Genomic DNA, 115,343 nt, shown 5'->3' with positions numbered 1-115,343 from the left:
ACAGTAAATACGAGTGGAGGGTCAACTGTTACTTACAAACCAAAAACGATTGAAGATACAATATCAAATGGTGGTTTAGTATTTGAAGAAAATAATAATTTAACAATTTCTAATAGTATGCTTGAAGTAGAATAAAGATCACGGAGCATGAAGAGGTTATTTAGAATCCGACATTCTGACTTTTATACAATAGAATACTAAGCTTGTCTTCTTAGTAATGACATTATTTTTACAACTATATAGTTAGCTTTAGAGAAGCTTATAATGCTGTCTATGACGATTGTTGGATGGGGTTCCTATTGCGTGTGAGAAAGTAATAGAAAAGGGTTATTTAGAATGTCTGGAATGAATTCAGATTTTCTAAATAACCCTTATTTTAATATTGGTTAAAAACTTGGTGAGAATAAAAAAGAGGGTGCTATTTGAATTTAAAATGCAACCTTTCAATTGAACCTGAAATTAATAGTCTTTTCTATCTAGGGTGGTTGATTCAATCTGTATGCATCGAAAGTTTTATGGAGATATATGCCCTTGTTTTGTAGTCCATAAAACACATTAACAACATTTCAATGGTAAATACAATTTCATACTTACAAAAGATAAGTTCACTAAATTTTAACTGTTTTTAGGACGAAAGACTCATTTTTAAATATAGTTTGTATTGTATTGTAAAAATATGAATAAAAAGTAATTGTTTTATATGAGTAAATAGACATTCTTTTTCTTACTATATTTGTAAAGGTGATGAGGCTATGAAATTATATTTGAAGTTAGGCGCAATGGTAGCTGTTCTAATCATCTTATTAACAGTCTGGGTACCTAATATGATCGTAGATAGTGCACTGGCTAAAGGTGTTGAATCTACAATCGGAGGAATATCGGTTAAGGATTTAGAGGGTGATGGTATTGAATATGCTTTACAAGAGGCTATTAATATTTGGCGAGACGCTCCTGTTAGCGTAGAAGGAGCCAATATTACGATTTCACTGGATCCAAAATTATTTGTATTTGATGTAGAGAGTTCTATAGCTGAATATCATAGTTTAACAGACAAGTCTTGGCTTGCTTTCTGGAAGCAAGAACAAGCGATACATATACCCTTACATGTGGAAGTAGATGATCAAGTGAAGAAGCAGCTTGAGTCTATTGGTGTATGGGAGGTTGAAAAAACTTTAAATACGATTATCACCGAAGCTTCCAATTTAAAAACTCACGAAGTCGCTGCAACAGTTGCAGATACTAATTTAATAGAATCGGACCGTTTAGCTCTATCAATTGAGGAAATCCCTACAAATGCAATGGGTGTTGAAAAATTAGCGAATACAGTAAATGATTCTATTGTTTTACCGAATGAGCCGTTTTCTTTTTTAACAATGATAGAAGAAAAATATGAAGAATCAGATAGTGAAGCGATTAATTTCGTCGCCTCTATGCTTTATCATGTTGCTCTTCAAACCGAATATGAGATTTCAGAGAGACATTCCCAAGGAGAGAAGCCAAATTATTTACAACAAGGTCTGGATGCGAAAGTAAACCAAGCGTTAGATAAAGATTTGCAATTTATAAACCGGTCGGATCAACCGAATAAATTAAAACTGACAGTAGAAGGTGATTCTTTAAAAGTGGAATTATTAGCTCAAAAGAAAGAAAAAGAAATCACTGTTCGAGTTAGTAAAGATAAGATCATACAACCACGGGTCATTATTCGCTATTCTAAAGACTTACCAGTAGGCAGCGAAGAGGTTATTCAAAAAGGTCAAGAAGGGGTACGGGTCGAAGTTTATCGTTCGATTTTAGAAAATGGTAACTCCACGGAGGAACTAGTCAGCCGTGACTATTATCCACCCGTTAATAAAATCATTGTGAAATCTTCAAGACAGCCTGTTGTTCCAGAAAACGGTAGTGGAACGGATAAGGTAAATTCTAATGATCCAGACTTACAAATGGATTTAGATGGAGATGGATTACCGGATACACAATATGAAAATAAAAAATCCGACAATAGTGCTACAAAAACGAATAAAGATACATCTGCAAATACGAACACCTCAAAAGACCCGAATGACCCTGAAATTGTATACGGTTATTACGATAAAGGTGGGAATTTTATACAAACAAGCCCGTAAAGAGAGGAGCAAACGCAAATGGTCGTAAAAACTGGACGAAAGCGCTTAGGTGATTTACTTGTCGAATCTGGTGTTATTACAAATGTGCAATTAGAATTTGCTCTTACAAATAAAACAAAAGAAGAGAAATTGGGAGATTTTCTTATAAAAGAAAATATTCTAACCGAGCAACAGTTAATCGAAGTACTAGAGTTTCAGCTAGGAATCCCACACATTCATTTGAATCAATATTCTATCAGCCCGGATTTACTTCAGCTTGTTCCGGCTGAACTCGCTAAACGAACAAATATTATTCCAATCCGTCGTGAAAAAAATAAACTGTTTATCGCGATGGCTGACCCGATGGATTATTTTGCAATTGAAGAAGTACGTATGGCGACGGGCTGCCAAATCGAAACGAGTATTGCGGCTAAGGATGATTTATATCGTACGCTAACGAAATACTATGATTTGCAAGAATCTATGGAAGCTGCATTGCTCGATATAGGTGCAACAGTTGCTGAAACACAAGAGGAAATTGAACGAGAGGATTCTCCAATTGTTCGCCTAGTTAATCAGATCATTGCTAATGGAGTTGCCCAACGTGCGAGCGATATCCACTTTGACCCGCAAGAGACGGAGTTAAGGGTTCGTTATCGAGTGGATGGCGTTTTGAGAACAGAGCGTTCGTTACCGAAACATATGCAAAATATAGTATTAGCCCGTATTAAAATTATGGGGAATTTAAATATTACGGAAAATCGAATTCCTCAAGATGGACGCATTAAAACGAATGTTAATTTCAGACCAGTAGATATTCGACTTTCCACACTTCCAACTGTTTATGGAGAAAAAGTTGTAATGCGTATTTTAGACTTAAGTAGTGTTGCCAATTCTATTGACAAGCTTGGTTTTACAGAGCAAAACGAGGCCCTTTTCCGAAACATGATTGCCAATCCGAATGGGATTCTGCTCATTACCGGCCCTACAGGATCAGGGAAATCATCAACATTATATGCTGCCTTAACTAACTTGAATGAAGAGGGTGTCAACATTATTACAGTTGAGGATCCGGTTGAATATCAGCTTGATGGGATAAACCAAATTCAAGTGAAGGAAGAAGTAGGCTTAACTTTTGCAACTGGATTACGCTCAATTTTGCGTCAAGACCCAGATATTGTAATGATAGGTGAAGTTAGGGATTTTGAAACGGCGCAAATAGCAGTACGTGCCTCGTTAACAGGGCATTTAGTTTTAAGTACTTTACATACAAATAGTGCAGTCGAGTCGATTTCTCGACTTCAGGATATGGGGGTAGAGCCATTTTTATTATCCTCCTCACTAGTAGGAATTATGGCACAGCGCTTAGTACGAAGAATTTGTCGAGATTGTGGAGAAGACTATACTTTTACTAATCATGAATTGGAAATAATGCATAAGAACGGTATTGAAGGAGTTACACATGGTAGAAGAGGAAGAGGCTGTCCTTCGTGTAATCAAACAGGGTATCGCGGACGGATGGCTATTCATGAAATTTTACCAATCGATCGCAATATTAAAGAAATGATTTTAAGTCGAAGTAGCGATAGTGCGATCCGTGATTATATGAAACAAGAAGGCTATTACACATTACTAGTAGATGGGTTGTTAAAAGTAGTAGAAGGACAAACAACCACTTCAGAAGTATTGCGTGTAGCAAATGCAGATTAGGATGTGAATCGTTCATGACAACATGTAGAAATATCGATGAGCTATTAACACGCGCATTTGAAGAAAAAGCGTCTGACCTTCATTTAACAAAGGGGATCCCACCCATCTATCGTATCCATGGACAACTAGAACATTATGGGAGTGAACTCCTAACTTCTGAAGAATTACAGACAATGGTGACAACTATTTTACCTGAGCATAAATTGCAAGAGTTTCATGATAAAGGGGAAACCGATTTTAACTATTCATTGCAAGGGAAATGTCGTTTTCGTGTAAATGCCTATCATCAACGCAATGAAGTGACAATCGCTGCCCGTTTGATTGAAGCAAAAATTCCTTCTATTGAATCGTTAAATATGCCACAGATACTCTATCAATTAGCAGAAAAGCCACAGGGTCTTATTTTAGTAACAGGTCCAACAGGTTCTGGTAAATCTACAACACTCGCTGCAATGATTGATCATCTTAATGAAACAACATCAAAGCATATTATCACGCTTGAGGACCCGATTGAATATTTACATACACATAAAAAATCCGTTATCAATCAACGTGAAGTAGGGGTGGATACTCAGAGCTTTGCCAATGGTTTGCGTGCTGCTCTTCGTCAAGACCCCGACATTATTTTAGTAGGCGAGATGCGTGACTACGAAACAATTTCAACAGCCATTACAGCGGCAGAAACGGGCCATTTAGTGATGGCGACATTACATACAAGTAGTGCTCCGACTACGATTGATCGTATTATTGATGTTTTTCCACCACATCAGCAGGGTCAAATTCGTGTGCAACTAGCCAATGTTTTAGTGGGCATTATTTCACAGCGTTTATTTGTACGTAAAGATGCCACGGGGCGAATTGCTGCAACTGAAATATTAGTACAAGCACCATCTATTTCAAATTTAATTCGAAATGAAAAAGTTCACCAAATTCCTACTGTTATGCAGACGAATAAAGCGTTAGGTATGCATACTTTGGAATCTTCGATGCAGCAGCTAATCGCCATGGGGAGAATTTCATTGGAAGACGCAAGGCCATATATGAATGCGGGGGATTATAATTGACCGTTTTTCGATATAGTGGACGCACAAAAACTGGTGCACACAAAAAAGGAATCATCGATGCGACTAACAAAAAGGTAGCACTTGAAAAATTACGAGCACAAGGCATTAATGCCCGTGAGCTGGAAGAGTCTAAAAGCATTTTACACAAAGACTTAAACATTGGCGGTAAAGTAAAGCACCAGGATTTCGTTATTTACTGTCGCCAATACGCAACACTAATCCGTGCTGGCGTTTCAATTGTAGAGGCAACACATATTTTAAGTTCGCAAACCAAAAGTAAAGCATTGAAAAGAGCTTTACAACAAGTGGAAGAAGATATACGAGGGGGTACAGCATTTTCAGATGCAGCCGCCAAGCATCCTAAGGTTTTTCCAGTAATGTTTATTAATATGATGCGCTCAGGTGAGGCAACGGGGAATATCGATGAGACGTTAGAGCGTTTAGCAGGGACACTTGAAAAGCAATTCAAAATTAAGAAGAAAGTACAATCAGCATTAACATATCCAGCTATTTTATCTGTGCTAACAATCGCGGTAGGTATGTTTTTAATGATCGTTATCGTTCCGACGTTTATGGCTACTTTTGAAGAAATGGACATAGAAATGCCAATATTAACGGTTGTTGTTGTCAGTATTTCAGATTGGTTAATAGCATACTGGTATGTTGCAATTGGGATTCTCATATTGTCGATTCTTCTATTTCGATTTTTCTATAAAAATAATAAGCAATTTCATTACAATGTGAACTATGCATTATTAAGATTGCCTGTATTTGGTATTTTAATGCAAAAAAATGTAATCGCTCGTATGACCAGAACCTTAGCATCCCTCTTCAGTAGTTCAGTGCCCATTCTACATGCACTAACTATTGTCGAAAAAGTAGTAGGGAATCCAGTTGTAGGAAAAGTTGTACTGGAGGCAAGAGATAACCTAGAAAAAGGCGGGACATTATCTGAGCCACTAGAAAAAAGTTGGCTATTCCCTCCTTTAGTAACCCAAATGACTTCTATCGGAGAGAAAACAGGTTCGCTTGATTATATGCTCGAAAAAATTGCAGATTTCTACGAGGAAGAAGTAGATCGCTCCGTTGATACATTAAAATCGCTCATAGAACCATTGATGATACTCGTTTTAGCAGCGGTTGTAGGAGTGATTGTCGCAGCAATTTTCTTACCAATGTTCGCATTATACGAAAATATGTAAGCGTTCTAACTATAAAGGGGGTGGTATAGAAAAGACGGTAGTAGTTGTTGTTGAAGTAGGTGTACATATTTTCGGACTAATTATAACAATTATAAGGAGGAACACCGATGTTCAAAAAAATCATGAACAAAAAACTATTAAAAAATCAAAAAGGGTTAACGCTAATCGAGCTATTAGCGGTAATCGTAATTCTTGCTATTATTGCGGTGATAGCAATTCCTGCGATTGGGAATATTATTAGTAATTCTAAAGATAAAGCGATTCTTTCAGATGCTGCTGGTGTCCTGGCGGGTGCAAAAATTGCTATTGTTGATGGAGCTTGTGGTGAACCAAATAGTGCAGGTACTATTACCTGTGACGCAAAAGTACTTGCAGACGTTTTTGAGGGTGATTTAGATACTAATGATAAAGTGGAAAAAACAGGGAAAAAATATACTATAACTTATAGTAAATTAGCAAATATTAAAAATGAAGATAAATTTACTATCAGTGGTCTTTATACAGCTAAAGATAAAGAAATAACTGAAAAAGCTTTAAATAAAGTTATGAATAAGTAATGATCTTTCAAAGAACATCCAATTCGCAAATTGGATGTTCAAATGAAAGATTAATATATTTGATTTTTGTTATAAAAATCAAAAAGGAGGCATCTTTTCACATGTTTATAAAAAAGAAAAAATCGCATGTGTCGATTGAGATAAAGGATTATATATTACGTGCGATTGTAGCAAAAGGTGCTGATCCGTCGCAATGGAAGGGCTATGAAATGCCATTAGCACAGGGAATGGTTGAGGGTTCTGTTATTCATGATGAAATGGAATTGTTTGATGTCATGAAAAATGATGTGGCAAAATGGGCAGGCAAAAAGCAAAATGCGCGTATTTTTGTACCGGATACTTCCGTTTTGTTAAAGAGCTTTGAGCATCCTGATGATATAGAGTGGCATGAATTAAAAGGGTATGTGGAGATGGAGCTTGGTCAATCTATTCATCTTCCATTCCAAGATCCACTTATTGATGTGTATGATCCAAAACCTAGTGATGGGCAGGCGATGCTATTTGCAGCACCTTCAGAAGAAGTGACGAAAATGATTGGACTTTTACTCGATGCTTCATTAGAACCTCAAGTAGCAGATATTCGTGCATTGTGTAATATTCGTCTGTTAGAGTATTTGCAATTAATAAAAGATAATCGAACTTATTTAATAGCGGATTGGTCCATCAATGAATTGTCGATAAGTATTTTTTCGTTTGGTCAATTGGAATTTTTACGGTACCAATCATTTGATACAGATTTATCGGAGTGGAAGTTTGAAGAAAAAGAGGAGTTTAGTTTTTCTTATCGTTTAGATGCCGAAGACGATTATCGTATCATTCTTACCGATCAAATGCTTGAAATCGATCGTATCATGAATTTTTTTAAGTTTTCCTTACATAAGGGTGAGAAAAGTGTCGATGAGATTATCATTTTAGGAGATAATCCACTACTTCCTACCATTGAAGAGTTTTTAGAAAATAATTTTATGACACCGATTATTATGTTAAATGATTCAGTCATTCAAAAATCATTTCCTCAATTTTCAGAGAAATTCGCAAGTTTAATTGGACTTGCGTTAAAGGAGGTTAACTGATGGTACCAGAAATAAACCTCTTACCGGATTTAGAAAAAAAGCATTCAACACCTACTTTAATCTATGTAGTATTTATAATTCTTATTGGTATGATAGTAGGATATATGATTTTCTTGTTTTTCCAAGCAAAAAGTGATCTTACAAAATTAAGTGCGCAGGAAGTGGAGCTTTCATCCCAACACGAACAACTTCAAACGGAGTTAGATGTAAAGCGAAATGTGAACGAAGGCTCATTGGAACAATCTGTACAATTTGTGGAAAAAGTCTCGTATCCAGTGACGCCCTTAATGGATGAAACCCAAGTATTGTTACCAGAGCAAACGTATTTAAGGGATTATGTATTTGGTGAAAAAAATGTTGAGGTTACGGCTGATTTTGAAACAATGTCAGCCATATCATCTTATTTAGAAAAGCTAACAGCAAGCCGTTATTTCAATGATATTCAGGTTGATACTATTTCTAATTTTGATTTTGATGTATCTATAGGAAATCAAGAGGAAGAAAATACTAAGAACAAGTTTAAGGAAGTGCCACGTTATTCGGTAACGATTACATTAGGAATTGATTTTAAATTTCTCGCTGGAGGTAGAGAATCATGACTAATAGTAAAAATTCAACGATTCTTATCTTAACAGCTTTCATTGCAGCCATTTTATTTGCGCTATATTACTATTTAGTAACACCTAAGTTAGAAGAAGTAGATGCGAAGGAAAGTTCAATTAGCTCCCTTCAACAAGAAATGTCTACTATTCAGAAGCAGATTGCTTTAATTGAAGAGAATGGCAAATCAGCTAGTGCAAGTAATTTAACATTACATAAAAAAGTACCTCAAACTCGAGCTATTGATGAAGTAATTCGAAATATTGAAGAGATTGAAGCGGTGACGGGGACACGGGTAGAAGCTATGGATTTTAATAATTATGATTCACTCGTAATGGATTCTACTATGACAGATCCCAATTTGACAAATTCTGAGGAACTGGCTGATACAGAGCAATCTGCAACTGAAGCGGATGAACAAGCTACTGCTAAGAATGATGAATCACCTGAAGCGAAAGATAAAATACCATCGGCTACTTTCAATAAAGATTCCTTACCAAAGGAATTAAAATTAGTAACATTTAATATTGATGTTGTTGCACTGGATAATAATGCGATGGTTGAGTTTATAAAAGAGATTGAAAAAATTGATCGTGTGATGAAAATTGATGCTATCGATTTCACATTGACTGGTGAAGAAGAGAAATTCCAGGAGGACGCCGATCCAACCTTAAAATCTACCATACAAGTAACGACGTTCTATTATGAAGGACAACAATAGATTGATTGGCGCGCATACTTCCAATGTATGGGCGTCTATTAGTATAGGAGGAAATAAAAATGGAGATTGCTTATACAATTACAGTTTTCATATTTGGGCTCGTTTTAGGCTCATTTTTTAATGTAGTTGGTTTACGTGTGCCTCTGAAGGAGTCCATTGTGCGTCCACCCTCGCATTGCACTTCTTGTAAGAGACAGTTGACGGCATTTGATTTGGTACCTGTTTTGTCCTATGTATTTCTTGGGAGAAAATGCCGAAGCTGTGGGCAAAAAATTTCTTGGCTTTATCCATTGATGGAACTTATAACAGGCATGTTATTTACATTTGCTTATTGGAAATTAGGCTTTAGTGCAGAATTTTTTGTAGCGCTATTATTTATTTCATTATTAGTCATTATTGTCGTGTCGGATTTTGCTTATATGCTTATACCCGATAAAGTGCTATTATTCTTTTTACCATTGCTAGTTTTGGGACGCGTCATATCTCCTTTGTCTCCGTGGTGGGACAGTATAGTTGGTGCTTTGGTAGGTTTTGGCATATTATATTGTATAGCTGTCCTATCAAGAGGTGGAATGGGTGGTGGCGATATTAAATTATTCTTTTTACTTGGTCTTGTACTCGGGACAATACATGCACTTCTAACGCTATTTTTAGCTGCTGTCATTGGCATGATTGTTGGAATAGTAATGTTAAAAGTACGCGGACAGGGAAGAAAAACGCCTATACCATTCGGACCTTCTATTGCTTTAGCTGCTCTTATTATCTATTTCTATGGGGATGCGTTGATGAATTGGTATCTTGGATTTTGGTAATTAATCAGTGGGGGAGTCCTTCGATGATTAATAGTCTTCAAGCTTTTATAGGTAGTTAATGCTAGATAAAGATCATGGAGGGGATAAGATGAAACCAATTATCGGAATAACAGCCTTTGCGGAGGATGATTTGTCCTCAAGATTAAATGCTGCTTATAGCAAAAGTATAATTGAAGCTGGGGGTGTACCTCTTATAATTCCGATTGGAGTTGAAGAGGATGTAGCACAAATTTTATCGTTGACGGACGGATTATTACTATCGGGCGGACATGATGTACATCCATTTCTTTTTGGTGCAGAACCTACACCAAAGTTAGGGAAGATTCATCCGGAAAGGGATTCAGTAGAACTTTCATTGATTGAAGCGGCCTCTATTCGGAAAATGCCGATTTTCGGGATTTGTCGAGGGATTCAAATGCTGAATGTTGCATTTGGAGGCACACTCTATCAGGACATTGATAGTGAATATCATAGTAAAAAATTAATAAAGCATACGCAACAAGCGGCACGGGGCGTTGCTACACATCATGTTCATCTAACACCGGATACATTATTAACAACAATTATCGAGGAAGAAAAAATAGCGGTAAATTCATTTCATCATCAGGCAATAAACGCAGCAGCAGAAAAATTGAAAGTGGCAGCTAAATCAAGTGATGGTATCGTTGAAGCCGTAGTACACGAAGATTTACCATTTTGTCTAGCAGTACAATGGCATCCTGAAGAGCTAGCCATTGTAGGAGATGAAGCATCAAAAAAATTATTCTCTGCATTTGTAAAGGCGAGTTTGAAATTCAAGGTAGAGGCATAAAACTTTATAAGCATTACGGAATAGAATTTTGTATCAATGGCAAGATAACCTTGGTGATAAACATGAAAAAATAGATGTATGCCATAAAAGCGGCTCATCGGACGCCCCTAGGAAGCTCTGCGCGAAAGCGAAGCGTCAGCGGCAAATGTTTTCTGTAGCGAAAGCAAAGCGGCAGCAACAAATGTTTTCTGTAGCGAAAGCAAAGCGGCAGCAACAAATGTTTTAACTGTGCGAAAGCGAAGCGGCAGCAACAAATGTTTTAACTGTGCGAAAGCGAAGCGGCAGCAACAAAGCACCCGGCCGGAACGAAAATCACCCCCACGTTATGGGGATGAGCTTTTTTAAATTAACTAAAGACATTGCTAGAGGGAAGAATCCATTATACAGTGGGTTCTTTTTTAGTGTATAAAAAGGCACTCAAAAAATAAGAAAAAAGAGGTATATGCCCATTTGCGAACATAAAATCCTCTTTTTATACGTTGCTATTGAGATACTTTTAATGAACACGGCGATAAAGACCTACAACATGGCCCAAAATAGAAACTTGGTCTACGATAATTGGCTCCATTGTTGCGTTTTCAGGCTGTAAACGGAAATGACTTTTTTCCTTAAAGAAACGCTTTACTGTTGCTTCATTCTCTTCAGTCATTGCTACTACAATATCACCATTATCAGCTGTAGATTTTTGTTTAACAATAACTAAATCTCCGTCTAAAATGCCAGCTTCAATCATTGATTCACCCATAATTTCTAGCATAAATAACTGATCTTCACTTGTACCATAAATATCCGGTAGTGGGAAATATTCATCGATATTTTCAACAGCAGTTATCGGAGAACCTGCAGTAACTTTCCCAACAAGTGGGACATGTATAACATGTTGCTTTTGAATAGAATCCTCTGGCTCTAGAATTTCAATGGCACGTGGTTTAGTTGGGTCGCGTCGGATTAAGCCTTTTTGCTCCAAACGAGCTAAATGTCCATGAACTGTAGAGCTTGAAGCAAGTCCAACTGCTTCACCAATCTCACGTACAGATGGTGGATACCCCTTTGTGCGTACCTCTTCTTTAATGAAATCTAATATGGCCTCTTGTCTTTTCGAAACTTTTTTCATGATTGCTCACCTCTTTTTTCTAGTCATTCTACTTATTAGTAGTATAGCAGAATGCGAACACTTAAGCAAACATAGGTTCGAAAAGTGTTTGACAAAAACGTTTGTTCGCATTATTATAAGAACATATATTCCGAACGAACATTCTTGAAAAGGGGTTATTCACATGAACTGGTTAAAAAAAAATCCACATATTACAACTTTATTAGGAGCTTGTCTACTATTTACAGCATATCTTTTTATAACAGATCCAGGGGATGTCACATACGCAGAAATTGAAGTCGAACATGGTGATAGTTTATGGTCGTTAGCCGAACAATACCGTGGTAAAATGAAATCGGATGAATGGATTAAGCTTGTTAAGGCCGAAAATGAATTATCGAACGTACGAATTATTGCAGGTAATTCTCTAGTGATTCCAGTAGTGGGTGACGACCAACCCAATTCTATAAATTCAATTGAAATTGCGAGAAATGTAAAATGATAACAAAACAACAATCGGCTGTTGTCTATTGCCGTGTGAGTACAGAAAAAGAGACACAAAGCTCCTCATTAGAGCGACAGGAGGAGGAGTTAGTACGCTATGCTAAAGAACAGGGCTACGAAGTGAAACTTGTTTTTAAGGATAAGCATAGCGGTTATGATGTGGAACGAGAAGGATTACTAGAAATGCTCGATTTCATAAAAGAAAAAGAAGTAACAGCATTATTTGTGCAGGATGAAACACGTTTAGGACGTGGAAATGCTCGAATGGCCGTTTTGCATTTATTGCAGAAAACTGAAACTAATGTTTTCTCTATGCGAGACGCGGGACCTGTACAATTAAATGAAATGGATACGATGCTCCTAGAAATTTTAGCAATTGTAGAGGAGTACCAGCGTAGAATCCACAATGCTAAAATACGTCGTGGCATGCGTCGGGCAGTTGAAAATGGCTACCGCCCTGAAAATAATTTATCTAACCGAGGAAACCCAAACGGCCAGGAACGTAAAGATGTCCCTATAGAAGAGATCGTTAAACTCCGCAATCGAGGCTTCACATTTGAGGAAATAGCTATGACTCTTAGGGGGCTAGGCTTTGACGTAAGCAAAGCCACTGTCCATAGGAGATATCGGGAACATTTAGAGGGAAACGAAATAAAGTAACGTTTTAATCAGTGGGAGTTTTCCTACTGATTTTTTTCTTTTTAAAGGCTTTATATGAAGGTGAAGGAACGAGTAGTGACGGATAGAACAGTGAAAATGGTGGATAGAATCGGCAAAGTGACGGATAGAACAGTGAAAAACGTGGATAGAAACGCCAAAGTGGTGGATAGATTGGACATTTTGGAAATAAAATAAGAGAAGTAGCCATTTCTACCTCTCTTGCTCAATATTCTCTATAATGTTTGAAAAGCAACTTGCCATCTTTTACTGTAGTAATCTTTCATATCAATTAGAGCTATTTCGTTATTCTCGGTACCAATTTTCATCAAAAGAGAGATGTAGGGCTTTACCCACAGTAATACCAAATTGTATAAAACCTCTACCTCTTGCAGTTATGATGTTTCCATCTTGGACAACTAGGTCTTCAGAGAAATGATTAAGATCGAAGAAGTCTAATTTTCTTATAACTTCTAGCGGCAATCCAACAGTATACTTTCTGTTTTTTAATACTCCGGCTTTCGCTAAAAGAGATGGAGAACTAGAGATACTTGCAATTGTTGCTCCTTTGGCATTCGCATTACCAATAAAATCAATTAATTCTTGCTCATTTATTAGGGAAGCTATATCCATACATCCAGGTAGCAACAAGCTATCAATTTCGTCAAGATTAACTTCACTTATTTGTGTATCGGCTATACAAGATAACCCAGATTCCCCTTTGATTTTTTCAGTGTTTAACCCAACAGTAACAATGGGTTTATCTCCTTGCATTAATATAGATAATGCTACACTCAATTCATATTCACTAAATTGGGGATACAATAATATAGCGGTCTTTTTCATATAGTTCTCCCATCTATTTTAAAACGAAGATTTAGAACTCGACTTATCAGAATAACGAAAATATCTTATACCCATTCCTCATCTAAGACAGCATAGTAGTATTCATCCGATACGAAAAATATATACATTTCTTAAAAAATGTAGCCATCTCTACTGTGACACAACTTATATCTTCCGACTTTCGTATGTGTGTCTTCCTTATTCTCCGAGTCTGATTTCGCAAAAAGCTACTGCCATTTAGTATGACTCTCCAAAGGCTTAAATTCCGCAGTATCGTTGCGTACACATCTAAGGCTTAGCTTCAGTTAAATTCCTTAGATCGAGTAATTTGCTAAGGTAATGCTTGCGTTCAAATCTCTATCCAACTTTAATCCGCAAGAGCAGATAAATAATCTGTCTTTCAATCTCAAATCGATTTTGATTTGTCCACAACTAGAACAAGTTTTGAATGATGGATACCACCTGTCAGCTTCAACAAATTCAATTCCGTATTTTTGACATTTGTATTGAATTTGCCGTTTGAATTCATATAGCTTTTGCCCAGCTACCGCCTTCGCCAGATGTTTATTTCTCATCAACCCTTTTACATGTAAATGCTCCATTACAATACGAGATGGCTTGGTTTTCACAATCTCATTAGAACACTTATGTAAATGATTTGTTCGGATATCGTTAAGTCGCATATATAAATTACGGATTGCAGTGTTTTGTTTTTGAATATTTTTCATATTCTTTAAAGGTATTTTATAGGTTGGCTTTCGGTTTTTAGTATACTCTTTCGTGTTGGCCTCAAGCTTCCGAGCTAGTTGTCGTTGTTCTCGTTTCAACTTTCGCTCTAATCGTTTGACTTCTTTGGTTTTGTTGATGTTCTTTTTGAACTCACCATCAGAACAAACTGCCAATTTTTCAATACCTACATCAATTCCTAAACTTTCGCCTTTCAAATCATATGGTTCAAATTCTTGCTCATATCCGATTTAAGAACCAATTTCGTCCGTCAAATGAAATGCGTGGATTTGAATATTTATGACCTTTTTTAAGCCTAGGAAGCGCATTGCAAGTTTTCACATTGCCAATCTTTTCACCTCTAAAACCTTCATTTGTTCGTTTTAAACTTTCGTAATTTACATAAAAACTAACTTTACTTCTTCGTCTGCTTTTGAACCTTGGCTTTTCAGTCAAGCCTTCGAACCAACGCTTTCTAGCGATGTCAGCATCTTTCACCGCTTGTTTCATCACATTGCTCCCGACTTCCTTAAGCCATTTATGCGTTGTTGGTTTCAGTTCGTTATTGATTTTTTTACGAACTTCGCCCTCTTTGACTGTACGCTTCTCGTCATTATAAATACGTTCACTTTCAGCCAAGAAATAATTATAAGCCCATCTCGCAGTCCCCGCAGACTTCCAAAACAAAACCTCTTGTTCTTTAGTTGGCTTTAGTCTTATCTTTGTCGCCATTATCATTGTTTTTCACCTTGACTTGATGTACTGACTCGACAATAGCCAATGACCAACTTTTGTTTAGCAAATTTCCCAATGGACATTAATTCCATGCGTACCACCTCTCTTTCACTAGGATAAAATCTATTACCCTATTTAGAGAGGTTGTTAACATTTTTATAGTTGTATATATTTTTCTTGTTCACACGAAGGCGCAACCCTTCATGCAGTCTTTCTCTCACGAGTAGACCTCTTATGCTTTCACATAAGCGCAGACTATATCTTCATCTTATCCTCTGATAAGAGCCACATTTTTCTTCCGCCATTCGCTTGCGGTTTTACTCTCCCTCAAGGAGATAGTCGTTGAACGTCTTCCTTGTCTCATGAGAGATTTAGGAGTTTCGCTGCTAAACATCCATTGCCAAAGCACTTAGCGCCACCGTTTTCCGTTGTCACGATGATCCTTTACGGACACTGAGTGATTTTTTTCAGCTTATGCCATCCTTGTTGTTTTTTCTGCTTTCGCACCGTTACGTCTGCCGTTTCCAGCTCCACTTTGGTCACAAGGCTTTAGGAGTTAAAAGCAATTAACGTGGAGTTCGCACCAATCGCTTGATACGAAGGGTATTCTGTTATAAATCTATGTTTCTATACAGATTTGTATAGTTTTATTTAAATTCGTCGTAACAGTTTAGTTACCCACCACTCATCTTTATTTGGAATACATTTTTTAAAATAACCCTCGCGTCTCATGCCGATTTTCTCCATCACTTTATAGGATGGGATATTTTCCGGCTGGCAAGTTGCAATAATTCTATGCAGTTTCATTTCTTTAAATCCATAGTCCAGTACAGCTTTTGCTGCTTCTGAGGCGTATCCATTGTTGTAATAGCTCGGATTCAATACCCAGCCAATTTCGTACGTATGATCACCAAAGTATTGATGGAAAACAATATGGCCAATAACAAAATTTTCACTTAGTAAAATAATAGGGAAGTGTTTTGCTTTTTCACCGCTATTTTCTGAAACAAACTTTTTTGCTTGCTCCTCATTAAAAACGCCCTCTGGAATATACTTCATCACAGTTGGATTTGAAGTATATTCATAGACAGCTTGCCAATCTTGAACTTCGAATTCTCTTATTAATAGTCTGTTCGTTTTGATAAACATTTCATTTTCCCCCTTGTATGAAATTTCACATTAGTTTCTTCTCTTAATAAAAAATTATAGGATATTATTTTTATTTATTAGCTCATCAATCTTTTTATTCATTTTTTTCACTTCAGATTGGTTATATAAATAAAATAACAGCCAAATAAGAGTAAAGAGCAAAACACTAATAAATAGCATTAACAAAGTTATTGCTAGAGATGATGTTGGAAGCCAACTTAAAGATAGCGCAACAACAATAAAAGTACCTATAGAAATTGCAAAATGGATAGCTGTTTGTAGTAAAAACGTTAAACGTTCTACTTGGTAAATATCGGATGGTAATACACAAGCTAGTCCCACAATAATTGAACCTAGAGCCTGATATATAAAATCAGCCGTAATAGCTTCCAAAAAAATATCTCCAAAAATCCAAGAACCAAAAAGATTAATCAAAACAAAAACTGTACACCCCATACTTACACCAAACGCTACATTTTTTAAAAAATGCATATATCTTAAACCCCCAAACGCTTTTTAAATTGCTTTCGATAATTACGAGAAATAATTTCTTTGATTCCTAGAACTAGCTCAATTTCCATTGTTCCATTAAATGAAGCTTCGATATTTTTAACTTTTGCTAGATTAATAATTGCAGATTTAGAAATCCGAATAAAATTATTCCCTAATTGTCTCTCTAATTCATATAAAGGTTTATTTAAAATGAGACGATTATCAGCTTCATCATATAAAGCTAATTCTCTTCCTTCCGTTCGAATAACAATTATTGAATTTGGATCAATGATATATGTTTTATTATTTGCTATCCCTGTTAAAATTTGTTCCTCTTGCTCTTGTTGCAATAAAGAAATAGCAGCTTGTATCGTAGGCGTAAGTTTTGCTGTACAAATTGTTACATGCGGCTCTTCATACTCGGAATCTATTTTTACCTCTATTTTCAGCTTGATCACCTCTTGAAAAAAATTATAGCATATCCATCATTTAGGGGAATGCAGGTCATGCTTTGAAAAAAGGCATCTTAGACAATCATAACAACATGTTACTCCGAACGTATTGTTGGCAAATATTTCGTTCGTTATATTGAGTTCAGATAAGATGTACATTAACGAAATAGAGGTCTAAACAAAATTAGAACATGAATTTTTCGAAGAAATGAGTATTCGGCTAGTTCATGATTAGGAGGCTAGGGCTATTATGAATGAATTGACTACTTCAAGTGAAAGAAATAAAACTAGTTGGATCTTAGTAAGTATTTCAACGATGCTTACAACTAGTATCATTTTTTGGTATTTTAATAATCCAGAAGGTTTTACAGAAAATAGAATCGGCTTTAGGGCAGAAGTATTTTCAAATGTTTTTATTTGGGTTTTTTCGCTTTTTATCATATCAGGATACATTGCTTATACAATTGTTGCATTACCTTTCGTAAAAGCACATTTATTTACAATTTCTTGGCTTAAAGTAATTGGAATATGGGCTGCAATTGTAACAGGGATAGTAGAAGAAGTTGTTTTTAGACATGTACTTATGGAATACTTATTAACTATTGGATTTTCAGACGTGACACAAATACTAATTTCAGGGATACTCTTTGGTATTGCTCACGGTGTGTGGCTACTTTTGAAAATGGATTGGAAGTTTGCATTACCTGCTATTATAAGTACCACAATATTAGGAAGTCTTCTCGCAACGCTTTATATTGTAGCTTCACGAAGTACCTTTGCACCAATCGTAGCTCATATTTTAATTAATATGTTTATTGAACCATGGCTAATGTTATCTGCAGTTTCTGGAAAATGGGATGATAACGAAAAAAGAACAAATTGATTATGTATATATGTAAAAATTAATTTTAATGAATGTGTAGAAATGTCAAATGACAGCGTGTCTGGCTATCGCCGCTTGCATATGCATGCCGAAATACCTGTATTGTAGTTTTAGATATACGAGTACTTTTCAAAGTCTTAAGAAATACGCTCTTACTTCACATTCTTGCTTTTTGCGAGAAGCTATTGATATCATAAGCTTCAGACATTTTACTACCGATTTTACCTGGAAAATATAATTACAATAAGTAAGGGAGAAGTATGTACACAATCAGCAGATTTTCACAGCTTTGCAAAATGAGTGCTCGCATGTTACGACATTACGATAAGGAAGAACTTTTGAAACCAGTACTTGTAGATACAACAAACGGTTACAGATATTATGACCAGAGTCAATTAGACACGGCATTACGAATCAAGAAACTAAAAGAATTTAGATTTTCTCTAACCGAAATTAGAACGATCCTCCAATCATCAGACAGTACAATATTTATCGGCATGATACAAACTAAAATAGGTGAAATATCAAACGAAATGAGTCGAAATAGACAGATTATTACGGAGATGCAAGGGTTGATTGAAAAGAAAGTGGACTTATTACATGGAGTAAAAAGATCATATGATATATCGCTTGGAATAAGAAACGAAATCAGTGTCGTAAGTCAAAGATTACAGATTAATATTGATGACATGGACAGGTATATTGATTCCCTTTACGATAACGCGAAAGAAAGAAATATTCAGTTACTCGGTGTACCCTCAACCATTTTTTTTGATGAACAGTTTACCCCTGAACAATGTGATATTGAACTAATGATACCAATCGTTCATAGAAATGACGAAGAAATATCAATGTCAAGTGAATGGCAAATAAAAAAACTTCCCCAAAATATTGTTGCTACTACTTTGCATTTCGGAAGTTATGACTATATCGGATACGCACACATGGCACTTGAAGAGTGGGCAGAAAGCAACGGCTACAGCATGGATGGTCCACCATATGAAACCTACTTAAAAGGTTCAGAATGTGACTGTCTTGAAGAGGAGTATGTGACGCAAATCTGCTTTCCCGTCTTCAAAAAGCAAATGCAATAATTGCTTGACTTTCACACTATGTCAAACCTTATTCTACTTCCAAGAGGAAACTATAAAAACTTAAGGAGATCTTGGTTATGAAAAAATTTATTGTATTTTGCACAGGGGCTGTATTAACGGCTGGGTTCATTATGGGAGGGTGTAATCCGAGTAAAGTAGAGGGAAGCGAATACGTGAAAAAACAATACGTAGGTAAGTATACAATGCCAGATGAAAGCAGCGAACATGAAGGTACGTGGATACAATGGCCACATTCCTTTACATATGGTAAAGGCTATGTAGAAAAGATTGAACCAATTTGGATTGAGATGACGGCTGCCCTTAGCGAAGGAGAAAATGTCCATATTATCGCTTATGATGAATATGAAAAGAATTATATTTATGACCTTCTGTATGATGAGGGTCTAAATATGGACAAAATCGATTTTTATATTGTTCCTACTGACGATGTATGGGCAAGAGATACAGCACCAATTTTTGTATACGATAAAGATAACAATATGAAACTCATGGATTGGGGGTTTAATGGATGGGGTAAGAAAACACCATATAAAAAAGATGCTTTAATACCTAGTGTTCTTAGTAAGGAGTTAGGTATAGAACGAATAAATCTAAACAGGGTGGTACTCGAAGGAGGAGCATTTGAACTGGATGGTAATGGTACTTTTTTATCAACACGTAGTGCTGTTATAAATAAAAATCGAAACCCTAAACTATCAGAATCAGAAATTGAGGAGCATGTGAGAGAAAATCTTGGCGCTACTAACTTTATTTGGTTAGATGGTGTACCAAATCTAGATATTACAGATTTTCATATTGATGGTTTTGCGAAATTCCATGATAAATCTACAATCATTACAATGAAAAAAGATGATTTAGAAGAATGGGGTCTCTCCAATAAGGATATTAAAACATTAATGCGTGCAAAGAATTCTTCCGATAAGCCATATCAGTATGTGTATTTACCAATCAGTAAAAATAATGTAGTTTTAGATAACGGAAAGAATTTGAAGTATAAAGGGTCATACGTAAATTATTATATTGGGAATACAGTTGTGTTAGTTCCGAATTATAATGACCCTAATGACAAAATAGCAAACGATATAATCCAAAAACTATACCCTGATCGTAAAGTAATCGGTATTGATGTAAGGGAGCTTTATAAAGATGGTGGTATGATTCATTGCGTTACACAACAACAACCAGTCAATTTAAAGTGAAAGAGTTTATACACCTAATCTCAACAAAATTGAAATCAATGCTTACCATTATTTAGCGAACTGGATATTGATATGCTCCCTATTAGGTAGACAGATAAAAAATATAAATCTGTTATCTAAGGGGAGTATTTTTTTATGGTCCGAAGTAAGCATCTGAGTTGAAATTAATGATTCTAAAACATGGGTATTTTTCTATCCGTGATATGTAAAAAATATAAAATATCAACAACAAATTTATAAAGTTGCCGAGATCGTCTTTAAATGGAAGGAAAAAAATCGAAGAAGTACCTGAAAGACTACAGTTAAAGCTTATCTATAGAAAAATATTCTTTACAAGAGTGTGTTCAAAACTACTCCATTTCTGATATACGTGTTTTACGAAAATGAATTCATAAGTATTCTAGTCATAGTGAATTAAAAGAATTAGGTAAAGGAATGAAAAAGCTATGACTAAAGGGAGAAAAATAACCATTGATAAACGTATTCAAATAGTAGAATGTTTAAAGCACCCAGAAAATTATCAGTTAACAGTGCAAACTTAGATTGCACCACTTTAAAGAATAAAGTGATACTTGAAAGGTTGGTATTACTGCATTTTCAGGGAATACATGCTATACTTTGCATACCATATTCATTAAGATATGTATTGAAAGGTGTGTAATTATGTTATCAAAAGAAAAAATTAACCGAATCAATGAACTTTCTGCTAAGTCTAAAAATGGTACATTAACAGAGGCAGAAGCTAAAGAACGAACAGCGCTTCGTAAGGAATACCTAGATACATTTAGAGCAACGATGCGTGATACAATTGAAAACGTAAAAGTGGTAGATGCTGAAGGAAATGATGTAACACCAGAAAAAGTTAAACAAGCGAAAAAAAATAAATTTCTAAATTAATGTGTCACATTTAAATCAATTACGCCTCGGCGTAATTGCGTCTGGATTTTGAAATGTGCTTAGGCCTGCACGATCCAGGTCAGTTAGCCGTTTTCGCAGGACGCGAAGGTTTTAGGCTAACAACCTTATATTAATTCCTTTCAAAATCCGGACATCCGCCGGAGGCATTATCTTTATTCAGTTAGTCCTATACGGTTTCGCTGCTGTGAAAATATTAAATTTAAAATAAATATTTCTACTGAATAAAGATAAAGTATGTAATAAAACATAAATAGTATAACAAAAATATTGTTTTCTGAAGCAATGTTGACTAAACTGTATAAGAACAATATATAGGACGAGAAAGGATGTCACAAAATAATGACTCAACATGCGGATCAACTAGCGATTAATGCTATCCGAACTTTGTCAATCGATGCAATTGAAAAAGCAAACTCAGGTCACCCAGGTTTACCGATGGGGGCAGCGCCAATGGCTTATACGCTTTGGACAAAACAACTTCGCCATAATCCGGCTAATCCAAAATGGTATAACCGCGATCGTTTTGTACTTTCTGCAGGTCATGGCTCTATGCTTCTATACAGCCTACTTCACCTTGGGGGCTACGGTTTACCAATGGAAGAAATTCAAAACTTCCGTCAATGGGATTCATTAACTCCAGGACATCCTGAATATGGTCATACTGTAGGGGTAGAGGCAACAACAGGTCCTCTAGGTCAAGGTATTGCTATGACAGTTGGTATGGCAATGGCTGAGCGCCATTTAGCAGCTACTTACAATAAACCTGGACATGACATCGTTGATCACTATACATTTGCACTTTGTGGCGATGGCGATTTAATGGAAGGTGTAGCAGCTGAAGCTATCTCTTTAGCAGGTCACTTAAAACTTGAAAAGTTAATCGTTTTATACGATTCAAACGATATTTCTTTAGATGGTGATTTAGAAAAATCATTCTCGGAAAATGTTCAAAAGCGTTTTGAGTCTTATGGCTGGAACTATTTAAAAGTTGCTGATGGTACAGATGTTGAAGCAATTAACGCAGCTATCGAAGAAGCTAAAAAATCAACTGGCAAGCCAACACTTATCGAAGTGAAAACTGTTATCGGTTTTGGTTCACCAAACAAATCAGGTAAAGCTGCTTCTCACGGTGCACCACTTGGTCAAGATGAGGTCGTTTTAACAAAAGCTACTTATGAATGGGCGCACGAGCCATTCCAAATTCCTGCTGAAGCCTATGATACATTTGCAGCAGCTACTGAAGTTCAAGGAGCACAACCTGAAGAAGCTTGGAATGCTAAGTTTGAAGCATATAAGCAAGAGTTCCCAGAATTAGCGACGCAATTTGAAAACGCAATGAATGGTCAATTACCGGAAGATTTCGCTTCAGAATTACCAGTTTATGAAGCAGGTAAATCAGTAGCAACTCGTTCTTCTTCTGGAGATGCAATCAATGCAATTGCGAAGAAAACACCATCATTCTTCGGTGGTTCAGCTGACCTTGCTGGGTCAAACAAAACTACGATGAAAGACGCTGGAGATTTCTCTGCAGATGATTATGCTGGCCGTAATATTTGGTTCGGTGTACGTGAATTTGCAATGGGTGCTGCTATGAACGGTATGGCACTTCACGGTGGTCTAAACGTATTCGGTGGTACTTTCTTCGTATTCTCTGATTATGTTCGTCCAGCTGTACGTCTTTCTGCATTAATGGGGCTTCCTGTTACTTATGTATTTACACATGACTCAATTGCTGTAGGGGAAGATGGTCCAACACACGAACCAATCGAACACCTTGCATCTTTACGTGCAATGCCTAATTTATCTGTTGTTCGTCCAGCTGATGCAAATGAATCAGCAGTTGCATGGGAGCTAGCAGTAGCATCTGAAAAAACACCAACTGTTTTAGTATTATCTCGTCAAAACTTACCTGTTCTTGACGCATCTATTGATACAGTGCGTGAAGGTGTTACAAAAGGTGCTTATACAGTATCTCCTGCTACAAAAGAAGTGGCAGATGCCATTTTAATTGCAACAGGCTCTGAGGTTTCACTTGCAGTTGAAGCACAAAAAGCACTAAAAGCTGAAGGCATGGATGTGGCAGTTGTTTCAATGCCATCTATGGATCGCTTCGAAAAACAAGACGCAGCTTATAAAGAATCTGTTCTTCCAAAAGCTGTAACAAAACGTTTAGCAATCGAAATGGGCGCATCATTCGGCTGGCATAAATACACTGGGTTTGAAGGGGACGTTCTTGCAATTGACAAGTTTGGCGCTTCTGCACCAGGTGAATTAGTAATGGAAAAATACGGATTCACAGTAGAAAATGTTGTAGCGAAGGTTAAAGCTCTATAATTTATTAAATACCGCAATACTCAGTAAGGGTTAAATCTCCACTGAGTGTTGCGGTATTTTTTTGCGTTAAAAGGATTCCAATTAAGAGACATAAACTTTTATAGTATTATTTTCCATTTAATATACAATGATAGTATGAGTTTTAGAATATTTTAGTGGTGTTCGCAAAAGGGGTGTTTTTAAATGAAGCTACAAAATATAGTTACACAAGTAAAGGGAACTTTTTCTGAATTAGATTGTACAGGTGGCGGAGTCATTATTTATAAACAGGGTCAAACTGTACTAGAAGAATATTTTGGTGTACAAGGGCGACAAAAAGACGCGATGAGGGTAGGTCCACATACTCTTTTTCATCTTGCTTCAGTTCGCAAAACTTATGTAGGATTTGCTGTAGCATATGCGATTTATCATAACTATATTGCCTCAATAGATGATAAATTAAGTGATTATTTAAAAGATGAAAAAGTCTTTGCAGATGTGTCGATTAGACACCTTCTAACACATACTCACGGTTTGCGTCTACAAAATGAAAAAGTAATGAAAGAATTTAAAGCAGGATATAACTGGGCATATCGAGATATCAATGTAGAATTACTTGCCAAAGTTATTTTTAAGGTCACTGGAAAAACTATTGCAGAAATTGTAAATGAGCAAATATTTCAGACATTGTCTTTTACTGAGACAAATTGGTTTAGTGAAAAATGGGAACAACATGTAGAAGTAATACATAATGATAGTCCGTTTTGGTATAAAAGCGATGTATGTGATGGCAGCAAAATGAATATGTATAGCTCTTTAAGAGAGCTGGCTAAGTGGGGACAAGTGCTTCTTGATAAAGGGAGAATGAATGGGAAACAAATGATACCTGAAGAAATCATACAGCTAATGACGACAATTCAATCTCCTAATTCTAAACCAAAGAATCTACCAACTAATGGTTTTTTCTGGTTTGTTCAGCCTCAACAAAGAGCGGGGAATACAGAGTTAAGCCCAGTATTGCCACAAGGAAGCTTTCAACTACTTGGTTACACAAGTGTTGCTATATTGGTAATTCCAAATAAAAATATTGCGGCAGTTCGTGGATTTAATAGCTTTGGTTCACCTAAAGGTTTTGATTACATCAAGGATATTCATGATTTTGGTTCAACAGTGTATCAATCAATTCTATAAAAATAAAAGGAGAGTTAGGTATGAAAAAGTATAGCATTGTTTTATTTGATTTAGACGGCACACTATCTGATCCTAAAGTAGGGATAACGAAATCTGTCCAATACGCTTTACAAAAAATTGGTATAGTTGAAGAAAACTTAAATAAACTTGAAACGTTTATTGGGCCGCCTTTACAAGTATCATTTCGAGAAATATATGGATTGGATGATGTTCAAATTCAGCAAGCGATTGCCTATTACCGTGAACGATTTATCCAAATCGGCATGTATGAGAATAAATTGTATCAAAATATATCCTCATTATTAGAATATTTTCGGAAAGAGGGATATCAGTTAGCGATCGCTACATCTAAGCCAACCGTATTTGCAGAAAAAATTTTACAATATTTCAATCTAGAAGATTTTTTTGACCTTGTCGCAGGTAGTAATTTAGATGGTACACGCTCAGCTAAAGGAGAAGTTATCGCATACGTACGCGAACATTTTGGTGAAGTCAATATCGATCAATTTATTATGATTGGAGATCGTAAATACGATATTGTAGGGGCACGTGAAAATCAAATGGATTCGATTGGCGTTACTTATGGCTATGGCTCACTTGACGAATTATCGGATGTACAAGCAACATACATAGTTAACAGTGTAAACGAGCTTCAAGAAATTTTTAATAGATTAGGGTAAAAAATACGAAACTGCATTGGTAGAAATGCAGTTTCATATTTTTTGGAAAATCTCACTTCGCTAGCCCATTTTGAAAAGCATAGACTACCGCTTGGGTGCGATCTTGAACATCCAGCTTCGCTAAAATATTGCTAACATGTGTTTTCACAGTCTTTAAGGCAATGTATAGGTCATCGGCAATTTCCTGATTTGCTTTGCCTTTAGCCATAAGCAATAATACTTCCATTTCACGATCGGTAAGTTGCTCATACAGTGGGGTACTAGAGCCATGGCGCATGCGATGCATCATTTTTGATGTTACTTCTGGCTCTAATACGGTCTCGCCGCCTATTGTTTTACGGATGGCATCAGCGATTTGCTTCGCATTTGACGTTTTTAAAATATAGCTAACTGCACCAGCCTCTAATGCAGGATAGACTTTGTCATCATCTAAAAAACTTGTCACCATCATAATTTTTGCTTCTGGCCATGCTGCTAAAATTTCAGCTGTCGCCTCCGCTCCTGTCATGACGGGCATCACATTGTCCATTAAAATAATATCTGGACGCAAGGCGAGAGCGCGTTCCACTGCCTCTTTGCCATTTTCAGCTTCACCTACAACGGTGATATCTGGTTGTGCTGACAAATAGGCAGATACACCGATACGCACCATCTCATGGTCATCCACTATTAACACTTGAATCATTCACTTCAACCTCCTTTTGTAAAGGGATTTTCACCTCTACAATTGTACCTTCCCCAGGCACTGAAACAATTTTGTACATACAGCCTATCTCTACCGCACGTTCAGCAATGTTTTGTAGACCATAAGAAGTAGATTTATCGGCTTCGACATCAAAGCCGAGGCCATTGTCCTGAATACGTAAAATGGCTAAATCGTCGCGGGCAACGAGCAATAACTCAACTTCGCTCGCTTTGGCATGACGTAGCGTATTCGATAATGCTTCCTGTGCAATACGGAATAAATGATCCTCTTCCGCTTTGGATAATGACATTTCTTCAAGCTCATATTCGATATGAAAGAATACTTTTTGCTGCAGCTCAATAATAAGTTCCTCGAGACCTTGTGCAAGTGTTTTATTATGCAGAGCTACTGGACGTAAGTGTAATAATAATGCACGCATTTCAAGCTGTGCCTGTTGTACGATTTTTTCGACCTGCTTTACGCTTGTAGCATTTTCATCGGTTTCGGTTAAGGCGGAAAGTAACATCGAAGCTGCAAATAATTGCTGTGATACTGAATCATGGAGCTCGCGAGCAAGACGTTGACGTTCAGCAATAATACGTTCTTGAATAATTTTATCATTAGCTTCTGCACGCTCATTCGATAAGCGTTGTAAGCTTTTTCGTTGCGTATCAATTAATTCACTTGTTTGAACTAAAGCTTTCTTCAAGGGTTTTGGTAAAGGTTGCTTTTTAGGTAAGACAAAATCCGGTTCAACTAACTGTTTCACGATACGGGTTGCCTGAGCCTCTCTAGCACGAGCAGTCATACTAATCCAGCTTGCAATCATTAAACTAAGCGCAAAAAGAATAACGACAATAAAACCACCGAGTGGAATATTATAATAATTCTGTTGCCATAAGGGCTCCCATGTCTTCTCGTTTGGCTCGCCCCAAACAACGACAAGGAGGCCGAATGCAGCACTCATCAATATAAAAAGTAGGGTAAATATTCTTGAGATAAAGGCAATCATTTGCGTAGCACCTCCAAGTCCCCAAGCCATGTTGCAACATGTACAACAAGGGTACGCTTTGCATCCTCAGGGTTTCCATCTGAGAAACTTACACTTTCATTGAGTATACGTTGTGGACCAACATGTCGGCACTTTAATTCACCAAACAATGTTGTATAGTGTAAGCGGAATGGAATTTCATATGGGATATAAATTTGTACCTTACCAATCCCTTGTCGAATCGTAATAATACTTGTGCCGGTAGGTAAAATTGTTTGTGTTGTATCAATCGTAATGTCGCCTGCAAGTCGTTGTATTTGGACATCTTGCCATTTATAAGCTTCTACTGGTGCCGGTAATGTACCGAATAATTCACTTTTTGTAGCGGGAAGCTTTTCGAAAAGCTCCGCACCAACAACTTTGGCCATGTTTTCTCTTTGCAAGTATTGATAGAGCATATATAAAAGAATAATGACGATAAATAAGCGTAAACTCCACATCGTAAAGAGTGCAATCGAAATAAAGAAAATTCCCGTCCATTTAAAGAAACGATTTTTTTTCGAGAAACTTAAATATAGAAGTCCTACTCCAATCAATAGACAAAAGGCGCCACCGTTATTAAAAATTGTGAGCTCGACAAAAACGAGTAAAAAGAAGCATAGTACCCAAAAAGTGAGCTTATTAGTTGTGAAATTTTGCAAGAGGGTCACCCTTCTTTCTACTAAGAGTATAAGAGAGGGAATGGGTCCCTCTATTTCAAAACGTGAAAGAATGCGCCTCTAAATACGGCGCATTTCTTTTTATTATAACATGTTATTTATTTTCAATTAGCAGTGGTGCGTTATCTTCTGCGACATTTTTTTCAAGCTGTGCAAGACGAGTTTCGAAAGATGTTACTTCATGATCTTTGTCGATTCGGTAAGCAAGCTTATCGATATATGATTCTAAATCTTCAAAATTGGTTTTATTGTTTTTAGCAATCATCCCGTCCATTTGATGGTGAGCGCGTGTGACATTTTCTTTGCCCATAAGCTGCAATTGACGTACTTTCATATCTTTAATTTTGTGTTTCATCGTTTCAAATTTGCGTTCAAGTTCGAAGTATTCACGTGTGCTTGCTTCAATACTAGTTTGTAATATATTGTTACGTGCTGTGTAAGCAGCTACTTCATCAGTAGCAAAATCGATTAAATCTTGCTCACCGCTAGTAGTCGCTAATTTAAGTTGAGCTTCACGTTTAGCTAGTAAATCTGCATTTTGCTTAAATTCCTGCTCTAGTTTTTCCTTTAATTGACCTTGACGTTCTAATAATTTTCCAGTTTGCTCTGTTTGTTTTTCAGCTTCGCGAATGTATTGGTTTAACATCGCAATTGGATTTTTTTGTTCTTTCTTATCAAATAAATGATGCAAGTCTGCCTCTATTGTATATTTAAAACGTTGAAATAAGTTCATGTTAATTCGCTCCTTTTATTTTGTTAAGTTAGACCATTCTTTTTCAAAGTTAGTAAACGGATCTTCTTCTTTAGCTTCAATTGTTGGGATTTTTACATCTTCGTTGTTCCATTTTTTATAGATAACGTAGATGACAGCGATTGCTGCTAAACCAATCATTGCTGGGATATTAGATATTGCTGATAGAACACCTATCAGACCTACTGTAACCCATAAGATTTTGCCGAATGACGATTTACTCGCAGTGTAGAAGTGCATACCGAGTGCTACAAATAATCCTGAAAATAGTAGCCCTGCAAGCGGTCCAGTTAAAGCGAGTGCAACACATCCTGCGATAAAGCCTCCTATTAGTAGAAAAAATTTTCTCATATGTTCTAGCTCCTTTCGTTGATACCTTTATATTACCTATTAGCGCGCTTTGCTAAAACGGACTGGAAATTGATTTTACTCTAGGTCTTGAGGCTGAGAGTATTCTAAGTACTATAAAAAAAACGGAAATGCAATTAGCCATAATGTAATTAATAGAACTGAAAGTAGAAAGTTTTCGACAAAAATAGAAGATGAATGCCTCCTTCTTTTGACAAATTAAAGAGTTTGGATGAGCTATACTTATGAAAAAGAAATGAGCGAAGGAGGATTTCTAGTGAGAACCTATTCCATATATAAAATAAAAGAAGAGCATTTAACGTTTATTTTCGGCAGAGAGCGTAAGTTGTTAGAAATGATGCAAGGCTGTGAAGACGCTAACGAGAAATCCTTAAAAGAACTCGCATATATATGTGAAACCGTTCGCTTCGATGAGATAGCTACGATGCTAGAGGCGCAACTAGATTCCAAGTATGCACATTTAGAGAGAGCTCGTAATGCATTATTTTTAGAACATCCTATAAAAGGAAAAATGGCTATTTATTTAGTGGAACGCAAAATTTGTGTCTATTGTGAGGGTTCACGGATGCTTGATTTGGATCTATTCCAAATGCTTGCAAAGATGAGCGAACGCTTTATTGCATTTAATAAACAAGATAATGAGTGTGGGTGGCTAAAGCCAATGAAGTATACAATGCATTAGGAAAATTCACTACAATATATAGTAACACGCTAATATTTGGTGTATAATGGAGCGTGGAGAGTTTTTTTCTCGGTATATATTGTAGTGGAGGAGGTTGGTTGTATGCCTACATGGGGCTGGATTATTATTGTAATTATCGCATTAGCAGCGGGCGCAGCACTTGGGTTCTTTTTAGCTCGTCAAGCTATGATGAAATATTTAAAAGAAAACCCACCGATTAACGAGCAAATGATTCGTATGATGATGGCGCAGATGGGTCGTACGCCGTCTGAAAAGCAAGTACGCCAAATGATGTCACAAATGAATAAATTCCAAAAATAATTGGAATTTTTAAAAAGCAACTAGTCCAAGCCTGGGCCAGTTGCTTTTTTAAGTTTTTTCAGTGGTATCTACCACAAGTCGAATATTCGAATTAAATCGATTTTTACGAATAATATAAATAATTTATAAAAAGCATATAATTCTATCGGAAAACTCGTTATAATGGAAATATTCTATTTAAAGGAGTTGTGTGCATTGCAGAAAGAAAAAACAAATGTTGAAAGCTTTGATTTAGACCATACGAAAGTAAAAGCGCCATATGTACGTTTAGCAGGTGTTAAATCAGGAAAAAATGGCGATGAAGTGTACAAATATGATATTCGTTTTAAACAGCCTAATAAAGAGCATATGCAAATGCCTGCATTACATTCCTTAGAGCATTTATCGGCAGACATTATCCGCAATTACTCTGATCATATTGTTGATTTCAGTCCAATGGGATGCCAAACGGGCTTTTATGTATCACTAATCAATCACAATGATTACGAAGACTTATTGAATATTTTAGAAAAAACATTTACAGATGTAACAAAAGCCACTGCAGTTCCAGCGTGCAATGAAGTGCAATGCGGCTGGGCAGCTAGCCATAGTCTAGAGGGTGCACAAGCGTTAGCTAAAGAATTTTTAGCAAAACGCGATGAATGGCATATCGTTTTTGCAGAATAAAAAAATTAAAAAACCTTGCGTGAAATGAATGCACTGCACCCTAATTGTTAGACCATTTAACAATTGGAGGTGTAGTGCATTATTGCATGGTTTTTCATGATGTCTGTGAGAATCGTGCCGCTTTGCTTTCACACAGATACAGTATTGATGTTTCGTACTACCGCTATAAATTAAAGAGACATGCTATGTGAATTGGTTGATTGGAGCGCAGCAAAGCGGCTCATCGGACGCCCCCAGGAAGCTCTGTCTGCGCGAAAGCGAAGCGGCAGCAACAAATGTTTTATCTGTGCGAAAGCGTAGCGACAGCAACAAATGTTTTAACTGTGCGAAAGCGTAGCGACAGCAACAACAAATGTTTTCTGTAGCGAAAGCAAAGCGGCAGCAACAAATGTTTTAACTGTGCGAAAGCGAAGCGGCAGCAACAAATGTTTTAACTGTGCGAAAGCGAAGCGGCAGCAACAAAGCGCCCAGTCGGAACGGAAATCAACCCTACTTTTTGCAGAAGAACTATACTTTAAAATGAAACCTATTGACACAACTAAAAATGAAATGGAATGACATTGGACGAAGAAGAATCACGATTAATTTTTTGGTAGATGAAGTTTTCTAAAAAATCATGGATTAAATCCTCATATTCAGCCATATTTTCATTAAAGGATTGAGCATGAGCACCATGATCAAACAGCTGTAGCTTCTTAGGTCCAGTTTTTTTATTGTATAAATCCAGTGACATGGAAGCTGGAATAAATGTGTCAGGAATACTGTGGATAAAGAGTACTGGCTTTTTAATATTTGTCACAGCCTCAGAAGGTGTCACGCTTTTAAAGGAATAACCATCTCGCAAGCGGACGAAGAAATCCGCAAAACGAATAGGAATAATCGAACCGTATTTAAATTCTGTTTTCGCAATTTGTTTTAGCAGCATTGAAAAATCAGAGAACGCACAATCAGAAATATAGAAATCCGCACCGTCCTCTACAGTTCCTGCATATAAGAGCATAGTTGCGGCACCCATCGATTCACCATGAATACCAAGAATAGCATCTTCCCCAATCATTGCCTGGACCGTTTTGACAACTGCGTCAAGGTCATTTTTTTCATAATAGCCGTAGCTAGTCGTTTTCCCACCTGTTTCCCCATGCCTACGATGGTCAAAAATAACGGAATTGTATCCAAGCCGTTCAAAAAGTCGAGCGTACTTGACAGAGTTAATTTTATTTTCCGTTACACCATGGCAAATAATGATGGTATTGTTTGTTTCCAAAGGCTGAAACATAATACCGCGAATCGTATAGCCATTTGGAGAGTCAATATTTAATTCACATTTTAAATTTTTATTGTACCAAGCTTCGTCAAAACGTTTTGCAGTCGTTTCACGTTCACGAACAAATTCAGGATCCTTTTGCTTAATGAACATTAATTTATTGGAGAGCGCGAAGCCAAACAGACCTGTTGCTGCTGCGGCAAGCGTCGTCGTTATACCTGAAAATAAAAGCATTTTCTTTTTCATTATTAACACCTCCACGTCCTGTTTCTTTTGTTGTCTAGGCATACAAACGACATCTTTCGTATGCATGCACATTGTTTAATTGTAATGTTCCCAACTGAGATTGTTTAAAACACGTCAACATTTTACAATATCTTTGGCAAAACTGCGATTATTTCTATTATCGAAAATCGTCAAAATATTTGTTAAAATAGATATATCTGCTAGTAGCATATGCATGCAGTGTTCATTTTTGAACGGGGAAAAGGGGAGAATGTTTATGACAAATGAGGTAGTAATAGTAAGTGCAGTACGTACAGCTATCGGTTCATTCCAAGGAACATTAAAGGACATACCAGCGACAAAATTAGGGAGCATAGTGATTAAAGAAGCATTAGCACGTGCTGGTGTAGCGGGTGAACAAGTTGACGAGGTCATTATGGGGAATGTCTTATCAGCTGGACTTGGACAAAATCCAGCTCGTCAAGCAGCAATTGCAGCAGGTTTACCACATGAAGTATCAGCATTAACAATTAATAAAGTATGTGGCTCAGGACTAAAAGCTGTTCACTTAGCGACGCAAGCCATTTTAGCAGGGGATGCGGATATTGTCGTTGCAGGTGGCTTTGAAAATATGAGCCAAGCACCGTTTATATTAAAAAATGCACGAGAAGGCTTCCGCATGGGGGATCAAAAAGTAGTAGATACGATGATTCATGACGGTTTATGGTGTGCCTTTAATGACTATCATATGGGCGTTACAGCTGAAAATTTATGTGATGTCTATGAGATTTCTCGTGAGGAACAAGACGCCTTTGCAGCACGTTCACAACAGCGTGCAGAAGCGGCAATTACAGCAGGAAAGTTTAACGATGAAATCATAGCGGTTGAAATTCCTCAGCGCAAGGGAGATCCTATTGTTTTTGATAAGGATGAATTCCCGCGTCAAGGCGTTACAGCTGAGTCTCTATCTAAACTACGTCCTGCCTTTAAAAAGGATGGTTCTGTGACAGCTGCAAATGCATCGGGCATTAACGATGGCGCAGCGGCAGTCGTTGTCATGTCGAAAGAAAAAGCTGAAGCGCTAGGCATTCGACCAATGGCACTAATTACAGCAAATGCAAGCGCAGGTGTTGACCCAGCCATTATGGGAACAGGCCCAGTAACGGCAGTAAAGAAAGCATTAGCAAAGGCTGATGTAACATTAGATACTATAGATTTAATTGAAGCGAATGAAGCTTTTGCATCTCAATCGATTGCTGTAGATCGCGAATTAGGCTTTAATCATGATAAACTAAATGTGAACGGGGGAGCAATTGCCCTTGGTCATCCAATTGGTGCAAGTGGAGCACGTATTTTAGTAACGCTGTTACATGAGATGGAAAAGCGTGATGCAAAAACAGGTCTCGCAACACTATGTATCGGTGGTGGGCAAGGTGTGGCAACAATTGTCAAGCGCCCTTGAAGTGAATAAGAAGGTGAAATGCAATGGGAAAAAAACGAAAACAACAGCAACGTGTAGATAGTAGCATAACGGCTAGTCTACCAAAGCAGGAGGCAATGACATTAGCCGATCAGCTAGGCGGTGATGTGCTAGCCAAATTAAAAGTTGCAAAGCAAGATTTAACAGTGAAAGAACAAGCCGCTGAAGAAGAGCGTCAAGCAAAGCTAGCCTTTGAGCGCAAGCAACGCGAAAAAAACAAATCGTTTGAAGAACTACTGAACGAATACGGCGATAAAGGCTCGAAATTCTAAAGAGAAACAGTGAATCCAAATGCATGCGGATTCACTGTTTTTATGTTTTATCGGATTTTAATCAGATAAATACTATAGTATTAAAAAATTGCCTTTCTAATAGTTCTGTATTAATAACAGATTGAATCATTGCGTTTAAATAAATTTCTTTATCCATATTTGTAAAGTTCCAATTAACAACTTTAGAAAGTGCATATGCTTGTATAAAAATACGAATAGTTCGCCCGTTTCCCTCTCGAAAAGGGTGTAACATATTCAATTCGGATTTGTAAAATGCCAATCTTTTCGCAGCTTGATTAAGTGTAATCCATGCAGGTTCATTATTTAATTGATAAAACAATTCGCTGGCATAGGAATTAATAAATTGAAATTAACAAAACCTAGTAGAGCCTTTCATTAATTGAACATCTCTAAAATGTCCAGCGAACGGATAAATATCTTGAAATAAATGAGCATGCAAATCTTTGAAGTCTTGAAGGTGGAACGACTTGATATTATAAGTTCCTTGCTCAAGTTGTGTGGCTCTTAGTGAAAAAAACAAATGCTTCTGCTAATTCAAGACGTTTGTAATCGGTAATGTCTAGAAGATTTATTTTTAAAAGAAAGTCATCATTAAGTTTTTTATTGTACTTTTCCATTATTTAGTACTTCCTTACTAATGGTTGGTGAAATTTGTATACCAGAATTAACGATCTCAAGTACTTTTTTTTGAAGCGTTGGAGTTAGTGATAAATTTTCGAATTGTAAATTTTTAAGTACACGATTAAATTCAGGAGAGTTTAATTGGATTTGTTTCATCTAAATTGCTCCCTTCTCTTACTTCTTATTATATGCTGTTGTGACAACGTCGACAATCAAATCACTCTTTCGTAAAGTTTCTTTCAAGACAATGTGGAGTTCAATTGAGTACTTGCATGCGGACTCACTGTTATTATGTTTTATCGGAACAATTTTATGTTTTATCGGAAAGATTCTAAGATTTATCGGAATCATTTATGTTTTTATCGGAATAATTATCTTCCTTGCTCAATTTTATAAATAAATTATTAATACTCTATTATTGATTTATTGATAAAATTAGAAATAATCACCAAAGGTTGAAATCAACCCTACTCTATGGTGATTAGATCAAAATTTATTAAAAAAATAAAAAACGGGAGACGCTGCCCATACATATATCTCTTAATAGTTTTAGATAAATCTAAGATAGGAGAGAAAAAATGATTGAAATAAGCACGAACAGATTAAGACTAATCCCATTAAACGCAAAGTGTTTAGAATTACTAATTAATGAAGAAAAGACATTGGAAATAGAATTATCAGTGAGTAGTAATGAAGTTTTTCTTGATGAAGAACTAAGGCAAGCTTTGATGTTTAGACTATCAAAAGTATTAGAAGATCAAGAAAATTATATTTGGTACACGAATTGGGTAATCGTATCGAAAGAAAAAAACTGTATCGTTGGTGGCATTATGTTAAAAGGTCTACCGAATGAGCAAGGTGAAGTCGTAATCGGATATTATACATTTCCACAGTATCAGGGAAAGGGATACATGACGGAAACTGTTAGGCTGATGAAAGATTGGTTACTTAGTCAATCTAATGTTAAGTATGTGATTGCTGACACTGATAAAAATAATATTGCCTCCCATAGAGTATTACAAAAAGCAGGTGCAACGTTATATTCAGAATCTGAAGAATTATATTTCTGGAAATTCGTATAACAATACTAAAAGACAAAGGGTGCTTTTAACGCGCCCTTTGTCTTTTAAAAATCTTCCTCACCAGCACTACAATCCCAACAAATACAATTGCTCCAGCGGTATCCAAAATAACATCCTGTCCGCTCATCGTGCGTCCGGGAGTGAAGCTTTGACGTAGCTCATCAAGAATTGCAATAATAGCTGTCCCGGCAATAGCGACTCCTGCGGCGAACCGACGTTTTCCCCATGCAAAGTAAATGCCAAGTGCGATGCAGCCGAATCCAGCAAAATGCGTGAATTTCCGAATTAAAAATTCTACAAACTTAAAGTAACCACGCTCTTCAACGGAAACAACTGTATCCCAATATGGAATTTTTAAAACAGATAATTGCTTTTCAAACGGCTTATTTACTAATATCTGCTCCAACTCAGGAATAATAGACTGTTGCTCATAGGTCATACTGGAGGAAATCGCAAGTACTACTAAAAATACGATTAAGATAAGCCATTTTTTCATCGGTGATCCATATATTGTTCGGCTTTCGTTAGCTCTTTGATAGCTTTAAAATCTATTATCGAATCAATTTTTTCATAGGCAACTAGTGTTTGCGCCAGCTGTTCTTGTGAGCTTGCACCGATTACTGTTGAGGCGATAGTAGATTCCTTTAGATTAAAGGCGATTGCTAGTGCATGTAAATCGTCATAATGTGAAGCTAAACCTGTTAATGTTGCTGTTAATTCGTCCGCTGTGTAAGTGTTAAAGCCATTGACACGCTGTAAACGTTCTTTCCAACTATTCGTTAGTAAACCCTTTGCAACAGTCCCACGCGTTACAACGGAAGCCCCTTCATTTGCGATAAAGTCGAGCCATTCCTCTGGACGACGATCTAAAGCACTATATTGCATCATGACACTTTTTGCAGAGCTTGCTGGTAAAAAACGCTTTAGTACATTTGGGCGAATAGAGGAAATACCATATTCTCGAATTAATCCATCCTTTTTCAAATTTTCAAAAGTGTCGATAATTCCATCCCAATCGTCCTCTATTGTACCGCCGTGTAATTGGTAAACATCAATATAATCAGTACCTAGACGTTTTAAGCTAGCATGTAAAGCCTCCTTTATATAAGACGGAGATGCATCCCAATGCCAACCTTCTACACCTTCTGTCCATCGATTACCCACTTTCGACGCGACTATAACATCTTGACGGCGCTTTCCTAAAATAGCGCCGATCATTTCTTCATTTGCCCCAAAATCATATAAATCGGCTGTATCGATGTAATTAATGCCTGCATCTAATGCCATATCGACGATTTTAGAAGCCTTTATCTTATCTGTCGAAAGAGACATGCCCCCTAAACTAATCTCTGAAATAAACAAGTCACTTGAGCCAAGCTGTCTTTTTTTCATACCAATGCCCTCCTTCGATTTCTCTACTTGTAATGGTACAATGAACATATCTGAAGAACAAGCGAGGTTATAGTCAATGAAAAAGTTTGAAGAAAAAACGACAAAGACTACACCCATTTATGACGGGAAAATTGTGAAACTACAAGTTGACGATGTCACTTTACCGAATGGTAATGTTGCAAAAAGAGAAATTATAAAGCATCCTGGTGCAGTGGCAGTTATTGCTATTACCGATGAAGGAAAGTTAGTATTAGTGGAGCAATATCGCAAAGCTTTAGAACGTTCAATTGTTGAAATTCCAGCTGGTAAGCTTGAACCTGGTGAGGAGCCGATTGTGACGGCGCGACGTGAACTGGAGGAAGAAACAGGTTACGGTGCACAAAGCTTAACGTATTTACAAGCGTTTGCAACATCCCCGGGCTTCGCAGATGAGATCATCCATCTATTTGTAGCAAAAGATTTATACAAAATTGAAAACAAAGCAGATCTAGATGAGGATGAATTTGTCGAATTAGTAGAAGTTTCGTTGGAAGAGGCGGGGCAAATGGTTGCAGATGAGCGTATATACGACGCTAAAACAGCGTTTGCAGTACTTTGGCTTGCAGCACAATAAGAAAATAATCTTTTGCATAATAGAAGCGGACGAGCATAAGCTGTACAAACCTTGATAGAAAAGGAGCATGTTTATGTCTCGTACGGTGTCTATATTTTATCACGCATCTATTATTGCGGTGAGTTTCGTTTGTGGCGTAATCTTATTTCATATTATTGGTGGGCCGAATGCGGAGCCTTTTATTTCATTTATAGAGCCTCGTTTAATAAATGGGGACAGGCATTCTCTATTTCGTTTAGTGTTACCTGTTGCTGTTTCAATCGCTCTTATACTATTGCTTGCAACACATAGTCTCCTGAAGGTTTTAGTACGTGTTACAGTGGCGATACGTGCAACCTTTTTTGGCTTTAGCTCGGTTTTTTTATTACAAAAACTTGAAGCTTTCTGGGTTTATACGATTTGGTGGTTTCCATTTCAGCTCATCTATTGTATATTGTTGCTAGTCCTATGTAATTTACTTGTACCAGCTTGGTCAAAAAGAAAAATCGGAAAAATGATACATGGTCGGACAATTTTGTTGAATTTTTTCGCATTTTTCATCATAATAGTGGCTGAGTTTATTGTTATTTCTTATGTAATTAAATAATAGATACAATTCACGGGAATTTATCTTCTTTCAGCGGGTGTCCTAAAACCTGCTAGAGGAACTCAGTCTAAGAACGCCACGACCTGTGGCGACGGCTGAGTGACCAACATCACGTTGGCCCAAAGCCTCCGGACGCAATTATGCCGAGGCATAATTGCTCGTCAGGTAAAAACATACAAAAGCAAATTCGAAATCTACTCACTACCTTGTAATAGGATTTATTACTTTGGTATAATGAGAAGAGTTTAGGGGGGCGTCACATGGAGAGCCGAATAGATCGTATAAAAAAACAGTTGCATAGTGCTAGTTATAAGCTGACGCCGCAGCGAGAAGCAACAGTTGCTGTACTGCTTGAGCACGAGGAAGACCACCTAAGTGCAGAAGATGTTTACCTTTTAGTAAAAGAAAAAGCACCAGAAATTGGTCTAGCGACTGTCTATAGAACGTTAGAATTACTAACTGAGCTCAAAATTGTCGACAAAATCAACTTTGGCGATGGCGTTTCGCGCTATGATTTACGCCAAGAGGGAGCTGCGCATTTCCACCATCATCTTGTTTGTATCGAATGTGGTGCGGTTGATGAAATTCAGGAAGATTTACTTGAAGACGTGGAAGCCGTTGTTGAAAGACGTTGGAATTTTATTATAAAGGACCACCGATTAACTTTCCACGGCATTTGCTGGCGCTGTCATGATAAAAACGACGAAGTATCAGAAGAAAAGTAAAAAAGACGTCCCAAAAAGTTTTATGACTTTTTGGGACGTTTTTTTAATCTGAAATTTTAGTTTTAATAACTTTTGAACGGTCTTGGATGTCTGTAATCAGTAATCTATTATTTGATAGTTTCATTGTGTAACGTTTTTCGCGCTGGTATGACCAAGTACCATCTTCTGTTAGGTAAAAATCAAAAATTTCCGTCGAATCAAGAATGATTGTTGATGGATCCGTAGCATATACCTTGTCAATCATATTAGACTTGAAATCATAGGAATAGTAATCAAAAGTGATATGATCCGTTACGAATTTACTGTAATCTCTTCGTATTTGTGTACCCTCTAAAAAATAATCCTGAACATAACTAAAATCAGCATTATCTAAAGCGTACTTGTAGTTATTACGAAAATCATAGAAGAGGGAGCGAGCCACGTCTTCATATTCAGAAAGGAAAGTTTGCAATGCTTGTTGGTTTGCTTTTTTTTCGGCTTCAGCTCTTTGTTTAGTCTGTATAGAGCCAAATTGAAGATGATGTTGCGGATTATTTAATGTTATTATTTCGGATTTCTCTTCTTGACCATCTTGACCTTTTTTAACAGCATGTACTTTAACAGAATCATCTAGTTTTGCAGTGAAAAGCTTAACATCTTGTGCTTTTTTTCCCGTACTTTTTCCGTTGATAAATACAATTGCATCTTCAATATCAGATGTAAGATGTACCTGATAATCTGCAAGATCTATTGAAAGCATTTTTTTGTTCTCTTCATTATTAGAAATTATTAGCTGATCTTTAATTTCATTTTGAAAATATTCATCTTTTAACGCTAAACTATAATTGTAAATTCCAGGGGCGAACTTACCGACTTTTTCTGTTTCATCAGATAAATCAGTAGAAACCAATTCTCCTAATTTAAATTTTGTGTCAAGTTTAACAGGACTAATAGTATGTACACTTAATTCAATTGGTTGAATATCAAATGTATATTTTTTGTAGAATATTAAGAAATTGTTTTCTTTTATCGTAATTAGTTTCGAATCATCCTTATTTGTTACAGGTTCGGTATAACCTTTTTCCATATATTCATTCAAATTTTCCTCTAACACAGGATTAATATTTTTTGTCCAATTTTGATCCTTCATATAATTATAAAATGCTTTATTATCAATGATTGTATCTTCAGGAAATCGGAATGATTGGGCGAATTTTTCATAATTTTCATCAGAAAAATAATTGTTCAGATCAGCTAGCTGTTTTTTAGGGTCTATCTGGCTTTTAATAATAAAATGCCCACCGATTAGCAATGCTAGTATAGCAAAAATACTACTAATGATAACCTTTTTTGTTGTGCTCATAGGTTCTTTTTTGTGGGATGTTTCTGAGAAATAGGTTTGTTGTTTTGGGACGTTTGCTATAATTTCTGATTCCTCAGAACGAGTAGGTGGGAGTTTAGTACCACATTCTAAACAAAATTTCTCGTTCGATATTACTTGTTTTCCACAACTCTGACATTCGCGCATTATAAAACTCCTTTTTTGTAAATATAATATAAATATACCATGTAAAATGGAAGAATAAAGAATAACTTATTGAAAAAATAATAAAAAATGGATACTATTAGGGATGGTAACAACAGAAATAGTGAAGGAAGTGTATATATGATTGATATGAAAGATATAAGTACAATGGAGTTAAAGGATTTAAAAAATGGCTTAAAATTGGCGAAAGATAAGCGAATGGAACTGATTGTTAAATTAGGAGAATTGGTTCATTTACAATTATTAAATCAAGAACTCAATCATGATGAATTGTCAGAGATTTCTTTAGGAATTGCGTCGCAGGATCGCTTAATCTACCGATATGGTAAGCAGATAGCAAATATAAACGCGGCATCACAACAATGTTCAAAATGCATGCAACAACTTGGCGGGAATGCAAAATTCTGCGGGAATTGTGGTACATTGAATCCTACTTATATTGATCCAAATACTGTGTATAAATCATGCCAAAGCTGTTCTGAAGAAATACATGAATCCGCTTTATTTTGTCCATGCTGTGGTATGAAACAGGGGGCACTATAATGACTTGTAGGCATTGTCACGAGCAACATCCTAATTATTTTACATATTGCCCTAAGACAAATGGAGTTATTGAGAAAGAGCCATTTAAACATACATATGCAACGAATGATTTTTGCTTATCTTGTGGCACAAAAAACGAAGAATCAGGCTCGTTTTGTAGTCAATGTGGTGAGATAACTATTAAAAGAGTTGAGCAAAAAACGACATTCAATAAAGTAATAAGCGAAACGTTAAAAAATGTGAATGTACCAAACATGGGGAATATAAAAGGTCAAGAATTAAAGAATGCTTCAAAGGAAAAAGTGAATTTCTTTAAAAATAACCCATTATTTTTTGTTCCTATTGTTGTGTCCATTTTGTTAATATTTATGTTTACATTCATTGCAAAAAATAGCTTGCTAGATGTAGTAACGGCTGATTTAGATCATGAAGAATCAGCGATCGTTAAAGCAATTATGAGTGACCCTTCAGAGTTAGAGGATAATATATATAAAGAGTTTGGTGTCAGACTAAATATACCTAAAATACTTTCACTTCCAAGCTTAGTGACAGTAGTTCATAATGTTAAAGCAGAATGGAATGTTGTTTTAGACGCAGGTTTTACTAATAATTCTTTGCATATATCTATGGACAATGTGTTATTTGGGCTAATGTTCATTCCTTTCATTGCTTTAGTAATAGGTGGTGTAATTTACGGTATTCTTGCACGGAAAAATAATTGGCCTTTGTATCAAGGGATTCTTTATTCAACAATTGTCTATGTTATTGTGATGTTAGTTATTTCTTTCATATCAAAGTTCAGTACAAAGCTTGGTCAAGTAGAAACTAAAGGGCTATTTATGATTGACGCGTCAATGAATTATTCTGTTTTGGATATGATTCTCTCGGCGACTATTTTATCAATTGTAATATTTGGGTTTGCAGCAATTTTAACTTACTTTAATAAATCTATTATTGAAAAATTAAGCTATCAAGTAAAATATGTGCAGTATGCTATGTTTTCGGTAGCCATTACATTAATTGGGTTGCTTATTAATTTCTCGAACATTTATTTTAGTTTGGATAAAAATGTTTTAGAATCAGAAACTGTTTCAATTTTTAGCAGTATTTATATGGGGACTTGGAATTGGATATGTACGTTCTTTTCAAAGCTTCACATGAATGCATCACTAGATGGTTTTTCAGAGAACATCACTTACAGCCTTTTTGATAATGAAAAATCTGAAGTATATCAGTCTTATTTATATAATAGTTTATTTGAAGGGGAAAAATATTCGTTATTGCCATCATTTATTTTAGTACTAATCACGATCGTATTGATAAGTGCAGCTGGCTATATATTATATATTGTCCATCGTATGAATTGGAAAGAATGTTTGATTTTTGCAGGTTTGTTTACAGCGTTACAGTTAATGATTATTTATTTTGTGAATATCCAGCTCGATTTTACAGCTTCCGATGGTTACATCCAGTTTTCATTTTCATTTGATATCATTTTGACAGCTTTACTTGTTTTGATCGTCTCTTCTGCAAGTTTTGCCGCAGGTGGTTATTTGCGACAGTATCAATTAAAAAAATAAATGAACTACCTCTCTTACACGATGCGTGAAGGGAGGTTTTTTTTGTGGAGCAAGCATTTGGTTTATTGAACATGTTAATATGGAAGATAGTAGAATGTTAAGGGGGCGCTATGATGAATGAATTTCAATATGCAATAGAGGATTATATCCATTTTATCCAAGTAGAGCGACAATTATCTGATAATACATTAGCATCCTATCGCCGAGACTTAGAAAATTACGTGAATTTTTTGCGGGAAACGGAAGGGATGTCTGACTTTCGTAAAGTGGAAAGGACGACCATTTTGCGTCATTTAGAGCAGTTGCGAATGCAAGGAAAGACAAGTCGTACTGTTGCCCGCCATATCTCCTCCATTCGTAGTTTTCACCAATTTTTACTTCGAGAAAAGCGAGCTGAAACAGATCCGACAGTTCATTTAGAAATGCCAATCATTGAGCAAAAGCTACCAAATGTCCTCTCAATTGAAGAAATTGAAGCTATATTAGCGTCACCAAATCGAAGCAAACCACAGGGCATTCGGGATGTGGCAATGCTAGAACTATTATATGGGTCAGGGATGCGCATTAGTGAACTAATTGCATTGGATTTAACTGATATTCACCTAACGATGGGCTTTGTGCGTGTTTTTGGTAAGGGAGGCAAGGAGCGAATCATTCCCCTTGGAAAAAGCGCGCTTTCTGCATTAAGTACTTATTTAGATGGCGCACGGAGTCAATTACAAGGAAAGTACCCAAAAACGGATGCTTTTTTTATTAATCAAAGAGGAAAACGTTTAACAAGGCAAGGTTGTTGGAAATTAATGAAGGAGCATGCTTTAAAAGCAGGCATCCAACATGAACTAACACCACATACATTACGCCATTCTTTCGCAACGCATTTAGTGGAGAACGGTGCGGATTTACGTGCAGTACAGGAGATGCTTGGGCATGCGGATATTTCCACAACGCAAATTTATACACATATTAGTAAATCCCGACTATCAGAGGTTTATAAGCAATTTCATCCACGTGCTTAAAATTAGTAGGAGGTCTGACCTTTATTTTTCGAGCTTTTTTGGTAAAATAGAGACATGAGAGTAGGAGGCAAAATTATGAATAAACCATTTAAGAAAATCCATGTAGTTGTATTGGACTCAGTTGGGATTGGTGAAGCTCCAGACGCAGCGAATTTTGGAGATGTAGGTTCACATACTCTTGGACATATCGCTGAAAAAATGAATGGGCTTACAATGCCACATATGGAGTCTTTCGGCTTAGCGAATATTGAACCATTACAAGGTATACAAGCTACTGACAAACCAAAAGCGTTCTACGGAAAAATGCAAGAAGCATCTGTTGGTAAAGATACGATGACAGGGCACTGGGAAATCATGGGGTTAAATATCGATAAACCGTTTAAGGTATATCCGGAAGGGTTCCCAGCTGAGCTTATTGCAGAGCTTGAAAAACGTACAGGCCGCAAAGTTCTTTGCAATCAACCTGCAAGCGGAACACAAGTAATCGAGGACTTTGGCAAGGAACATATGGAGACAGGAGCGATTATTGTCTATACATCTGCTGACCCTGTTTTGCAAATTGCTGCACATGAGGAAATTATTCCATTAGAGGAATTATATAAAATTTGTGAAATTGCTCGTGAGCTAACATTACAACCAGAATATTTAGTTGGTCGTGTAATTGCTCGTCCATTTATCGGTACACCTGGAAACTTCGCGCGTACTTCTAATCGTCATGACTATGCGTTAAAACCATTTGGTCGTACAACGATGAATGTCTTACAGGATGCAGGTTTAGACGTTATCGCAATTGGGAAAATTTCTGATATTTTCAACGGTGAAGGCGTTACTGATGCAGTACGTACGAAAAATAATACAGATGGTATGGATAAATTTGCAGAGGTAGTACGTCGTGATTTCCATGGTATAAGCTTCTTGAACTTAGTAGACTTTGATGCGAATTTTGGGCATCGTCGTGACCCTATAGGCTATGGTAACGCATTACAAGAATTTGATGCACGTTTACCAGAGATTACTGAGGTAATGACAGAAGATGATCTACTAATCATTACAGCGGACCACGGAAATGACCCAACATTCCCAGGGACAGACCATACACGTGAATATGTACCGTTAATTGTTTATTCACCACGCTTTAATGGTGGTAGTGAGCTAGCACTTCGTGAAACTTTTGCAGATATCGCAGCGACAGTTGCAGAAAACTTCAAAGTAGAAGCACCAAAGTTTGGTAAAAGCTTCTTAAATGATCTGAAGTAAGGGGGATTATAGATATGAATATGGCACAGCTGTTTGAAAAGAAAAAGCAAGGCAAAGAGCTATCACAGGCTGAAATACAGTATTTTGTAGAGGGTTACACTACTGGTGCAATTCCTGATTATCAAGCAAGTTCCCTACTAATGGCAATCCGTTTATTGGGCATGACATATGATGAAACATTTTATTTAACAAAAGCAATGATAGAATCTGGAGATGTTATTGATTTATCATCTATTGAAGGTTTTAAAATTGATAAGCATTCAACTGGCGGTGTAGGCGATAAAGTTACACTAATTGTCACTCCGATCATTGCTGCACTAGATATACCTGTGGCAAAATTCAGTGGTAAGGGTCTAGGCATTACAGGTGGGACAATCGATAAATTAGAATCGATTCGTGGCTTTAAAACAGAGCTTTCATCACAAGAATTTATCGATAATGTCAATCAACATAAAATTGCAGTTGCTGGTCAAACAGGCAACCTTGTACCAGCTGACAAAAAATTGTATGCGTTGCGAGATGTGACAGGTACTGTCGATTCAACTCCACTTATTGCCGCGTCTATCATGAGTAAGAAAATAGCAAGTGGTGCAGACGGCATTGTACTAGATGTTAAATGTGGCTCAGGTGCATTTATGAAAACAGAAGAAGAAGCACAAGTTTTAGCTGATACGATGACTGCAATCGGTGAAAAGCTAGGACGTAAAGTAGTCGCGCATATTAGTGATATGGATAATCCACTAGGTAAAATGATTGGCAATAAGCTTGAAGTAGTAGAAGCAGTTGCTTTATTAAATAGACGTATGGACGAAACGCACGAAGACTTGCTAGAAGAATGTATTATTATCTCTTCGCTGATGTACCAAGTTGCAGCTGGAGTGAATGAGGCCGAAGCAACAGCGGCTGTTAAACGCGTATTAGAAGATGGTTCAGCCGCTGCAAAATTCGAGGAATTTATCGTAGCACAGGGCGGCGATTTAGCAGATATCCTACAAAAAGACACAGCAAATAAAGTAGCTGTTAACGCATCTGCTGAAGGTACTGTAGGGACGATTAACGCACTATTAATCGGAGAAGCTAGCGTTGGTCTTGGTGCAGGCCGATTAACGAAGGAATCAGAGCTTGATTATGATGCCGGTATTCAATTGGTTGCCAAAAAAGGTGACAACGTTCGTACTGGCGAAACGATTGCTTATTTATATTCAAATGGTCAAATTGATGAGGAAACAATCGAAAAAGTACAGAAAGCTTATACAATTGCATAAATAAATATGAAAGCGAGAATTCTCTTTAATAAAAGGGGATTCTCGCTTTTTTGTTCTGAAAAGCGAAGGGTGGAGCGGTGGAACCTAGAGTTAGAGCGGCGGGAAGAAGGGCTGAAGCGACGGAAAGAAGAGTCCAGGCGACGGAAAGAAAAGCTGAAGCGACGGAAAGTAGGGCCGAAACGAAGGAAAGAAGTCAGAACGATGGAAAGAAGAGTCCAAGCGACGGAAGAAAAGCCAAAATCGTGGATAGAACCGCCAAAGTCGTGGATAGAATGGTCAAAGTCGTGGATAGAACCGCCAAAGTCGTGGATAGAACCGCCAAAGTCGTGGATAGAACCACCAAAGCCACCGAAGAACCGCCCAACCCTCTTCGACAGACAGACCCGTTACCCGGCTCCGACACCCCCGCCCGCCCCGGCGGCCACCCCCCGCTCCGAAGGCCAAAACCGGTCACCACGCTTCGACATACAAAACCGCTCCCCTGCCCCTCCCTGACAACCACTACCACCAAATTTCTACTCACGCCTCTCACCTCTAACATAATAATAATTCTTGTGAAAAGTGTCAGCTATGTTTAAAAAATGTTGATTTATCCCATACTGCAAATAACCTAAAAAGCTATAAGTATGTCGATTTGCCACTATTTCGGAAGACTTTGCACTAGTTCTGTCAGCCGCAAGGAATCACCACATTGAATGTGGAATTGCACGAGGAGGAGGCGATGTTCATGCATTTTCAGTTAGAAATGGTAACAAGAGAGACAGTGGTTATACGTTTATTTGGGGAGCTCGATCATCATGCAGTAGAGCAAATTCGAGCTAAAATTTCTACAGCAATTTTTCAAGGTACTGTAACGACTATTATTTGGAATCTAGAGGGGCTTTCTTTTATGGATAGTTCAGGTGTAGGTTTAGTGCTTGGTCGGATGCGTGAGTTAGAGGCAGTCGCTGGGCGGACGATATTATTGAATCCATCGCCGACAATGCGAAAAGTATTTCAATTTTCAGGTTTAGGGCCGTGGATGATGGAAGCAACAGAAGAAGAAGCGATTGATCGAGTTAGGGGGATTGTAAATGGATAACGAAATGACATTAACTTTTTTAGCAATTAGTGAAAATGAAGCCTTGGCGCGTGTAGCTGTGACCGGCTTTATCGCACAATTAGATCCAACTATTGATGAGCTATCCGAATTTAAAACGGTTGTTTCAGAGGCCGTTTCTAATGCCATTATTCACGGTTATGAAGAGGATGGTAAGGGTGTTGTTACAGTTCATGCAAAGCGTGAGGATGAAATTGTAACGGTGTCTGTTATGGATAAAGGGTTAGGTATAGAGGATGTAAGTCGGGCAATGGAGCCGTTGTTTACGACGAAAAGTGAGATGGAACGTTCGGGTATGGGCTTTACTATTATGGATAGTTTTTCAGATCAGTTGACAGTCATGTCCAAGTGGCAAGAAGGTACAACTGTCACATTTACGAAAAAATTTTACTCGGTTCGCACACCGGTAATGTGAGGCTGCGATTGTGAAGCCGCTAGAACAGTCGTCCGATAAGCTATTGTCACAGGGAGAAATGCGAGATTTAATTGCGCGTGCACAACAGGGCGATCATGAGGCTCGTAAACGAATGATTGAAGGGAATACGAGGCTTGTGTGGTCTATTGTCCAACGCTTTACAAGCAGGGGCGTGGAGCTCGAGGATTTGTTTCAAATTGGCTGCATCGGGCTTATGAAGTCTGTGGATAAATTTGATCTAACGTATGATGTTAAATTTTCGACATATGCTGTACCAATGATCATCGGAGAAATTCAGCGCTTTCTAAGGGATGATGGAATGGTGAAGGTTAGCCGTTCTATTCGTGAGCTTAATTTTAAAATTCGTCATGCAACTGATGAATTCATTAAAAATAATGAGCATCCACCAACCATTCATGAATTAGCGCAAGTTCTTGGTGTTACAACTGAGGAAATTGTAACAGCTTCAGATGCATTGAGAGATCCAGCTTCCTTGCATGAACAATTGTATGAGAGTGAAGGGGATTCTATTACATTAATGGATCAGATGAAGGACGAAAAATCTGAGCAGCCATTTGACTATATTCCACTAAAAGAGGTGCTCACAAGGCTTGAGCCTAGAGAGCAATCCATTATTTATTTACGATATTTCTCAGATTGTACCCAAACTGAAATTGCCAACAGGCTAGGCATATCACAAGTTCAGGTATCACGATTAGAGAAAAAAATTCTTGCCCAATTGAAAACTTGGATGGCCACAAGTGCCACAGTTGAAGAGGAAGAAGTAAAAAAAGACATTTAAGAAAATGGTGACAGCATGACAGATAAAGATAAACTATTTAACAGCTTAGAAGAAGCCGAAGATTTTCTTAAAGAACAGTTTGGAGACGGCGAATCATTTGACATTAGCATAAAGCATCTGTTTGTCAAAGATTTGCCGGTTCTTTGCGCATATGTAACCGGACTTGTGGATGGAGTTGTGTTAACGCAATTACTCACTAATATGTTGCCTGATGAGGACGTTGATATTGAGGATGAAAAGGAGTATTTTGAAGCCTATTTCAATTACCAAGGTCGTTCAGAGGAAACAAAGCGTGAAGCCATTTTATTAGCGATATTAAGTGGGCAAGTAGTCTTTATAACTAAAAGTGGTTACGGTTTTGTTGCAGAGATACGAAGTTATCCAGGACGTTCCCCAGAGGAGCCTGACAATGAAAAGGTAATTCGAGGATCTAGGGACGGTTTTGTTGAAGGTATTTCTCAAAATACTGCTTTGATTCGTCGACGAATTCGCAATAGTAATTTACGTTTCGAGCTACATAAAATATCCGAAATTGGTCAAACCGATGTCGCTCTAGCGTTTATAAAAGGTATTGCGAATGATGAAACGCTCGATAAATTGCGACGGCGCATTGCACAAATTCATCATGATGGTTTGACTATGACTGATAAATCATTAGAAGAATGGCTGTTTAAACAGAAGTTCCATCCAGTTCCTTTTGTACGTTATACGGAACGACCAGATATTACCGCAGCACATTTACTTGAAGGCCATATAGCCATTATTGTCGATACGTCTCCTTCTGTCATTCTTGTACCTGCAACTGCTTTTCATTTGTTGCAGCATGCTGAGGAGTATAGACAAGCGCCAACAGTCGGAACCTTTGTCCGTTTTATGCGCTATTTCGGAGCGATTATGGGTTTATTATTATTGCCATTATGGTATTTATGTGCAACGCACGGGGTATTTTTACCAGATGGGCTATCCTTTTTAGGTGCTAAGGAAAAATCACATATCCCACTTTTGCTACAAGTACTTATTGGTGATATTGGGATAGAGTTTTTGAGGATGGCCGCCATTCATACCCCATCACCATTATCCACTGCGATGGGGTTGGTTGCAGGTGTAATTATTGGTCAAATCGCTATTGATGTTGGGGTATTTACGCCAGAGGTAGTGTTATATACAGCCGTTTCAGCTATTCTGACATTTATTATTCCATCTTATGAGCTGGGTATTTCCATTAAACTCTTTAGACTAGTGCTGTTAATAATGACTGGAATTTGGGGAGTTAATGGGTTATTTATCGGGATCTTCATAATATTTACGTATTTATGTTCATTACGTCCGATGCAAGCGCCATATTTATGGCCACTTATTCCGTTCTTCCCAAATGCGATGCTTCGCGTACTTGTTCGTTTCCCGATGACAGCTGATGCATTGAGGCCATATGTTGTCGACTCCCAACAGCGAAAAAGATCATAGAAGCCGTTGCACTCGTTTTTTTCATGTGATAAAGTTCACATATAGTATTTTGTGATTTTTGCGAAAATTGTCTTCATTCATCAAAAGCTTCACCACGTGCTAAAACATATGTGGCAACTTGTTGAATGAAGCAATATCCCTCTAAATAAGGATTGTAGGCTAAATTGCCCGAAATCTTTCTAAAATGAGGTGCAATGTATCACATGATGGAACGATGTGAAAAGGGAGAGATGCACATGCATTTATATGGAACACAAGCGATTTCTGAAGATGGTCATTTAACGATTGGACAGGTAGATACATTAGAGCTTGCAAAAGAGTATGGTACACCTTTATTTGTGTATGATACAGCACTTATTCGTAAGCGTGCGCGCGGCTTTATAGATACGTTTAAAAAACTAGGTGTAAAAGCAGAAGTAGCTTATGCTTCAAAAGCATTCGCATGTGTAGCTGTGTACCAATTAGCGGCAGAAGAAAATTTATCTTTAGATGTTGTCTCTGGTGGAGAATTATTTACAGCTTTAAAAGCTGGATTCCCTCCGGAGCGCATTCATTTCCACGGTAATAATAAAAGCATTGCTGAACTAGAATTAGCATTTGACTCAAAAATTGGTTGTATTGTCGTGGATAACTTCTATGAAATTCAACTTTTACAAGCAATCTCAGAGCGCCGTCAGCAAAAAATGCGTATTTTACTACGTGTCACACCAGGTGTGGAGGCACATACACATGATTTCATTACGACAGGTCAAGCGGATTCAAAATTTGGCTTCGACTTAAATAATGGTCAAGCAGATGAAGCTTTCCAACAAACTTTTAAACATGAATATCTAGAGCTTCTAGGATTACACTGCCATATTGGCTCTCAAATTTTTGACACAGCGGGCTTTGGCTTAGCAGGAGAAAAACTAATTGATAAAATTTCGGATTGGAACAAGTCTCACGATTTTACGTGTACTGTGTTAAACTTAGGTGGGGGCTTCGGAATTCGTTATACTGAGGAAGATGCACCGCTTGAGCCACAAGTATATGTAGAGGATATGATTACAGTTGTAAAGACTAAAGCTACTGTACTTGGTCTAACGATGCCTGAAATTTGGATTGAACCAGGGCGATCACTTGTAGGGGATGCAGGAACATCTCTTTATACAATTGGTTCACAAAAAACAGTACCTAATGTTCGTAAATATATTGCTGTCGATGGTGGTATGAGTGATAATATCCGTCCGGCTTTATATGATGCGAAGTACGAAGCGATCATTGCGAGTAAAGCAGATGAATCGAAAAGCGAAACATATACAGTGGCTGGTAAACTTTGTGAATCAGGTGATAAATTAATTATTGATGCTAAGCTTCAAGAAGCTGCTTCTGGTGATGTGCTAGCAATCTTCTGTACTGGTGCGTATGGATATTCTATGGCGAGTAACTACAATCGTGTGCCACGACCAGCAGTTGTATTTGTAGAAGATGGCAAACATCAATTAGCAATTCGACGCGAAAGTTATGAAGATATTGTACAGAACGATCTCCCGCTAACGTTAAAAAAGGGTGAGTAAATATGAGAAAAAACAAATGGGTATTACTAGCGTCCATTTCAACTTTTATTTTGTTGTGGGGCGTTGTCTATTGGGTATTGGCGTCTAAAGGTATTCTCGGACCTGGTTCGTAAGACAGAAATGGACTTGCGGTAAAAGTACAAATCGTGTAGGATAGTCAAAGATTATGTACAGCTAGAAAATGAGGGAATAGACAAATATGTTAATTCGATATAAGAAAGCTTTCGAGAAAATAGCAATGGGGCTACTCTCGTTTATGCCTAACGAAAAAGACATAAAAAAGCTCAAAGAGACAATCCACTCCTATGAAAATGATAATAATTGGGTTTTATATTTATGGAAAAAGAACGATGAGTATGTTGGTATTGTTGGACTTGTAACAAATAGTGATAATATAGCTACGATTCAACATGTTTCCGTTGTCCCTTCATATAGAGGTGAAGGTGTTGCGAAGGAAATGCTACAGGAAGTGGCAGAACTTGGTCACTATGAAAGTGTGCTTGCAACGGAGGAAACACGTAATATTGTTCACAAATGTATAAATTGTATCGATGGAGAAGCAGACGATCATTGACGTCTGCTTTTTCTTTGTTTGCTTTCTTGACGCTCTGCAAGAATATGTGAGCGATCTCGAAGCATATGTTTATGAAGAAGATAGTTAGAGCTAGTTGATGGTAAAAGCTTCATGCGAGCAAATACTAATTCCTCCAATGTAGGTGAAAGAGGAAGCTGAAATGCTTGAAAGGACTTGCCCTTCTGGGTAGCAGAAAGTGCATCTGCTAGTTGAGTTAGTAGTATTTCGTAGTCGATTTCATCAAAAAATAAATGTCCCTTATTATATTGGAAATTTTTGAGCGATTTTTCTAATATTCGCGCAGCGCCAATATAATTGTTACGTCGCCAATGATATAAACCGGTTGCAAGCTGTACGTATCCAACGAGTGGATGCTTTTTATCACCTGGAGCAATATCTTTCCAGTATTCCTCAAGGACTTCATGGCATTCAAAAAAATCGTGATTACCATTGAAAAAAGAACAGTAGTCGATAAATAAAGTATGGTGCTGTGGATGCATTTTAGACTCCTTTCTACTATACTAAAAGAACATATAATCTCAGGGTGGTAAAACAATGTCTTATGAAGTGAAATTAGAAGCCTTTTCAGGGCCTCTTGATTTATTATTACATTTAATTAACAGATTGGAAATTGATATTTATGATATTCCAATGGCTGAAATTACTCAACAATATATCGACCATATACATGCTATGCAAGTACTGGAGTTAAATGAGGCTAGTGAATATTTAGTGATGGCAGCAACATTATTGGCTATTAAAAGTCGTATGCTTTTGCCAATCCATGAAGGTGAGCTTGACGAAGCTGAATTAGAAGTTGACGGTCCAGACCCTCGTGAAGAACTGGTGCTACGTTTAATAGAGTATAAGAAATATAAAGAAGCAGCAAGTAGCCTGCAAGAGCTTGAAACAGATCGGGCACAGGTGTTTACACGGCCACCAGCAGATTTATCTGGATTAGCCTCAGATGAGCAAATGGCGTTATTTGATTTAAACGTCAACATCTATGACATGCTTGGAGCCTTTCAAAAACTAATGCGTCGAAAAAAATTAAAAAAACCACTAAAGACAACTGTAGCAAGACAGGAACGCTCTGTGAAAGATCAAATGCGTTCGGTTGTCGATTCATTACGATTTACAGGTGGACGTGCATCATTTTTTGAGCTATTTCCCTATGAAGATAAGCCAACGCTTATTCTGACGTTTTTATCTATTCTTGAATTGATGAAACGTCAGGTAGTCATCGTAGAGCAAGATGGTAACTTTGAAGAATTAACAGTTACATTACAGAAGGAGGAATGGGATGATGACGAAAACAAAGATGCTACAGAGTAAAATAGAATCCTTATTATTTGTTGTTGGTGACGATGGCTTAACCATTAAACAATTATCACAACTTTTAGTAGAACCGGAAGAGTTAGTCGTAGAGACAATGGAGGCATTGAAAACGGCATATGAAGACGATGGATCTAGAGGTATAACGGTAAAAGAAATAGCTAGCGTTTATCAGCTTATCACAAAACCTGAACTAGCAGATACGATACAAAGATTAGTAGAAAATCCAACTGCTCAATCATTATCTCAAGCTTCACTTGAAGTATTGGCGATCGTGGCATACAAACAGCCAATTACACGCGTAACAATTGAAGATTTGCGTGGTGTGAAATGTGAAAGACCAATACAGACTCTCGCTTCTAGGGGGTTAATTAAGGAAGTGGGTCGCTCAGAAGGGACAGGACGTGCAATCTTATATGGTACAACGAAAGAATTCTTAAACTACTTTGGTTTAAATAGTATAGAAGAAATGCCGTCTTTACCTGAAGATGAGCTAGTTGAAGCAGAGCAAGAAACAGATTTATTTATGACTAAATTCCAAGAAACATTTAGCGGCGTAAAGTAAATCAGTTCGGAATGAGTTAAAGGTATAAAGCTTAGCTTAAAACATAAATATAATCTATATTTTCCTATTACTTTTAATAAGGAGTGGCTCGTTGCATCGGTTAGTACGTTTAATATTGTTCATGATAGTCGTGGTAATGTTAATGCTTCCACAAACCAGTTTGGCTCGAGGTGGTAGCGGATATGCTGTCTTAGATGGTGATACGGGACGTGTTTTATATGGATCTAATAGTGATGCCCGGTTACCCATTGCAAGCTTAACAAAAATGTGGACAGCACTCGTTGTTATTGAAAATAGCAATCTTCAAGATGAAGTGGTTATTTCACCAAAGGCTGCAACGTCTGAGGGCTCGTCTATTTACTTGCAGGCAGGGGAAAAAGTAACGGTAGAAACACTGTTATATGGTTTGATGCTACGATCAGGAAATGACGCTGCAACAGCTTTAGCAGAGCATGTTGGAGGATCGGTAGAAGGGTTTGTAAAGTTAATGAATGAACGGGCTGTTGTTGCGGGTCTCGCAAATACAGTATTTATGAACCCGTCTGGCTTGCATCATGATGAGCATTTATCGTCAGCGAGGGATACTGCTGAAATGTTGAGAATAGCTCTTCAAAATAAAACTTTCAAGAAGATTGCCTCCACAGTGCTATATCGTGCCAATACGGAAAACGGGATGTTATGGGAAAATAAGCACCGTTTAATACGAGAAGGGTCTGGGGTTGCTATCGAAATAGACGATGAGACACAACCTGTCAGTGCCTTAAAAACAGCAAAAGGTTCAGCATTTGCCGGGAAAACAGGCTTTACAAAGGTAGCTGGGCGGACACTTGCAACCGCCTTCCAAAAGGATGGGCAAACGTGTATTGTTGTCACATTGAATGAATCCGATGATTGGAATCTGCATCGGAGTTTTGCCAACAAGGTTTGGGGAGATTACAGCCTTGAAACGGTAGTGAAAAAAGGTAAATATAAAGTTAATAAAAACCTATCTATTCGCTTAGAGCAACCGATTCGTTTGCAATTAAATAAAGAAGAAAAAGAAAGTGTAAGGCAAGTATTACATGTTTCTAGAAAACGTATGGAAGGTGTACTATCCATCTTTATCGGTGAAGAGCGTATTTATGCAGTGCCAGTAAAAGTTGAATCAGCGGATCGTTAAAAGCGATACGCTGATTTTTTTTATGAGATAACATTTGTGTGTCAATGCCAGTACCCTCCGTTATATTACGGTAGAGTTTGAAATAATTTTGATTTATTTAACAAATGAGAAATAATAAGGTAAAATAAAACCCGAGTGGTTTTGATTTAAAATTCCGAATTTTTAAATACTATTGAAGGTGGAGAAGTATTTATGACTACTAAATCAAACAGTAGACAGTATCAAATAGGGGTCATAATAATTTTATTCTTGTCAAGCTTTATCGCTTCTGTTATTTTCTTATATCCTGTTCAAGAATTGCTCTTTCGACCTAAGGAATCCTATTTTTTCGATCTTTTTTTTACAGCCTATATTATATTGATGGTAGTTATGATCATGTTAGCGGTCACGTTATTAGTCAATTTTTTAGTGAACCCTAAAACAAAAAAAGGAAGATTATTCAACGTGGACTCGTGGGAACATCGTTTATAATCGCTGGCGCGTTAATATTTTTATGTATGAAAAACTATCAATACATTGATACAAAAGGACTTCATATGAATCATTTTTTTAGTTTGCAAGAAGATTATATAAGCTGGGAAGATATAGTGAAGGTTGAACAGACTATTGTAGAAAAGAATGGTGTGAGTGTTCCGGAAAAACTGATTTTCACATTGCAAGATGGTTCAACAATTGAATTATCTTTATCAGGAAAGCTATCAAGCGCGAAGCAATTTATTAATAAAGAATTAAGTCCTACGGGCTTAGAATCGAAAATAAATATAGTGAACCCTAGAAATTATGAAAAGCTGCCCAAATTGGGTAGCTTTTATGTTTTATAAAGATTTCAAAGCCGATAGCAAATTTAAATGGGAAGGGTTGGTTAAAATTAGAATACGCCAAAAGTTAGGGATGACAGTTCTGTGATTTATGGACATTTTTCATTCTGCAGAATACTCCCACCTTTGAACGTGGTTCTCTTTCAATGGGGTCCTGACACTTATAGAAATAAGGGAACTCAGTGTTAGAACGCCACGTCCTGTGGCATTACTAAAATGACTGACACCGTGTTGCTCCGTCAAGCAGTCCTGGGGACAATTCGAATCCGATCACATCCAGGAAAGCACCCGGTCGGTACAAAAATCAACCCACGCTATACTGAGGATCCTTAAAATTTAAGTGCAAATTATCCAGAAACTAGTTGATGAAAATTATTTCAAATAATCTAATTACTTTCGCATAATTAGTTTTTCTTTAATAATGCATAAAAGTATGACATAATTTTCACAGATTAGCGGGAAAAATAACCTTATTCAAATTATACGAATGAGGTTTATATTTTGGTGTCTAAAACCAAGGTGAATGAAAATTAGAGGTGAAAGAATGGAAAGATTACAGAAGGTTATTGCGTATGCTGGTGTGGCGTCTAGACGTAAGGCAGAACAATTAATTGTAGAAGGTAAAGTAAAAGTGAACGGAGTCGTAGTGCGTGAGTTAGGTACAAAGGTGTCAAACTCAGATACGATAGAAGTAGAAGGCGTGAAGCTTGAGAAAGAGGATAAGGTTTATTACTTGTTATATAAACCACGTGGAACGATATCAGCTGTAACAGACGACAAAGGACGCAAAACTGTCACAGATTTGTTTAAGCATATCCCACAACGAATTTTCCCAGTTGGTCGTCTCGATTATGATACATCTGGCCTGTTGTTATTAACAAATGATGGTGAATTTTCTTATATGCTGACACATCCAAAGTTTAAAATTGACAAAACATATATTGCTCGTGTTAAAGGTGTTCCGACGATTGAGGGCTTAAAAAAGCTTCAACGTGGAATTAAGCTAGAAGATGGTAAAACAGCTCCAGCAAAAGTGAGTATGACTTCATTTGATGAAACAGCAGGTAAGGCAATTTGTGAAATTACTATTCACGAAGGACGAAATCGTCAAGTGCGTCGCATGTTTGAGGCAATAGGTACACCTGTTGTTAAACTTAAACGTGAACGCTTTGCCTTTTTAGATTTATTCGGACTAGCTCCAGGAGAATATCGTGAATTAACAAAGCATGAAGTGAAGCAATTACGAGTGCTAGCAGAGACAGGACAAATCGGATAATTAGCATTTTCTAAGAGAAAGTGAAATACTTCTATGTGTAATAGTAATGTTTTCACTTTCTTATTAGTGAAATCGTTCATAAATCATTCATAATTATTAGCTAAGCGTTTGTGTTTCCTTTTGCTATAATAGGTGAGAATAGTACACCTAATTTAGTTTTTATCCTGATGAAATCGGTTCCACAAATTATCAGGTGGTGTATGACGCACAAGTGAATGACAAATATAAAAATTGACAAACATAATAAATGGTATAAATTAGACGTTAAAAACTATACATATGAATGTTTGTAGGAAAAGCTTTGCGTCAATAGGGATTATTCTAAGCCGAAATTGATAGGGGGTTTATTAACTTGGAGAAAAAGAAAAAACGTCTCGTCATTCGTACCATTATTTTGGCAGTCTTAGTGTTAGCGATTGGTTATACGGTATACGGTACAGCGACAAAAGATAAAGTAGAGTTATTAGCAGTAGGCTCTAAAGCACCAGACTTCACGTTAGTAGATTTAAACGGTGAGAAACATAAACTGTCTGATTATAAGGGGCAGGGCGTATTTTTGAACTTCTGGGGAACATGGTGTAAGCCTTGTGAAAAGGAAATGCCTGCAATGGATCGTCAGTATAAAGCTTTTAAAGATCAGGGTGTACAAACTTTAGCGGTCAATATTGCCCAAACAGATTTTGAAGTTCAGAATTTTGTCGATAGATATGAGTTAACGTTCCCGGTAGTTATCGACAAAACGAAAAGCGTTATGACTGCCTACAATGTAGGTAATTTACCTGCAACTCTCCTTATTGATCCAGATGGTAAAGTAGCCAAAATCGTTACTGGTGAAATGACGGAGGCAAAAATTGCTTCGTACATGGAATTAGTGAAGCCAAAATAAGGAGTAATGACTATGGAAAACATCATTTGTGCTTGTGGTCATAGTAACCCATATGGCACGAAGCTTTGTGAGAAATGTGGTCGTCCTTTAACTGAGGAAGGTAAACAGACAAAAGTTGTTGATATGCGTTACGATGGAACGGCAATTCGTTCAAAAACGTATAATACAACATTTGTTGATAAAATTTGGAATTTCTTCTCGAGTGTAAAAGTGGGGATCGCCCTCATTATTATAACGTTGGTCGCAGCGTCAATCGGAACAATTCTACCGCAAGCGATATATGTTAATGCCCCGGAGCCTAGCAAAGCAGAGTATTATGAAAAAGTGTACGGTGTATTAGGCAAACTCTATAATAATTTAGGACTTTCTCATTTATACAACACTTGGTGGTTCCAAATTTTAGTAGGTATGCTTGCGATATCGATTATTGTTGCGAGTTTAGACCGAGGGTTACCTTTGCATAAGTCTTTAAAAAATCAACGCGTTAAACGTCATGAAAGTTTCATGAAACGCCAACGGATCATTGCGGAAGGACAAGTGCCAAACGCTGATGAAACGCTTGATAAAGTTGAGCAAAAAATGTCCGAATTAAAATATCGTGTTCGTCGTGATGGAAGTGCACTGCTAGCAGAGCGCGGCCGCTTCGCTCGATATGGCCCATACATAAATCATGTCGGTCTCATTATTTTTTTAACAGGTGTTATGTTGCGCTTAGTACCTGGTTTTTATGTGGATGAGACGATTTGGATCCGTGAAGGTGAAACACGAGCTATACCAGGTATGGATGGGTATTTTATTAAAAATAATAAATTTATTTTGGAAACCCATGGCGAAAAGCAACAGGGCGGGGAAGCGAGCCAAGGTGTAAATGTTATGGCGAAGAACTATCAAACGGATATAACATTATACAAACAACCTGAGGGAGCTCTTCCAGGAGATTCAGACAATCTTGAAAAATTGAGAGATTACTCAATTCGTGTTAATCACCCGTTAAAAGAAAACGGTTTTGCGTTGTATCAAATGAATTATCGTCTTAATGAATTGAGACAGATGAATTTTAATTTAGTGAATAAAGCTTCTGAAGAATCACAAGGTCAAATTGAAATTGATTTAACAAATCCTAAAAAAGAATATGATTTAGGAAATGGTTCCTCAGTACAAATTCTTGTTTATACGCCAGATTTTGATGGTTTTGAAAATGGAGAGCCACAGACAAAAACATCAATACCAAATAATCCGGCATTTTTATTTAGAATGACAACACCAGAAACACCAAAAGGTGAAGTAAGCTTTGTAGAAATCAGAAAGCCACCACTTGAACCACTTGGTGAAAACAAATATAGAATGAAATTCGCAGGAGCAGAGATGCGTAATTCATCAAACTTTACAATTCGTAAAGATAGTACGATACCAATTTTATTTGTTGGTGGTGTTATTTTCATGATTGGTGTAGTAATTGGCTCCTATTGGAATCATCGACGTTTATGGTTACAGGTGGATCCGGATGGTCGAGTGTTGATGGCTGCTCATGTGAATAAAAATATGTTTAGTATGAAAAAGGATTTAGATACAGTCACTACGTTTGCTGGTCTACCAACATATAAAGATCAGTTGGATAAGCCTGAAGATGACAACAAATCCGCAAAGCCAGGCACTAAAGAAAAGGAAGGTGACAACACCTTATGAGTTTGATTGACATAAGTGGAAACCTATTATTTGTAGCATTCATAGCCTACCTAGTTGCAACTTTATTGTTTGGTGGTTCGATAAAGCAATCGAATGCAACGGGGAAAAATACCGATAAATGGGGCAAGGTGGCAATTGTTGTAACAATTATTGGTTTACTTTCGCAGCTTGGTTATTTTATTACTCGTTGGGTTTATTCAGGACATGCACCTGTCAGTAATATGTTTGAATTTACGACTGCGTTTGGAATGTTCATTGTTGGGGCATTCGTATTGATTTATTTTATTTATCGAGTGACAGCCCTAGGATTAGTAGCATTGCCTGTGGCGTTATTAATAATTGCCTATGCGTCGATGTTCCCGAGTGAAGTTAGTCCTTTAGTACCGTCATTACAAAGTTACTGGTTAACAATTCATGTTATTACAGCTGCTTTAGGTCAATCAATTTTAGCGATTAGTGCGGTAGCAGGACTAATTTATTTATTAAAAGTAGTTGATTTAAAGAAGCCTTCTAAACAACGTTTCTGGTTAGAAGCGGTAATGTTCTTCCTTGTGGTAGTCGTTGGTTTCGTAGTTGCTACATCAGTTTTTAATATGATGGATTACGATTCAACATATTCTTATTTAGATAAAGAAGGAAATGAACGTCAAATTGACTACAACATGCCGCCACTATTTGGTATGAATGAATATAAGGCAGTGGAAGAACATGGCATGTCTCCGTTAGTAGAAATGCCTGCGCTCATTAATGCGAAGAAATTAACTACAGTTGTTTGGTCATTATTGGTAGGGTCTATTTTATACTTATTAATTCGATTAATTGCAAGACGTCGAATTAGTGCGATTTTCCAACCTTTTGTCAAACGAGTAAATATACAATTAGTTGATGAAATTGGTTATCGTTCAGTTATAATTGGCTTCCCAGTATTTACGTTAGGAGCTCTAATCTTTGCAATGATTTGGGCACAACTTGCGTGGAGTCGTTTCTGGGGATGGGATCCGAAGGAAGTGTGGGCACTTATTACATGGTTATTCTATGCAGCATTCCTACACTTACGTTTATCAAAGGGCTGGGAAGGTGAAAAATCTGCATGGTTAGCATTAATTGGTTTTGGAATAATCTTATTTAACTTAATTGCTGTTAACTTGATTCTTGCAGGTTTACACTCATACGCTTCAGCTTAAATTGATTAACTTGAGCAAATAAATTTTTAACGTCGCTAGTATTAGAAAGAAGAGCCTTCTTGCTGTGGCAAGAAGGCTTTCTTTTCTTTTCAATATGTGTCGTACGATGTACAATAGAAGGTAGAGAAAGATTAGAAGAGAGGGATCGTGAAAGTGTCAGAAAATATTTCAGTATTAGTAGTAGATGACGAGGACCGTATTCGACGCTTATTAAAAATGTATTTAGAGCGAGAAGGATACCTTGTTGACGAAGCAGAAAATGGTGAACAAGCGATCGAAAAATCTTTAGAAAAAGAGTATCACTGTATTTTACTTGATATTATGATGCCTGAAAAAGACGGGCTTGAAGTTTGTGCGGAAATCCGTGAACGAGCAGCAACACCAATTATTTTATTAACTGCAAAAGGCGAGGAAGCGAATCGTGTACAAGGCTTTGAGCTTGGAGCAGATGATTATATTGTAAAACCGTTTAGTCCTCGTGAAGTTGTGTTACGTGTGAAGGCTATATTACGCCGTTCACAAGCATTCTCACCTTCGACAAATGCTTCTTCTTCAAAAGATTTAGTTGTGTTTCAACATTTAATGATTGATCATGATGCACACCGCGTAACAGCAGAAGGTATTGAAGTAAATTTAACACCTAAAGAGTATGAATTACTTTATTTCTTAGCAAAATCACCAGACAAAGTATTTGACCGTGAACAATTACTAAAAGAAGTTTGGCATTATGATTTCTTTGGTGACTTACGTACAGTTGACACACATGTAAAACGTTTACGTGAAAAGCTCAACCGTGTTTCAGAAAACGCTGCAAAGATGATTGTTACTGTATGGGGCGTTGGCTACAAATTTGAGGTTGTCAATGAATAGAATATGGAATAGTGTTGTCGGGAAGCTATGGGTAACCATATTGCTTCTCGTTTCATTTGTATTATTTGTTTTCACGGTTTTAATGCTTGAGTTTCTTCAAAATTACCATATGCAACAAGCGGAAAGCTCTTTGCGTCAAACTGCTGCAACGATTGCAAGTATAGTGGATGATAATGAAACAGCAGAATCGACTTCTGAATTATTAAAAGATATTTTACCTGAAAGTACAAATGCACTTATTGCTATTAATCATGATAGAGTCTCTTTCGCTATGCAGGAAGGTGTCAATAAAATAGAAATTCAGGATATGATTTTAGCTAATAAATCGTTTCATGAAGTTTTTCAATCAGATAAACCGATTATTAAGGAAATGATGATGCCGTCTTCCACAGATGAAGAAAAAATGGAATCTTATGTTGTACTAGGTTTCCCGCTAAATGTAGAAAATACAGTCCACGGGGCTGTCTTTATTTATCAAAGTCCAGATGCATTGCATAAAACATCGAAAGAGACGACGAAAATTGTCTTTTTATCTGCTTTCATAGCTTTTGTTCTGACGACATTTTTTGCGTTTTTTCTTTCGTCACGTATTACGTCACCATTACGTAAAATGCGTGAGTTGGCGTTTGAAATTTCTAAAGGGAATTTTGAAGCGAAAATGCCAACTACCCAAAATGATGAAATAGGCCAGCTTGCAGTTGCCTTCAATCAAATGGGACGTCAATTGAAACACAATCTAGAAGTGATTAATCAAGAAAATGAACAGCTATCAAATATTTTAACATCGATGACAGATGCAGTTATTACGTTTAATCGTGATCGTACAATATTATTAAGTAATCCTCCAGCGGACCGTTTAATGCAAAAATGGTTCGTCAATAAAGGCTCACAAAGTGCGAAGCCAATTCCGCCAGAACTTTATCATATGCTTGATCATGTACTGATGTTTGAAGATAAGCTTGAAGAAGAAATTGAGATGGACGGAAATTACTATACGTTTACGATTAGCCCTCTTTATAGTGAGGAATCGATACGTGGAGCGGTTGCAGTTATTCGTGATATGACTGAGCAGCATCGCTTAGAAAAACTGCGTTCAGACTTTATTGCCAATGTGTCTCATGAGCTACGGACGCCGATTTCGATGCTCCAAGGTTATTCAGAGGCATTAATGGATGATGATTTTATTCAAGATCAAGAAGAACGAAATGAGATTACAAAAATTATTTATGATGAATCGAAGCGTATGGGACGCCTCGTGACAGATTTATTAGACCTTGCTCGTATGGAATCGGGGCATATGACGCTTTACAAAGATGAGCTTCCGATTAATTCAACATTTGAACGTATTACACAAAAATTTGCACAAGTTGCAAAAGAGAAACATGTTCGACTAATATTTGACAGTGAGTTTAATGACGATGTTACGATTAGTATAGATGAGGATCGGATTGAACAAGTATTAACGAATTTAGTCGATAATGCTCTTCGCCATACAGATGAAGGATCAGTAACCGTGAAAGTTGAGCAAGAGCCGACCTTTGCCAAAATATCTGTCCAGGATACAGGACATGGTATTCCACAAGAGGACCTGCCATATGTTTTTGAACGTTTCTATAAAGCAGATAAAGCACGTACGCGTTCTAAAGGCGGAACTGGCCTAGGTTTAGCTATTGCTAGAAATATAGTTAAGGCACATTCAGGCAATATTATGGTGGATAGTGTGCTAAAAGAGGGGACTACCTTCACATTTTATTTACCATTCGATTAAAAGCATCGCTATTATCTGTTTTCAGCAAATGAAAGAGGATTTAAGTAACTTTTCAGCGGGTGTCAAAACATCCATAGAAAACTCAGTCTAAGAACGCCTCGTCTTGTGGCAATTTATCGAATGTTTTCTGTGCGAAAGCGAAGCGGCAGCAACATGGTTTTATCTGTGCGAAAGCGAAGCGACAGCAACATGGTTTTATCTGTGCGAAAGCGAAGCGACAGCAACAACACAAAACTGAGTGATATATCACGTTGGCCTAAAGCCGATTTTTGACCCAATGATACCTAGGTATCATTGATGAATTGGTGTTAATTGGATGTAACTTCTGTGAACGTTTAAACGACAAATATAAATAGAACGGGGGTGGAGTGCTTTGAATGACTCCGTGTTCCATCGATTATACGATGCATATCATCAAGACGTGTTCCAGTTTCTTATTTATTTAGTAAAAAACCGTACACTTGCTGAGGATTTAGCACATGAGGTTTATGTTCGCGTATTGCGCTCATATGATAAGTTTGCAGGCAATAGCAGTGAAAAGACATGGCTTTTTGCGATTGCTAAAAATGTCGCAATTGATCATTTTAGAAAGCAGGCTGTACGCCAAAAACATTCACTTGATTTTTTTGATTGGGAAACGGAACAGCTGCATTCAACCACACCATTACCCGAAGACGTGCTGCAGGCAAATGATGAATTTATGCAAGTTCAATCAGCGCTTGAACATTGTACAGGTGACCAAAAAATGGTCATTATTATGCGCTACTTTCAAGAGTTATCGATTGCAGAAACAGCACAAATATTAGATTGGACAGAAGCGAAGGTAAAAACCACGCAACATCGCGCCATAAAATTTTTAAAGCAACAGCTACAACAGGTTAGAGAACGGGAGGCGAAACGGTAATGACACATAATCCATTCGATGATGACCAACTGGAACATATATTGAATAATGCCCCTAAGCTTTCTGACCGCCGTTCGAAAGAAGAAATAGTAAATCGATTATTGGCAGATGCTCGCTTGCAGGATTCTGTCCATCTTCAAGCTATTCAACAACCAATTGATGATGAAATAACATCACAAGAGGAACACAGTGCGGAACAGACTATAAAGAAAGAAGGTCGTAAATGGCCAATCTTTATGAGTGTTGCAGCTGTCTTCGCTTTAACAGTACTTACAGGCTCTATGTTCATGAATAATCATGATACAAAAATGGATCAGGCCAATGCTCCTGAAACTTCTCAATATTCAACAATGCAGGAAGATCGTGCAGCAAAAAGCTCTATGCATGATAATATTATGGAGTCTAACATAGTAGCAGAACATTCGCGGATCATGTCTCTGAGATCATCTGTATATGAAGATGATTTAACAGATGCAGTAGCATTCCATATTGGTTTGGCAAATCGTGATAAGGAAAGCGTACCGATGACGTATATTATTCCAAATGAACGAGTGGCTACTGATTTTGGGAAGAAAAAACCTACAACATTACAAATGTATGAAAAGTATGCGCCAAAAATTGATGAGGAAGCAAATGGTTTTACTAATTATCATCCATATAAAGGAGAATTGAAGGAGAAGGGCGATCAACTTGTTCATGTATTGCCGGAGCAAAATGATTATGATGTTGCTGCTAAAGATTCTGGAGAATATGTAGGGACTATACAGGATACATTCTCAGACTCAGAGTATAAAGATATCGAATTTGGAAAACTTAATGATACAGAATCCGAGCTTTCCAATGAAGAAGAGGCCAGTAATTCTATGGCATTAACGAGCTCAAATCATTTTAATTATTATTTATATAAAGATGAAAATGGAGTTGAATATTTATCACCCGATTCTCGTAAAACTTTTTCCACTGTAACAGAAGCTCTTGTTGATATGCGAGCTAAAAATGATAATGCATACGTTCCAGTCATACCGGAAAATATAACATACACTGTAAAAGAGGTAGCAGAAGGCGTTATTGTTACATTCGACGAGCCGCTTGATTTAACGACAATGGACGTGATTCGTGCAACCCAATTAATTGAAGCAATGATGCTAACTGCTGCAAGCTTTGATCAACAAGTACGCCTAGACAATGTTGTACAGGAGAGTTGGGAAGGATTTGATTTGAAAAATTTCTTACCAAAGCCTGTAGGAGCCAATAAACGATATATGCCATAAATGGTGAAACAACAAATAAATGAACGCAACTTTATAAGTGAATTTCTTGGAGCATTCTCGCCGCTATACGGGCGTGAATGCTCTTGTTAGTTTAGGGGGAGATCAAAGGATGGTAAAAGCCCGATTGGTGAAGAATAACAATCAACGGGGATGATAGTAAACCCTTAACTTTTAAAGATGGGACTATTGCGGGTATTTGTAAAACATACAAGTTTAATCGGATTTTTTTAAGCAAAGCTATTTACTTTTCCTTCGTAATTCATTATAGTAAGGCTATGAAATAAAAAAATATTGATTCATCTTCGGGGCAGGGTGGAAATCCCGACCGGCGGTAATAGAGTTGTAAATCGCTAATGTCTTTCATTAGCTCGAATAATTTACTAAAAACTCTTCAGCCCGCGACCTGTGCAAATATTTTTTTGCATGGCTGACTTGGTGTAATTCCAAGGCCGACAGTTAAAGTCTGGATGGGAGAAGATGGAGGTGCGATCGTCATTCATTGTTATGAATTTAGCTATGTACGAGCGTTTTTTTCGTTGTGGCTTTACGCAGCGTATGCTCAACAATAGTTAATTAATGGCGTTTCTTTAATCATGCCTATTCTCCCTTATGCTTATTTTGCATAAGGGTTTTTTCATAATAAGAATTGATGTGGTCGTAACCTTTCTTCTTGCGAGATTGAATCAGCAAAGAGGAGAGAGTTTACTATGAAGAAAAATGTTAAACTTCAGTCGTTTATTACGATTGGCATGCTGAGCAGTATTTCGTTTTTGTTAATGCTTTTTAATTTCCCTATTCCGCCATTTCCAGCGTTTTTGGAAGTAGACTTCAGTGATATGCCGGCATTGCTTGCAGCGATCACAATGGGACCTGTAGCTGGTATTTTAGTAGAATTCTTTAAAAATGTGTTGGACTGGATTTTCTCAGGTACGCCAACAGGAGTACCAGTAGGTCATATCGCGAACTTTGTAACAGGTGTTTTATTTATTTTACCAGTTAGCTTTGTCTTTAATCGCGTCAAGACAGTTAAAGGTCTTGTCGGAGGTTTAGCTGCAGGTACAATCATAATGGCAGTAGGAATGAGCATTCTTAACTATGCAGTATTTTTACCTATGTACACTTACTTTTTAGGTATGGAGCCTGTCGTAGGTGATTCACTATATAAAATGATCGTAGCTGGTATTTTGCCATTTAACATTATTAAGGGTATTTTAATAACGTTCATCATGGCATTACTATTTACAACAATGCGCAAATGGATTCATCAACAGCGCTCTATGTATATAACAAAATAATATGGATGAGACCTCGAGCTGTTAAGTGCTCGAGGTTTTTTATATTGGATAGATAGAATGATGGATATGCTGGATATTATTGTGCAAAAGTAACAAATAGAAATAATCTAGTCTAGATTACTATTTTCATGTAAAATAAGGAAGAGTTTAGAATGTTAGAGGAGTTTGAAGAGATGAGTGAAAAAAAGAGTCAGTGGTCTAGTAAACTAGGCTTTATTTTAGCATCAGCGGGAGCTGCAATCGGGCTAGGGGCAATATGGAAGTTGCCGTATGTTACTGGACAAAGTGGTGGGGGAGCATTTTTCCTTATTTTTGTTCTATTTACATTGTTGATTGGTTTACCGATGTTATTATCAGAGTATATTTTAGGTCGTGGTACACAGTCTGAGGCTGTGACTGCATATAAAAAAATTACACCGACGAAAACAGGCTGGGCTTGGGTTGGTCGTATGGGTGTACTCGGTTGTTTTTTATTATTAACTTTTTACAGTGTTGTGGGAGGTTGGATTTTTATATATAGTGGCCTAGGTGTGAGTGGGGCAGTTATTGATCCTGCTAATGATCCAAGTAAACTATTTGGGGAAGTTGTAGGGACACCTTGGATTACGCTACTAGGTTTAGGATTGTTTACGCTAGTAAATGTACTAGTCATTTCACTTGGTGTGCAAAATGGTATAGAGAAGGCTAATAAGTGGATGATGCCTTTATTATTTATTATGTTTATTGTGCTTGTTGTGCGGGCTTTAACATTAGATGGGGCAATGGAGGGAGTTAAATTCTTCTTGTGGCCTGACTTTTCCAATATGACTGGTAAGGCTATATTAGAAGCATTAGGGCAGTCCTTCTTTGGTTTAGCGGTAGGGTTTTCTTGTCTTGTGACGTACAGCTCCTATTTAAAGAAGGATGTAAGCTTACCGAATTCTGCGGGCTCTGTTGTTCTTCTCACGGTGCTTGTATCGTTTTTTGCAGGATTAGCCATTTTCCCTGTTGTATTTGCTTTTGATTTAGAACCAGCGTCTGGTCCAGGCTTATTATTTATGGTTCTGCCAACAGCATTTAGTCAAATGCCATTTGGTGAACTATTTTTAGCGATGTTTTTATTATTATTTTTATTCGCAACGCTAACTTCTTCCTTCAGTTTATATGAAATTATCGTAGCGGCATTTATAGAGAAAGGGCGTATGTCTCGTTCTGCGTTGACAATGTTACTAGGTGTAGTTGTCTTTATTGCGGCGATTCCTGCAGCGCTTTCATCAAGTACATTAGCGGATGTATCAATCTTTGGAAAAACAATTTTTGATGCAACTGACTTTTTAGTTTCTAATTTAATGCTTCCGATAGGTAACTTATTGATTGCTATCTTTATTGCATATGTAGTTGATAAAGAATTTGTGAAGAAGGAATTATTAATAGGAAGCAAATTGGGGCAAGGGTTCTATTCAACTTATCGTCTATTGATGCTAGTAGTAGTACCTCTTGTGATTATTGTTGTGTTTGTAAATATGCTATTGCAATACTAATGGTAGTAGGTTAGTAGGTTGTGTTCCGTTTAAGGGATGCAACCTACTTTTTTGATGGTGCAACAATAAAACGCTTGCTTGCTGTCGCTACGTTAGTACTACGCTTTCGCACAGAAAAAAGATGTGTTGCTGTCAGCGGGTGTAGTAAGAGGGGATAACTCTATAAATCTAAAAAAACGATAAGTATATTCGAGAAAAAGTATGTAATAAAACCTTACATAGATATTGTGTTTTTCATCTTTGTGATGTATTTTAAAAGCAGTTGTAAAAGAATTGTGTGAATTAAAATAACATTGGAGTGGTGGAGAATGAAACATTATTCAAAAGAAGATATTAAACGTCGTGTTAAGGAAGAAAATGTAAAATTTGTTCGCCTACAATTTACTGATATATTAGGAACGATCAAAAACGTTGAAGTACCAGTTACTCAATTAGACAAAGCGTTGGACAATAAAATTATGTTTGATGGCTCATCGATTGAAGGATTTGTACGTATTGAAGAATCAGATATGTACTTGTGTCCTGACCGTGATACATTCGTCATTTTTCCGTGGACTGCCGAGAAAGGTAAAGTGGCCCGTGTCATTTGTGATATTGTTAGACCGAATGGTACACCGTTTGAAGGCGACCCACGTTCCAATCTGAAGAAGGTTTTAAAGGAGATGGAGGAGTTAGGCTTTAGCTCATTTAATTTAGGACCAGAACCGGAGTTTTTCTTATTTAAGCTAGATGAAAAAGGGCATCCAACGCTTGAGTTAAATGATAGTGGTGGATACTTCGATTTAGCCCCAACTGACTTAGGGGAGAACTGTCGACGTGATATCGTATTAGAGCTAGAAGAAATGGGCTTTGAAATTGAGGCATCTCATCATGAGGTTGCACCTGGTCAACATGAAATCGACTTTAAATATGCAAGTGCTATCGAAGCATGTGATAATATTCAAACGTTTAAGCTTGTTGTAAAAACGATTGCTGCACAGCATGGACTGCACGCAACCTTTATGCCAAAGCCACTATTTGGTGTTAACGGTTCTGGGATGCACTTCAACTTATCCTTATTTGAAGGGGATAAAAATGCGTTTTATGATGAACATGCAGAATTGCAATTAAGCGAAACAGCACGTAGCTTTATGGCAGGAATACTAAAACATGTACATGGTTTTACAGCTGTCACAAACCCACTTGTTAATTCCTATAAACGATTAGTGCCGGGCTATGAGGCTCCTTGTTATGTGGCATGGTCTGCACAAAATCGTTCACCACTTATTCGAATTCCAGCTGCACGAGGATTATCAACACGTATCGAGCTCCGTTCTGTCGATCCAGCAGCAAACCCCTATTTAGCAATGGCTGTTATTTTAGCAGCTGGGCTCGATGGCATTCGCAAAAATCTCACACCGCCAGATGCTGTAGATCGAAATATTTATAAAATGTCACGAGCTGAACGTGAATTGAATGGTATCGATAGTCTCCCAGCTTCATTGGAATACGCACTCTTTGAACTAGAAATGGATCATATCGTACGTGAAGCGCTTGGAGATCATATCTTTGATAAATTCACGGCTGCTAAAGAAATAGAGTGGAATAAATACCGCACACGTGTCCATAACTGGGAGCGGGAAGAATATTTAAAAATGTATTAGAAGGGGAGTGTTGGGGCAGTAGTGCTCCGACACTTTTTATTTAAAAAAAGTAGTGTTATATAAAGCTGTAGCACTTTCTACTCCTAAATATTTTGTTGTGACAAATACTTCCTTTTATTCTATGATTAGAAGAAAAGGGGGAAAATGTATGACACAAGCGACCCAAGTAGTAACGATCCAAAATAATGACATTGTACAATTTGAACATGATATTAATAACGCTCTATTAGATTTAAGCGATTATTTAATAGTGGATATTAAATACAATACGTTATATATAGGGGAACATACAGTTATACATTCAGCTTTAATTATTTATAAATAATTGATTCAAAGGGGGAAATATATTGTCAAAAATATATTGGGTATCAATTGCTAAAAAATTAGATGAAACTGCAGTGGAGCAGAATGTCATTGAAAAAATTTTTGCTAAGAAATCTGAGTTGAAAGATTTTTTAGAACAAGAAGGCTATTGTAAGGCAGCGAAAAATCAATATATTAAAATCGATAATGAATTGATATACGAAGCGGCCGTTGAAAAAGTAAAAATGAAATAATCATAATATAAATGTTTACCCGCGGGTGAAAGGGAAATACCCGCGGAAGAAACATAAATATCCGCGATTGAGGTAATGCCAAGCACCAAGCTTCTCATCATTTATTGTGGTAGGTTTTATTGAAATAATGATAATAGAAATTGTCTATCTTCAGGGAAAGTTAATGTTAAATCTAGTAAATCATCTTTTGATTTCCACGCAATTTCATAAATCAATTCATCGGGATCATGTATCATCATTTGTCCACCGGTAATGCTTGTTTCGAAATAACGCACTTCTACTACTTCATTATTTTTATGTAATACTTCTCTGACGATGTCTACTACAAATCCTGTTTCTTCATACACTTCGCGGATACAACATGCCTCAAAATTCTCAGTAGCTTCTCTTCCACCTGATGGTACTGCCCATGTTTTTACTTCCTCTTTAGTACCTTGCAAAACCATTAATAATTGATTGTCTTCATTTAAATGAATTCCTGCAGCTCCTTGCCATTTACCCAAAATCAAAACCTCCAATCCAATTTTTTATACTAATTTTAACCTATATTATCCAAAAATAGGTATGACTTTTGTTGATTCTATGCATATAGGTTGATTGGGGTGGAGACTGGGCGACTCCGTGGGGATTAGCAATAGAGGAATGAAGGCTAAAACCATCACGTCCTGTGATAATGCCTTCGTGACCAACATTTTGGCCCAAGCGGCTCATCGGACGCCCCCAGGAAGCTTTGCTCTGCGCGAAAGCGAAGCGTCAGCGACAAATGTTTAAACTGTGCGAAAGCGAAGCGTCAGCAACAAATGTTTTCTGTAGCGAAAGCGAAGCGACAGCAACAAATGTTTTAACTGTGCGAAAGCGAAGCGGCAGCAACAATGTTTTAACTGTGCGAAAGCGAAGCGGCAGCAACAAATGTTTTAACTGTGCGAAAGCGAAGCGGCAGCAACAAATGTTTTCTGTAGCGAAAGCAAAGCTACAAAGCGACCAGTCGGAACGGAAATCAACACCACGCTATGATGAAAATAAAGCTTTCTTTTTAACCAGTCCAACGTTAGCATAAAAAGACAGGAATAACTTATTTTGATGTTTTAAACTATAAACAAGGAGTGAGAGCAATTGAGTTGGATTGAGTCGATTCAAAAAGCAATTAATTACATCGAGGGGCATTTATTAGATGACATCACAATGGAACAAATCGCACGAGAGGTAAATTCTTCAATCTTTCATTTTCAACGGACTTTCTCGATTTTAACGGATATGTCTATTGCAGATTATATTAGACGGAGAAGGTTAACATTAGCGGCACAGGAGTTGATAAATACAGAGCAGAAAGTAATCGATCTCGCCTACAAATATGGCTACGACTCTCCTGAAGCTTTCACAAAGGCATTTCGTAAGCAGCATCACGTAACGCCGAGTGAAGCAAGAAAGAAGCAAGGACAACTACAATCATACAACCGCCTGGTTATCCAGGTGAGCCTGAAGGGAGCAGAACCAATGAAGTATAAAATCGTAGAAAAAGAAAAGTTTCAAGTGGTCGGAGTAAAAAGAACGTATAATTGTCAAAATGGTGAGAATACGAGAGAAATCCCTAAATTTTGGGATGAGATTAACAGCAAGGGAATGGATCATCAATTATTTTCATTAAATAATGGAGAAATTAAAGGGGTGCTTGGCGTCTGTGCACCAAATGCCAGCGAACAAAAAAATGGTTTTATTGATTATTGGATTGCAACGGATCATAATGGGAATGTTCCAGAAGAACTAAATGCAATGGAAGTTCCAGCGTCAAAATGGGTTGTGTTTGAAGTACATGGCCCTATGCCGGATGCTATGCAAAATACGTGGAAACAAATTTACTCTGAATGGTTCCCATCCAATCCGTACGAGCCTACGGGGACAGCTGAGCTGGAAGTTTACTCGGACGAAGATCCATTTAGTCCTGACCTTTATTCTGAAATTTGGATTCCGATTAAGTAATAGAAATGAAGTAGCCAAGAATGTTCGTAGATAACATTCTTGGCTTATAATTTTTTACACTAATTATTTACTGAAAGAGTAAATGTTTATGTCATAAAAAGATTCTTTTGATTCTTCATATTCTTGAAATGTTCCTTCAAACGTAAAATTCAATTTCTCTACTACTTTTATAGAATTACTATTACCAGGTTCTATTTTTGCTACAATTTTAGTGATGCTTAAAGTAGAGAACGCGTAATCTATCAAAGCGGAAATACATTCTGGCGCATAGCCATTTCCCCAATGTGCTTTAGCAAGATCATAGCCTATTTCTGCAGTAGTTCCTTCTAGGTCAAATGTATTGAATCCACAAGAGCCGATAATCTGATTGAATTCTTTCTCAATAATTGAAAAACGAATAGCCCTATGGTCCTCAGCCAATTGATCAAAAAGCTCAATCATTTCCTTCGCTTGCTCTTCATGGGTGAAATTGGCGATATTCATAAACTTCGTCACATCGGGATCTGACCAAATATTAAATAGACTATGTGCATCAGCCTTCTTCATTTTTCTTAAATATAATCTTTTGGTGTTAATTTGTTCAATCAATACTTTTACCTCCAATTGTTTCATTTAGTTTGGATGAAAAATATTGCTATCTGCGCATAATTCAGTCCCTTCAAATTTCATGTATCTATTATACAATAATTGTAGTAATTGTTAAAATGTTATACCGCATGAAGAGATACAAAAGAATAGGGGGAAAGATAATGATTAAAGTGACGGTCAAGAATTATTCGATTATCAAAGAAACAATAGAAAGGGCGCCAACATTTGTCTACAGTATTCTAGATCAAATAATAGAAGGTGTTGTCTATGCCGACAATGAAAGCATTCATTCACTACTGTTTCAAACCAAATCAGGAATATACTATGTTTATGGGGATCCATCCAACGAGAAAGTTATAAGTGAACTCGCGGCTTTACTACAAGAATCGATTGAGGAAAGTAAACGTTTCACATTATTTAGTTATTCTGATGAATGGAGCACAAAAATCGAGCAACGACTAAATGATTATGTAAATAAATTAGAAAGATACAATTTTAGCTTTGATATAAATGCTTATAACAATAGAGAAAAACGAGATTCGCTTGACTATGAATGCATTAAAATCAAGCAACCTCAAATTGATCGTTGTTTAGAATTTGACAATCAATATTATAAGGAATACTGGGATTCTACCGATAATTTTCTAGAAAGAGGCGTTGGCTTTTGTCTTCAGCATGAAAATAAGATCATTAGCGAAGCAGTTTCTATTTTTAAATCTCATCAATTTGCAGAGATTGATATAATAACTGATACCAATTATAGAGGAAAAGGATTAGCAAGCTTCATTGCAGAAAAATTTATTGATGATTGCCTTTTAAATGATTTACAACCTTGTTGGGATTGTGATATTGATAACTATGGGTCGTATCATTTAGGCGTTAAGTTAGGCTTTACTAACCCAGTAAAATATACAGTTTTCTATAAAAGCACAATAAATCAGCTCACGATGTAAAAAACATCGTGAGCTTTCTTGATGGCTTAAAAGAACCTGTTACGCATTTCGAAGATATTATAAAACAATCTAGCATCTCTAGCCATTTTATTATTAGCATTCATTTGAGGTCGTAAGCAATTTTGGAACATTTCATCGCAATATCTTGTTCTACCATATCGAGCATAACATTCGTCGTGTAATTTGCAGCATGAATCTACAGCATTGGTAGGTCTACCTGGGCCTGAACACCCTGGTCCACAGTAATTATAACCAGGGTAGCAAAAACCAAATTTACGGTGTCTAAACATCATCGAGTCTCCTTTTTTAAAAGAAATAATTGTTACTATAAAATATGGAATTATTACTGTTAGAAGGAGATTAAAGACTAATGTAAATAAAAAAAGGGAATAAATGATGAGACAAATCTATAAATGTAAGGTTCTTGTAAGCTTTTGAAAAAACTACTGTAAGGATGAAAAGCTATGATAGCCATATACAGTAAAGTTTGAAAGAAAAGGAGTTTTAAAGAATGAATCCATCCGTACCTCAAAAAGAAAGAATCGTATCCTTAGACATTATTCGTGGGCTAGCGTTATTTGGCATTTTGTTTATAAATGTAGCGGCCTACCAGGTAATAGTAGAGGGAGGACCGATGCCTGACTATAGTGGAATTAATGGTATTATTGATACGCTTATTGATATTTTTATTGAGAAGAAATTCTTTTCAATTTTTTCATTCCTCTTTGGTGTAGGCTTTTATATTTTTGCTTCACGTGCAGAAGCGCGTGGCGATAAACCAAGATGGCGTTTTGCAAGACGTTTATTAGCTTTATTATTAATTGGTATTGTCCATTTGTTTATTTTTTGGGGTTCAATCCTTGCTATCTATGCAGTAATAGGTTTTTTACTAATTCCATTCTATAATGCAAAGGTTTCAACAATAAGTAAATGGTTATTTGCTATCATTACTGTTTATATCCTAAGCATTCTCGGGCAAATATTTATGCCAAATGAAGGAGCCTTTTCAACTGTTTTTGGTTTTTTAGGAAATGATGCAGTTACTATTTTTATTATGTTTTTAACTGGTTTTTTAGTAGCGAAAGCTGATTGGATTAGTCATGTAAGTGAATACTCAAAACAAATAAAATGGATTCAATTTGTGACATTCCCACTCTTTGTAGGTATCTCTCTTTGGATTTGGTTTGCTGCTCAAGGGGAAGATCAAAATCTACAATTCATTATTGGTTTAGGGGTAATTCCAACAACGTATTTTTATTTAACTTGTCTATTTGTTATATTAGAGAATAAGAAAATTGCGAAGCTTCTTAAACCAATTGGACGAGTTGGTCAGATGGCATTTACAAACTATTTAGCTCAAAGCTTTATAGGCCTAGCTATTATGTCATTAATGGGGCTAGAAGTTGTTTCTCCTTCTGACGTAGTAATCATTGCAATCCTAACTTTTGTCATTCAAATTATCTTTAGTGTCATCTGGTTTAAATTCTTTAAAATGGGGCCATTTGAAAAGTTATGGCGCTTCATGACATATGGAAGAAAAGCAGTGCCGAATAAATAAATAATTTTGCGCGAAACTCCCTGATGGTGAATGATTTCAATCCATCAGGGAGTTTTTACTGCAATAATATGTATGAATTTGTAAAAAATGAAACCTAAAGAAGTAAACATCCGTAAATTAAGTATCTATATAAAGGAGAAATATAATATGGCAAAACAAATGAAAAAATATATAGCAGTCACAACTGCGTCATTTATGGCTATGCAATTAGCCGCATGTGGGAATACAGAAAGTCAAACTGTCGAGGAATCCTCTGCACCTTCAGCTGATACAAATAATGTAACGGAAGAAAACAACACAGCAACAGCTAGTGATGATTTACAAAGTGTATATGACAGTGACATGGCAAGTGCATGTGATGAATGGAAAGAAAGTGATGATGGTTCCTTCGAATGTTTAGATGAAAATTCGCCACATTATGCACATCATTTCTTTAATGGACTTATGTATGCAACTACCGGAGCATTGATTGGAAGTGCCATTTATAAAAGTCGCAATCTAAAAAATGGTACAGATAGAGAGGATAGAGGTGGCGGTTCAGCAGTGCCACGTACGACTCAAAGTAATACTAGCGAAAGCAAAAATACAAATGGAATTACGACGAACGGCTCTCAAAATTCGTCTGGCACAACATCTAACAGTTCAAATAACTCAACAACAAATAGCTCTAATTCAAATACAAACGAGTCCAACTCTTATTCGAGTGGCAAGCGTTCATTCTCAAATAGTTCAGATTCATCTTCGAATAGTTCTTATTCAAATCACTCATCATCCAGTACTGGGAAATCAGGCTTTGGCTCAGGTGGTGCCTCTCGAGGTGGCTCTTCGTCTTCTTAAAAGGAGAAATCAATATGGACAATTATTTTCAACAACGCCAAATATTTTATTCTCAATTACCTGATTTTTTTCCTGACTTTGAGAACCTAGAGTATGCCTTATATGATGTACTGGATTTACCTAAAGAGAAAATCGATGAAATTAACTATGCATCTACTATACTCTGGAAAATATTTTTGAAGGTTGGTAAACAATTTAAACATTTATCGGATGAACAACTTTTAGCACTGGGCATTCGTTCTGAAATGCTGCCATATATCCAATTAGATTATTTACAGCAACAATCGGTACTGGCACGCTTCGATTTTATTTGTACAGAGGACGGACAAATAAAGTGTCTTGAATTAAATGGTGAAACGCCATTTCTTGTCCAAGAAACATTTGAGATCAATAAAGCGCTTTGTCAGCATTTAGGATTTGATAGTCCGAATGATGTTTCAGCATTACATAAAACCTTGTCCGGTGCACTTTTTGCCGCTATGCATTTTTTAAATGATTTGAAAAAACCTAAAATCGTCATTACAGGGAAAACGGCTGCAGAAGATTATGAGGAATACTGCCAGGTACAGTTTTTAAAGAAATGTATACCTTTTGATGTAGAATATGTTCCTATACAAGAGTTAATCATTTTTTCTAGCAACACTGCTAATATAGCTCGAGGCCTTTATACGCCTACAATGGAGAAAATTGATATTTTGTATCGTCCCGCGCACCCAGTAGAGTTTTTAATAGATGATGTGTCTTCCGACGGTGAGCGTATTGGTCTACGTTTATTGGAACTTGTAAAAGATGGTCAGCTTGCTATTATCAACGCACCAGCAGCATATGTACTGCAATCGAAAATTTTATTATGGCTGATTTGGGAAAGAAAAAATGATTCGCTTCTTTTTAATGCAGAAGAGCGAGAGGTCATTCAGAAATATATGCTACCAACATATCTTTCAGGAGAGCCATTTGTTCAGGAAAATTTGCCGTTTGTAAAGAAACCTGTCTATTCACGGGAAGGGAATACTGTAGAAATTTATGCAGGAGATGGTACGAAAACGAATGCCTCTGCGCATACCCATTATGATGATAATTTGTTTATTTATCAGCAATATGTAGAAATGCCTTCTATAACGATTAAGCTTAAAGAAGGATTACAAACAAAGAAGTGGTTAATCGGCTCATTTATCGCTGATAATCGTGCGTGTGGCTTATCTTGTAGAGTAGGTAATCAAATTACAGAATGGGATTCTCACTGGTTAGCCGTTGGATATAGGGAAGAAAGCTAAATCAAAATCGGCGAAGCTCTATAGAAAGTTTCGCCGATAATTATATCTTTACTCATTCCAGCCTTTGCAAACATCAACCCATTCTTGATATGGAGTATAGGCTTCTAATTCAGAAATAGTAAGCTCAATGGCGGAGTTACTGCTACCACATGCAGGGAATACTGTTGTGAAGCGTTTGAGCGATTCATCTAAATAAATAGCAACCCCCTCATTCACGCCAAAAGGACAAACACCACCTACATCATGTCCGATCTTTTCGAGTACTTCATCTTTCCCAAGCATCTTTGCCTTTGTACCAAAGACAGCTTTATATTTGGCATTGTCGACTTTGGCATCGCCTGCAGCAACAATTAATATCGCTCCATCGTTTACGAGAAACGATAAGGATTTCGCAATGCGTTCTGGCTCGCACCCGAGTGCTTGTGCTGCCAGTTCAACAGTCGCCGAGCTTTCGTTTAGCTCCTGTATATTGTGTTCCGCATTCCATTGCGCTAAATGCTTACGTACTTTTTCAATTGCCATATGTAATACCTCCTTACAATAATACGTTTCATTTTAACATAATTTTCTGAACACATCGCTATTTATCTTTCTGATTAACCTTGGCTATGTCTCAGTAGAAAAAAGCTAAATAATTTGCTATACTAATAGCATAATCAAATATGAAAGTTTTCTAGGGTTCCGTAGCAAATGCTAGTCTGGTCCGAGAGAAAACCACAAAATTGATTTTGTGACACGGAAGGATAAAAGCCTGGGAGATACTGTTTACAGCAGTGTTTCTTAGGCTTTTTTTATTTGGCTACTGTGGGAAAGGAGTTTAGTTTAGGGGTAGACAGCGTGAAGTGATTGGGTATCCTGAAGAAGTAATCAGTTAGGTCAGAAAATCGCTCAACATCCGTGTTTAACAATAAAATGGAGGAATTCGCAATGAACAAACAATGGTTAAGTGTCGTAATTGCTGCTTTTTTTGAAGTTGGCTGGGTTATAGGTTTAAAGCATGCTGGAAGTGTATTTGAATGGATTGGTACTGCTATTGCAATTTTTATTAGCTTTTATTTACTAATTAAGGCTGGAGAAAGCTTACCGGTCGGCACTGTTTATGCAATATTCGTAGGCTTGGGGACGGCGGGCACTGTATGTGCAGATAGCTTACTGTTCGGAGAGCCATGGAAATTAGCCAAAATTTTATGTATTGTCGTTTTACTTGCAGGGGTCGTCGGTTTAAAGCTTGTGACCGGGGAGCCTAAAGAGAAAGAGGTGAATGAATAATGGCATGGATTGCATTAGTAGTTGCGGGGTTATGTGAGATGCTTGGTGTTTATATGATTAGTAAATATAATGATACTAAAAGTATTAAAAATTTGGTGATATTAATTTTAGTTTTTACCTTGAGCTTTGCTGGTCTTGCATATGCGATGGAAACTTTACCGATGGGTACAGCATATGCCATTTGGACAGGAATAGGAGCGGCGGGTGGTGCAATACTCGGTATGTTGTTTTTCAATGAATCCAAGGATTGGAGACGTATTGTTTGCATTACACTTGTTTTAGGGGCAGCGATTTCTTTGAAATTATTATCTTAGTTAATGGATTAAATAGTCACTCTGCATCGGTTTAATTGTTGTGGGGTGGCTTTTTTTATCCGTACTTAACGACGAAAATTGGGTAATGATTTAAAAAGAAATAATAAGTATTTAAATATTATGTATTATTTGTTAAAATAAGGATAATTGAGTAGGCATTAAAATTTATTTTTTAGGTGTTAATTATTCGTATTCTGTTCATTACGAGGAAAGATTTCTATAGAGTAGCCTTAATGTTCTTCAAATAAGATGAGATAAACTTTTAAAAAAAGACAGACAACCTTTCGTCAGTTGTCCGTCCATTTTGAGAAATTATTTTTTTACATCCTTCGTCCATTCAGCAACTTTGTCTGGATTAGCTTCAACCCAATCTTTAGCAGCTTGTTTCGGGTCTTTGCCATCCATAACTTCAAGCATAACGCTCTCTAAGTCTTCTGAAGTCCAATGGAAGTTATCTAGTACAGAATATACATCTGGTTTATCTTCTTTTAACCCTTTACGAACGAATGTGTTAATTGTTTCTTCTCCACCAAAAATTCCTTTTGGATCTTCTAAATATTTAAGATCATATTTAGCGAATTTCCAGTGAGGTGACCAGCCAGTCACGATGATGTCTTCTTTATTTTTAATTGCTTTAGCAAGAGAAGTTGTCATAGCACCAGATGAAGATGTTATTAGATTCCAATCTGCTAAGTTATCATATTCATCTAAAGCTTTTTCTGTAGCAGCAGTAATTCCTGCACCAGGCTCGATACCCGTAATTGTGTGATCTGCTTGATTTTTTAAATCTTCAATCGAATTAACGTCCATATAGCTTGGCACTACTAGACCTATTTTTGCACCAGCAAGGTTTTCGCCTAGCTCATCAAGATCATTCTTATATTTTTTGTACTGTTCTCCATGAGTATTTGGTAACCAAGCAGCAACCATACCATCTGCGTCACCTTTTGAAACAGCCTCCCACATAATTGCATTATCGAGTGGTGTTAATGTTACATTGTAACCTAAATCCTCTAGTACCTGCCCAACTACATTAGTGGAAGCAATTTCTGTATCCCATTCAACGTAGGCTAGATTGACGTCCTTTGAGTTACCATCGCTCTTACTTGAATCATCACCACTACATGCAGCTAGCAAAAAGCCAAGCCCTAAAGCCATTCCTAATTTAGTTAAAGTTTTCAGTTTCATCGAATCTTCCTTTCATATATTAATAACGTAAATCTTAGCTATGAAAATGAAAAAACTAAGACTTTACTAATAAATTCCTTGTTTTTCTATACGGTTTTCTTCTTATTAAAGCTTTGCGTTAAGCGGTCTATAACAATGGCAAAAATAACAAGACCTAGACCTGCAACGAAGCCATTTCCGACCTGTGTACGTTGTAGTGCTGTTAATACTTCGCGTCCTAGACCAGGTGCACCAATCATTGAAGCCGTTACAACCATTGAAAGAGATAGCATAACAGTTTGGTTAATCCCTGCCATTATAGTTGATTTGGCAAGAGGTATTTCAACTTTAAATAGTTTTTGTCTTGAGGTACTACCATATGAATCTGCAGCTTCTACCAATTCTTTTGGTACTTGGCGAATTCCTAGGTTCGTCATACGTACAGTAGGTGGTAAGGCAAAAATAACGGATGCAAATACGCCAGGTACTATCCCGATACCAAAGAAGGCAACGGCAGGAATCAAGTACACGAAGCCAGGCATTGTTTGCATGAAATCGAGTATCGGCTTAATCACATTTTCAGCTACTGTTGACTTGGACATTAAAATACCAAGTGGAATACCTAAAATGATTGAGATGATACTTGAGAAGAGCACGAGCGTAGTCGTTTCCATAAGTTGTGTCCATAAACCTTGATTATAGATAAATAACAAACCAATTAATGAAAACGTTGCGAGCCCGAATTTTTTGCCGGTAACGAAAAAGGCAAAAATGACAACAAGTAAAATAAGAATAATCGGGGGAATGCTCACTAATAAATCAGTGACCTGATTCATGAGTAGTTTTCCATTTTTTTGAATCAAGTTAAAAAACAGTGAAAAATTACTCGTCAACCAGTCCATAACTGATTCTACCCACGTTCCTACGGGTATAGCTGGGATATTGTCTAAAAAATTATTCATCTGCATCTACCTCCTCATCGCTAGTCGAAAGTGCTTCGATGACAACGCCCCGGATGAGAACACCAAGTAAGCGCTCATCTTTTACAACTGCAATAGGAGTAGGTGAATTATGAATCATGCCTAAAATATCCTGTAAAAGCATATCTGGTGGAACATTCAATATTTCGGATTGAACAATTGAATGTACTGTTTGTTCTTGTCTTTTAGCTGCAGCCCGTGCGTCGTCAGCAGTAATAAAGCCTTTTAAATGTCGATTTTTGTCAACAGCCATTAGTAAACTAACCGTTTCTTCGCGCATTCGTTTTAGTGCAACGGTCGGTCCATCTACATCTACATTGACATATACAGGTCGAACCATGGCATTTTCAGCTGTTAATACTTTAGAGCGATCGACGTCTTCTACGAAGGTTTTAACATAATCATTTGCGGGATTTGTTAAAATTTCTTCTCCAGTACCAATTTGAATGATTGAGCCATCTTTCATAATAGCGATACGATCACCAATACGTAATGCTTCATTTAAATCGTGCGTGATAAATATAATTGTTTTTTTCACTGTGCTTTGTAAATCGAGTAACTCATCTTGCATTTCTTTACGAATTAATGGATCGAGTGCAGAAAAGGCCTCATCCATTAGTAATATTTCAGGGTCGTTTGCTAGTGCACGTGCTAATCCAACACGCTGTTGCATACCACCCGATAATTGATTCGGATATTGGTCCTTATAAGCAAGTAAGCCTGCATTTTCGAGAGCCTGCTCTGCTTTCGCTTGTCGTTCTTCTTTTGAGACGCCTCTAATTTCAAGGCCATATTCAGTGTTTTGAAGAAGTGTACGATGGGGGAATAAACCGAAGTTTTGAAAGACCATACTCATTTTATTTCTTCTTACATTTCGTAAACTCTCTTTACCCATTTTAGAAATATTATCTCCATCGATAAAAATATTTCCGCTTGTAGGCTCGATAAGTCGATTTAAAAGTCGGATAAGCGTTGACTTTCCACTCCCTGATAGTCCCATAATAACGAAGATTTCACCTTCATTTACTGTGAAACTTGCATCGTATACACCAACAGTTGCCCCTGTTTCTTTTAAGATATCAGTCTTGCTTTTTTGTTGCTTGACGAGTTCTAATGCTTGGGGAATATGTTTCCCGAAAACTTTAGAAACATGCTCCACTTTTATTTTTTCCAATAGAACCATTCCTTTCGTAGATCAATTTCGCCTTGGCGTAAATGGCTTGCTTCACTTACGCACAGTTAATTTGCCACGGTACGTGACATTCTTAAGGCTTAGTTCTTCTAGTACAGTAGGCGTTTGGACACCCACTGAATGAAGATAAATACTATTTGAGGATAATGATACCCAAATATAAACAAGTAACAACCTAACCCTAACAAAGAGTTGTTACTTTTGTCAAATCGACAAAATAGAAAAAATCCGCTTAAACGCTGTTATATCAGCGTTTAAGCGGATTTTAATTTGGGTATAAAAAGCTCTGAACTCGAGCGAAACTTTCATCATTACCTATAAAGTAAACGATATCTCCTTCTTCCAATGACACATATGGACCAGGTGATAGTAATAATTCATTTTTACGACGAATCCCGACAATCGTGCTAGATGTATTTTGCCAAAAATTCAGTTCCTGAACTGTTTGGTGGATACAAGGGCTTTCAGCTGTCATCTCTAATTGATATGGGATAAATGGATTGACGGATCGGAAATGTTCAGTTCGACTAATAAGTTGTTTAGTCTTATCCTGTAGATTTATTAATTCTTGGTGTTGCTTCTGAATGCTAGTCATAAGCTCATGTTGTAGTTCATGGACAGATTGAACATCCTGGAATTGTCGGACAAAAGATGCAGCCTTTTCATAGGAGATGATAATAACCCCACTACCTTTAGTCGCCTCCACAATTTCCAAGTCTTGCAAAACGGCAATCGCTCTTCTAGCAGTTTCCGAAGAGACATTATATTGGCTAGCTAGAGACGATCTTGCATAAATCTTATCGCCAATTCTATATTTTCTTTCCACGATTTTTGAGGCTAGGTCGACAGCTATTTGTTGGTATTTTGGCTGCTTCACCTGAACATTTTTTTCAAATTGCATTCTTAACTTCCTTTCGTCATTACAGTTACCACAGCTTATTATAGACTAGCCTGCACAGAAAAAATAGCACCTCCATAAGCTATTAGTATATGATTACAACGTAATGTAGCAGTTTTTGTTTCTACTTAATTTTTTTAAATAGAATAGGAGCTGTAGTTTGACAGTTGTTAGTTATTATTGTAAACTAAGTTACGTAATGTAAGTGTAGTGAAAATACAAGTGCTCAGTTAGTAAATGAACTAGCTGTTTAACAATAGAAGGTTGGAGAAAATATGACAATTACTACTAAAGTTTTGGACATAGTGAAAGACAAAATGACGATTGTGAAACAATCTGAATCTGAAAGTATTTGCCTAGTTGGTCCAGTAAAATTACCGGTAAAACAAGGTGGATTTTCTGCGACATTTCAGTGGTATAACTGGTTAAAAGTAGGAGAGAATCAATCGAAAGAAGAAATCATTGATGGATTAGCATCTGCAAATTTAGCTTTTTTACAGCAGTCATCAGTGCTTGTTTATGGAGATTTTGCACATGCAGAGAATGCTTTAATTCGTATGCATAGCATTTGTCATACAGGTGATATTTTTGGAAGCCAGCGCTGTGATTGTGGCTATCAATTACACGAATCGATGAAAATGATCGTGGAACATGGCTGCGGTGCTATTTTCTATTTAGCAGATCATGAAGGTCGTGGTATCGGGCTATTCTCGAAATCGCTTGCTTATTTATTACAAGAAGAGGGGTTAGATACGGTTGAAGCAAACCATGCTCTTGGCTTCCCGGACGATACTCGTTCTTATGAAGAAGCCATTACTGTGTTAGCTGCACTCCGCTCAAAGCCAGTTACACTGATTACCAATAATCCGAAGAAGCTTGCCGCGTTACAGGCGCATGGTTTAGCAGCAGAAGGACATGTCCCATTATGGGGAGGATTAACGGAAACAAATCGTTTTTATTTAGACACGAAAGTAGAGAAATCTGGACATTTGCGCGAAAAGAAGTGAATGGAGGAATGACGATGACAACAGATGAAAAATATATGCAGCTAGCACTTGATTTAGCTGCTAGTGCAAAAGGAAATACGAATCCCAATCCATTAGTAGGCGCTGTAATCGTCAAGGATGGTGTAATTGTTGGAACAGGTTTACACAGAAAAGCAGGTGAACCACATGCAGAGGTGCATGCATTCCGTATGGCTGGAGAACATGCTAAAGGTGCTACACTTTATGTAACTCTTGAGCCATGTTCGCATTATGGAAAAACACCTCCTTGTGCAAATTTAGTGAAGGAATCTGCAGTTAGTCGTGTTGTTGTAGCGATGCAAGATCCAAATCCGGCTGTTGCTGGACGTGGTATTCAACTGTTACGAGATGCGGGCATTGAGGTAGAGGTCGGTGTTTTAGAAGCACAAGCTCGCTGTATAAATGAACGTTTTATTCATAATATGCTAACAAAACGACCATTTATTATTTCGAAATATGCGATGACTTTAGACGGGAAAATAGCAGCTCATACAGGACATTCCAAGTGGGTAACTGGTGAGGCGGCGCGTGAGGATGTTCATCGTATTCGTCATGAAGTGGATGGCATTTTAGTTGGGGTTGGAACTGTTTTAGCTGACAATCCATCCTTAACGACAAGATTAAAAGAAGATTACGGAAAAAATCCAGTACGTATTATTATGGATAGCTCACTTCGTACACCGGCCCATGCCAATGTCCTAAATGTAGAAGAAGCGAAAACAATTATTGTATGTAGTGAAAATGTTAATCCAGAAAAAATAACAGCATTTGAGGAAAAAGGCGTGACTGTATTGCCAGTTCGCCATGAATCTGAGGGGCTTGTTGTTGATGATATGCTTGAAAAACTATATCAATATGGCATTACGGATATTTTAGTAGAGGGTGGAAGTACGATAAACGCTTCATTTTTACAGCAAGGTGCTATTAACAAATATGTAATTTACATAGCGCCAAAGGTTCTCGGTGGTCGTTTATCTTTAACACCGATTGCTGGTCACAATCCAACTTCTATGGATGAAGCGTGGGATGTAGAATTTGCTTCGTTTGAGCAGGTTGGGCAAGATTTACGTATCATTGCTTATCCAAAGATAGGTGAGGAAAAGTGAATTATCAAGCAGATGTTTGTATTGTAGGGGCTGGGCCAGGCGGAGTACTTCTTTCGCACTTACTAGCGAAAAAAGGTCTTTCTGTAATCCTACTGGAAAAAAACGCAGCACTGGGGCAGGCATTTCGCGGTGAGCATTTAAATGAAGAGGGTGAGGCAGTTTTAAAAAGTCATCAACTTTTTGAAGCGGTCGAGGCACTCGGTTTATTACGTATGAGAAAGCTTGAATATTACACAGAAGGTAGAGCATTTAAAACTATTTTTCCTGATGAAGCTGTAGGACATTTAGGAATTCATGTGCCGCAAGCAAATTTATTAAAGGGAATTTTACAAGAAACACAGCATTTTCCGCACTTTTCATGTTTCCTAGATACGAAGGTGACGCAGCTCATAGTTGATTCTTTTGGCAGATATATAGGTGTCATTGCAACAAAAAATGGGGAAACAATAGAAATAAATAGTCAGTTAATTATCGGTGCTGACGGTCGTTACTCTACAATTCGTAAGCAAGCGCACATTGAAAGTCAAAAGCATAAGCATGGTTTTGATTTATTATGGGCAAAAATTCCTGCACCTCACGGATGGGAGCCGTCGATAAAAATGGCTTTAATCGGTGATAAACAGCTATCATTGTTTACGCAGGTAGGTGGGTTTATTCAAATCGGCTGGAATATTGAACAAGGAAGTTTTCCGCAGCTTAGAAAAAATGCATTTACACCATTTATCCAACAGCTTTCAGAGCAATTTCCGGAACTATCCGATACTGTTAACGAACATATTCGATCTTGGCAAGATTTTGTATTGCTTGACGTATTCAGTAGTCATTGTAACTGCTGGGGGACAAAAGGGCTTGTGCTATTAGGGGATGCTGTTCACACGATGACACCAACTGGGGCATTTGGTCTCAATAGTGCACTCAAGGATGCAGATTGTCTTGCATCACTATTAAATAAAGATACGCTTGTTCATTTTAACGTACAAGAGTTTCAACAAATGCGCGAGCAAGCTATTGAGGAAGTATTAGCGACGCAAATTGAAAAAGAGCAAACATTTGCGACTAACTTCATTAACAAGGCTTCGTGAAGGGAAGAAAAACAAGATGAAATTTGGCTTTGATATAGATGACACACTCATCGATTTACGAGCACATGCCTTTAGGCTCTATAATAAAAAACTTAGTAAAAATGTTGCACTAGAAACATTTCAAGCTTTGAAAAGAGTTGAAATTCACGAACCTTTTGGATTAACAGATGCTGAAGGATCGGCAATGTGGAATAATTCATTAGAGGAAATTTATTTTACGGATTGTCCTTCTTTTGGGGGAGCACTCGAGACGCTTCAAGCTTTGGCACAGCAAGGACATGACATTTATTATATTACTTCACGTCCAAAACAGTATTGTGAGCAAACAAGAGCTTGGATGGAAGCGCAAGGTTTTCCAATCACAGAAGGTCATTTTTTCTGCGGAATGCAGGATACAGAAAAAGTGGCGATCATCAAAGAGCTAGCTTTAGATGTTTATGTGGATGATAAACCAGCTGTATTAGAAACACTGCAAGATGTGAAGACGAAAGTAATTTTAAAAAATCAATCCTATAATCAACATGTTGAACTGCCACGCTTAAATCATTGGGAAGATTTTGGATGCCTGGTACGAGAACAATAGCAAAGGATTGGTACAACGTAATTCTCGTTGTACCAATCCTTTTTTTCGTGTGAATAATTTTGAAAATCACATTAATTGTTGACCTATAAACATCAGTATAAAGATATGTAACGGATAATAGATGTAAAAGAAGTATTTTAAAGGCCTTCCTCGTTCCCCATTATACAAAAATATAAATGGTAAAAAAAGAACCATCCAAAATTGTGATGGGCTAAAAAAGTCGAAAAATACCCAAACATTAGCTCCGCTGATTATTATTTTACCAATAAAAGAAATGCAGGAGAATAACACTAGTATCATTGCTTTTAATAAATTGCTTTTTGCATAATACCAACTAACGCCCATCATTACAAAAAATGGAGAGTAAGGAACCGTTAATATATTTGGAATAATAATATTCAATACCTCTTCATTAAACCAAGGGAAGAGTTGTAAAATAATAGGAATGAAAATAGTTGCTGTTCCTAAAGCTACTTGTAAAAATACTTTCTTATTTTCTTTTGACCTTAAAAATTGTATAGTATTTTCACTAATATAAATAAACCATACGGTATAAAAAAATGTTGAAAAAATACTAAACTGATCATGCATGCCAAACAATTCTTTTCCATATTCAGATAAGAACAATGTTAAAAAGCAAGTAATAATATGAGCGATATATAGCCGAAATGCAAATGTCAGTTTTTTTCGTGTATGCTGTAAACTAATTGTCAATATGAACATAAATAAAGGAGCTACAAATCGTCCTAATGCACTAAGCAGATCATCCCCGCCTATAGTGTTCTTGATAATATATTGTGCAAAATGATCTAATGTCATAAATAATAATCCGACACATTTTAGTTGAAAGCTATTGATACCATCGTTAAAAATGTTTCTTAGAATCATTTAATAACCTCCAATCATTAATAAGTACAATAAATGGCTATTGCGTATATTGCAATAGCCATTTTAAACTTATGTTATGACCGCGAAGAAAAAACAAACTTTAGCTTTAGTTTTATTCAAATGTTCCACTTACTGAATATGATTTTCCAGCAGGACTAGAGTTGAATCTGAAGTAATAGTTACCATTAAAGGATTTATCTCCTAGGTCACTTTTTTTAATTGTCACAGATTTAGTAGCTTTAGCAGTAATTGTCCAAGATTGTACAACAGTCTGTGTAATAAAACCTTTATGAACCAAGTCTACAGTAATTTTATTGGAAGAACCGGCTGTAAAATCGAATGTTTTACCAACAACATCTATAAAATAAAAGTTTGTATATAATGTAGCTCCGCTATTTGAAGAACCATTTACTGGGTAGGAACCATTATCCCAATCCCATTTTCTAAACGGGACTTCAGTACCTTTAGTTTTTGATTCAAAAATAAATTCATCATAGTCATTAATATCATTATAATAATCTACTTTCGGAAGCTGCTCTTCTGGTATTTGCTCATCAGAAGTGGTCTCCCTTGCATAAGGAGTATCAAGTGATGCTAGTAATATTGTTACCAAAACGGCAAAAGCTATAATTACTTTCGAAAAAATCTTGAGCATTATTTTTCCCTCCTTTTGTGGATACCTCTGCAGAAGGCTTATCTATAGATTATCATAAAAATAAGTTCTATCGACCACAGATAAACTACAAACAGACCACAGATAAACTACAATATGACCATGAATTTTTACGTTATTGCCACAGTTTTTTGTTGTATTACCCTTATTTTTTCTACAGTAAACTTCAGGTGTGTTGATAAGGAAAATATATGTTTAATATTGATTGATACAAGAATTTTTTTGTACTAATTTATGGCCTTTTTAACTGATTGTAACGTAGGGTAACTCGAGTGCGCTTATCGCTTCGTTTTCGTCGCAGAGCAAAGTTTTCCGTGGGAAAAGCGAGACATGCGAGACCCTGCACGGAACGAGTGTCATCTGTACGAAAGCGGAGTGTTAACGGAGCGGCTTGACGCTCGAGTAGCACATAAATATGCTTAATATGTACTCAAGTTCTGATTTTCGGTGTCATATGTAGGTTTTGTAGAAGTAGAGAAGTTACTTTACTTTCTTTTAACACGAAAACAACCAAGAGAATTTACAATTCTCTTGGTTGTTTTTTCACTAGTTAAAAGGAATAAATCTTACTTACTTTCTCCCAAAATCATAGAATTAGGCATACAGTTCCATGAAGCGATGTACATCAAGCTACACTACAGACTAGATTTACTAGAATCATTTAGGTTTAATGTAGTTGCCTTTCAATATCTACTGCGATTTTTTGAATGGATTTAATTAATAAACTTTCATCGTAGTCACTGTAGCGTACTTCTGGTATAACCAGCGTCACTGAAGCGATGATTTGTTGAGATGCATTTAAAATCGGTGCAGATACAGAACATGCACCACGCACACGTTCGCTATTACTTTTCGCGAACCGTTGAATTTGGATATCCTTTAATTCCGTTAACAGCTGTTCTTTTGAAAGTATTGTCTTATCAGTGATACGTTCAAGACTTATATTCTCTACATATTCTTCAACATTTGGCATAAATGCGAGCAATATTTTAGATGATGCACCTGCATAAAGGGGAGAGGTGTCACCTACAAACATTTTCGTTGAAAGTGGATATGTTGAATCGTAGTTTAAAATACATCGTCTCTCCAATCCATCAATAATATTCATGGAAACACTTTCGCCGATTTCTTCGTTTAACCTTTTTAAAATAGGCTCTGCGACAATAATAAGACTTGATTCTTCTTTTACTAAATTGCCTAGATACAGCAGTGAATGACCTAGTTGATAGCGTTTAGTACGTTCATCTTTGTGTAGAAATCCTTCGTACACAAAGGTAGAAACGAAGCGCTGTAAACTGGATATGCTAATCCCTGTTTTTTTACTTAACTCAGTTAGGGAAAGGCTAGGTTCATCTTTTGAGAAAGCTTTTAACACTTTAATAGCTTTGTGCAGCGATGACATTGTATAGTTTTTTTCGAATATCTCCTGATTCATCCCGTCACCTACGTAATAAAATTTTTTTCGACATCTGCCGGAGGATTTATCTTCTTAAATAATTTTACCTCTATTATAGCGTAATTTTATTTTGGTAGAGAGGACTTTTGGAATTCATTTGTATGTTCTCCAAGTATCGGCGGTGCTAATTTATATTGAATATCTAAATCAGAGAACTTTAACGGGCTTTTGATGAATCTGACTGTACCATATTGTTCATGTTCTATCTCACCAATCATGTCGCGAGCCATAAATTGTGGTTGTTCTAGCGCTTCAGCAATCGTGTTCACACGTCCACCTGGAATTTTGTATTGTTGCAATAAGGTAATCCATTCATCCCGTGTTTTTGTCATTGTAATGTCAGTAATCATCCGAACTAGCTCCGCTTCATGTTGCTTGCGCATCGTATTTGTTATAAAGCGAGGATCATTGGCCCATTCCTCACGTTTCAACATCGTGCAAAACTTTTTAAATTGTCCATCTGTACCAACACAAATCATTAAGGGGCCATCCTCACAGTTAAATACTTGATATGGCGCAACATTATTATGACGATTACCTAGACGTTCTGAGATAAAGCCTGTATTTAAATAAGCACTTGCTATATTTGCTAAGCTACTCATCTGAACGTCTAATAAAGCTAAGTCAATAAATTGCCCTGTATTTGTTTGGTCGCGCATTCGCAAAGCGGCTAAAATACTAATGACGACATAATTTGAGGTTAAAATATCTGCAATAGGGACACCAACTTTTGTCGCTTCTCCTTCAGTTGAGCCAGTGACATGCATTAAACCACTCATGGCTTGAATAACTGGATCGAATCCTGGTTCGTGCGCAAGAGGACCAGTTTGACCGAATCCTGTAACTGCACAATATATGATTCTAGGATTCACTTTACTTAATTCCTCATAGCTGAGCCCCGTACGCTCCATGTCTCCCGTTTTAAAATTTTCGAGGACAACATCAGCATCTTGGACAAGTTCTTTCAATTTTTCTCTGCCATCTATTGTCTTTAAATCTAATGTGATCGATTTTTTATTGCGATTGGCACATAAATAATACGTACTTTGACCATTCACAAATGGCCCCCAATCACGCATACTATCAGACCCATCTGGATGTTCTATGCGAATTACTTCTGCTCCTAAATCGGCTAACATCATGGAGCCAGCAGGAGCAGCATAAACGCGAGATAAATCTAATACTCGAATATTTTCAAGAGGTTGCATTGTTCGTCCTCCTAAACATGTCATTTATAAACAGGTTTTCGTTTTTCAACTACTGCGTTTACACCCTCTTTAAAATCATCTAGCTCTGTTACAATAGCCATTTGTGACGAAATATAATCAAGGGCAGTACGTAAATCCATTCGTTGACTTTGATAAACAGCACGCTTTATGAATTGCAATGTCGTAGTCGGACGACTTGCTAATTCCTTTGCATAATTCAATGTGTATTCTTCAAGCTCATGGTCTTCTACAACAAATGTCACAACACCTTTGTCTTTTGCTTCATCAGCAGTTAATACACGAGCTGTCCAGAACATGTCCAATGCTTGATCGATACCGATTAATTTTGGTAAATAATAAGCGCCACCGTCGCCCGGCACGATCGCAACATTAATATAGCTTTCTGAAATCTTCGTAGATTTTGCAGCAATCCGTATATCGCACATTAAGGCCATATCAAGTCCTGCGCCCATTGCAAACCCATGCACCTGTGCAATAACGGGCTTATCAATTTCTTCAAGGAGAAGGGGAATACGCTGAATCTTTTTCCAAAGAGAATTTTTTCGTGCTAAACCTGTAGAAGAGATATCGTCCTCGCTTTGGAAAAATCCTTCACCAGCTTGCATCGCCTTAATATCCCCGCCAGCGCAAAATGATTTACCATTACCTTTTACGATGACAACACGAATATCCTCTGAATCACGAACAGTTTCAAGGGCTTCAATCCATTTAGCGATCATCTCTTCACTAAAAGCATTGTACGCTTTAGGTCTATTTAATGTAATTGTGGCAACATGGTCTTGCACTTCAAAAAGTAAATCAGTCATTGATAACACTCCTTATCATTTCATTAGTGGTTTGTCACAAATTAATTAATTATTCTTCCACTTTGAGAAGTGGCAAGCTTCTGATCAATTATGCCTCGGCATAATTGCGTCCGGAATCGGCTTTGTGCTTGCACAAAGGACTCCTTTCCGATTCCGTGACATCCGCCGGAGGCATTAGGCCAACACGATGTTGGTCACTCAGTCGTTGCCACAGGACGTGGCGTTCTTAGACTGAGTTCCTCTATTTCAGCAGGTGTTTGGACACCCGCTGAAAAGTAACTTAAACCCTCATTCATCTCATCATCTATAGAGGTGGGGGACTTCTGTACCTGCCGCTACACTTTCGGTACAAAAGTGATTTGCTGAAAGAAGTTAGATGAAGTTAAATATTCCCATAGACTATCTCCGCTATTTTCTAATAGTTGAGTTGCGACCAAATTAGTCCAATAAGAGGTGCTGGCACCTTCATCGCGCCACGACCAAAGTCTACGGGTAAATTGATGCAAACTATGCTCGTGTGTTGTACCAATTGCAGCGTGCACTTGATGCGCAATTGTTGTCACTGCTTGAATAATTTCCTCGAAGCGAATGCAGGCATATGCAACTTCACTATTTTGATTGTTCATCTGAAGGGCTTCGGATACATTATTAAATGCTGCAAGAGCGACGGCTGTTTCACCTGCTAAATGTACAATATGCTGCTGGACGAGCTGGAAGCGATGAATCGGTCGCCCGAATTGCTCACGTTCTTTCGTATATTGAATAGTTAAATCATTTATTTTATCGACGGCACCAGTCATCAGTGCTAATTGAAAGGCAGAATTGAGTGTTGTTAAAGCATGTATATCGTCTAGAGATAAGGTAGCAGATACTTGTGAAACTGTAGCATCATGGAATATAACGGTATCACGTGGCTCGCCTGCTAAATTAGTACCTAGCTTCATTTCAGCGTGGCTTAAATCTATTTCTACAAGATGAGTACCCTCCGTGCTATAGGCAAGTGTCACTAGGTGTTTTGTATGACGTGCCCAAGGAATTTGAATCGCTTCTCCAGTTAATTTGCCATTCTCTAACGCAAAGGCTTGGTTAGGGCAGAGCATATACGTCGCCAAATCCTCAATTATTTGTAAACTAGTAAACTCTAATAAATAATTTGCAAATGTTGTTTCTGCAAATGGAATCGGTGCAGCGTATTTTCCAGTTAAACGAACAATATTCAATAAATCCTCTATGTCGCCACCTGCACCGCCATTTTCTTCTGAAATGGCTACAGCTGTCATACCGCTTTCTTTAAACAGATCCCATAGTTCTGGTGCCCAATGACCTTGTTCCACTGTATCGACTAACTCTTTATCGACTTTTTCTTTTAACATGCGCTCTACAACATCAACGATCATATCTTTCATTTCACTCATTGAGCTACAACCCCTTTCGCTACAACGCCATACAGTACTTCTGAAGTACCTCCTCGAATAGTGAAACCCGGTGCATGCAAAATGGATTCAGCCATAAAGCGATCGATTTTACGATGCGCATCAAGTGTTGGATAAGTCTGTACGATTAAGCGTGTGATTTCAGGAATACTTTGCTCAAATTTCGTACCGAGTGCCTTCACAAGTGCTGCAGGAATAGATACGTCTTCACCATTACCAGATTCTAAAAGCTGAGCTACTCCAATTGACAAATTACGTAGACCCCAAAGACGAGCTACTATTTTTGACGCTTGCTGTAACCCTTCTAAATTGTTTTGGCGCTTTAACTCTTGAATAAGCTCATCGATTAATGGGAATGTACTCATTATTCGCTCTGGACCACTACGCTCAAAGGCAAGCTCTGCTAATCCTTGAGCCCAACCATTACCGATTTCTCCAACAACCATATTGTCAGGTACAAAAACATTATCAAAGAACACTTCGTTGTAATGATGCTCACCAGTTAAAAATTTGATCGGAACAACAGTTATACCTTTTGCATGTAAATCGACAATCAACTGACTGAGCCCTGCATGTTTACTTTTCCCATCAAAAGGACTTGTACGTACTAAAGTCACCATATAGTGGCAAAGATGTGCGTTACTCGTCCATATTTTTTGTCCGTTGACAATCCATCCTCCCTCTACTTTTTCAGCGCGTGTGCTAACCGAAGCTAAGTCAGAGCCACTATTTGGTTCACTTAAACCTATGCCGAAATAGCATTCACCTTTCACAATTTTCGGTAAGAAATATTCACGCTGTTCTTCCGTTCCATACCGTAAAAGAAGTGGTCCTGTTTGGCGATCAGCAAACCAATGTGCTGCAACTGGAGCTCCAACGGCTAAAAATTCCTCCGTTAAAATGTATCGATCAATGGTACTCCTCTCTTGACCGCCATATTTTTTAGGCCAAGTTAAGCCAATCCAACCTTTTTGACCAATTAATTTAGAGAATTCAGGGTCATCTCCACTTAGCCAAGAGTCACATTTAGGCGTGAAAGTTCCTTTTGCTAATTCATCCTTTAGAAACGTTCGAACATCTAAGCGAAATTGCTCCTGCTCTTGTGTAAATTGCACAGTTGGTAATTGAAACATTTGATCACTCCTTATATTTTACCGTAATGTGGTAACTCTTATTGTATATGTGTATTTTATTATTGGTAATAACTGTAGTCAATTACTTTTTGGAATTATTAGAAAATTTTTGTTAGTGGAGTGATGAACTAAGTATCGAAAATAAAAAATCAGTGAAAAATGGAAAGATACAGAATAAACATGTTACTATGTAGAAAATTCCGTAATGGAGGTGTGGGCATGCAATTAGCTATCAAAACTTCCCAAAAAATAATGCAAGTTTTATCACCGCAATTAGTACAGCATTTAGAAATACTGCAATATTCAACAAATGAGTTAGAACAGTATATTTATGATAAGGCTACTGAAAATCCATTGTTAGTTGTCACGGATGCGACGGTAAAAATGCAATATGAGGAAATTATGCAATTAGCAAGCTATTCCGATAAGAGTTATTCTGTGCAAGCACCGCAATATCACTCATTTAACCCCATTGAGATGAAGTTTGCTGTAAAAGAAAGCTATGAGCAGTATTTATTGGAACAAGTACCTATGCATAAAAATCTATCTTCTGTAGATTTAAAAATCTTAACGTTTTTAATTCAATCGTTAGATGAACGCCTATTTTTAGATGTTGATGTAGAAATTGTCGCAAATAAATGTAATACAAATGTTTTGCATGTGGAGGCACTATTGGACTTACTTCAAACTTTCGAGCCTGTAGGAGTAGGGGCACGTAATTATAAGGAGTATTTACTTATTCAGGTAGACAGTGATGCGCTTGCACCGAAATTAGCCTCTCGATTTATCGAAGCGGATTTAGAGCTAGTAGCAGCGCAGGCTATTAAACAATTAAGTAAAAAGTATAAGACGTCTCTAAATAACGTGAAGAAAACTGTCGACTATATAAAAAGTTTAAAACCAGTGACGACAGGAGATAAATTCGAAGCGATCCCATTTGTCATTCCAGAAGTCGAAGTAGAAAGATTAGGAGAGGAATGGCTGATTAAATTAAATCGTGGATATTTACCAAACGTCACTATCGATAAACAATATGTTGAAATGCTAAAGAATGATCCGAACTGTAAAACATATTTTAACGACACAATGAAAGATGCTCTTTTATTATTACAAGGAATCGAACAGCGTGATAAAACATTGTACGAATTAGCTAGATTGCTAGTGGAATTGCAAGAAGATTTTTTCCATAATGGCATTGAAGCATTAAAGCCTATGCGGTTAAAAGATATTGCAGATATTTTAAGTCTACATGTTTCAACGATTAGTCGAGCTGTTCGTGGAAAATATATTAAAACCGCCCATGGTGTATATGCTTTACAATCGTTATTTACAAAAGGAGTAATGAATATTTCTGGAAAAATGGATTCTATTATGTATATTAAAAAACGGCTCAAACAGTTGATTGAGACAGAGGATAAACAAAAGCCGTTAACTGATCAACAGCTTACAAATACTTTGAGTGCTGAAGGTATCCAAATATCCAGACGAACAGTGGCGAAGTACAGGGAAGAGATGAATATTATGAGTTCCTTTAATCGAATGTATGGATAGGATAGATGATGTAAAAGAATAGTCATTGATGTATTTTTGCATCAAAACTTGAAAATCGCATATTAAAAGATTTGTAGATTTTCCTAACTAAGTAAATTTAAAGCTCATCAGCATAGCGTGAGGTTGATTTCCGTTCCGGCTGGGCGCTTTGTTGCTGTCGCTATGTTAGCACTACGCTTTCGCACAGAGCAGAGCTTCCTGGGGGCGTCCGATGAGCCGCTTCGCTGCGCTGCAGGGTCTCATCTGTGACGCTGATCCCCGAGGAGTCGCCCAGCCTCCACTCCAATCAACATATACATGGCATATGTTTTAACTTCATTCTAGTGGGTGTCCAAACATCCTTATCCCTGAATTTTTGTGATAAGACAATTTTCGGCAACAATAATCGATGTAAATAAAAATATTTTGAAGTTTTTGATAATTAGATAGATTTGGCATCAGAATTGCTCATTAAACGGTAGACATTGATGCAGAGGAAAGGGGTTAGTGAATGTCTACATAAAACACAAAAGGGGTGGTTTAATGGGGGCTTTGCAAAAATCACTGAAAACACGGCATATTACAATGATTTCCATTGGAGGGGTTATTGGAACAGGACTCTTCGTCGGGACAGGAAAAAATATTTTAAGTACCGGTCCGGCAGCGGTGATTTCATATGCGATTGCATGCTTACTCATAGTTCTGATCATGCAAATGGTTGGGGAAATGGCATCTGGAGAAATAGTATTAGGAAAGAAATCTGGGGGTTCAGCAGAACTAGGTTCATTTGCTTCTTATGCAGGGAAGTATATCGGTCCATGGGCAGGTTTTACAGTTGGCTGGCTTTATTGGGCAAGCTGGGTATTTATTGTAGGATTAGAAGCAGCGCTCATAGGGGGAATGCTGCATAATTGGTTCCCGATGATCCCAACATGGCTCGGAAGCGTAGGCATAACATTATTGATGACAATTGTTAATATTTATTCAGTAAAATCATTTGGTGAATTCGAATATTGGCTGTCCTTCGTTAAAGTTACGGCAATTATTGTATTTTTAGTTGTTGGTATAGCTATGATTTTAGGAATTTGGCCAAATTATGAACCAAAGGGATTAGGGATTTTAACGGAATTCGGTGGATTTGCACCAAATGGCATTGTACCAATTTTAACGGCAATTGTCTTTGTTATATTCTCCATTTGTGGTGCTGAGGTTGCAGCCATCGCGGCAGCAGAGTCTGAAAATCCAGCTAAAAATATTGTCCGCGCCATTCGCAACGTTGTTTTTCGATTAGGGTTATTTTTTGTAGGTTCAGTAGCTATTATGGTTTTAATTATCCCTTGGAATGATTCGAAAATTTTGGCAGCACCTTATGCAAATATTTTAACGATGGCAGGGCTTCCGATTGCTGCTCAACTTATTCAAATAGTCATTTTTATTTCACTAATCTCTGTGTTAAATTCTGCTCTTTATACAAGTTCACGTATGTTACTTGAAATGTCCCGACAAGGAGATGCACCAAAAATATTCTCACAGATTAAAAATCGCCGAGGTGTACCCGTACCAGCAGTAATTGGTAGTACGGTAGTAGCGTATATTTGTGCGATGTTATACTTCATTTCACCTGAAGTCATATTCTACTTTTTAGGTAATTGCGTTGGAGGATTAATGATTGCAGTTTATATTTTCATTGCTATTTCACAAATTCGTTTCCGGCGTTATTATGACAAAGTTTCAGATGAGCCATTATCGATTAGAATGTGGTTATTTCCATATTTGTCGTATGTCACAATTGGTATTTTAACAGTCGTTTATTTATGCCAAGCCCTCATCGAATCTTTACGTTCACAATTCTATTTAAGTACATTTGTATTAATTGGCTCAGTTGTATTGTTCATGATTATGCGAAAGCTATCGACAAGACCAGCGGAGCAAATAGAGGAAAAGCTAGCGTCAGAATAGAATATTACTGAATACAAAAAAATTCGCAATATTTCTGCGAGATATCAAGCCATGAAAGAACTTAAAGGATACTTTAAACCTTTTAGGCTTCCAGATGCCCCGTAGAAAGAGCGGATTTTTTTGTATGAAAAAGTTCTTTAAAGTTCAAGAGGGAGTGATCTAGATGTCGATAACTCAACTACATAAAGATGAGCACTTTTTTATTGTAAAAAATGATGAGGTAATGATTAGAAGTGATATCCAAATAGAGCTTCTTGAAAAAATAATTAAAAATTATTGTAAAGGAATAGAAACCTTTGAGGTAGAAGGCTATTTTATTCATGTATTAGATACTTCGCAGGGTAACTTATTTTATGTCAAACCAATTATGCAATATAACTATATAGACTTGATGAACCCTTTATCAATTAAAGTGTTAAACTCCATATCCGACGGTGTTACAGTATGTGATTGCGATGGCAAAATTTTATTTCAAAATGATATTGATATTGAAATTGTTGGCATTGATTTAATGGGGAAATATGCAAAAGACGCAATCGCTGAAGGAATAATGAGTGATTCTATTTCGATGAAAGTAATTGAGTCAAAAGAAAAAGTAACTATTTTGCAGACGTTCATAAATGGCAAATGTTTTTTAGTTTCAGGTAAGCCAATATTTGATGAATACGGAGAATTACAATATGTAGTTGCTATTACTCGTGATATGACACAATTAAAACTGTTAGAGAAAGAAGTAAAAAAATTAGAAGTCCAAAATGAGAATATTAAAAATAAGCTACATGCCTTACATAATAAAGAAAACACAAAAAGTAGTTTAATAGCTGTGTCTTCAGAAATGATGCAGGTTGTAGAGCGTGTTATGAGAGTTGCAGTGGTAGATTCAACTGTATTAATCGGTGGTGAATCGGGCGTAGGTAAAGAGGAAATTACGAAGCTTATTCATGCAAATAGCCGACGTCACAATAAGCAAATTTTAACGATTAACTGTAGTGCAATCCCTGAGAATTTATTGGAATCTGAACTTTTCGGCTATGAGGCAGGAGCATTTACTGGAGCGTCAAGAGGTGGTAAGGCTGGGTTATTTGAAATTGCGTCAGGAGGTACAGTGTTTTTAGATGAAATTGGTGAGATGCCATTACTACTACAGGCGAAATTATTACGTGTCCTCCAAGAATCTGAGGTTCAGCGTTTAGGTAGTGGAAAGCCTATTCCAATTGATGTACGCATAATCGCTGCGACAAATCGAAATTTAGCTGAAATGGTGAGGCAAGGTCATTTTCGTGAGGACTTATATTATCGTTTAAATATTATCCCGATTGAAATTCCCCCTCTAAGATATCGTCGTCAAGATATCATCCCGCTAGTCTACCATTTTTTAGCTGTTGTTGAAGAAAAATATGGGATCCATCGAACAATTGAGTCATCTGCAATGAAAATATTAGAGTGTTATGATTGGCCAGGAAATGTACGTCAACTTAAAAATATGGTGGAGCGTATTTGCTTGCTAGCAACTCAACCAGAAATAACAGCATATATTGTGCAACAAGAGTTAGATAGTAACCCAATTATACGTGATATAGAAAATCCTGTAGAAATACAAAACATCCAGGAACAAGTTGTAACCCAGAAGTTTAGTGGTACTTTAAAGGAGCAAGTAGTCGCGTTTGAAAAACAGATTATAAAAGAAGCTCTATCTAAATTTCCGAGTATCCGGCAGGCTGCTAAATCACTTGGCTGTGATCAATCAACATTAGTACGTAAAATACAAAAGTTGCAATTAACAAAACAAATTTCATATAAGGACTAGTGATGTATTTTCGCATCATAACTTCATCCGTGCACAATAACTAGCAATATTGCAATACTCACTAATTAATACAAGAAAAATGATGAAATACATCATAAACATGTTAATAGATTTAGAAGAAAAGGGACATTTTCAAAAATGAAAGCGTTCCTTTTTCATTCTGTTACAGTTATTGTGAAGCGGCTCATCGGACGCCCCCAGGAAAGCGCCCAGCCGGAACGGAAATCAACCACACGCTATGAAAATGTGCAATATTTTTTCGTTAAAAGAGATTTTTTTCATCAGTTGGCATGAGAATTGCTATTAAAAAAGTGTATGAAATTTTAAACGAAAAGAGGTTGGCATTAATGACAATTCAACTAAAAGAAGAGTTAAAAACGTTAGATCAAAAACATTTTCTACATCCGACAACGTCGATCGAACAACAGCAAACACAAGGTCCAGCTGCCATTTTTACAGAGGGCAATGGCATTTATTTAAAAGATATAGAAGGAAATATATACATTGATGGCATGTCGTCTTTATGGAATGTAAATATCGGGCATGGCCGTAAAGAAATTGCCGAAGTAGCGAAAGAGCAAATCTCTACATTAGCATTTAGTTCCTGCTTCGCATCATTTAGCAATGAACCAGCTATCCGTTTAGCGACGAAAATCGCATCTTTAACTCCGGGAGACTTAAATACTGTATTTTTCACTTCAGGTGGCTCAGAGTCGAACGATACAGCGATTAAATTAGCACGTCATTACTGGTTACTTAAAGGGCAGCCAGAGCGTCAAAAAATTATTTCTCGTACACATTCATACCATGGTGTAGCTATGGGGGCTACAAGTGCGACAGGCTTACAAGCATTCCGTGACTTTACCAATTCACACGCCCCTGATTTCCACTATGTATACAGCGAATCTGTACGTAATTTACGTGAAACGATTGAAACATTAGGCCCTGAGACTGTCGCTGCATTTATTTCTGAGCCCGTACAAGGAGCAGGTGGAGTTAATATTCCACAAAAAGATTATTTTAAAGAAGTGCGAAAAATTTGTGATGAGTACGGTATTTTATTCATTGCGGATGAAGTTATTACGGGGTTTGGTCGTACAGGAAAATTCTTCGGTATGGAACATTACGGGGTAGTGCCTGATATGTTGTCTTTCGCTAAAGGAGTATCAAGTGGCTATGTTCAACTTGGTGGTGTGGCGATATCCGAAACAATTCATCAAGATTTATGTGAGCTTTCTAAAGGGACATTCATGCACGGATATACTTACAGCGGTCATGCACTCGCTTGTCAAGTTGGATTGAAAAATATAGAAATTCTTGAGCAAGAAAATCTCGTTGAAAATGCTGCAAACATGGGGGAGACCATGTTAGAAGGATTCCGAGCATTGCAAGAAAAGTATAGCTTTATCGGTCGTGTGCGTACGCTAGGATTACTTGGAGCCATTGAATTAGTGAAGTGCCGTGAGACGTGTGAATTGTTTGAGACTGCTCTTAGTCCGATTTTTGTTCAGGAAACGATGAAACGAGGATTGATTCTACGAACGGTTACGTACGATCAAGATACAGTTGTTTTTTCTCCACCTCTCATTCTATCAAAAGTAGAGCTAGATGAAATGTTACGTATTTTAGACGAGACATTTGAACATATACGTAAAACAATTGTTGAAAAAGCGATTTAACTTCTTTCAGCAAATGTTTTGGTAGCGAAAGCAAAGCGTCAGCTACAAGTGTTTTGGTAAAGCAAAGCTTCAGCTATAAACGCTGAAAGAAGTTAAAAGCCTCCGGCGGATGTCATGGAATCGGCTTTGTGCAACACAAAGCCGATTCCGGATGCAATTATGCCTAGGCATAATTGATATAGGTGTAAACGATTATTATTTGAAGGAGGAGTTTCATGACAACGATCGTTAGAGAAATACGAGAGCAATTTAACCCGGCGAAACCATCCCAATGTATTGGCCAAGTTGAGCTTTTGACAATAGATGAAACGCAAGAAGTTATCGTTGCAGCTCAGGAAGCATTTGAAGGGTGGAAAAATACGTCTTCGGTTACACGTGGAGAAATTTTACGCGTGACAGCTGACTTGCTTGAGAAAAATATTGATAAAGTAGCTGAAGTAGCTTCGAGTGAAATGGGTAAAACGAAAAATGAAATGCTTGGTGAAGTGAAACGTGGTGCTTCCATTTTACGTTATTTTGCACAAGAAGGAATGCGTGCAAAAGGAGAAGTATTACCTTCTGCCAATGAAGCAAAATTATTGTATACAATGCGAGTACCACTTGGTGTCGTTGCTGCCATAACGCCTTGGAATTTCCCTGTCGCTATTCCACTATGGAAAATTGCACCTGCATTAGTATATGGCAATACAGTTGTTTGGAAACCATCAATTGAAAGCGCTTTAACCGGTAAAATAATAGGCGAGTTATTCCAACAAGCAGGCCTGCCAGAAAACGTATTAAATGTCGTACAAGGCCGAGGTTCAAAGGTAGGGCAAGTATTATTGGAGGCACCTGAAGTAAAGGCGATTACATTTACAGGTTCGAATGGTGTGGGTCAAAGTATTTTAGATACAGCTGGATCTACGAATAAAAAAATTCAGCTCGAACTTGGAGGCAAAAATGCAGCGATCATTTTAGCTGATGCTAATATAAATCAAGCTGCAAAATTAACAATTGAAGGTGCGATGAAGCAAACGGGACAGCGTTGTACAGCAACTAGTCGAGTTTATATCGAGGAAACAGTTTATGACAAGGTATTAGAGCAATTAATCGAAGAAGCTAAAAAAATTGAAGTTGGTGTCACGATGGGGCCTGTGTCATCCAAAGGGCAGTATGATTCTATTTTATCCGCCATCGAAAAAGCAAAAGATGAGGGTGCGGAGCTTGAATTTGGCGGAGGTCCTACAAAAGGTATGTCAGAAGGATACTATATTGATCCAACCATATTTACGAATGTAACCCACGAGATGTCGATTGCTCATGAAGAGATTTTTGGACCAGTTTTAGCTGTCATCAAAGTAAAAGATTATGAAGAAGCGATTCGATTATCGAATGATACTAATTTTGGATTGAGTGCTTCTATTTATACAAATAACATTCCGAAAGCATTTGATTTTATTAATCGTAGTGAAGTTGGACTTGTACAGGTTAACGATGAAACGGGTGGAGCAGAGCCTCAAGCACCATTTGGAGGGGTGAAAAACTCAAGTACTGGTGCCCGTGAGCAGGGGCAGGCGGCAAAAGAGTTCTTTACAACGTTTAAAACAATTACGATTGGCACAAAAAGCGAGTAAAAAGTTTATCGTGAAAGAAATTTAAAATAGACAACAAAATAATATATGTCACATATGCCTCGATGTAATGGCCCAGATTTTTCTCAAATTGTACGCGGAAATTTTAAAAAAATCAGGGACAATCGCTCGAGGCATTAGCTTTTTACAAAAAGATAAATAAACGAAAGAAGGTAGAGCTATGAGACATAGTCGTTTAGCAATTGATGTCGGTGGAACGTTTACAGATGTATTTGTTTTTAATGAAGAGACGGGAGAAGTATTTGTCACAAAAACGTCGTCGACACCTGCAAATCCGGAGCAAGGAATTTTAAATGGAGTAGCAAAAGCAGAACTAAATGGCAAAGATATTAAAATTTTTTCTCACGGCACAACAGTTGGAACAAATGCGTTAATTGAGCGTAAACTGCCAAAAACAGCTCTTATTACGACGAAAGGCTTTAGAGATGTCATCGAAATTCGCCGGGGAACGAAAGAAGATATTTGGGACACATACAAAGATACTGCAAGGCCTTATATTCAACGACGGGATCGATTTGAAGTGACAGAACGAATAGATTATGAAGGAAATATTCTTCAGACTATTGATGAAGAGGAAATCCGTTTATTAGCAAAAAAGTTAAAACGTCGGGGAACTGAATCCATTGCAGTATGTTTCATCAATGCCTATGTGAACGGGGAAAATGAGGCGAAAGTAAAAGAGATTTTAAAAGAGGAATTACCGGATATTTATGTTTGTATTTCAAGTGAGGTGCTTCCGGAAATTTTTGAGCATGAGCGTATGAGTACAACAATTATTAATGCCGTTCTTGGGCCAATTATGAGTAATTACATTAGTAAATTAAGTAATGAAATGCATAAAAAGGGCTATGACGATGAAATATTAGTATTACACTCTGGTGGCGGTGTCATGACTTCAAGTACAGTTCCTCGCTATGCTGCTCGATTGGCGAGTTCTGGGATAGCTGCAGGCGCAATTGCAAGTAAGCATATCGCAAAGCTGTGTGGATTTGACAATGCCATTGGCTTAGATATGGGTGGTACAAGTACTGATATTTCACTGATGTATAAGGGGGATATACGAATCACAAAGGATTGGTCTATAGAATATGGCTATCCAATCGGTTTCCCGAGCATTGAAATATTAACAATAGGAGCCGGTGGAGGTAGCCTTGCTTGGCAAGATGAAGGCGGTTCTTTACGAAATGGACCACAAAGTGCAGGGGCAGTACCAGGGCCAGCTTGCTATGGCCAAGGAGGCACGGAGCCCACAAACTCAGATGCAAATTTAGTGTTAGGACGCCTAGGTGTAGATTTGTTAGATGGAAAGATGCAATTAAATAAAGAGGCGGCAAGAGCTGCTGTGACAACAATCGCAAATGCATTCGATCAATCAGTTGAAGAAGCGGCAAGTGCCATTATAGAAGTTGCAAACGCCAATATGAGTGATGCAGTTCGCTTGATTTCAGTACGGATAGGCTATGATCCGCGTGATTTTGCACTTGTAGCTTTTGGTGGTGCAGGCCCATTACACGGTGCTTATTTGGCAAAAGATTTAAACATCCCAAAAGTCATTATTCCTACGCATCCAGGTGTAGCTGCAGCAATGGGATGTTTACTAGTAGATGTACGCCATGATATTTCTAAAACGTATGTGAAAAAATTTGATGAAGTACGTGAAGAGGAGCTTACAAATCAATTTAATGAATTGCGAGAAGAGGCAAGAGCTTTATTAGAAGAGGAAGGAATAGCAGAAAACACATCAACATTAACGAATTATATAGAATTGCGTTATAAGGGACAATGGAGATCTCTAGCTGTTCTTGTATCCGATCAAATCACTTCCTTAGATACTATTTTAGAAGCTTTCCATAAAGAACATGAACGCGAATTTGCATTTTCTGATAAGGGTCAAACTGTAGAAATATTTGGCCTACGAGTAACGGCTATAGGAACAGTACCAAAGCCTAATTTCCCACAATATGTTGCTGAAGGCTCACTGGAGGATGCTTTTAAAGAAACACGGCCTGTTTATTTTGAGGGAGAATATATAGAAACAAACGTTTATAACCGCGATAAAATACCTGTTAACACACAGTTTGCTGGTCCAGCCATTATCAATCAGCTGGATACGACGACCGTTATTCCACCAGGATTTACTGCGGAAGTAGATGTCTATAAAAATATCATTATAACAGTGAACTAATAGTGATAAGGGGGAATGGGCGATGAGTACAACAAAATTGGAGACAAATCATAAGGTCCAAAATCTAGACCCAGTAACATTTGAAGTGTTAAAAAACGGCTTTGTCAATTTAGTGGATCAAATGGCTGAACAAATGCTGCGTACATGCTACTCATTTGTTATTTATAATCGAGACTTTAGCTGTGCATTATGCGATGCACAGGGGAATACCGTTATGCAAGGAACGCAAGATATTTCCGTTCACGTAGGGACATTACATTTAACGGCAAAAGCTGTCTTAGAGGATTTCGCGGATGATATCCATCCAGGTGATGTATTTTTAGTAAATGATCCTTATCGTGGAGGAACACATTTCAGTGATGTACGTGTGATTTTACCAGTGTTCCATGATGATAAACTAATTGCACTCATGCAAACAAATGGACATTGGGCAGATGTCGGCGGTTCTAATCCAGGTTCTTTTGATATTACAGCTAAAGAACATTACGGGGAAGGTCTACGGATCCCCCCTGTCCGCATTTATAGTAAAGGTCAATATTTAACCGATGTAGTGAAGATTATTGTTATGAATATGCGTATTCCGGAAGAACGTATTGGAGATTTGCGGTCTCAAGTGGAAGCGGCGAAAGTTGGGGAAAAACAACTCAAGGAAATGATTGAAAAGTACGGCATTCAGACAGTACTAGTAGCTTTTGAAGAAGTTCAAAATTATGTAGAACGATTAATGAGAGCGAAGATTAAAGCTTTACCAAAAGGTCAGTGGGAAACGGTGGACTATATCGATATGGACCCACAAGTAGGGGATGGTCTCATCCCAATTCGTGTGAAAATGACCATTACGGAGGATGAAATAGCTTATGATTTAAGTGATTCACATCCTTATATTAGCTGTTTTTTAAATGCAGGGTTTGGCTCAGCGCTTTCTGGTACTTATGCAGGAACCAAAACATTTTTCCCAGAGATTCCGCTGAACTCAGGATTTTATCGTGTTGTGAAAATATTCCTCCCTGAAAACTCTGTCGTCAACGCACCTAGTCCAGTAGCTGTCTCTGGCTATTGTTCAGGAGCGTTTGAAAAAATTATGAATGCTTGCTTTGAATTATGGTCAAATATTATGCCTGAACGCGCTATCGCATGTTCATTTAATTTAGAATATTTATTAGTAGGTGGGTATGATCAACGAAGAGACGGTAGTGAATGCTTTATGTGGTATGACTGGATGGCTGGTGGCCACGGTGGACGTATTGACCGTGATGGTGCGAATACTACCTCACCAGTGTTCGGTGTAGGCTTAAGTGTTCAACCATGCGAGGGGCAAGAACGTTTGTCACCAGTTGTTACAACGAAGCATGAAATCATTATAGATTCTGCTGGTCCAGGTAAATACCGTGGCGGCTGTGGTGTAGAAAAGGGAGGCGTTTTAACGAATGTAAACCAAACAGTGATGTCCTATTGCTGTGATCGGTCTCGTTCCATTACATGGGGCATTATGGGCGGATTACCTTCTATTGCACAAGGGGCTATTTTAAATCCAAGCAAAAAGGAAGAAAAATTTTTAGGCACAATCTTCTCCAATGTTGAGTTGAAGAATGGAGATTCCTTTACACGTCCATCAGCTGGAGGTGGTGGTTTGGGTGACCCATTAGCACGAGATGTAAACGCTGTTTTAGAGGATGTAATTGATGAATATGTTTCGATTGAGCGTGCAAAGCTTGATTATGGCGTAGTCATCCATGAAATTGACCGTGATATGGATGACTTTGAAATTGATTTGGTAGCAACAGTAAAAGAACGCGATTATATCCGCAATAACCGCCATCGATGGCTGGAAACAGATCCAATTGAAGTTGAGCAGATGTATAACAAAGGTGAAATTAATCAAATGGATGTTGTTCGAAAATATGGTGTTATTATGGATTACCAAACAAATAAAGCATTGCCGATCTCAACAGAGCAATACCGAGAAGTGATGAAAAAACGTTCTTTGGCGTATTGGGAATAGACATAACGTTCTAGCGTATTGGGTCAAGTATCAACTAACTTTAATCATAAATAAGAGAGTAGTTCACACTACTCTCTTTGCGAAATAAGGGTATACAAATTTTTAATGTCGAGTAATGCATATATAATGAAAAATATTACTACATAACTTAAAAAATCTAAAGGTAAAGTGTTATTGTTTAATATGCCAATATTACTTAGAATTTTTTGAATCACCAATGTAAGAAACATAGCCAATCCAATCATTAAAAGGTTACGGAGCAATGACATTACACACCATTTTAGTTATAGAGTTACTGTTTCTATACTTATTACAAAACTTTTGTGCGCCCCAATCTAATAATTTATCAGCTAACCAAGTGAGGCCAGCAGCTGCTAATACTCCGGCAGCCCAAACCAGTAGTGGTGGTACAAATGGTGAAATTGAAGGATCTTCTTCTAGAGAATAATATACGTTCTCAGCCTCATCAGAAGATAAATTTTCTAAGTATACTGCTACTTGATGAGAGGTTTCTTTATCTAAACCTCTAGAAACAGCTTTATCTTCATCAAAATCAAAGGATTTCGTATCTTTATTATAAGTAGAAGATTCATAGATAGCTAAGGCTACTTGTTCATAATAATCTTCGTCAGCAAAAGAATTTTCTGCGTGAGCAAAAGATGGAAGAACACCAATAAATAAACAAAGTGACAACAATACAACAAACGCTTTAAATGAATTTTTTTTCGTAAATTGAATCATTTTATGACCTCCTTTTTTTAAAATAGTCAATGTGAATTCAAGTAATATAAACCTTAAATTTAAATATTTACCAATGACTTATTTTCATTCTATCATGGTATTGTAACTTAATGACCACAAATAAACCGCAATATGACCACAAGATTGTTAACGGTTAGCACTGTATTTTCTTCGGTTTTATGAATAGAAAAGTCACTTGACTATTCGATTATTAATTTTTATAGCAAGCCGATTTTTCTGATTTTTTCAACAGCTTCTATTCTTGAATATACTTGTAGTTTTTTGAAAATCTTTGTTAAACGATATTCAACTGTACGTAAGCTGACAAATAAATTTTCTGCTATTTCTTTATTTGTTTTTCCAGCAGCCACTAATTTAAGCACTGCTAGTTCATCTTTTTTGAGGTCATATTGAATTAACTGATGCATTATTTCTATTTTGTTCTTTTGGGTACCTGCTAGTTTTAATTGTCGTAATAATTTCACTGGCATCATGGCATTCCCATCTAGAGCGGAGCGTATTGCCATAATAAGATTTTCCTTAGAGGCTGTTTTGCAAACAAAGCTAGTAACATCTGATTCTATTAAAATATTGAAAAAAGGTTCAATTTTGTAGCCTGTGTAGATAATTTTAATTGCTTCAGAATTTAATTGTCCCACTTTTTTTACAAATCTTTGATCATTTAAAAAGGGCATGTTTATATCAAATAAAAAAATATCAAATGTTTGTTGGGAGAGGGCAACCAAAGTTTCCTCATCAGTTTTTACAACAGTGACATAGAAATCACTTTCTTGCTCCAATAATAATTTTATACCTTCCCCAACAGCCTTGTGATTATCTACTACTAAAATATTTACCAATATTATATCTCCTTTGCATAAAATGAACTATTATTTTTAAGATATCTTATATAATGCATTATACCTAATCTTGCTTGCGAAGGGGATATTGATTTTCTATACAACCATACATAGATTTTAAGGGGGAGGTATTTTACAAACTGAAAACAGATTATTTCATGGTGATTCAGAAGGAAGAGTTTACAAGTTATAGAGGATAAAAGGGGTATTATGTAATGAAGAGAGCGAAAGAAATTTAGATTTTACAATTGCAGATTTATCGCTTTTATAGCTCTGTTTATCTAGTTTTCACGTAAAAAGGAATTTGTCTCAAAAGCTAGTGGAGACAAATTCCTTTAGAGGATCTTTTATTTTGTAAAACGATTTAGTTTAAATAGAGATAAGTCCTGTTTACTCTTTCCTTGTAGGGTAAGATCAGCTAATACCTCACCCACTGCACTACTGAATTTAAAACCATGTCCTGAGAAGCCCGCTGCAATGATAATATTTCGATACTCAGGTAAAAAATCAATAATGAAATTCTCATCTGGTGTCAACGAATATTTACATGTTTTGCCGAATTTCAACACACCGTGCTGAGGCATAAAACGATTGATAAAATTTTGTAAATCTATTGCATCCTGTTCGTCGAATGGGCGTAGCGGATCATTTGGATTGACAGCCTCACCGCCATCATGTCTGCCAAGCTTTAGGCCTGCTCCATTGATACTAGGAAAACCATAGTACATGGAATCAGTAAATTCAAAACAATAGGCTGGGAAAATATCTTCACGATAAAGCTGCTCATCAGCCTCAAACCATGCAAATGTTTTTCGCGTCGGTGTTACAGGGATGGTGATGTCCATTGTTTGTAGTGACTCAGTTGCCCAAGCACCAGCAGTTACAATTAAATGTTTAGCTTCGTAAATATTATTTAATGTTTGGACACGGACAATTTCACCAGCTTTGATGTTCTGCACTTTTTCATTTGTATGTAAGGTTGCTCCTGCCTCAATAGCTAATTTTTTATAAGCACTAATGCAGGCTTCTACACGAAGGACACCGGCAGTAGGCTCAAAGCAAGCAACAAAGTTTTCAGGTAAGGATAATCCAGGCCATTTTATCATTGCTTCAGCCGCAGAATACTGCTCTAATGCTAAATCATAGAGCCTAGCACTTGTTTTCACATTTTGAATAAAAGGATGGGTCTCTTCACCGACATTCATTACACCTGTTTGTAAAAATAAAGCTTCATCCGTTAACGTTTCAAGCTCTTTCCATAATTCACCTGCTCTTTTGACAAAAGGGACATAGCTAGCGCCTTCACCATACGCAAAGCGAATAATTCTCGTTTCCCCATGATGACTACCTTCTTCGTGAGGAGGATTAAAGGCATCAATCATCAAGACATTTTTTCCTGCTTTCGCTAAATGGTAGCCTGCAGCCATCCCCATCGAGCCTGCACCAATAATAATTACGTCATATATCATGTTATCCCCTACCTTTTTGCTCGAGTATAACAAAATAAAAGGGAGCGGGACAGAAATTTCAGAAAATAATTTAAAAAAGAAAATGCACAATCTCACTAGGAGGTTGTGCATTTGAATAAACGTTTTAAAAGCTATTTCGTGCTTGGTAATATTTTATTTAACAATATGGCTACTATAGCGGCTGTTGCTATTGGAGAGCTGAATAAATATTGAACGGTTGTTGGTAATGAGTATAAGAAATCTTTAGGGAGTAATGTAAGGGCTAATGTTAAAATCACTGGTACAGCGATTACATACATTTCCTTTTCACCGATGTTTTCATTTTTCATTACTTGTAAACCACTAATCGCAATAATGCCACAAACGATCACGAATACACCACCGATAACTGCTGAAGGAATAGCAGAAATAAGAGCAGCTAATTTACCAGAGAAGCCGAATAAAATAAACCAAAAACCTGCAGCAATAAAAACACGGCGGCTTGCGATACCTGTAATCGATATCACACCTGCATTTGTTGAATAGCCAGTAACAGGAGTTGAGCCTAGTAATGATGCAATAAAACAACCAATTCCTTCGCCGATAACTCCACGATTAATTTGTTTATCAGTTAATGGCTGATCAATGACGTTACTCACTGCAAACCATGTACCTGTTGTTTCTGCCATTAGGACGATATATATAATCACCATTGTAATAATAGCTGAAAAATTAAACGTGAAGCTAAAATCTGCAAATGGAACTTGAGGCATACTAAACCATTTTGCTTGTGACACGGCTGATAAATCTAAAACACCCATAATATTTGCAGCAAGACACCCTGCGATTAAAGCGATAATTACTGAAGCGATACGAAATACGCGCCCTTTTTTATTAAAGACAGAGCCTAGCATAACGCAAAGAATTAGAACGATAGCTGAAGTGAAAGCTAAATAGATGTTTTGGTTAATAGATGCGCCTGCCGCATTAAAAATGTTATTACTTAAACCTACAGGCATTAATGAAAGACCTACAACAAAGATAATTGTCCCACCGACAATTGGTGGAATGAACGTTTTCACGATTTTATTGAATATACCTGTAAACCCTAAAATAATTACTAAGATGGCGCCGACTAAACTTGCTCCTAGCACAGTACTCCAACCGAGATCTCCACTACCACTCGTTGCATAAATTCCTACAATTGCACCGATTGGAACATATGAAGGACCTTGTGCTATCGGTAACTTCATGCAAAAGTGAGTTTGAATAATTGTTGCAATCCCTGCTGCAATGAAGGTTGATTGAATTAATGCGCTTGATTGACCAGATTGTAAGCCGATTAACATGGCAATTAAGAACGGGACTACGTAGACGTCCATCGCCATGACGTGCTGTAAACCGAGTAGAGCTGATTGACCGAATGACACCTTCTCATCTGGTAAAACTGTTAACTGCTGATTTTTGTCGTTAGCTAATTTGTTATGTTGCGTTTCCACTTAGATGCACACCTCAAAGTTGTAAATTTAGAATTTTATTTATGATCTAACGTGAACCTTATTTCCTTGTACCCAAACTTCACGGATATTTTCGGGGCGCACAAGATACATAATTTTTTGGAAAATATCCTGTAAATCTTCCTTATCATCAAAAATAGGAAGTTTTGCAGAAGGTAACTTTGTATCGATAACTTGTACATCCCACGTGTAGCTTTCTTGTAATCGACCAATTGGTAGGCTTAAGCTTTCTCCGCCACCTGCTGTTGCTAAATAAAATGCTTCATTAATCGTAATACGTGAACTTGGGACACCACGTTTTTCAGCAGAAAGAGATGTATCGACACCGTCTTCTAGCATTCTAGATGACATGACTGCTTGTCTAGCATTATCGAATAGGCTAGGTGAGAAACCGCCGGAAATATCTGACCCTAATCCGATATCAACGCCTTTTGCATGGAAGCGGGCGATTGGAATGACGCTATTTGCAAAATAAGCATTGGAAATTGGACAATGACCAATTGCTGTGCCTGTTTCAGCAAATAGTTGTGCATCATCATCATTTAAGAAATTACTATGCGCCATGACAGACTTATCGCCTAATAGACCAAAATCATGTAAGGCAAAGGCGTCATTTTTCTTAAATCGTTCCTTTACGTAGTCATGCTCCCAATCGCTTTCACTACAATGTGACTGGATATGTGTATCGTATTTAGCAGCTAATTCTCCCAAGCCTTTTAGTGCCTCGTCTGTACAGCTTGGAATAAAGCGTGGTGTGACAACTGGATAAACACCTTGTTTCGTTGATTTGGCTAATTCCTTCACAGCTACAATAAATTCTTCTGTATCTTTGAGTGCAGTTTGAGTATTTGCATCTCGATAATAGTCTGGATTTTGTTCAGGATCATCCATCACAACTTTCCCGACTAGACCTCGTTGACCTTTTTCAGCACAAATTTTCGCTAATAGTAGGCTTGCTTCTTTATGGACAGTTGCAAAATAGAGCGATGTAGTAGTTCCGTTTGCAAGTAGAGAACTTACTAAATCGTCATAGACCTCTTGTGCAAACTCTAAATCGGAGAATTTGGATTCGATAGGGAAGGTGTATGTGTTCAGCCAGTCATAAAGTGGAATATCTAATGCAGTTCCAGCCTGTGCCCATTGTGGCGCATGTACATGCAAATCGACAAAGCCAGGTAAGAAATATTGTCCATCGGCTAATGGATGGAAATTTTCTTGATGTTGATATGTAGTTAGTAGATTATGATAGTCTGCATGCTCAGGAGATACTGTTTTCGCAATCATCCCATCAGCATTGATGAAGAATAAATAATCCTTTAAAATTTGTACTTCAGTAGGAGACTTACTAGAAAAAGCTGTCCCTCTGAAAATTAACGTATATTCAGTCATGAAATCCACCTTAATGTTCGTGTATTATTGAATTCAAGGATTATTATAGGTCGTTAAATATGTTTTGTCTATAAAAAAGCGAATGTTGATAGATTTATTTAAGGTTTTTAAACGGAGTTCACTATTTTTTTACAGCTTTTATAAGTATTGAGATGGATCATCGCCAAAATTGGGATGGCATTTGTAAAACATATATTAGTATAGTTGATCTTCGTTCCAACTGGGCGACTCCTTGGGGATCAGATGGTGATGAGATATTTGCGATATAGTAGGATTGAAATTTTTTACAAGTGAAAAACTACACAAAAATTTGTTATTATACAAATTTTATGTAGTTCAAACTTGTGAAAAATATCTGTTATGAAATTGAATCATTGATGATGTTAATAAAAGTATTAAAGGTCGAAGAGGTATTTTGTTCATTTTTTCTTGTGCAAAGATAAATAGGTCGCTGAATATCGATGTCTTTTATAAAAACTCGAGCTACTTGCTGTCGTTGAATAAAGCCCGATGCCGCTATGGACGGAGCTAACATCGTACCATATCCAGCTGCAATGGCGTGAATGGATTCGTTGATGCCGTCCAGTTGTAGCCCTACTCGTGGTGGTGGGATTTTATGAACTTTACATAAAGCGTTTAAATATTCTTTCGTAGAGCTACCATCTTCTCGTGAAACAAATGGCTGCTGCATTAATTCCGTTAATGTCACTTTCTGATCTGCCAGCGGATGACCGTAGGGGACGATAAACCAATAATCGAGATTCATGAGAAATTGATAATTAATATCTGGATGATGGCCATCCTCTTTTACGATAAAAGCCATATCAACCTTATAGTGAAGTAATTCTTCAATAACCTGCTGGGAATTAGCCGTTTTTATGTGGATATGAGTATTCGGATAGGCTTGTTTATATTTTGCGAGCCATTTTGGTAGTAAAAAATGAGATGGAACATGGGTAGAAGCAATCTGTAATTCTTCATTACCAGTGTTTTTTAATTGCCCCAACTTATTTTCAATATCCATTTCTAAATCAAATAACCGTCGTGCCTGTTTAAATAAATATTCTCCGTTTGGTGTTAAGGTAATTCCTCGACCTTTAGATTCTAAAAGGGTTAGGCCAAGTTCTTTTTCTAAATTTCTCATTTGAATGGTAACGGCAGGTTGACTAATCATTAGAGCTTCCGCGGCCTTCGAAACACTACTGAGTTCGGCAACTTTTGTGAATAATCTAAGAGCATGTAAATTCATTATGTATCCCACCTGATAT

Annotated in this window: 116 protein-coding genes, 1 pseudogene and 2 riboswitches (1 of these 119 running past the window's edge); of the genes and pseudogenes, 78 read left to right on the top strand and 39 right to left on the bottom strand. The window is 37.2% G+C overall.

The window, feature by feature from the left end; all coding sequences use genetic code 11:
- The 12 genes from ACFTQ7_RS13805 to ACFTQ7_RS13750 form a co-directional block, all read left to right on the top strand.
- Positions 1–135 carry the 3' end of a pilus assembly PilX N-terminal domain-containing protein gene (locus ACFTQ7_RS13805; protein WP_386829411.1) on the top strand. Its footprint begins 1,398 nt before the window's first position, so only the last 135 of its 1,533 coding nucleotides appear in the window; its start codon lies off the left edge, out of view; it ends in the stop codon at positions 133–135.
- Positions 136–752: 617 nt separating this feature from the next.
- Positions 753–2,126 (top strand): VanW family protein, encoded by a 1,374-nt coding sequence (locus tag ACFTQ7_RS13800; protein WP_386829410.1) that lies wholly within the window; start codon positions 753–755, stop codon positions 2,124–2,126.
- 18 nt (positions 2,127–2,144) lie between these two features.
- The gene (locus ACFTQ7_RS13795; RefSeq protein WP_386829408.1) at positions 2,145–3,815 is read left to right on the top strand and encodes a GspE/PulE family protein; all 1,671 of its coding nucleotides are present in this window, start codon (positions 2,145–2,147) and stop codon (positions 3,813–3,815) included.
- A 14-nt stretch (positions 3,816–3,829) separates the two neighbouring features.
- Positions 3,830–4,879: a type IV pilus twitching motility protein PilT gene (locus ACFTQ7_RS13790; protein ID WP_386829407.1), complete on the top strand. Its 1,050-nt coding sequence runs from the start codon at positions 3,830–3,832 to the stop codon at positions 4,877–4,879.
- Positions 4,876–6,081, top strand: a complete 1,206-nt coding sequence (locus ACFTQ7_RS13785; protein WP_386829405.1) for a type II secretion system F family protein — start codon at positions 4,876–4,878, stop codon at positions 6,079–6,081. Before ACFTQ7_RS13790 ends, ACFTQ7_RS13785 begins: the two co-directional genes overlap by 4 nt.
- 107 nt (positions 6,082–6,188) lie before the next feature.
- Entirely contained in the window at positions 6,189–6,638 is a 450-nt protein-coding gene (locus ACFTQ7_RS13780) for a prepilin-type N-terminal cleavage/methylation domain-containing protein (protein ID WP_386829404.1), read from the top strand.
- Positions 6,639–6,739: 101 nt separating this feature from the next.
- Positions 6,740–7,711, top strand: a complete 972-nt coding sequence (pilM, locus tag ACFTQ7_RS13775) for a type IV pilus biogenesis protein PilM (RefSeq protein ID WP_386829402.1) — start codon at positions 6,740–6,742, stop codon at positions 7,709–7,711.
- Positions 7,711–8,310: a PilN domain-containing protein gene (locus ACFTQ7_RS13770; protein ID WP_386829400.1), complete on the top strand. Its 600-nt coding sequence runs from the start codon at positions 7,711–7,713 to the stop codon at positions 8,308–8,310. Before pilM ends, ACFTQ7_RS13770 begins: the two co-directional genes overlap by 1 nt.
- The gene (locus ACFTQ7_RS13765; RefSeq protein ID WP_386829399.1) at positions 8,307–9,032 is read left to right on the top strand and encodes a potassium transporter; all 726 of its coding nucleotides are present in this window, start codon (positions 8,307–8,309) and stop codon (positions 9,030–9,032) included. Before ACFTQ7_RS13770 ends, ACFTQ7_RS13765 begins: the two co-directional genes overlap by 4 nt.
- 59 nt (positions 9,033–9,091) lie before the next feature.
- Positions 9,092–9,844, top strand: coding sequence for a prepilin peptidase (locus ACFTQ7_RS13760; RefSeq protein WP_386829397.1), 753 nt, complete (start codon positions 9,092–9,094; stop codon positions 9,842–9,844).
- Positions 9,845–9,932: 88 nt separating this feature from the next.
- Positions 9,933–10,655 carry a gamma-glutamyl-gamma-aminobutyrate hydrolase family protein gene (locus ACFTQ7_RS13755; protein ID WP_386829396.1) on the top strand — a complete coding sequence of 241 codons (723 nt, stop codon included), beginning with the start codon at positions 9,933–9,935 and terminating at the stop codon, positions 10,653–10,655.
- A 28-nt stretch (positions 10,656–10,683) separates the two neighbouring features.
- Positions 10,684–10,881, top strand: a complete 198-nt coding sequence (locus ACFTQ7_RS13750) for a hypothetical protein (protein WP_386829394.1) — start codon at positions 10,684–10,686, stop codon at positions 10,879–10,881.
- Between the two features lie 270 nt (positions 10,882–11,151).
- Here ACFTQ7_RS13750 and lexA read toward each other — a convergent pair whose 3' ends face one another.
- Positions 11,152–11,769 (bottom strand): transcriptional repressor LexA, encoded by a 618-nt coding sequence (lexA, locus tag ACFTQ7_RS13745; protein WP_349659644.1) that lies wholly within the window; start codon positions 11,767–11,769, stop codon positions 11,152–11,154.
- 163 nt (positions 11,770–11,932) lie between these two features.
- Here lexA and yneA point away from each other — a divergent pair, with 163 nt between their 5' ends.
- Complete coding sequence (gene yneA, locus ACFTQ7_RS13740) at positions 11,933–12,250, top strand: cell division suppressor protein YneA (protein WP_386829392.1); 318 nt, start codon at positions 11,933–11,935, stop codon at positions 12,248–12,250.
- A complete protein-coding gene (locus ACFTQ7_RS13735) occupies positions 12,247–12,912 on the top strand; it encodes a YneB family resolvase-like protein (RefSeq protein ID WP_386829390.1) in 666 nt (221 codons plus the stop codon). The genes yneA and ACFTQ7_RS13735 overlap by 4 nt, the downstream gene beginning before the upstream one ends.
- A gap of 303 nt (positions 12,913–13,215) precedes the next feature.
- Here ACFTQ7_RS13735 and ACFTQ7_RS13730 read toward each other — a convergent pair whose 3' ends face one another.
- The 5 genes and pseudogenes from ACFTQ7_RS13730 to ACFTQ7_RS13710 form a co-directional block, all read right to left on the bottom strand.
- Positions 13,216–13,755 carry a DJ-1/PfpI family protein gene (locus tag ACFTQ7_RS13730; protein WP_386829388.1) on the bottom strand — a complete coding sequence of 180 codons (540 nt, stop codon included), beginning with the start codon at positions 13,753–13,755 and terminating at the stop codon, positions 13,216–13,218.
- A 314-nt stretch (positions 13,756–14,069) separates the two neighbouring features.
- Positions 14,070–15,219: pseudogene (locus ACFTQ7_RS13725) on the bottom strand (RNA-guided endonuclease InsQ/TnpB family protein).
- Between the two features lie 648 nt (positions 15,220–15,867).
- A complete protein-coding gene (locus ACFTQ7_RS13720; protein WP_386829386.1) occupies positions 15,868–16,365 on the bottom strand; it encodes a GNAT family N-acetyltransferase in 498 nt (165 codons plus the stop codon).
- A 54-nt stretch (positions 16,366–16,419) separates the two neighbouring features.
- Complete coding sequence (locus tag ACFTQ7_RS13715; RefSeq protein ID WP_386829385.1) at positions 16,420–16,857, bottom strand: DUF3021 domain-containing protein; 438 nt, start codon at positions 16,855–16,857, stop codon at positions 16,420–16,422.
- A gap of 5 nt (positions 16,858–16,862) precedes the next feature.
- Positions 16,863–17,315 carry a LytTR family DNA-binding domain-containing protein gene (locus ACFTQ7_RS13710; RefSeq protein WP_386829383.1) on the bottom strand — a complete coding sequence of 151 codons (453 nt, stop codon included), beginning with the start codon at positions 17,313–17,315 and terminating at the stop codon, positions 16,863–16,865.
- A 244-nt stretch (positions 17,316–17,559) separates the two neighbouring features.
- On the opposite strand from ACFTQ7_RS13710, the gene ACFTQ7_RS13705 reads away from it, so the two are divergent.
- The 7 genes from ACFTQ7_RS13705 to ACFTQ7_RS13675 all read left to right on the top strand — a co-directional run bounded on the left by ACFTQ7_RS13705 (position 17,560) and on the right by ACFTQ7_RS13675 (position 25,608).
- The gene (locus ACFTQ7_RS13705) at positions 17,560–18,192 is read left to right on the top strand and encodes a CPBP family intramembrane glutamic endopeptidase (RefSeq protein WP_386829381.1); all 633 of its coding nucleotides are present in this window, start codon (positions 17,560–17,562) and stop codon (positions 18,190–18,192) included.
- Between the two features lie 260 nt (positions 18,193–18,452).
- The gene (locus ACFTQ7_RS13700; protein ID WP_386829380.1) at positions 18,453–19,286 is read left to right on the top strand and encodes a MerR family transcriptional regulator; all 834 of its coding nucleotides are present in this window, start codon (positions 18,453–18,455) and stop codon (positions 19,284–19,286) included.
- Between the two features lie 77 nt (positions 19,287–19,363).
- Entirely contained in the window at positions 19,364–20,506 is a 1,143-nt protein-coding gene (locus ACFTQ7_RS13695; RefSeq protein WP_386829378.1) for an agmatine deiminase family protein, read from the top strand.
- A 663-nt stretch (positions 20,507–21,169) separates the two neighbouring features.
- Positions 21,170–21,403, top strand: a complete 234-nt coding sequence (locus ACFTQ7_RS13690; protein WP_079560654.1) for a DUF896 domain-containing protein — start codon at positions 21,170–21,172, stop codon at positions 21,401–21,403.
- A 360-nt stretch (positions 21,404–21,763) separates the two neighbouring features.
- Entirely contained in the window at positions 21,764–23,758 is a 1,995-nt protein-coding gene (tkt, locus tag ACFTQ7_RS13685; protein WP_386829376.1) for a transketolase, read from the top strand.
- A 183-nt stretch (positions 23,759–23,941) separates the two neighbouring features.
- The gene (locus ACFTQ7_RS13680) at positions 23,942–24,928 is read left to right on the top strand and encodes a serine hydrolase domain-containing protein (protein ID WP_386829374.1); all 987 of its coding nucleotides are present in this window, start codon (positions 23,942–23,944) and stop codon (positions 24,926–24,928) included.
- Between the two features lie 20 nt (positions 24,929–24,948).
- Positions 24,949–25,608: an HAD family hydrolase gene (locus ACFTQ7_RS13675; protein WP_386829372.1), complete on the top strand. Its 660-nt coding sequence runs from the start codon at positions 24,949–24,951 to the stop codon at positions 25,606–25,608.
- Positions 25,609–25,660: 52 nt separating this feature from the next.
- Here the strand turns inward: ACFTQ7_RS13675 and ACFTQ7_RS13670 are convergent, their stop codons facing one another.
- The 5 genes from ACFTQ7_RS13670 to ACFTQ7_RS13650 all read right to left on the bottom strand — a co-directional run bounded on the left by ACFTQ7_RS13670 (position 25,661) and on the right by ACFTQ7_RS13650 (position 29,105).
- Positions 25,661–26,293 (bottom strand): response regulator, encoded by a 633-nt coding sequence (locus tag ACFTQ7_RS13670; RefSeq protein ID WP_386829370.1) that lies wholly within the window; start codon positions 26,291–26,293, stop codon positions 25,661–25,663.
- On the bottom strand, positions 26,268–27,305 hold the full coding sequence (locus tag ACFTQ7_RS13665) for a sensor histidine kinase (protein ID WP_386829368.1): 1,038 nt from the start codon (positions 27,303–27,305) through the stop codon (positions 26,268–26,270). The genes ACFTQ7_RS13670 and ACFTQ7_RS13665 overlap by 26 nt, the downstream gene beginning before the upstream one ends.
- Positions 27,302–27,994, bottom strand: a complete 693-nt coding sequence (gene liaF / locus ACFTQ7_RS13660; RefSeq protein ID WP_386829366.1) for a cell wall-active antibiotics response protein LiaF — start codon at positions 27,992–27,994, stop codon at positions 27,302–27,304. The genes ACFTQ7_RS13665 and liaF overlap by 4 nt, the downstream gene beginning before the upstream one ends.
- 103 nt (positions 27,995–28,097) lie before the next feature.
- Positions 28,098–28,736 carry a PspA/IM30 family protein gene (locus ACFTQ7_RS13655; protein ID WP_386829364.1) on the bottom strand — a complete coding sequence of 213 codons (639 nt, stop codon included), beginning with the start codon at positions 28,734–28,736 and terminating at the stop codon, positions 28,098–28,100.
- 15 nt (positions 28,737–28,751) lie between these two features.
- Positions 28,752–29,105: a lmo0954 family membrane protein gene (locus ACFTQ7_RS13650; RefSeq protein ID WP_349659625.1), complete on the bottom strand. Its 354-nt coding sequence runs from the start codon at positions 29,103–29,105 to the stop codon at positions 28,752–28,754.
- Positions 29,106–29,379: 274 nt separating this feature from the next.
- Here ACFTQ7_RS13650 and sirA point away from each other — a divergent pair, with 274 nt between their 5' ends.
- From sirA to ACFTQ7_RS13635, 3 genes are all read left to right on the top strand, one after another.
- Positions 29,380–29,805: a sporulation inhibitor of replication protein SirA gene (gene sirA / locus ACFTQ7_RS13645; RefSeq protein ID WP_053483154.1), complete on the top strand. Its 426-nt coding sequence runs from the start codon at positions 29,380–29,382 to the stop codon at positions 29,803–29,805.
- Positions 29,806–29,907: 102 nt separating this feature from the next.
- Positions 29,908–30,126: a YneF family protein gene (locus ACFTQ7_RS13640; protein WP_049668607.1), complete on the top strand. Its 219-nt coding sequence runs from the start codon at positions 29,908–29,910 to the stop codon at positions 30,124–30,126.
- Positions 30,127–30,288: 162 nt separating this feature from the next.
- The gene (locus ACFTQ7_RS13635) at positions 30,289–30,792 is read left to right on the top strand and encodes an S-ribosylhomocysteine lyase (RefSeq protein ID WP_386829361.1); all 504 of its coding nucleotides are present in this window, start codon (positions 30,289–30,291) and stop codon (positions 30,790–30,792) included.
- A 538-nt stretch (positions 30,793–31,330) separates the two neighbouring features.
- On the opposite strand, the gene ACFTQ7_RS13630 is transcribed toward ACFTQ7_RS13635, so the two are convergent.
- Positions 31,331–32,302, bottom strand: a complete 972-nt coding sequence (locus ACFTQ7_RS13630; protein WP_386829360.1) for an alpha/beta hydrolase — start codon at positions 32,300–32,302, stop codon at positions 31,331–31,333.
- A gap of 256 nt (positions 32,303–32,558) precedes the next feature.
- Between ACFTQ7_RS13630 and ACFTQ7_RS13625 the strand changes: the two genes are divergently transcribed.
- A complete protein-coding gene (locus tag ACFTQ7_RS13625; RefSeq protein WP_386829358.1) occupies positions 32,559–33,743 on the top strand; it encodes an acetyl-CoA C-acetyltransferase in 1,185 nt (394 codons plus the stop codon).
- 23 nt (positions 33,744–33,766) lie between these two features.
- A complete protein-coding gene (locus tag ACFTQ7_RS13620) occupies positions 33,767–34,033 on the top strand; it encodes a YqkE family protein (RefSeq protein WP_386829357.1) in 267 nt (88 codons plus the stop codon).
- Positions 34,034–34,094: 61 nt separating this feature from the next.
- Here the strand turns inward: ACFTQ7_RS13620 and ACFTQ7_RS13615 are convergent, their stop codons facing one another.
- Both ACFTQ7_RS13615 and ACFTQ7_RS13610 read right to left on the bottom strand, forming a co-directional pair.
- Positions 34,095–34,373, bottom strand: a complete 279-nt coding sequence (locus ACFTQ7_RS13615) for a Fic family protein (RefSeq protein WP_386829355.1) — start codon at positions 34,371–34,373, stop codon at positions 34,095–34,097.
- 281 nt (positions 34,374–34,654) lie between these two features.
- Positions 34,655–34,831 carry a Zn-dependent hydrolase gene (locus ACFTQ7_RS13610; protein WP_386829353.1) on the bottom strand — a complete coding sequence of 59 codons (177 nt, stop codon included), beginning with the start codon at positions 34,829–34,831 and terminating at the stop codon, positions 34,655–34,657.
- Positions 34,832–35,253: 422 nt separating this feature from the next.
- Here ACFTQ7_RS13610 and ACFTQ7_RS13605 point away from each other — a divergent pair, with 422 nt between their 5' ends.
- Positions 35,254–35,757: a GNAT family N-acetyltransferase gene (locus tag ACFTQ7_RS13605; RefSeq protein ID WP_386829351.1), complete on the top strand. Its 504-nt coding sequence runs from the start codon at positions 35,254–35,256 to the stop codon at positions 35,755–35,757.
- Between the two features lie 25 nt (positions 35,758–35,782).
- Here the strand turns inward: ACFTQ7_RS13605 and ACFTQ7_RS13600 are convergent, their stop codons facing one another.
- Together ACFTQ7_RS13600 and ACFTQ7_RS13595 are read right to left on the bottom strand one after the other, a co-directional pair.
- Positions 35,783–36,253, bottom strand: coding sequence for a VanZ family protein (locus ACFTQ7_RS13600; protein WP_386829349.1), 471 nt, complete (start codon positions 36,251–36,253; stop codon positions 35,783–35,785).
- On the bottom strand, positions 36,250–37,149 hold the full coding sequence (locus ACFTQ7_RS13595) for an aldo/keto reductase (RefSeq protein WP_386829348.1): 900 nt from the start codon (positions 37,147–37,149) through the stop codon (positions 36,250–36,252). Before ACFTQ7_RS13595 ends, ACFTQ7_RS13600 begins: the two co-directional genes overlap by 4 nt.
- 76 nt (positions 37,150–37,225) lie before the next feature.
- Here ACFTQ7_RS13595 and ACFTQ7_RS13590 point away from each other — a divergent pair, with 76 nt between their 5' ends.
- The 3 genes from ACFTQ7_RS13590 (at position 37,226) to fur (ending at position 39,073) form a co-directional block, all read left to right on the top strand.
- The gene (locus ACFTQ7_RS13590; RefSeq protein WP_386829347.1) at positions 37,226–37,762 is read left to right on the top strand and encodes an NUDIX domain-containing protein; all 537 of its coding nucleotides are present in this window, start codon (positions 37,226–37,228) and stop codon (positions 37,760–37,762) included.
- A 73-nt stretch (positions 37,763–37,835) separates the two neighbouring features.
- Positions 37,836–38,348, top strand: coding sequence for a hypothetical protein (locus ACFTQ7_RS13585; RefSeq protein WP_079560687.1), 513 nt, complete (start codon positions 37,836–37,838; stop codon positions 38,346–38,348).
- A 260-nt stretch (positions 38,349–38,608) separates the two neighbouring features.
- Positions 38,609–39,073 (top strand): ferric iron uptake transcriptional regulator, encoded by a 465-nt coding sequence (gene fur / locus ACFTQ7_RS13580; RefSeq protein WP_079560689.1) that lies wholly within the window; start codon positions 38,609–38,611, stop codon positions 39,071–39,073.
- A gap of 43 nt (positions 39,074–39,116) precedes the next feature.
- Here the strand turns inward: fur and ACFTQ7_RS13575 are convergent, their stop codons facing one another.
- Complete coding sequence (locus tag ACFTQ7_RS13575; protein WP_386829345.1) at positions 39,117–40,580, bottom strand: TcaA 3rd/4th domain-containing protein; 1,464 nt, start codon at positions 40,578–40,580, stop codon at positions 39,117–39,119.
- Between the two features lie 138 nt (positions 40,581–40,718).
- On the opposite strand from ACFTQ7_RS13575, the gene ACFTQ7_RS13570 reads away from it, so the two are divergent.
- The 12 genes from ACFTQ7_RS13570 (at position 40,719) to ACFTQ7_RS13515 (ending at position 52,169) form a co-directional block, all read left to right on the top strand.
- A complete protein-coding gene (locus tag ACFTQ7_RS13570) occupies positions 40,719–41,141 on the top strand; it encodes a zinc ribbon domain-containing protein (RefSeq protein ID WP_386829343.1) in 423 nt (140 codons plus the stop codon).
- Positions 41,141–42,721, top strand: coding sequence for a hypothetical protein (locus ACFTQ7_RS13565; protein WP_386829341.1), 1,581 nt, complete (start codon positions 41,141–41,143; stop codon positions 42,719–42,721). The genes ACFTQ7_RS13570 and ACFTQ7_RS13565 overlap by 1 nt, the downstream gene beginning before the upstream one ends.
- A gap of 113 nt (positions 42,722–42,834) precedes the next feature.
- Complete coding sequence (gene xerD / locus ACFTQ7_RS13560; RefSeq protein WP_079560699.1) at positions 42,835–43,737, top strand: site-specific tyrosine recombinase XerD; 903 nt, start codon at positions 42,835–42,837, stop codon at positions 43,735–43,737.
- Positions 43,738–43,812: 75 nt separating this feature from the next.
- Positions 43,813–44,994, top strand: a complete 1,182-nt coding sequence (gene deoB, locus ACFTQ7_RS13555; protein WP_386829340.1) for a phosphopentomutase — start codon at positions 43,813–43,815, stop codon at positions 44,992–44,994.
- A 14-nt stretch (positions 44,995–45,008) separates the two neighbouring features.
- A complete protein-coding gene (locus tag ACFTQ7_RS13550) occupies positions 45,009–46,259 on the top strand; it encodes a thymidine phosphorylase (protein ID WP_386829338.1) in 1,251 nt (416 codons plus the stop codon).
- Positions 46,260–46,336: 77 nt separating this feature from the next.
- Positions 46,337–46,837 carry a hypothetical protein gene (locus ACFTQ7_RS13545; protein ID WP_386829336.1) on the top strand — a complete coding sequence of 167 codons (501 nt, stop codon included), beginning with the start codon at positions 46,337–46,339 and terminating at the stop codon, positions 46,835–46,837.
- A gap of 149 nt (positions 46,838–46,986) precedes the next feature.
- Positions 46,987–47,340, top strand: a complete 354-nt coding sequence (gene spoIIAA / locus ACFTQ7_RS13540; RefSeq protein ID WP_079560712.1) for an anti-sigma F factor antagonist — start codon at positions 46,987–46,989, stop codon at positions 47,338–47,340.
- Positions 47,333–47,773, top strand: a complete 441-nt coding sequence (spoIIAB, locus tag ACFTQ7_RS13535; RefSeq protein ID WP_386829335.1) for an anti-sigma F factor — start codon at positions 47,333–47,335, stop codon at positions 47,771–47,773. The genes spoIIAA and spoIIAB overlap by 8 nt, the downstream gene beginning before the upstream one ends.
- Positions 47,774–47,831: 58 nt before the next feature.
- Positions 47,832–48,575, top strand: coding sequence for an RNA polymerase sporulation sigma factor SigF (gene sigF / locus ACFTQ7_RS13530; RefSeq protein WP_206700774.1), 744 nt, complete (start codon positions 47,832–47,834; stop codon positions 48,573–48,575).
- A gap of 15 nt (positions 48,576–48,590) precedes the next feature.
- Positions 48,591–50,039 carry a spore germination protein gene (locus ACFTQ7_RS13525; protein WP_386829334.1) on the top strand — a complete coding sequence of 483 codons (1,449 nt, stop codon included), beginning with the start codon at positions 48,591–48,593 and terminating at the stop codon, positions 50,037–50,039.
- 236 nt (positions 50,040–50,275) lie between these two features.
- Complete coding sequence (gene lysA / locus ACFTQ7_RS13520) at positions 50,276–51,595, top strand: diaminopimelate decarboxylase (protein ID WP_349659607.1); 1,320 nt, start codon at positions 50,276–50,278, stop codon at positions 51,593–51,595.
- Positions 51,596–51,794: 199 nt separating this feature from the next.
- On the top strand, positions 51,795–52,169 hold the full coding sequence (locus ACFTQ7_RS13515; RefSeq protein WP_349659606.1) for a GNAT family N-acetyltransferase: 375 nt from the start codon (positions 51,795–51,797) through the stop codon (positions 52,167–52,169).
- Here the strand turns inward: ACFTQ7_RS13515 and ACFTQ7_RS13510 are convergent.
- Positions 52,163–52,669 (bottom strand): DUF309 domain-containing protein, encoded by a 507-nt coding sequence (locus tag ACFTQ7_RS13510; protein ID WP_349659605.1) that lies wholly within the window; start codon positions 52,667–52,669, stop codon positions 52,163–52,165. The two genes, ACFTQ7_RS13515 and ACFTQ7_RS13510, sit on opposite strands and share 7 nt — an antisense overlap.
- A gap of 55 nt (positions 52,670–52,724) precedes the next feature.
- Here ACFTQ7_RS13510 and ACFTQ7_RS13505 point away from each other — a divergent pair, with 55 nt between their 5' ends.
- The 17 genes from ACFTQ7_RS13505 to ACFTQ7_RS13425 all read left to right on the top strand — a co-directional run bounded on the left by ACFTQ7_RS13505 (position 52,725) and on the right by ACFTQ7_RS13425 (position 70,906).
- On the top strand, positions 52,725–53,504 hold the full coding sequence (locus tag ACFTQ7_RS13505; protein WP_349659604.1) for a segregation/condensation protein A: 780 nt from the start codon (positions 52,725–52,727) through the stop codon (positions 53,502–53,504).
- Positions 53,476–54,069 (top strand): SMC-Scp complex subunit ScpB, encoded by a 594-nt coding sequence (scpB, locus tag ACFTQ7_RS13500; RefSeq protein ID WP_386829433.1) that lies wholly within the window; start codon positions 53,476–53,478, stop codon positions 54,067–54,069. The genes ACFTQ7_RS13505 and scpB overlap by 29 nt, the downstream gene beginning before the upstream one ends.
- Positions 54,070–54,160: 91 nt before the next feature.
- Positions 54,161–55,228, top strand: a complete 1,068-nt coding sequence (locus ACFTQ7_RS13495; protein ID WP_386829331.1) for a D-alanyl-D-alanine carboxypeptidase family protein — start codon at positions 54,161–54,163, stop codon at positions 55,226–55,228.
- 536 nt (positions 55,229–55,764) lie between these two features.
- Positions 55,765–56,049 carry a hypothetical protein gene (locus tag ACFTQ7_RS13490; RefSeq protein ID WP_386829329.1) on the top strand — a complete coding sequence of 95 codons (285 nt, stop codon included), beginning with the start codon at positions 55,765–55,767 and terminating at the stop codon, positions 56,047–56,049.
- A 541-nt stretch (positions 56,050–56,590) separates the two neighbouring features.
- Positions 56,591–57,322, top strand: a complete 732-nt coding sequence (locus ACFTQ7_RS13485; RefSeq protein ID WP_349659600.1) for a pseudouridine synthase — start codon at positions 56,591–56,593, stop codon at positions 57,320–57,322.
- Between the two features lie 352 nt (positions 57,323–57,674).
- Positions 57,675–58,208, top strand: coding sequence for a thiol-disulfide oxidoreductase ResA (gene resA, locus ACFTQ7_RS13480; RefSeq protein ID WP_197144490.1), 534 nt, complete (start codon positions 57,675–57,677; stop codon positions 58,206–58,208).
- 12 nt (positions 58,209–58,220) lie between these two features.
- On the top strand, positions 58,221–59,894 hold the full coding sequence (gene resB, locus ACFTQ7_RS13475) for a cytochrome c biogenesis protein ResB (protein WP_349659599.1): 1,674 nt from the start codon (positions 58,221–58,223) through the stop codon (positions 59,892–59,894).
- Positions 59,891–61,078, top strand: coding sequence for a c-type cytochrome biogenesis protein CcsB (gene ccsB, locus ACFTQ7_RS13470; RefSeq protein WP_386829327.1), 1,188 nt, complete (start codon positions 59,891–59,893; stop codon positions 61,076–61,078). The genes resB and ccsB overlap by 4 nt, the downstream gene beginning before the upstream one ends.
- Before the next feature lie 153 nt (positions 61,079–61,231).
- Positions 61,232–61,948, top strand: coding sequence for a response regulator transcription factor (locus tag ACFTQ7_RS13465; protein WP_049668637.1), 717 nt, complete (start codon positions 61,232–61,234; stop codon positions 61,946–61,948).
- The gene (locus tag ACFTQ7_RS13460; RefSeq protein ID WP_349659597.1) at positions 61,941–63,716 is read left to right on the top strand and encodes an ATP-binding protein; all 1,776 of its coding nucleotides are present in this window, start codon (positions 61,941–61,943) and stop codon (positions 63,714–63,716) included. The genes ACFTQ7_RS13465 and ACFTQ7_RS13460 overlap by 8 nt, the downstream gene beginning before the upstream one ends.
- A gap of 373 nt (positions 63,717–64,089) precedes the next feature.
- Positions 64,090–64,620: an RNA polymerase sigma factor SigX gene (gene sigX / locus ACFTQ7_RS13455; RefSeq protein WP_386829324.1), complete on the top strand. Its 531-nt coding sequence runs from the start codon at positions 64,090–64,092 to the stop codon at positions 64,618–64,620.
- The gene (locus tag ACFTQ7_RS13450) at positions 64,620–65,891 is read left to right on the top strand and encodes an RNA polymerase subunit sigma (RefSeq protein WP_386829322.1); all 1,272 of its coding nucleotides are present in this window, start codon (positions 64,620–64,622) and stop codon (positions 65,889–65,891) included. Before sigX ends, ACFTQ7_RS13450 begins: the two co-directional genes overlap by 1 nt.
- Positions 65,892–66,185: 294 nt before the next feature.
- Positions 66,186–66,374: riboswitch (FMN riboswitch) on the top strand.
- Between the two features lie 224 nt (positions 66,375–66,598).
- Entirely contained in the window at positions 66,599–67,186 is a 588-nt protein-coding gene (locus ACFTQ7_RS13445) for an ECF transporter S component (RefSeq protein WP_349659594.1), read from the top strand.
- 173 nt (positions 67,187–67,359) lie between these two features.
- On the top strand, positions 67,360–68,706 hold the full coding sequence (locus ACFTQ7_RS13440) for a sodium-dependent transporter (protein ID WP_349659593.1): 1,347 nt from the start codon (positions 67,360–67,362) through the stop codon (positions 68,704–68,706).
- Positions 68,707–69,014: 308 nt separating this feature from the next.
- Positions 69,015–70,349 (top strand): type I glutamate--ammonia ligase, encoded by a 1,335-nt coding sequence (glnA, locus tag ACFTQ7_RS13435; RefSeq protein WP_386829319.1) that lies wholly within the window; start codon positions 69,015–69,017, stop codon positions 70,347–70,349.
- 148 nt (positions 70,350–70,497) lie between these two features.
- Entirely contained in the window at positions 70,498–70,674 is a 177-nt protein-coding gene (locus ACFTQ7_RS13430; RefSeq protein ID WP_268635783.1) for a sporulation protein Cse60, read from the top strand.
- A gap of 22 nt (positions 70,675–70,696) precedes the next feature.
- Positions 70,697–70,906, top strand: a complete 210-nt coding sequence (locus ACFTQ7_RS13425; RefSeq protein ID WP_386829317.1) for a hypothetical protein — start codon at positions 70,697–70,699, stop codon at positions 70,904–70,906.
- A 116-nt stretch (positions 70,907–71,022) separates the two neighbouring features.
- Here ACFTQ7_RS13425 and ACFTQ7_RS13420 read toward each other — a convergent pair whose 3' ends face one another.
- Positions 71,023–71,352, bottom strand: coding sequence for an NUDIX hydrolase (locus tag ACFTQ7_RS13420; protein ID WP_386829431.1), 330 nt, complete (start codon positions 71,350–71,352; stop codon positions 71,023–71,025).
- Positions 71,353–71,669: 317 nt separating this feature from the next.
- Here ACFTQ7_RS13420 and ACFTQ7_RS13415 point away from each other — a divergent pair, with 317 nt between their 5' ends.
- Together ACFTQ7_RS13415 and ACFTQ7_RS13410 are read left to right on the top strand one after the other, a co-directional pair.
- Entirely contained in the window at positions 71,670–71,963 is a 294-nt protein-coding gene (locus ACFTQ7_RS13415) for a hypothetical protein (RefSeq protein ID WP_386829315.1), read from the top strand.
- 56 nt (positions 71,964–72,019) lie between these two features.
- Positions 72,020–72,883: an AraC family transcriptional regulator gene (locus ACFTQ7_RS13410; RefSeq protein WP_386829313.1), complete on the top strand. Its 864-nt coding sequence runs from the start codon at positions 72,020–72,022 to the stop codon at positions 72,881–72,883.
- 63 nt (positions 72,884–72,946) lie between these two features.
- On the opposite strand, the gene ACFTQ7_RS13405 is transcribed toward ACFTQ7_RS13410, so the two are convergent.
- Positions 72,947–73,471, bottom strand: a complete 525-nt coding sequence (locus ACFTQ7_RS13405; protein WP_386829310.1) for a GNAT family N-acetyltransferase — start codon at positions 73,469–73,471, stop codon at positions 72,947–72,949.
- 161 nt (positions 73,472–73,632) lie between these two features.
- Here ACFTQ7_RS13405 and ACFTQ7_RS13400 point away from each other — a divergent pair, with 161 nt between their 5' ends.
- Entirely contained in the window at positions 73,633–74,424 is a 792-nt protein-coding gene (locus ACFTQ7_RS13400; RefSeq protein WP_386829307.1) for a GNAT family N-acetyltransferase, read from the top strand.
- Between the two features lie 26 nt (positions 74,425–74,450).
- Here ACFTQ7_RS13400 and ACFTQ7_RS13395 read toward each other — a convergent pair whose 3' ends face one another.
- Positions 74,451–74,714: a Parvovirus coat protein VP1-like protein gene (locus ACFTQ7_RS13395; RefSeq protein ID WP_349659718.1), complete on the bottom strand. Its 264-nt coding sequence runs from the start codon at positions 74,712–74,714 to the stop codon at positions 74,451–74,453.
- A gap of 221 nt (positions 74,715–74,935) precedes the next feature.
- Here ACFTQ7_RS13395 and ACFTQ7_RS13390 point away from each other — a divergent pair, with 221 nt between their 5' ends.
- From ACFTQ7_RS13390 to ACFTQ7_RS13380, 3 genes are all read left to right on the top strand, one after another.
- Positions 74,936–75,982 carry a DUF418 domain-containing protein gene (locus ACFTQ7_RS13390; protein ID WP_386829305.1) on the top strand — a complete coding sequence of 349 codons (1,047 nt, stop codon included), beginning with the start codon at positions 74,936–74,938 and terminating at the stop codon, positions 75,980–75,982.
- Between the two features lie 147 nt (positions 75,983–76,129).
- The gene (locus ACFTQ7_RS13385) at positions 76,130–76,819 is read left to right on the top strand and encodes a hypothetical protein (RefSeq protein ID WP_386829303.1); all 690 of its coding nucleotides are present in this window, start codon (positions 76,130–76,132) and stop codon (positions 76,817–76,819) included.
- Positions 76,820–76,833: 14 nt separating this feature from the next.
- Positions 76,834–78,093 (top strand): glutathionylspermidine synthase family protein, encoded by a 1,260-nt coding sequence (locus ACFTQ7_RS13380; RefSeq protein WP_386829302.1) that lies wholly within the window; start codon positions 76,834–76,836, stop codon positions 78,091–78,093.
- Between the two features lie 48 nt (positions 78,094–78,141).
- Here ACFTQ7_RS13380 and ACFTQ7_RS13375 read toward each other — a convergent pair whose 3' ends face one another.
- Positions 78,142–78,615 (bottom strand): YbaK/EbsC family protein, encoded by a 474-nt coding sequence (locus tag ACFTQ7_RS13375; RefSeq protein ID WP_386829300.1) that lies wholly within the window; start codon positions 78,613–78,615, stop codon positions 78,142–78,144.
- Positions 78,616–78,755: 140 nt separating this feature from the next.
- Positions 78,756–78,853, top strand: a riboswitch (guanidine-I (ykkC/yxkD leader).
- 167 nt (positions 78,854–79,020) lie between these two features.
- Between ACFTQ7_RS13375 and ACFTQ7_RS13370 the strand changes: the two genes are divergently transcribed.
- Together ACFTQ7_RS13370 and ACFTQ7_RS13365 are read left to right on the top strand one after the other, a co-directional pair.
- Entirely contained in the window at positions 79,021–79,362 is a 342-nt protein-coding gene (locus tag ACFTQ7_RS13370; protein ID WP_386829299.1) for a DMT family transporter, read from the top strand.
- Positions 79,362–79,676 carry a DMT family transporter gene (locus ACFTQ7_RS13365; RefSeq protein WP_197144467.1) on the top strand — a complete coding sequence of 105 codons (315 nt, stop codon included), beginning with the start codon at positions 79,362–79,364 and terminating at the stop codon, positions 79,674–79,676. The genes ACFTQ7_RS13370 and ACFTQ7_RS13365 overlap by 1 nt, the downstream gene beginning before the upstream one ends.
- 312 nt (positions 79,677–79,988) lie before the next feature.
- Here ACFTQ7_RS13365 and ACFTQ7_RS13360 read toward each other — a convergent pair whose 3' ends face one another.
- From ACFTQ7_RS13360 to ACFTQ7_RS13345, 4 genes are all read right to left on the bottom strand, one after another.
- A complete protein-coding gene (locus ACFTQ7_RS13360) occupies positions 79,989–80,864 on the bottom strand; it encodes a glycine betaine ABC transporter substrate-binding protein (RefSeq protein WP_386829298.1) in 876 nt (291 codons plus the stop codon).
- Positions 80,865–80,950: 86 nt separating this feature from the next.
- Positions 80,951–81,805, bottom strand: a complete 855-nt coding sequence (locus tag ACFTQ7_RS13355) for an ABC transporter permease (protein WP_349659576.1) — start codon at positions 81,803–81,805, stop codon at positions 80,951–80,953.
- On the bottom strand, positions 81,798–82,997 hold the full coding sequence (locus tag ACFTQ7_RS13350; RefSeq protein WP_386829297.1) for a quaternary amine ABC transporter ATP-binding protein: 1,200 nt from the start codon (positions 82,995–82,997) through the stop codon (positions 81,798–81,800). The genes ACFTQ7_RS13355 and ACFTQ7_RS13350 overlap by 8 nt, the downstream gene beginning before the upstream one ends.
- 283 nt (positions 82,998–83,280) lie before the next feature.
- Positions 83,281–83,916, bottom strand: a complete 636-nt coding sequence (locus ACFTQ7_RS13345) for a GntR family transcriptional regulator (protein WP_349659574.1) — start codon at positions 83,914–83,916, stop codon at positions 83,281–83,283.
- A 272-nt stretch (positions 83,917–84,188) separates the two neighbouring features.
- On the opposite strand from ACFTQ7_RS13345, the gene ACFTQ7_RS13340 reads away from it, so the two are divergent.
- Genes ACFTQ7_RS13340 through ACFTQ7_RS13325 form a run of 4 tightly spaced genes read left to right on the top strand, consistent with a single transcriptional unit; the run spans position 84,189 to position 87,709 of the window.
- Positions 84,189–84,920 carry a GTP cyclohydrolase II gene (locus ACFTQ7_RS13340; RefSeq protein ID WP_386829295.1) on the top strand — a complete coding sequence of 244 codons (732 nt, stop codon included), beginning with the start codon at positions 84,189–84,191 and terminating at the stop codon, positions 84,918–84,920.
- A 14-nt stretch (positions 84,921–84,934) separates the two neighbouring features.
- A complete protein-coding gene (gene ribD / locus ACFTQ7_RS13335; RefSeq protein WP_386829294.1) occupies positions 84,935–86,044 on the top strand; it encodes a bifunctional diaminohydroxyphosphoribosylaminopyrimidine deaminase/5-amino-6-(5-phosphoribosylamino)uracil reductase RibD in 1,110 nt (369 codons plus the stop codon).
- Positions 86,041–87,126 (top strand): FAD-dependent monooxygenase, encoded by a 1,086-nt coding sequence (locus tag ACFTQ7_RS13330; protein ID WP_386829293.1) that lies wholly within the window; start codon positions 86,041–86,043, stop codon positions 87,124–87,126. Before ribD ends, ACFTQ7_RS13330 begins: the two co-directional genes overlap by 4 nt.
- Before the next feature lie 16 nt (positions 87,127–87,142).
- Positions 87,143–87,709 (top strand): 5' nucleotidase, NT5C type, encoded by a 567-nt coding sequence (locus ACFTQ7_RS13325; protein WP_386829291.1) that lies wholly within the window; start codon positions 87,143–87,145, stop codon positions 87,707–87,709.
- A 66-nt stretch (positions 87,710–87,775) separates the two neighbouring features.
- Here the strand turns inward: ACFTQ7_RS13325 and ACFTQ7_RS13320 are convergent, their stop codons facing one another.
- From ACFTQ7_RS13320 to ACFTQ7_RS13290, 7 genes are all read right to left on the bottom strand, one after another.
- Positions 87,776–88,597 (bottom strand): TraX family protein, encoded by an 822-nt coding sequence (locus ACFTQ7_RS13320; RefSeq protein WP_386829289.1) that lies wholly within the window; start codon positions 88,595–88,597, stop codon positions 87,776–87,778.
- Between the two features lie 112 nt (positions 88,598–88,709).
- Positions 88,710–89,252, bottom strand: coding sequence for a hypothetical protein (locus ACFTQ7_RS13315; protein WP_386829288.1), 543 nt, complete (start codon positions 89,250–89,252; stop codon positions 88,710–88,712).
- Between the two features lie 685 nt (positions 89,253–89,937).
- Positions 89,938–90,705: an IclR family transcriptional regulator gene (locus ACFTQ7_RS13310; RefSeq protein ID WP_386829286.1), complete on the bottom strand. Its 768-nt coding sequence runs from the start codon at positions 90,703–90,705 to the stop codon at positions 89,938–89,940.
- Positions 90,706–90,791: 86 nt separating this feature from the next.
- Entirely contained in the window at positions 90,792–91,934 is a 1,143-nt protein-coding gene (locus tag ACFTQ7_RS13305; protein ID WP_386829284.1) for a CaiB/BaiF CoA transferase family protein, read from the bottom strand.
- 20 nt (positions 91,935–91,954) lie between these two features.
- On the bottom strand, positions 91,955–92,761 hold the full coding sequence (locus ACFTQ7_RS13300) for an enoyl-CoA hydratase/isomerase family protein (protein WP_386829282.1): 807 nt from the start codon (positions 92,759–92,761) through the stop codon (positions 91,955–91,957).
- Positions 92,762–93,096: 335 nt separating this feature from the next.
- A complete protein-coding gene (locus ACFTQ7_RS13295) occupies positions 93,097–94,176 on the bottom strand; it encodes an acyl-CoA dehydrogenase family protein (protein ID WP_386829281.1) in 1,080 nt (359 codons plus the stop codon).
- Complete coding sequence (locus tag ACFTQ7_RS13290; protein ID WP_386829280.1) at positions 94,173–95,327, bottom strand: acyl-CoA dehydrogenase family protein; 1,155 nt, start codon at positions 95,325–95,327, stop codon at positions 94,173–94,175. Before ACFTQ7_RS13290 ends, ACFTQ7_RS13295 begins: the two co-directional genes overlap by 4 nt.
- Positions 95,328–95,546: 219 nt before the next feature.
- On the opposite strand from ACFTQ7_RS13290, the gene rpoN reads away from it, so the two are divergent.
- From rpoN to ACFTQ7_RS13255, 7 genes are all read left to right on the top strand, one after another.
- Positions 95,547–96,878, top strand: a complete 1,332-nt coding sequence (gene rpoN, locus ACFTQ7_RS13285) for an RNA polymerase factor sigma-54 (RefSeq protein ID WP_386829278.1) — start codon at positions 95,547–95,549, stop codon at positions 96,876–96,878.
- Positions 96,879–97,400: 522 nt separating this feature from the next.
- A complete protein-coding gene (locus ACFTQ7_RS13280; protein ID WP_386829276.1) occupies positions 97,401–98,816 on the top strand; it encodes an amino acid permease in 1,416 nt (471 codons plus the stop codon).
- Positions 98,817–98,979: 163 nt separating this feature from the next.
- Positions 98,980–100,623 carry a sigma-54 interaction domain-containing protein gene (locus ACFTQ7_RS13275; protein WP_386829274.1) on the top strand — a complete coding sequence of 548 codons (1,644 nt, stop codon included), beginning with the start codon at positions 98,980–98,982 and terminating at the stop codon, positions 100,621–100,623.
- A 347-nt stretch (positions 100,624–100,970) separates the two neighbouring features.
- Positions 100,971–102,302, top strand: coding sequence for an aminotransferase family protein (locus ACFTQ7_RS13270; protein ID WP_386829273.1), 1,332 nt, complete (start codon positions 100,971–100,973; stop codon positions 102,300–102,302).
- Positions 102,303–102,517: 215 nt separating this feature from the next.
- The gene (locus ACFTQ7_RS13265) at positions 102,518–103,915 is read left to right on the top strand and encodes an aldehyde dehydrogenase family protein (RefSeq protein WP_386829271.1); all 1,398 of its coding nucleotides are present in this window, start codon (positions 102,518–102,520) and stop codon (positions 103,913–103,915) included.
- A gap of 178 nt (positions 103,916–104,093) precedes the next feature.
- Positions 104,094–106,118 (top strand): hydantoinase/oxoprolinase family protein, encoded by a 2,025-nt coding sequence (locus tag ACFTQ7_RS13260; protein ID WP_386829270.1) that lies wholly within the window; start codon positions 104,094–104,096, stop codon positions 106,116–106,118.
- Between the two features lie 22 nt (positions 106,119–106,140).
- On the top strand, positions 106,141–108,120 hold the full coding sequence (locus ACFTQ7_RS13255) for a hydantoinase B/oxoprolinase family protein (protein ID WP_386829268.1): 1,980 nt from the start codon (positions 106,141–106,143) through the stop codon (positions 108,118–108,120).
- Positions 108,121–108,372: 252 nt separating this feature from the next.
- On the opposite strand, the gene ACFTQ7_RS13250 is transcribed toward ACFTQ7_RS13255, so the two are convergent.
- From ACFTQ7_RS13250 to ACFTQ7_RS13225, 6 genes are all read right to left on the bottom strand, one after another.
- Entirely contained in the window at positions 108,373–108,861 is a 489-nt protein-coding gene (locus ACFTQ7_RS13250) for a hypothetical protein (protein WP_386829267.1), read from the bottom strand.
- Positions 108,862–109,079: 218 nt separating this feature from the next.
- Positions 109,080–109,721: a response regulator transcription factor gene (locus tag ACFTQ7_RS13245; RefSeq protein WP_386829266.1), complete on the bottom strand. Its 642-nt coding sequence runs from the start codon at positions 109,719–109,721 to the stop codon at positions 109,080–109,082.
- 347 nt (positions 109,722–110,068) lie between these two features.
- Entirely contained in the window at positions 110,069–111,190 is a 1,122-nt protein-coding gene (solA, locus tag ACFTQ7_RS13240) for an N-methyl-L-tryptophan oxidase (protein ID WP_386829264.1), read from the bottom strand.
- Between the two features lie 131 nt (positions 111,191–111,321).
- Positions 111,322–112,668, bottom strand: coding sequence for a uracil-xanthine permease family protein (locus tag ACFTQ7_RS13235; RefSeq protein ID WP_386829262.1), 1,347 nt, complete (start codon positions 112,666–112,668; stop codon positions 111,322–111,324).
- A 39-nt stretch (positions 112,669–112,707) separates the two neighbouring features.
- Positions 112,708–114,075, bottom strand: a complete 1,368-nt coding sequence (gene guaD, locus ACFTQ7_RS13230) for a guanine deaminase (protein WP_386829261.1) — start codon at positions 114,073–114,075, stop codon at positions 112,708–112,710.
- 358 nt (positions 114,076–114,433) lie between these two features.
- Positions 114,434–115,343 (bottom strand): LysR family transcriptional regulator (locus ACFTQ7_RS13225; protein ID WP_386829259.1); only part of this gene is annotated, 910 nt, incomplete at its 5' end.

Origin of the sequence: Lysinibacillus sp. NPDC056959 (genome assembly GCF_042674095.1) — a bacterium.
In the GTDB taxonomy this organism is placed as follows: domain Bacteria; phylum Bacillota; class Bacilli; order Bacillales_A; family Planococcaceae; genus Lysinibacillus; species Lysinibacillus zambalensis.
Note: the sequence above shows the minus strand (reverse complement) of the source record. Positions and strands in the feature narration are given on the sequence as shown.

What these genes read in the sequence shown, in the direction of transcription:
- ACFTQ7_RS13800 (WP_386829410.1), top strand. Translation starts at nt 753, where the DNA reads ATGAAATTATATTTGAAGTTAGGCGCAATGGTAGCTGTTCTAATCATC.
- ACFTQ7_RS13795 (WP_386829408.1), top strand. Translation starts at nt 2,145, where the DNA reads ATGGTCGTAAAAACTGGACGAAAGCGCTTAGGTGATTTACTTGTCGAA.
- ACFTQ7_RS13790 (WP_386829407.1), top strand. Translation starts at nt 3,830, where the DNA reads ATGACAACATGTAGAAATATCGATGAGCTATTAACACGCGCATTTGAA.
- ACFTQ7_RS13780 (WP_386829404.1), top strand. Translation starts at nt 6,189, where the DNA reads ATGTTCAAAAAAATCATGAACAAAAAACTATTAAAAAATCAAAAAGGG.
- pilM (WP_386829402.1), top strand. Translation starts at nt 6,740, where the DNA reads ATGTTTATAAAAAAGAAAAAATCGCATGTGTCGATTGAGATAAAGGAT.
- ACFTQ7_RS13770 (WP_386829400.1), top strand. Translation starts at nt 7,711, where the DNA reads ATGGTACCAGAAATAAACCTCTTACCGGATTTAGAAAAAAAGCATTCA.
- ACFTQ7_RS13765 (WP_386829399.1), top strand. Translation starts at nt 8,307, where the DNA reads ATGACTAATAGTAAAAATTCAACGATTCTTATCTTAACAGCTTTCATT.
- ACFTQ7_RS13760 (WP_386829397.1), top strand. Translation starts at nt 9,092, where the DNA reads ATGGAGATTGCTTATACAATTACAGTTTTCATATTTGGGCTCGTTTTA.
- ACFTQ7_RS13755 (WP_386829396.1), top strand. Translation starts at nt 9,933, where the DNA reads ATGAAACCAATTATCGGAATAACAGCCTTTGCGGAGGATGATTTGTCC.
- lexA (WP_349659644.1), bottom strand. Translation starts at nt 11,769, where the DNA reads ATGAAAAAAGTTTCGAAAAGACAAGAGGCCATATTAGATTTCATTAAA.
- yneA (WP_386829392.1), top strand. Translation starts at nt 11,933, where the DNA reads ATGAACTGGTTAAAAAAAAATCCACATATTACAACTTTATTAGGAGCT.
- ACFTQ7_RS13735 (WP_386829390.1), top strand. Translation starts at nt 12,247, where the DNA reads ATGATAACAAAACAACAATCGGCTGTTGTCTATTGCCGTGTGAGTACA.
- ACFTQ7_RS13730 (WP_386829388.1), bottom strand. Translation starts at nt 13,755, where the DNA reads ATGAAAAAGACCGCTATATTATTGTATCCCCAATTTAGTGAATATGAA.
- ACFTQ7_RS13720 (WP_386829386.1), bottom strand. Translation starts at nt 16,365, where the DNA reads ATGTTTATCAAAACGAACAGACTATTAATAAGAGAATTCGAAGTTCAA.
- ACFTQ7_RS13715 (WP_386829385.1), bottom strand. Translation starts at nt 16,857, where the DNA reads ATGCATTTTTTAAAAAATGTAGCGTTTGGTGTAAGTATGGGGTGTACA.
- ACFTQ7_RS13705 (WP_386829381.1), top strand. Translation starts at nt 17,560, where the DNA reads ATGAATGAATTGACTACTTCAAGTGAAAGAAATAAAACTAGTTGGATC.
- ACFTQ7_RS13700 (WP_386829380.1), top strand. Translation starts at nt 18,453, where the DNA reads ATGTACACAATCAGCAGATTTTCACAGCTTTGCAAAATGAGTGCTCGC.
- ACFTQ7_RS13695 (WP_386829378.1), top strand. Translation starts at nt 19,364, where the DNA reads ATGAAAAAATTTATTGTATTTTGCACAGGGGCTGTATTAACGGCTGGG.
- ACFTQ7_RS13690 (WP_079560654.1), top strand. Translation starts at nt 21,170, where the DNA reads ATGTTATCAAAAGAAAAAATTAACCGAATCAATGAACTTTCTGCTAAG.
- tkt (WP_386829376.1), top strand. Translation starts at nt 21,764, where the DNA reads ATGACTCAACATGCGGATCAACTAGCGATTAATGCTATCCGAACTTTG.
- ACFTQ7_RS13680 (WP_386829374.1), top strand. Translation starts at nt 23,942, where the DNA reads ATGAAGCTACAAAATATAGTTACACAAGTAAAGGGAACTTTTTCTGAA.
- ACFTQ7_RS13675 (WP_386829372.1), top strand. Translation starts at nt 24,949, where the DNA reads ATGAAAAAGTATAGCATTGTTTTATTTGATTTAGACGGCACACTATCT.
- ACFTQ7_RS13670 (WP_386829370.1), bottom strand. Translation starts at nt 26,293, where the DNA reads ATGATTCAAGTGTTAATAGTGGATGACCATGAGATGGTGCGTATCGGT.
- ACFTQ7_RS13665 (WP_386829368.1), bottom strand. Translation starts at nt 27,305, where the DNA reads ATGATTGCCTTTATCTCAAGAATATTTACCCTACTTTTTATATTGATG.
- ACFTQ7_RS13655 (WP_386829364.1), bottom strand. Translation starts at nt 28,736, where the DNA reads ATGAACTTATTTCAACGTTTTAAATATACAATAGAGGCAGACTTGCAT.
- ACFTQ7_RS13650 (WP_349659625.1), bottom strand. Translation starts at nt 29,105, where the DNA reads ATGAGAAAATTTTTTCTACTAATAGGAGGCTTTATCGCAGGATGTGTT.
- ACFTQ7_RS13640 (WP_049668607.1), top strand. Translation starts at nt 29,908, where the DNA reads ATGCCTACATGGGGCTGGATTATTATTGTAATTATCGCATTAGCAGCG.
- ACFTQ7_RS13635 (WP_386829361.1), top strand. Translation starts at nt 30,289, where the DNA reads ATGGAAATATTCTATTTAAAGGAGTTGTGTGCATTGCAGAAAGAAAAA.
- ACFTQ7_RS13630 (WP_386829360.1), bottom strand. Translation starts at nt 32,302, where the DNA reads ATGAAAAAGAAAATGCTTTTATTTTCAGGTATAACGACGACGCTTGCC.
- ACFTQ7_RS13625 (WP_386829358.1), top strand. Translation starts at nt 32,559, where the DNA reads ATGACAAATGAGGTAGTAATAGTAAGTGCAGTACGTACAGCTATCGGT.
- ACFTQ7_RS13620 (WP_386829357.1), top strand. Translation starts at nt 33,767, where the DNA reads ATGGGAAAAAAACGAAAACAACAGCAACGTGTAGATAGTAGCATAACG.
- ACFTQ7_RS13610 (WP_386829353.1), bottom strand. Translation starts at nt 34,831, where the DNA reads ATGAAACAAATCCAATTAAACTCTCCTGAATTTAATCGTGTACTTAAA.
- ACFTQ7_RS13605 (WP_386829351.1), top strand. Translation starts at nt 35,254, where the DNA reads ATGATTGAAATAAGCACGAACAGATTAAGACTAATCCCATTAAACGCA.
- ACFTQ7_RS13600 (WP_386829349.1), bottom strand. Translation starts at nt 36,253, where the DNA reads ATGAAAAAATGGCTTATCTTAATCGTATTTTTAGTAGTACTTGCGATT.
- ACFTQ7_RS13595 (WP_386829348.1), bottom strand. Translation starts at nt 37,149, where the DNA reads ATGAAAAAAAGACAGCTTGGCTCAAGTGACTTGTTTATTTCAGAGATT.
- ACFTQ7_RS13590 (WP_386829347.1), top strand. Translation starts at nt 37,226, where the DNA reads ATGAAAAAGTTTGAAGAAAAAACGACAAAGACTACACCCATTTATGAC.
- ACFTQ7_RS13585 (WP_079560687.1), top strand. Translation starts at nt 37,836, where the DNA reads ATGTCTCGTACGGTGTCTATATTTTATCACGCATCTATTATTGCGGTG.
- fur (WP_079560689.1), top strand. Translation starts at nt 38,609, where the DNA reads ATGGAGAGCCGAATAGATCGTATAAAAAAACAGTTGCATAGTGCTAGT.
- ACFTQ7_RS13575 (WP_386829345.1), bottom strand. Translation starts at nt 40,580, where the DNA reads ATGCGCGAATGTCAGAGTTGTGGAAAACAAGTAATATCGAACGAGAAA.
- ACFTQ7_RS13570 (WP_386829343.1), top strand. Translation starts at nt 40,719, where the DNA reads ATGATTGATATGAAAGATATAAGTACAATGGAGTTAAAGGATTTAAAA.
- ACFTQ7_RS13565 (WP_386829341.1), top strand. Translation starts at nt 41,141, where the DNA reads ATGACTTGTAGGCATTGTCACGAGCAACATCCTAATTATTTTACATAT.
- xerD (WP_079560699.1), top strand. Translation starts at nt 42,835, where the DNA reads ATGAATGAATTTCAATATGCAATAGAGGATTATATCCATTTTATCCAA.
- deoB (WP_386829340.1), top strand. Translation starts at nt 43,813, where the DNA reads ATGAATAAACCATTTAAGAAAATCCATGTAGTTGTATTGGACTCAGTT.
- ACFTQ7_RS13550 (WP_386829338.1), top strand. Translation starts at nt 45,009, where the DNA reads ATGAATATGGCACAGCTGTTTGAAAAGAAAAAGCAAGGCAAAGAGCTA.
- spoIIAA (WP_079560712.1), top strand. Translation starts at nt 46,987, where the DNA reads ATGCATTTTCAGTTAGAAATGGTAACAAGAGAGACAGTGGTTATACGT.
- spoIIAB (WP_386829335.1), top strand. Translation starts at nt 47,333, where the DNA reads ATGGATAACGAAATGACATTAACTTTTTTAGCAATTAGTGAAAATGAA.
- sigF (WP_206700774.1), top strand. Translation starts at nt 47,832, where the DNA reads ATGCGAGATTTAATTGCGCGTGCACAACAGGGCGATCATGAGGCTCGT.
- ACFTQ7_RS13525 (WP_386829334.1), top strand. Translation starts at nt 48,591, where the DNA reads ATGACAGATAAAGATAAACTATTTAACAGCTTAGAAGAAGCCGAAGAT.
- lysA (WP_349659607.1), top strand. Translation starts at nt 50,276, where the DNA reads ATGCATTTATATGGAACACAAGCGATTTCTGAAGATGGTCATTTAACG.
- ACFTQ7_RS13515 (WP_349659606.1), top strand. Translation starts at nt 51,795, where the DNA reads ATGTTAATTCGATATAAGAAAGCTTTCGAGAAAATAGCAATGGGGCTA.
- ACFTQ7_RS13510 (WP_349659605.1), bottom strand. Translation starts at nt 52,669, where the DNA reads ATGCATCCACAGCACCATACTTTATTTATCGACTACTGTTCTTTTTTC.
- ACFTQ7_RS13505 (WP_349659604.1), top strand. Translation starts at nt 52,725, where the DNA reads ATGTCTTATGAAGTGAAATTAGAAGCCTTTTCAGGGCCTCTTGATTTA.
- scpB (WP_386829433.1), top strand. Translation starts at nt 53,476, where the DNA reads ATGACGAAAACAAAGATGCTACAGAGTAAAATAGAATCCTTATTATTT.
- ACFTQ7_RS13490 (WP_386829329.1), top strand. Translation starts at nt 55,765, where the DNA reads ATGAATCATTTTTTTAGTTTGCAAGAAGATTATATAAGCTGGGAAGAT.
- ACFTQ7_RS13485 (WP_349659600.1), top strand. Translation starts at nt 56,591, where the DNA reads ATGGAAAGATTACAGAAGGTTATTGCGTATGCTGGTGTGGCGTCTAGA.
- resB (WP_349659599.1), top strand. Translation starts at nt 58,221, where the DNA reads ATGGAAAACATCATTTGTGCTTGTGGTCATAGTAACCCATATGGCACG.
- ccsB (WP_386829327.1), top strand. Translation starts at nt 59,891, where the DNA reads ATGAGTTTGATTGACATAAGTGGAAACCTATTATTTGTAGCATTCATA.
- ACFTQ7_RS13460 (WP_349659597.1), top strand. Translation starts at nt 61,941, where the DNA reads ATGAATAGAATATGGAATAGTGTTGTCGGGAAGCTATGGGTAACCATA.
- ACFTQ7_RS13450 (WP_386829322.1), top strand. Translation starts at nt 64,620, where the DNA reads ATGACACATAATCCATTCGATGATGACCAACTGGAACATATATTGAAT.
- ACFTQ7_RS13445 (WP_349659594.1), top strand. Translation starts at nt 66,599, where the DNA reads ATGAAGAAAAATGTTAAACTTCAGTCGTTTATTACGATTGGCATGCTG.
- ACFTQ7_RS13440 (WP_349659593.1), top strand. Translation starts at nt 67,360, where the DNA reads ATGAGTGAAAAAAAGAGTCAGTGGTCTAGTAAACTAGGCTTTATTTTA.
- glnA (WP_386829319.1), top strand. Translation starts at nt 69,015, where the DNA reads ATGAAACATTATTCAAAAGAAGATATTAAACGTCGTGTTAAGGAAGAA.
- ACFTQ7_RS13430 (WP_268635783.1), top strand. Translation starts at nt 70,498, where the DNA reads ATGACACAAGCGACCCAAGTAGTAACGATCCAAAATAATGACATTGTA.
- ACFTQ7_RS13420 (WP_386829431.1), bottom strand. Translation starts at nt 71,352, where the DNA reads ATGGTTTTGCAAGGTACTAAAGAGGAAGTAAAAACATGGGCAGTACCA.
- ACFTQ7_RS13415 (WP_386829315.1), top strand. Translation starts at nt 71,670, where the DNA reads ATGTTTAAACTGTGCGAAAGCGAAGCGTCAGCAACAAATGTTTTCTGT.
- ACFTQ7_RS13400 (WP_386829307.1), top strand. Translation starts at nt 73,633, where the DNA reads ATGATTAAAGTGACGGTCAAGAATTATTCGATTATCAAAGAAACAATA.
- ACFTQ7_RS13395 (WP_349659718.1), bottom strand. Translation starts at nt 74,714, where the DNA reads ATGTTTAGACACCGTAAATTTGGTTTTTGCTACCCTGGTTATAATTAC.
- ACFTQ7_RS13390 (WP_386829305.1), top strand. Translation starts at nt 74,936, where the DNA reads ATGAATCCATCCGTACCTCAAAAAGAAAGAATCGTATCCTTAGACATT.
- ACFTQ7_RS13385 (WP_386829303.1), top strand. Translation starts at nt 76,130, where the DNA reads ATGGCAAAACAAATGAAAAAATATATAGCAGTCACAACTGCGTCATTT.
- ACFTQ7_RS13380 (WP_386829302.1), top strand. Translation starts at nt 76,834, where the DNA reads ATGGACAATTATTTTCAACAACGCCAAATATTTTATTCTCAATTACCT.
- ACFTQ7_RS13375 (WP_386829300.1), bottom strand. Translation starts at nt 78,615, where the DNA reads ATGGCAATTGAAAAAGTACGTAAGCATTTAGCGCAATGGAATGCGGAA.
- ACFTQ7_RS13370 (WP_386829299.1), top strand. Translation starts at nt 79,021, where the DNA reads ATGAACAAACAATGGTTAAGTGTCGTAATTGCTGCTTTTTTTGAAGTT.
- ACFTQ7_RS13365 (WP_197144467.1), top strand. Translation starts at nt 79,362, where the DNA reads ATGGCATGGATTGCATTAGTAGTTGCGGGGTTATGTGAGATGCTTGGT.
- ACFTQ7_RS13360 (WP_386829298.1), bottom strand. Translation starts at nt 80,864, where the DNA reads ATGAAACTGAAAACTTTAACTAAATTAGGAATGGCTTTAGGGCTTGGC.
- ACFTQ7_RS13355 (WP_349659576.1), bottom strand. Translation starts at nt 81,805, where the DNA reads ATGAATAATTTTTTAGACAATATCCCAGCTATACCCGTAGGAACGTGG.
- ACFTQ7_RS13345 (WP_349659574.1), bottom strand. Translation starts at nt 83,916, where the DNA reads ATGCAATTTGAAAAAAATGTTCAGGTGAAGCAGCCAAAATACCAACAA.
- ACFTQ7_RS13340 (WP_386829295.1), top strand. Translation starts at nt 84,189, where the DNA reads ATGACAATTACTACTAAAGTTTTGGACATAGTGAAAGACAAAATGACG.
- ribD (WP_386829294.1), top strand. Translation starts at nt 84,935, where the DNA reads ATGACAACAGATGAAAAATATATGCAGCTAGCACTTGATTTAGCTGCT.
- ACFTQ7_RS13325 (WP_386829291.1), top strand. Translation starts at nt 87,143, where the DNA reads ATGAAATTTGGCTTTGATATAGATGACACACTCATCGATTTACGAGCA.
- ACFTQ7_RS13320 (WP_386829289.1), bottom strand. Translation starts at nt 88,597, where the DNA reads ATGATTCTAAGAAACATTTTTAACGATGGTATCAATAGCTTTCAACTA.
- ACFTQ7_RS13315 (WP_386829288.1), bottom strand. Translation starts at nt 89,252, where the DNA reads ATGCTCAAGATTTTTTCGAAAGTAATTATAGCTTTTGCCGTTTTGGTA.
- ACFTQ7_RS13310 (WP_386829286.1), bottom strand. Translation starts at nt 90,705, where the DNA reads ATGAATCAGGAGATATTCGAAAAAAACTATACAATGTCATCGCTGCAC.
- ACFTQ7_RS13305 (WP_386829284.1), bottom strand. Translation starts at nt 91,934, where the DNA reads ATGCAACCTCTTGAAAATATTCGAGTATTAGATTTATCTCGCGTTTAT.
- ACFTQ7_RS13300 (WP_386829282.1), bottom strand. Translation starts at nt 92,761, where the DNA reads ATGACTGATTTACTTTTTGAAGTGCAAGACCATGTTGCCACAATTACA.
- ACFTQ7_RS13295 (WP_386829281.1), bottom strand. Translation starts at nt 94,176, where the DNA reads ATGAGTGAAATGAAAGATATGATCGTTGATGTTGTAGAGCGCATGTTA.
- ACFTQ7_RS13290 (WP_386829280.1), bottom strand. Translation starts at nt 95,327, where the DNA reads ATGTTTCAATTACCAACTGTGCAATTTACACAAGAGCAGGAGCAATTT.
- rpoN (WP_386829278.1), top strand. Translation starts at nt 95,547, where the DNA reads ATGCAATTAGCTATCAAAACTTCCCAAAAAATAATGCAAGTTTTATCA.
- ACFTQ7_RS13280 (WP_386829276.1), top strand. Translation starts at nt 97,401, where the DNA reads ATGGGGGCTTTGCAAAAATCACTGAAAACACGGCATATTACAATGATT.
- ACFTQ7_RS13275 (WP_386829274.1), top strand. Translation starts at nt 98,980, where the DNA reads ATGTCGATAACTCAACTACATAAAGATGAGCACTTTTTTATTGTAAAA.
- ACFTQ7_RS13270 (WP_386829273.1), top strand. Translation starts at nt 100,971, where the DNA reads ATGACAATTCAACTAAAAGAAGAGTTAAAAACGTTAGATCAAAAACAT.
- ACFTQ7_RS13265 (WP_386829271.1), top strand. Translation starts at nt 102,518, where the DNA reads ATGACAACGATCGTTAGAGAAATACGAGAGCAATTTAACCCGGCGAAA.
- ACFTQ7_RS13260 (WP_386829270.1), top strand. Translation starts at nt 104,094, where the DNA reads ATGAGACATAGTCGTTTAGCAATTGATGTCGGTGGAACGTTTACAGAT.
- ACFTQ7_RS13255 (WP_386829268.1), top strand. Translation starts at nt 106,141, where the DNA reads ATGAGTACAACAAAATTGGAGACAAATCATAAGGTCCAAAATCTAGAC.
- ACFTQ7_RS13250 (WP_386829267.1), bottom strand. Translation starts at nt 108,861, where the DNA reads ATGATTCAATTTACGAAAAAAAATTCATTTAAAGCGTTTGTTGTATTG.
- solA (WP_386829264.1), bottom strand. Translation starts at nt 111,190, where the DNA reads ATGATATATGACGTAATTATTATTGGTGCAGGCTCGATGGGGATGGCT.
- guaD (WP_386829261.1), bottom strand. Translation starts at nt 114,075, where the DNA reads ATGACTGAATATACGTTAATTTTCAGAGGGACAGCTTTTTCTAGTAAG.